Below are 115,343 nucleotides of genomic sequence, written 5' to 3' on the forward strand. Positions count from 1 at the left end.
CCGTCCTCCGGCGCTGACTCGAAGGCGCGCACCGGCATGATCTTCGCTTCTGGTGCGACGCCGACGACGCCCGATCCGTCGATCGGCCTCGCGGCGATGAGACCTGCGATGGCCGTCCCGTGGCCGAAGAGATCGTCGTCGGCGGGGGCCGATCCGTCGCCGAAGGTGCTTCGGCCCGACACCAGCGCGCCGTCGAGGTGCACATTGCCCGCCTTCACGCCGGAGTCGACGACGGCCACCGTCACGCCGCCCCCGCGGCTGAGTGCCCACGCCTCATCGAGCCCGAGGCGTGCCGGCAGGTAGCTGGCGCCGGGGGAGAGTGTGCGCTGGTTCGGTGTGCACTGCTGCGCCGTCGCATCGACGGATGGAGACTCTCCGATGGCCGTCGTCGCCTGTGGCGCGGACTCAGAGACGCCGCCGGCGCCTCCCGTCGCGAGCAGGGCGAGGATGCCGACGGCAGCGGCTGCGCCTCGCAGCCTGCGACGCGCCATCACTCGTCCGTTCCCGGTGCCGTCCTCTGCGCGATCTCACGGCTGAGAGTCGGCCCCTGTTCGAGCAGCTGCGTCCACGCTGTCGGGACCGGCACCGACTGATCGGGCTCGTACCCGAGGCGCTCGAGATCCGAGGCCGACTCGACGGGGAAGTACACACCGGCTTCTGAGACGAATCCGTATGTGGCGCCCTCACCGGAACTGTGCGCGGTGATCGCTGCGCCTGATCCGGGTGTGACCTGCGTTCCCGGTTCCACATCGTTCGGCACGGCCGCGACCGAGACCGACGGCTGCTCGTCGCCATGGGCCATCTGCAGGCACACCGAGCTCGCGTCCTCGGCCTCGACGGGCGCCTCCGACGGCCAGTCGCCCGGAACGGCATCCGAGTTCACGTTCCTCAGGTTCGTCGCTTCGGCGACGGTCATGGTGACGGGGTCGATGCCGACGTACGCGGTCAGCAGCGTACGCGCGAACGGTGTGGCCGGAACGAGCTCTCCGTTCCCGTCGACGATGTACTCGGCGACGGTCTGGCCGTCGGACTGCGTGCGCACGGTCTGCCCGACGACGAGACCGTCGGCGCCCGCGTCCGATCCCAGCGGGCTGCCGAGGTCCACAGTGAGAGGCGTTCCCGGCGTCACGAGATTGAGCCAGAGCGACGAAGCGGTCGGCACGGAGCCGATGTCGTCGATCCCCAGGAAGACGCTCGCGACGACGGGGACGCTGTCCGGTGCGACTTCGTACCGGTGGGCGCCCTGGACGAACCAGTACCCGCCGTCATCGTCCGTCACGAGTCCGGCCCGTTCCTCGGGGCCCGACTCGTCGCCGAGCATGCGCGTGGAGAGTTCGAGCGGACGGGAGGCCTCGACGCAGCTCAGCCAGGCCCCTGTGTACTGCCGGTCGGGGGCAGGGAGCTGATCCGGTGCACCGTCGATTCCCACCGGCGAGGGGTCGCGCTCGATGCCGTCGAGCTTCGACGCCGGCACCGAGGTGACCTCGGTCGTCTCCACCAGCAGATGCGCGCTGGCGAGATTCTTGACGGGGTACAGCGTGTCGCTGAGGGCGACGTATCGGGTGCCCTCGCCGCTGACCACGATGATCGAGCCGTCACCCCAGTCCTTGGGCAGGGTGCCGGTGAACGTGCCGATCAGCAGCGATACGATCACCGTCAGAATTCCGAGTGCGACGCTGACGACCACGCCGCGCAGCGGCTTTCCCGGCGGCAGTTCGCGCCCGCCGGGAGCACCGCTCGTGAACGCGGTCCGCAGTCGCCGGCGATTGAACGCCTGTGCCTGAAGCAGCTCGGCCTTGGATGCCATCGGTCAGAACCAGCCTCCGGCGATGATGGCCAGCGGCAGCAGCAGCGCGATCATCGCCCATTCGGCGAAGTCTGCCAAGCGCGTCAGACCGATCCGCACCTTGGAGCTGAGCAGCACCACCACGATCACGCAGACCGCGGCGGCGGCGAGGCCGATGACGAGCCCGGTCATCCACTCAGGGTGGGTGATGATGGCCGTGACGACTCCGAGCACCACACCTGAGAGCACGCCGGAAGCGACCGCGACGATGTCGAATCGCGAGTACACCTGCCTGGCACCGAGGAACATGCCGCTGTACGTCACCGCGGACAGCACCAACCCCCAGATGCCGGATGCGACGACGGGCGGCGTCGCGATGAGGATGATGAGGCAGACGGCGATGCGCAGGGAGACCTGGTATCGGTGTGCCCGAACGTAGAGCTTCGCGACCTGATCGGGTGCGATGCGGGTCGGTGCTTCGTAGACCTCGGAGTCGTCGCGGGCGGAGACGACGCGCAGCGGCACGGAAGCCAGGGCGATCCACGGCGTTGCGAGCCCCACGATGCCGGACAGCGCCATCACCGCCGCCAGGATCCCGGCGACGGGCACGTCCAACCAGGTGGTCACGGCGCCGACGGCGAGCAGCACACCGCCGAGGACGACGGGGACGAGTCCGTACTCGCGCAGGCGCGTCAGCGCCAGCATCGTCACGATGCCGAACACGAGCATCGCCCCTGCGCCGAGGAGCAGTGCCGCCGCCCATGCGCCGTTCGATGGCATCGCCGTGTATCCGGCGACGCCGGCGTACACCGAGGACACGACGGCGAGCGCCATCGCGGCCTGCTGCGGAGCGCGCGTGCGATCCATCACGATGGCGCACGTCATCAGAACGACAGCTGCCGCACCGGCGCCGGCCGGGGTGACGATCGTCCCGGTGCCTGCCCACGACCACACAGCAGGGACCAGACCGAGCAGCAGCAGCACCGATGACACCACGGTCGCAGTCGTGACCGAATTCTGCGCCGACCATGCCGGCGCGTCCTTCTCCACCACGTCGGCGACGGCTTCGACGAGATCGTCGTAGCGCTTCGCAGATGATGCCGTCGTCCCCTGTTCCAGCACGAGCAGATCGCCGTCCTGCACGTTCTGGGAGCCGAGAGTGCGGTCCCCGTCGAGCGCGGTTCCGTCTGCCTGCACCAGGTGGAACCCGGATGACGCGGAGATGTTGTCGAAGACACGGAGGCGTCGGGCGAGTGACGGGAGCACTTCGGCGAGCGGAACGCCTCCGGGGACGCTCACGTCGATGCGCTGGGACTCCCACTGCACCGAGAGGCGTAGGAGCTGCGCAGGCGCGACAGCCGTCGTCTGTGGCGACATGGGATCCCCGCTTTCCGTCAACACGCGCTTTTCAGACTATCGCGTGGGCGCATCCGGAACTCTGCCACACGCTGGGCCTCGATGCCGCGGCCTATTCGTGCCGATCGATCCTGACGGAGCGATCGCCGATCTCGAGGGCGTCGCCCGGCTGCACCGACACGCGCTGTCCCGGAGGGCACATGATGCGCACACCGTCGCGCACGAGGGTGGTGCCGTTGGTCGAGTGCCTGTCGATGACCCAGCCGTCACGGGTGTCCGCCCCTGCTTCGAAATGGGTCTTCGACAGGGAACGGGTCCCATCGCTGACCGGCACATGCACCGCGCCGTCGCGCTCCTCGGGGTTGCGCCCGAAGACTGCGCGATCGGACACCGTCGTGCGCTGACCGTCGTCCCAGGTGAACACGAGACCGATGGACGTGCTGACGCCGGTCGGGGGCGGGGCAGCCGCCTCGTGCGCCGTCGGAGTCGGAGGCCCGATCCGCGCTGGATCGCCCGCGGCGGGAGCCGTGGGCTCGACGGGCCGGGGCGCCGGCTCCTGGGTGACGCCGGGGACGAACGAGATCAGCGAATCTTCGGTCGGCTGCTGTGCGGTGAGGGGAGACAGCACCGTGTGCTGGAAGAACTCATCGTCTGTCGCGTCCGTGCCTGGTGCGGCCGGCGCCGTCTGCGGTGAGGGCGAGCCAGGCCGCGCGTCGAACCCCGGCATGGCCGACTGCGCGGGCAGCCGTGCGAATCCGGGCATCGCCGTCTGCGGTGCGGGGTGTCCGGTCTCGTCGTCGGGCTGACGCGGCGCGCGCGCTGCGTCGAGGCCTGGCGGCTCCGGGGCGGTGCCGGACGGTGTCCGAACGTTGAGCATGACGGCCCCTGCGGCCTTGTCGTGCCAGCCCTGGAGCCGCCCCGCACTGTCGAACAGCACTGTGAAGCAGCCGACCACGATCGACGCGGCAAGGCCCCACACCACGTTGCGCAGCAGAGCGGGCCCGAACCCGATCGGGCCGCCGTCCTGCGTCCGAGCCAGACGCAGGCCCTGCGCGCGCATCCCGATGGACCCGCTGCCGGCCTGCATGGCCGTGTGCGCGACCAACCACGCCAGACCCAGGGCGCCGAACAGCGGGACCGCGACGACGATGCCCGTCATCGTGTCGCCGGATGTCGCGGCGATCCCGGTCAGCACGCCGACCGGCACCAGGAAGCTGACTCCGGTGCCGATGGCGGTGTCGATGATGCAGGCGATGGCTCGACGGTTGACCGGTGCGATGTCGGTGGACGAAGGCATTGTCATGGAGTTCGCTCTCGGATCGCGGGGTGCTCATGTCGATGTTGCCAGGTGTGCGGTGAGCGTGCACGGGGCTGCGTCTGCATAAGCGGGGTCGACCGCTGGGCGGCCGTGTCGGCGGTCGCCAGGACAGGTCGCCTGGGTCGCGCCGGCGGGCGGTGCCCATCCGGATGATCAGAACAGCGTCGGCTGCGGCGTGGGTTCCAGCGACACCGCCTGTGCGGCCGAGCGGGCGACGCGGCGCGCCTCGGGCTGATCCTCATCCTCACGCGGGTCGAGGCCGTAGCGACGCAGCAGCGGGCGCATCCTTGCGGAGAGCTGCTGTCGGTACGCCTTCGGCGCGTACGAGGCCGTCCCGTAGAAGCGCCGGTAGCCGGCCTCGAGCTCCGGGTGCTCCCTGGAGATCCACTCGAGGAACCACTCCTTCGCGCCGGGCCGCAGGTGCAGCGCGCCGTAGACGACACGGTGCGCGCCGGCCTCGGCGATCTGCGAGACGGCGTGCTCCAGATGCTCCGGCTGATCGGTGAGCCACGGCATGATCGGCATCAGGAACACGGTCACGCGGAACCCGAGCTCGGCGGCGGCTCTCACGGTGGCCAGCCGGGCGCGGGTGCCGGGTGTTCCCGGTTCGATCGCCTTCTGCAGCTCATCGTCGAACACTGCGATCGACATCGCGATGTCGACGGGCACATGCTCCGCCATCCGGCTCAGCAGCGGCAGATCGCGGCGCAGCAGCGTGCCCTTGGTGAGGATGGACGTCGGCGTGCCGTTCTCTCCGAGTGCCCGGATGATGCCCGGCATCAGCTCGTAGCGCCCCTCCGCCCGCTGATACGGGTCGGTGTTGGTGCCGAGCGCCACCAGCTCCCGCCGCCACGACCGCCTGCCGATCTCCGCGCGCAGCACATCCGGAGCATTCACTTTGACGATGATCTGCCGGTCGAAGTCGTCGCCCGCATCGAGCTCCAGATAGCGGTGGGTGCTGCGGGCGAAGCAGTATACGCATTGATGACCGCATCCTCGATACGGGTTGACCGTCCACTCGAACGGCATCGAGCTCGACGCCGGAACGCGGTTGAGCGCGGACTTGGCGATCACCTCGTGGAATGTGACTCCGGCGAAATCCGGGGTCTGCACGCTGCGGACGAGGCCCGGCATGCCGAGCAGCGTCGGCTTCGCGTCCGACGAATCGATCTTTTGTCCACTCCAGCGCACGATTCCAGTAGAACAAATGTTCGCAATGCGGTCAACAGCGGCACACGTTCATCCGGGATGCGCACAGAGGGGCGCGCCCCGCAGGACGCGCCCCTCTGTGGGTGGACCGCTCGGCTATGCAGCCGGAGTCGAGTCCTCCTTCTCTGCCTTCTTGCCCAGTTTGTCCAGCGACCGCGCTGCGGCGTTGCGACCGCCGAGCCCGAACGCGAGGGCGGCAGCCAGAGCACCGCCGACCACGATGGAGCCGAACGCGAGGGTGATGATCGAATCGGCGATGCCCATGTACTGCAGGCCCATCGCCGCGAACAGCACCAGTGTGGCGTACCGGATGACGGTGCTCGCCGTGCCGGATCCGATGGCGTTGCTGAGCAGCTTCGCGACCAGGAACCCGGCTGCGATGATCGCACCGCCGAACAGCACGCGTCCGCCGAGCGAGAGCACCTCGTTGAGGATGTCGGTGATCTCCGGGAAGTTCAGGGCGCGTGCCGCCATGATGCCGAAGAAGACCATGATCGCGACCCTGGCGATCGTCGTGATGATCGCCGAGGCGCTCCTGCCCTCCGGCATGATGCCCATGCTCGCGATGGCCCTGTCGGTGCCGATCCCGACCAGCGTGCCCTCGAGGAGGTCGCCGACGAATTTCGCGATCAGGTAGCCGAGGCCCAGGATGAGCAGCGCCGCGATGATCGAGGGAATCGCGCCGAGGATGAGGTTGAGCATCTGCACGGCCGGCTCGGAGATCGCCGTGATGTTGAGGATCTGCAGCGCAGCAACGGCGACCACGATCAGGATGATCGCGAAGACGAGGTTGCTGACGATCGATGCGATGCGGGCGCCCGCACTCGGCTGTGCGGGCTGGGGCGGTGCGGCTCCCTGCGGTGCCGGGGGAGCGGCTTCCTCGCCCGTGATCGTGTCGGCGGCGCGCTGCGGCGACGCCTTGCTCATCAGGCGGTCGAGGTTCGCGGCGTTCAGCGCCACACTCACGAGCTGGCTGACGATCTTCGCGATCACGAAGCCGATGAAGAAGACGAAGCCGGCTCCGATGATGTTCGGCAGGTACTGCAGGATGCCGTCGAGCATGCCCTGAATCGGGGCGAGCACCTGCTCCAGCGCGAACACCTGCAGCACGGCGACGAGTCCGAACAGCCACACGATCAGCGATGCGACCTGTCCGATCGAGTCGCCGACGGGTTTGCCGTCGCTGCCCTGCTTCTGCAGGAACCCGATCCTGCCGACGAGTTTGCTGATGCCCCATTTCACAAGCCAGGCGATCAGCCAGGTGACGAGGATGATGACGATGGCGAGGCCGATCTTGATCAGCATGTCGCCCCAGTTGAAACTGCTCATAAAGCCGTCCATTGCTTGCCTCCTTGGCGCGTCTCGGGGCGGACACCCTCCCGGTCCACTCCTCGAATGTGTGCGACTTGGTCATACTATGCCAGGTCACCCATTGCAGAATGGTAACGATCAGCACTTCACCATTGCATTTCGCCCTGTACGGCGAGATTCGCACAGGAATGGGTGGTATGCGCTGCACGATCTCGAGGATCCCGAAAAGGCTTCCGCTCGCGCGATGGGTCGTCGTCGAACTCACCATCGCCGGCGTCGACCGCACGGTCGAGGTCCCCTCGCCTGTGTGGAGCTGCGACTGATCCGCCCTCCGGCACCGGCCATCCGGATCTCTTGCGGTGGGGCAGCGTCCGGTAGCGTCAGCTCCGTGACCGTCGAGATCGCCGTCGTCTTCGCCATCGTGGCGGTCGCGCTGTACCTGTTCGCCAGCCAGAAGCTGCCGCTGTACGTCACGTCACTGGCGATCATGGTGATCGTCATCTGCGTGCCCTTCGTCGGCAGACTGCCGTGGCTGCAGGACGCGGGTGTCGATTTCGCCTCGACGTTCCCGACTGTCGAGGAAGGACTCTCCGGGCTGTCGAGCACCGCGACCGTCACGGTGATGGCCATGTTCCTGCTCTCCGCCGGAATCCAGCGGTCCGGTCTGATGCACGTGCTCGGCCGGAAGATCGTGCCGCTCGTCGGTGACTCCGAGGTGCGGTTCCTGCTCGTGGTGACGGGGCTCGTCGGCGTGATCTCCGGCTTCGTCAACAACACCGCTGCTGTGGCCGTCGCGATCCCGTTCGTGATCGAGTTGACGAAGCGGATCGGGATGCGCGCGTCGAAGGCGCTGATTCCGCTGAGCTTCGTCAGCATGCTCGGCGGGATGCTCACGGTGATCGGAACGTCCACCTCGATCCTCGCGGTCGCACTGCTCGCGGATGTGCCCGAGTTCGGCCGTCGGCTCGGCATGTTCGAGTTCGCATCCGTCGGCATCATCATCCTGGTGGTCGGCCTGCTCTACTTCGTGACCGTGGGCCGTCACCTGCTGCCGAACAGGGACATCGGCGGCGGGGACGATGACGGCGACGAGCAGTTCGTCGTCGAACTGCGGGTGCCGGCAGGCAGCGAGCTCGTCGGCACGGTCGTCGCCGAGGCCGGAGAGGTGGAGGCGATCGGCGCCGAAGTGCTGCGGCTGACCCGCGACGAGGAGCGGTTCGACGGTGAGGACGCGAAGCGGGTCGTGCTCGCCGACGGAGACATTCTGACGGTCAGGGCGACGACGCGTCAGGTCGCCGACTTCGTGGCCGATGAGAGCCTGCACGTCGCCAGCGACATGGACGGCGGCTTCGGTCACGCCAGGGACGGCCACCTCGTGCGGGTCGTCGTGCGCAACCGCTGGTTGTTCAACGGCAGGCGTGCCGGCGCGATCGGATTCTGGCGGAGGTTCCGCGCCAGGCCGATCGGCATCGAGAGCACCAGGATGCGCGCTGACCGGCTCGCAGACACGAAGCTGCGGGTCGGCGAGATCGTGCTCCTCGAGACAGCGGAGGACGAATTGCCAGGGCTGCGGCGGCATCCGGACCTGGTGATGCTGAGCGAGTTCGAGGACGAGTTCGACCGGCGCAGGATGTGGCTGGTCGGGGCCATTACCTGCGCGGATCGGCCGGTGTCTACTACCTGTTCGGCTCGGAATCCCGCGCGCAGGGCCGCACCGAGCTGGTCACCCTCATGCTCACCGGCATCGCCGTGAACGCTTTCGGCGGCGCGGGGTTCGCACTGCTGATGTTCACCGGCAGCACCGCCAGCCGCGAGCAGATCGTGTTCTGGCAGCTGGGGTCGATGAACGGCTCGAACTGGCGCGAGGTTCTCGTCGTCGCGGTCGTGGCCGTGCCGGCCACCGTCGTCGTCGTGCTCCTCGCGCACCGCTACGACCTGCTCGCTCTCGGCGACCGCACCGCGGCGCGCCTCGGCGTGCGGGTCGAACGTCTCCGTCTGGTGTCGGTCGTGCTCGTGGCTCTGAACACCGGCGTCGCCGTCGCCTTCGTCGGCATCATCGCGTTCGTGGGACTGGTCGTGCCGCACCTGGTGCGCATGATCCTCGGGCCGACCCATCGCTCTCTGATCATCGCCTCGCTCCTCGGCGGGGCGGTGCTGATGGTCTACGCGGATCTGGCCGCGCGCACGATCGTGCCGTCGGCCGACCTCCCGATCGGTCTGCTCACCTCGCTCATCGGCGGGCCGTTCTTCCACTGGCTCATCCGGCGCAATCGGCGCAGGGTGGGGGGATGGACGTGACGGACGCCGCCTTCCGCCTCACCGACGTCGGCTGCGGGCTCGGCGGGCGCACCATCCTTTCGGAGGTGGCCCTCGACATCCGGCGCTCGCATGTGCTCGCCCTGGTGGGCCCGAACGGAGCGGGGAAGTCGACGCTGCTGGGCGTGCTGACCGGAGACGTCCGCTCGTCGTCGGGAGAGGTGCTGTTGGCCGACAGGCCGCTCGACTCCTGGGGTCCGCGCGTGCTGTCGCGCACGCGGGCGGTGCTGCTGCAGGACAACGCGGTGACCTTCTCGTCCACGGCCAGGCAGGTGGTGGAGATAGGCAGAGCGCCATGGATCGGCGTCGCCGATGCCGAGGCCGACGAGCGCGCGATCGACGAGGCGATGCGCAGCGCTGACGTGATCCCGCTCGCCTCCCGGAGCTTCCCCGCGCTCTCCGGAGGAGAGAGGGCGCACTCGTCGCTGGCGCGCGTGCTCGCGCAGGACACCGACATCCTGCTGCTCGACGAACCGACGGCGGCGCTGGACCTGCGTCATCAGGAGGAGATCATGCGGCTCGCGCGGCGACTGGCGCGCGGCGGCCGGGCCGTGGTCGTCGTGCTGCACGATCTGTCGCTCGTTGGAGCCTCTGCGGACGAGGTCGCCGTGTTCGACGGCGGCACGCTGCGCGCGCACGGCGCCCCGGATGAGGTGCTCGATGCCGAGCTGACCGAGTCGGTCTACGGCACCCCGGTGCGCGTCGTCACCGATCCAGGCGCGGGCAAGCCGATCGTGCTGCCGCGCCGCGAGGGGTGAGTGCGGACGGGGACGCGCACGGCCCCGCGTTCTGCGTTCTGACCACTCGCTGTCGGAGGCGGTCGGCATGATGGAGGAATGAACTCGAAGCCGACTCTGCACGCCTGGGTCGACGAGTCCATGCACACGGCGACGCCGACGATGCCCGAGGGGATCTACCTGCTCGCAGCGACCGTCGCTGATCCGGCGGCCTGCGAGCCCGTTCGGGACGTGCTTCGCGGACTGCCTCCGGGGCGAGCGCGGCGTCTGCATTGGAAGGACAGCGACGCTCGCACTCGTCGCACTCTCGCAGCGATCGTCGGTGGGATCGACATCGAACACACCGTGGTCGTCGGAGCATCCATCGATGTGCGAAAGCAAGAGCGGGCTCGCCGCAAATGCATGATCCACCTCTTGCACGCACTTTTTGAGCTGGGCGTCTCTCATGTCTGGGCAGAGCGGCGAACGCCATCACTGAACCAGCGCGACCTGCAGCTGATCAATGCTCTGCGCTCACAGCATGCGATCCCAGACAAGCTGCATGTGGATTTCACTCATCCCGATCAAGAGCCGATGCTGTGGCTGCCCGATATCGTCGCAGGCGCGATCGGATTGCATCATCGAGGGGATGATGCAATGCCGTACGAGCGTCTGCGTGCTGGAGTCACGGAACACGTCATCCGACTCGACTGATGCAGACGTCAGGGCCGGGTCTCGGTATACCCCGAGAGTCCCAGCCCTTCCTTCCTCGCGCCCCTGCGGGGGGAGGCATGGCGCCAGGATAGCACCGCCTGCTGTGTGTTGCGGCGGGCAGTAGTCGCAGACCCGGCACAACAGCGCGACCGTGCGGTTGCTGGGCAGAGGCACACCTACGAAGGCAGTCGCTGTGTGGCCCATGCCCAGTCGATCCGCTCCTGCTCCAGTCGAAGTGACGGCCCGAAGCGGTCACTGATGACGTCGGCGTACAGTGCATTCTCCGCTGCCGTGAGGAGCGGGAGCGCGGCATTCGTCTGGCTGTCCTCGCGGCCCCATCGCTCCTCGTGGCGCAGCAGGGTGTCGCGGTCCATCAGTGCTGAGCGCACGCCGGGGAGGTGGGAGCGCACGCGGTTCAGGATCTGGAACCCGTGCGTGTCGATGTCGCCCCAGTAGCTCACATCTCCGCGGGCAGCGGCCGACCGCAGCCACGGGAGCGAGGCCGCCTGCGAGGCGTCGTATCCTCGCCCGTAGAGGACGACACCGCCGGGAGGAATCGGAACGCTGAGATAGGTGACCTCGTTCTCGACAATGAGGGCCTGTGCGATCTCGACGGGGAGTTCTGCGAGCTCGTCGGTTCGCAGCTCCGCCTCTGTGAGAGGCGCGGGCAGGCGGAGGGTGTCCGGATCGAAGCGGAGCCGGACCCGCGGCGGTTTCGCCGCGAACCCCAGGTCCGTGACGAAGCCCTGTGCGCTCGTGCGAACGGCGAGCAGGGCCGCGAGCACGCCGCGATGACGTTCGATGAACTTAGTGTCGACGCCGGGAGCATCCACCTGGCGCAGATAGAGCCCCGTTCCGGCGTTCCAGTCCAACCATTCGAGCGCCGTGAGAATCGATGGCCACTCCTCGGCCAAGCTCACGGCGCGCAGCGGATGGGCGACGACCCAATCTGTGACAGCCGGTCTCCCAGCCGTCGCGGCAAGCACGCCATCGAAGCGCCGCACGTCCTCCCGGACGCCGAGCAGACGCCACGCCTGCTCGTAGCTGCGCACGATCGCGCGACCGGGAAGTGTCGAGCGCCCGATGGTGCGGCCGCCGACGACCTTCGATTCGAGCTCGAAGCGGCGGCCGTTGTCGGAGCGGCGTTCGAGGTCGGCTGCCCAGCGTCGGATCTCTTCGAGCCGTTCCGAGAGATCGGCGGCGGCCGGGGTGCGAAGCGTCACACGGATCGCTTCGAAGGGTTCGCCGAGGGTGTGCGCTCGCAGCAGCGCACCGCTGGCCCAGCGCCGGCGAACCTTCGTCTCGACGTCGGCAGAGGTCGTCCAGGACGTCATCCGGTACCGGCCGTCCTGCGCGCGCGGAATTCCTCCACGGTGAGGGTGTGCACCCGCGATGCCGCGCCGGTCGGGTTGTCGACGAAGCCGATCGAGCTCACATGCCGCTCGATGACGTGCACCTTCTGCAGCGGCGTCACGATCAGCAGCTGCAGCCCGAGCTTCGCGAACAGCTCGAGTGCGTAGCGCGTGGACTGGTCAGAGCCCCGTCCGAAGGCTTCGTCGATGACGGCGAATCGGAAGTCCTTTGATTTCATCACGCCCCACTCGAGCCCGAACTGGTAGGCCAGCGACGCGGCGAGGATGGTGTAGGCCAGCTTCTCCTTCTGACCGCCCGATTTGCCGTCGGAGTCGGTGTAGTGCTCGTGCTCGACGCCGGTCTGGCGGTCGCGTTCTGAGGCGGCGAAGGTGTACCAGTTGCGCACGTCGGTGACCCTGCCCGCCCAGGCCCGGTCGGTGTCCGCGTGATTCGGCCTGCCGCGGAATCTCTCGACGAGCACGCGTACGCGCTCGAAACGCAGCTCCGCATCATCCGCCCCGGCATCGATCAGGTCTCCCGTCGCGGCACGCATGTCGGAACGGAAATCCCGGATCTCCGTGTTCACGGTCGGCTCCGCGACGAGCGCGATCACCCTGCCGGGGTTGTAGTCGATCGCCCCGAGCGCCTCGTTGATGGTGTCGACCCTGCCCCGGATGTCCTCCGCCTGCCGACCCAGCCAGGCATTGAAACCGGCGAGCTCCTTGATCGCCTCGGTGTTCAGCTGGCGGTGGAACTCCTGTTCGAACCGCGGTAGGTCGTCGCGCTGAACTCTGTCGTGCAGACGGCGGAACTCGTCGATCGATCCGATGTTCGCGTCCATTTCGGAGGCCAGTTCCGGCCACTTTCGAAGGATCTCCCCCATCTGCTGCTGAATGCTGGTGGTGTGGCCGTTCAACTCCCGCTGAGCGGCCTCGACCGCCGACGTGAGCTCGCGCGTGAGCCGGGTGCGCAGCTCGTCGCAGCCGTCGACGCTGGTGGGCCCGCGTCGCGTTCCGATGCGCTCACGAAGCGCATCGGCGTGCGCGTGCGATGCCTTGCGCACCTCGCCGGGGAGCGCATCGAGCACGTGATGCTCTCGCGTCTCGCGGGCGCGAAGCTGCTGGAGCTCGTGGTCGATGCTGCCGATGTGCTGTGCGGCGGTTTCGAGCAGAGCGTCGCAGTGGGTCTCTTGGTCGGCCAATTCGTCGAGCTCACGGTCGATTTCGGCAAGCCGGGAGGAACCGGCGACGATGCGCTCGCGTTCCTTGCGCAGAGAATCGAGCTCGACTGTTGCCGTGGCCGTGTCGATCTCCGCCCATCCGGCATACTCCTCGAGCCGACCGAGTGCGGCGAGCAGCTTCGCGAAAGCGGTCTCGAGCCCGTCGATCTCGTCGAGGCGACGGGCGGCCCGCTGAGCGCGGTCGCGCACGCGCTCGAGCCGCTCGGTCAGTGCCGCGATCTTGCGTTCGCTGCTGCGACCGAGCACCCACCAGCTGGCGTCCGTGACACGGCGACGGTCGTCCTTCTCATGGCGATCGCGGTCGCGCACGAGGCCCTCGGCGGTGACCGCGCGATCTTCGCGCTGCAGATCGGCGACCGAGTCGACGAGACGATGACCGGCACGACGGGCGAGTTCCCCGCGCAGATGATCTTCGAACATGCCCGGCTCGATCTCGAGTATGTCGACGAGGCGCAGCGGCCCGTCGGACTCGGCGGCGACGGCGCGGATTCCGCGTTCCGGCACGCGAAGGTACACGAGGCGCTCGCCGAGGTGGCGCGAGTTCACCCAATCGGATGTGCGCGAGTACAGCTCCTGCGGCACGAGGAGCGTCATCGCGAACGGCCGGAGCACCCGTTCGGCGGCTCCCCGCCAGCGCGCGTGCTCGTCGCGCACGTCGATGAGCTCGCCCGCGAACGGGAGCTCCGCGTCGGCGACGCCGAGTGACCGGCACAGGTCGTCGCGCACGCCTACGAGTCGCTGCGGCAAATTGTTGCGGCGCGACTCGAGCCCGGCGATCTCGTCTTCGAACTCGCGCTTCTGCGCCAGCAGTCCGCCGTGCTCGAGCACGAGAGGAGCCTTCTCCTCGGCGAGTGCGCGCTGTTCTGCTGCGAGTCGGACGCCTTCCGCGGTCATCTCGCTCGCGCGCGCCCGGAAAGATGCCACATCCGTCACGGGCGCCATCTCGGCCTCCGCCAGCAGCTCGTCGTAGCGACCCCGCTTCTGCGTCCGAGAAGTGAGGCGGGCTTCCGCCTCGGGGATCGCGGCGTCGAGGGCGCCGATTCGGTCGCCGCCGGCACCGAGCCGCTCGGCCTGCAGCGATTCGCGTCGCGGGACGAACCCGGCGCGCTGCGCGCGTAGGTCGTCTCGCTCCGAGGTCGCCGCTGCGAGTTCACCGTCGGCCGCGCGGACAGCGTTGGCCAAGACCTCGAGGGTGAGCTCCGCGATGAACACAACCAGCGCGTCGCGTTCATTCGCGTGCCGATCCCGCCGTGCGCTGGCGTCGTCGTACTTGTCGGCTGCGGCGACCAGGGGCTCGAGCAGACCGAGCTGCGCGGTGGCACGCTGCACGGCCTCATGAGACCGGGTCAGGTTCTCGTAGTGGTCGACGAGCCGGGTGATGCGGGCGTTCGCATCCGACGGCTCGAGCATATGGCTGCGGACGAAGTCGTTGAGGTTGCCCACCGACTTCATCGACACGGTCTGGTGGAACAGCTCCATCGCCTGTTCGGAGCGGATGCCGAGCAGGCGGCGCATCCGGCGGGCATAGTCCGGAAAGGTGCTGTCGATGGTGGCGCCGCCCTTGCGCAGCCGACTCCGCAGCGTCTTCAGGTCGCTTCCGAAATCGCTGAAGTCGCCCGCCACCGACATCTCGGCCGCGGCGGTGACGTAGAAGCGCTCCGGCTGCCCGGTCCGATCCCGCTGGTGGAACACCTGGGCGACGGTGACCTGCTCGTCGTACCCTTCGTTGGCGAAGACGCCGAGGAGCACGGAGTACGAATGCGAATCGCGTAGGCCGACGGGACGGGACGCGCCGGTGGCTTCGCTCCGCTCGGAGCGGTAGTGCCCCTCGACATAGCTGCGCAGGCTCCGTTCCTTCGAACCGGCTCCTGCCGCCTTGTTGTACGAGATCCGGTGCGCAGGAAGCAAGAGAGTCGTGATCGCGTCGACGAGCGTCGACTTGCCGCTGCCGATATCTCCGGTCAGCAGCGAGGTGTGCCCATTCGGATGAAGCGACCAGACCTGCTTGTCGAAGGTTCCCCAGTTGTACGCCTCGAGCCGGTGCAGGCGATAGCCGGCCCTGGCGCTGCCCAAGTCGTCGAGTTCGAGAGCGGAGAAGAGGGAGTCACTCATCGGCGCCTCCCGGAATGGCAGCGTCGGCGTACTCGGAGAGCCGGGATGCGAAGTCCGCCATCGTCTCGGCGTCCACGTATGCCTTCAGGATGCGCTTGACCTCCCAAGCGGCGGGCGCCGTTGCGCTCCGGCCGCGCATCTCGCGCAGGAACCCGAGCTTGACGGCCTGGGAGATGGTCGCATCCGCCTGGCTGAGCGTGCGTGCTTCGTTCGTGGTGTCCTTCAGATACACGCGTAGCATTTCGACGATCTGGTCGCGCTCGAGCACGAGCTTTCCCTCCTCGCCGCTCGACTCGAACTCGGCGAGACGCTTGCGCAGCAGCAGCAGGAGAAGACTGACGTTGTAGGTGAGCGCGCGCCGTTTCACGAGCCGGGGGAGCGACTCGTCGCCCTCGTCCGGTTCGGCCGTGCGCAGATAGGCGTAGCCCTCGAGGTCGTCCACGATCACGTCGATGCCGATCTCGGTGAAATGGTCGCGCACGGCGGCTGCATGGCGCTCGAGCCCGCGCCATGTCTCCTCGTGCGTCTCGCGGTAGACGACCCCGTTCATCAGCCGGATGATCGTGGACGCGATCATGTGCTCTTCGGGCGTTCTCATGCTCGAGTCACCGTCACACGCGGCAGCCTGGTGCGTTTGGCGATGCCTTCCGGATCGGTGTAGTCGATGGTGATCTCCTCGTCGTCGTGCATATCGATGCGGATGTCATCTTCGTTCAGCGCGAGATAGCTGAGCACCTCGGCGATGCCCTCCTCGACGGGGTACATTCCGATGACATCGGCGAGTTCGGCGGTGCTGTGCGGGGGAATGATCGCCCTGATGTTGCCCGCGAGACGCGCCACGTCGACGAAGCGCTGTGTCAGGAGGGCATCGAATTCGGCATCATCGGCCTCTTCCGGCGAGATGAGGCTGTCGACGCTCGCCTCGGGCCGCACACTGTACAGCGGGCGTTCGAAGGGGAGCTCGACGGTGACGCCGGGCTCGTCTATTTCGAGACCGAGGTCGACGGAGGGAGGGTCGTTCCTGACGCGAATGGCCGCGTGCTCCACCGTTCGCACGAGATCGAGCACGCGTCGGTTCTCGAGCCACGCCTGTTCCTCGAGGAACCGGCGCAGCTGCTCGGACAGATTACGCACCGTCTGCTGAGTCCGCTCTGCGGCTTCCGCCCAGTCGTGATGGATGAACCGCAGACGCCTGTCGGCCTCGACCGCGGGCATCCGCTGGACGTCCGCGACGAGGCCGGCCAGCTCCTGCTGGCGCTGCTCCGAGAGCAGGAAGTCGTAGAAGGCCTGGAAGCTGCGCCCCTGGTCTGACGCGGCGATGTCGGTCCTTGTGGAGACCAGCTCGGTCAGGAGCTCTCCCTTGCTGTCGCCCCAGGACGCGATCTTCTCGCGCGCCGAGCGGTCGAGACTGCGGAAGTTCTCCTCCACCTCGCGGAAGTCGCTCAGCAGCTCGCGCGCCGTCGACGAGAACTGGTGATAGCGCTCACGCACGGCCGTCTCGTGCATCGGCGCGACGCGGCCCTCGCGCACCGCGTCGATCTCGGCGTCGATCCCTTCCCTGCGGCGCTCCAACTCGGCGATGCGGACCTCAGGATCGGTTTCGCTGCCGTGCACGATCTGGCGGAGGAGATCGAATAGCGTGTGCAGCCGGGACTCCGTGCCCACGAACTCCCTTCGCTGGAGTTCCTGTACCCAGCGGTGTGCCTTCTCCACCGGCGGCGTCGCGTCGTAGTGGACTTCGTCTGAGTCGACCGGATAGAACTTGCGCAGCCATCCGCGCTCCGGCGAAGCCCAATCGTCGAGATACTCGACCGGCTCGCGGGGGAAGAGCTCGGGATCGCGTGAGCGGATGGTGTAGAGGTGGTCGTCGAGAGCATCGATGAGCGCGCTCGCCGGAGTTGCTCCGTTATTCTCATCGACGAAGTGTCGACCGAGGAAGGACAGCACGAGTGGTGCGCTGTCGGCGCGCAGCAGGCGCCAGGCCGGATGCTTGTTCCGCAGCTGCGTCAGGTCGTCGAAGTCCACCCCACGAGGCTATCGGGGGCCTGCGACGTTGAGCCACGTCACCGATGCCGAACCGGCGGGCCCGATGGCCGAGTCGCGCTGATCGGCACTGCGGCCCGGCCGGTGCGTGAACGGCGGGAACCCGGCACGAGATGCTCCGCGAATTCTGCATTGGGCCTCCGCGAACTACACCTAGTACGAGAGTTCCGACGGCGAGGCGGGGATTCTCCCCACCCACGAGGCGGCGAAGCCCCGCAGAAGCTAGTCAGGTTGTATGCACCAGACCCAGTCATGCGGGAGAGACGTATCGATGGCGGGGGCGTCGCGGCCTCTTCGCGGCGCTGAGGAACCGTCGACTTCGTGAGCGCGAAATAACCATCTGGCAGCAGGTTGAATGCGCATGGTTTTATCTCTGTGGAGGGGATGACGGGAATCGAACCCGCGCTGTCTGCTTGGGAAGCAGAAGTTCTACCATTGAACTACATCCCCGCGCGTACGCGTAGGAACGATCCTAACAGCCAACCGGGGGCGCTCATGCCGCCCGCGGGATAGGCTCGCTCCGTGGCCAGCGTCGAGAAATACACCAGCACGTACAGCTCGACGCCCGAGCACCTGACGCGGCCGTACGTCATTCCCCCCATCGAGACCGACCCGCACTTCCTCGGGCGCAGGGCCAGAAGCGGTCGGCGTGAACAGGCGACCGTGAACGGCACCGCAGGGCGCGCGACCGTCTCGCGGGAGATGTCGGCGGGCAACAGCGCGGCAGAGCGTCGGGCGGCGCAGGCCGCCAGGGCACAGAGCGCGGCCGCGGCATCTGCTGAACGGCGACGGGCCAGGGCTGCCGCGAGCCGTGGCGGTTCCGCCCCGATGCAGGCGGGAGCCGCGACGACCGCCGTGCCGGGAAGCCCGCAGTGGCGATCCGCTATCGCTGCCCAGCGTTCCGGCAGCGCACAGCAGTACGCACCCTCGGAGTCGCAAGGAGCCGGCGGCCGTCGCAGGAAACGGGCATCGCTGCTGGGAAGGATCGTGCCGGTCGTCGTGTTCCTCGTGATCGCTGGTGTGGTGCTGCGCCCGATCATCTCCGATCTCATCGACGACTTCTCCGATGATTCGAGCCCGACCGACGGCGGTGGAAGCTCCCAGCCGATCGAGCCGCCCGCCGAGCTGGCCGCCGAGCCGACGACCGACGACATCATCGGGGTTCTGAACAACCGCGAGGCCTTCATCGGACAGACGTTCTCCGCGTACGCCGTGATCGTCGACTACGCCAGAGAAGGCGACATCACCACCTACGACGTCGAGCTCGCCGGATACCACCCGTTCTCATCCGGCGACACCGATTACGAGGCCACGGCCGAGCTCGTCGTGAGCGGCGGCGAGACTGTCGCGGCCGGCCAGCTCATTCAGGGCACGTTCGCGGTCGCCGAGGACAACGCCACGTACTACCCGACGCTCGAGGCGACGGATTGGTCAGAGACCGAATTCTACGACCTCGCTCAGGACATCGTCATCGAGGAGACGGGGTTCACCGACGGGTACGTCACGTACGAGGCGACGGTCACCAATACGTCCGACCGGGAGGCGGAGTACTCGGTGGACGTCACGATCCTCCCCTCGGATGCTCAGAGCGCGTCTGAGGGCTTCGACTTCCTCTGGACGGATTCACTCCAGCCCGGCGAGAGCGTCGTCGAAGAGTACGAGACGTACATCGGGACCGACGTGGAGGGGCCTTTCGAGTTCTCCATCGACAACGGCAACCGTTTCTGACGATCCCGCCCTCCGCGCCATCCGGAGATCAGGAGCGGCGCATCTGGACGAGACGTGCACAGCTCGCGAGCTGGGCCGCGCGAACGTACCCCTTGTGATCGAGCGGACCCTCTGGGAGCGGATCCAAGGCGACCGCTCGGTACGAAGGGGTCCACTCGCGAGGCGGTGCGGGGTGCGGTGCGCACAGGGCGCGGAGCAGTCATTAGGCTGTAGTCGTGCTGCTCTCGGATCGCGACATCAAGGCCCAGCTGAACGACGGCCGGATCGGGCTGGACCCGCTCGACGAGACCATGATCCAGCCTTCGAGCGTCGACGTGCGCCTGGACCGGTACTTCCGGCTGTTCGACAACCACAAGTACCCGTTCATCGACCCGTCCGAGGACCAGCCCGACCTCACCCACCTGCTCGAGGTCGAGCCCAGCGAGCCGTTCATTCTGCATCCGGGCGAGTTCGTGCTCGGCTCCACGTTCGAACGCGTCACCCTCCCGGATGACGTGGCCGCACGACTCGAGGGCAAGTCGTCGCTCGGGCGGCTGGGGCTGCTCACGCACTCGACCGCGGGGTTCATCGACCCCGGATTCTCCGGCCACGTGACCCTCGAGCTGTCGAACGTTGCGACGCTGCCGATCAAGCTGTGGCCGGGCATGAAGATCGGTCAGCTGTGCTTCTTCCGGCTCAGCTCGCCCGCCGAGAACACGTACGGTTCCGGCCCCTACGGCAACCGCTATCAGGGCCAGCGCGGCCCGACGGCGAGCCGCTCAGCCAAGAACTTCGAGCGCACCGACGTCTCCTCCACAGACGCGGGCGCCGCCGGCGCCTGACGCTCGTCGCGTTCGGGAGTGCGCAACGGTCGGAATACGGGATCGAACCGACCGTTTCGCACTCCCGAAACGGCTTCGCGCTGTTCAGGCGGCGGCGTGGTCAGCGTTGAGCTGCTCGAACACCTCGGTGTTGAAGCGGTAGGCGAGCAGCACCTCGTCGATCACGCGCTCGTGCTCATCCTCGCTCCACGGGGCGGCGTCGAGCTGCGAGCGGTACACGTTCTTGAACTCGGCGGGGTCGGCGATGTCGGCGAACACGTAGAACCCCGAGCCGTCGGTGTCGAAGCCGAACTGGCGCCGGATGACCCTGCCGATGTGGATGCCGCCCGACAGGTCGCCGAGGTAGCGGGTGTAGTGGTGCGCGACGAACCCTCCGGCCCAGGCGGAGCCGACCTGGTCGATGCGCTCGGCGTAGCGCGCGGTCGCAGGCAGCGGCGCGATCTGCTCGCTCCAGTCGGGCCCGACCAGGAACTCGAGATCGGCCTCGAGAGCCGGCAACCGGGTGAGCCGGTCGCTGATGAACGTCGATGCGACCGGATCTCGGCGCATCCGGTCGGTCGCCGCTTCGAGCGCGCGGTAGATGAAGTAGTGCTGGGCCACGAGTGCGACGTAGTCGTCGCGGGAGCGCTGGCCCTTGAGCAGGGAGGCCATGAACCCCGAGCCTTCGCTGTCCGAGTGCGCGGCCTGCGAGCGCTCGCGGATCTTCGTCGACAGGGGGATGGGCGCGGTGCTCGTCATGGTGTCGGTGTCCTCACCGCCGCGCTGCGCGCGGCGCGTCGTCGCGATTCGTGAGCGTCAGTGCGGCCGAGGCTCGATGCCGAGCTTCGCGCATGCGTCGTCGTACAGGGCGACGACCTCGCGGCGCACGGCGGGGCGTTCGGTGATCGAGCCGCCCGGCCAAGCGATGCGCACCGGATGCACGGTGCCGTCGGGGGAGACGACGTCCCAGTCGCCGCCGTCGCCGTTGAAGCCGGTCATCACCGCAGAGACGGTGTCCGGATCCCAGAAGGCGCGGGCGATCAGAGCGTTGTCGTCGAGGTGGTCGCTGTTCATGTGGCGGAGCACGGCGTCGACCACGTCATCCGGGAACTGGTGCGTCATCGGGTGGCCTGCCTCTGCTTTCCTCGTCGAGCTTAGGGGAACCTAAGTAGCGTCCCTTCAGCTTATCCGCCCGGAGCCCGAGTGCCTACCCGAGAACGCCGATCGCACCGCATCCGGCCCAGGATGATCCCTTGCAGGCTGTCTCGACGCACCTCTCACGTACACACGAACGGGGCGCCGGAGTGTTCTCCGGCGCCCCGCGGCCCTGCGTCGACCCGGATCAGCCCAGGTTCACCGCGATCTCACCGGGAGCGGCTGGCAAGGCCGGGCCCTCCGTGAGGATCTCGCCGGTGGCGAGGTCGACCGACACGATGCGGCTGTTCGCCACATCGGCGACGTATGCCGTCTCGCCGTCGGTGGTCATGGCGGGGTGCTCATCCTGCCAGTCGGCGGGGCTCTCCCACTCGTCGATCACCGGGTGGGAAGCGGTCAGCTCGCCGGTGCTCGGGTCGAGCACGTGGATGGCGCCATCGCTGCCGAGGATGTATGCGTCGTCGTTCGGGCCGCGCACGGCTCCGCGCCAGGTGTACTCCACGTCGCCGAGGTTCACCACCTCGTAGGTCTCCGCCTCGGTGTCGATCAGCGCGACGTCGTTCAGGAAGTAGCCCTCGGCATCCGGGTCGTTCTTGTAGTCGCCCACGATGATGGGGCTCGTCTCGGAGACGTACGCGTTGCCCATCCGGCCGTACTCGTCTGGCGCGTCGAACTTCGAGAACGCGCCGTCCTTGTACAGCAGGGCGCCGTCGGCGCATCCGAAGACGACCGCCTCGCCCTGCGCCGTGCCCTCGCCGTGGACGTCGGGGCACTCGTTGCTGGATGCGATCTCGTGGTAGTGGTCGTCGTGCGGCTCGAGGGCGAGTGCGCCCGAACGTGCCGTGTCGTCGCCGACGGTGGTGAGCAGGGTTCCGTCCTCCAGCACGATCGAGACGCCGTGATGGGCGTCAGGAGCCTGGTAGGTCTCGACCTCCGGCATGGCGCCTTCGGAGTCGACCAGCGCATCGGTGTCGAGGATCGTCGTCTCGCCCGTGCCATCGGCGAACAGGATCGTCTTGCCGTGGTGGCGCACCACGTGCCCGGCGGCGTCGGCCTCGAACACGGTGTCCGTCAATTCGGGTGCCGCGGTGTCGAGCACCTGGAAGCCCTCGGTTGTCGTGACCATCACGTTCCGGCCGTCGCCGACCGGGTTCACCCTGGTGAATTCGTCGCTGTCGAACTCGTCGACGACCTCGAGAGTGTCCGCGTCGAGGACGAGCACCTTGTCGGTGATCGACACGGCAAGGCGGTCGCCTGCCGCAACGTCTGCGGCGGCGCCGCCCGATCCCGAGGCGTTCGCGGGGTCGTCTGCGGCATCGGACGCGCAGCCGGCGGCGAGCACCGCGACGGCCGCGATGGAGGCGAGGGTTGCGCCCGCGCGCCAGCGTGGGTTCGTCGTCATGTGAGTGTTTCCTTTCAGGTGCGGCCTCATCGCGTGAGGCCCTGGGCGATGCGGTCGGTGTTGACGCGCATCATGTCGAGGTAGGTCGGGGCGGGCCCGTCCGGTTCTGTGAGCGACTCGGAGAACAGTTCGACGACCGCGACGTCGATGCCGACCTCGTCGGCCAGCACCTGCACGAGGCGATCGGGCTGGCTCGACTCCGCGAAGATCGCCGGTACGCCGGTGCGCTCGATGGCGGCTGCGAGCGAGTCGAGGTCTGCGGCCGACGGTGAAGCAAGAGTCGTGCCGCTCGGGATCACCGCTCCGACGGTGTCGAAGTCGAACCTGTCGGCGAGGTAGCCGAAGACGTGATGGTTGGTCACCAGCGCCCTGCGGCCATCCGGAATCGCCTCGAAAGCCGTCGTCATCTCGTTCTCGAGTGCGGCGATCTCTTCGAGGTAGGCGGCCGCGCGTTCCTCGATCGCTGCGGCGTCGACGTCGGGCAGGGCTGCGATCTCGTCGCCGAGTGCCGTGACGACGCCGGTCATCCTGGCGGGGTCCGTCCAGAAATGAGGGTCGTCGCCGGCGCCGTCGCCGGACGAGAAGCTCAGCGCGGTGATGTGATCGCCGGCCACGAAGCGCTCGGCGCCGGCATCGGCTGCGGTGACGAGGTGCTGCTCGACGTTCTCCTCGAGCCCGAGCCCGTTCGATACGAGCAGGTCTGCGTCGGCGAGCCCGGCGGCCTCCTGCGCGGAGATCTCGAATGAGTGCGGGTCGGCGTTCGGCTTCATCAGGGTGGCCACCTCGGCCTCGTCGCCGGCGATCTGCGCGACGACGTCCCCGAGGATGTTCGTGGTCGCGACGATGCGCGGGCCGTCACCGGATGTCGGTGCGCAGCCGACCAGCGCCGAGGCGGCCGCCGCGCCGACGAGCGCGAGCACGGCGGTGCGTCGGATGGGACGTGTCATCGCCCCAGCTCCGTTGCGACGAATGGCGTGGTGGGGGTCGTGAGTTCGCGGGCGACACGGGCGCCGTCGGCGTAGTCGATCTCGTGCACCACGCCGTCAGCGGGGTCGGACAGGTAGGCGCGCTGCGTGTCGACGACGAAATCGACGACGCCGCCGGAGCGGAGGCTTTCTGCGACAAGCGGCTCGCTGACCGACAGCTCGGTGCCCTCGGAGTCGTACACGCGCACGCGGCCGTCGGTGTCGAGGGCGACGACGTGACCGTCCGCGTCGTCCGCGGCGACGACCTCGACGAGCGCCGCATCGACCGACGCGTGCGTCCAGGCGCCTGCTCGCGTGTCGAGCAGCCAGAAGCCGTTGTCGCCGGAGAGTGCGGCCACTGTCGGTCGATTCTTGCGGCCGTCGAACTCCATCGCCCGCTCGGCGGCTCCATCCGGGTACGGGATCTGTTCGATCTCGAGCGCGTCGATGCGTCCGGTGGCGAGGATCGCGCCGTCGGCGCAGCCCACGACGGTGCCGACGCGCGTCGTGATCGCACCGGACGGCGCCTCGCACTCCAAGTCGCGGATCCGCTCGCCTGCGGCGTCGTACACGGACGTCTCGTCGGTGGTGGCGACGATCGCGCCGGTGTCGACGGGGGCGACGACGCCGTCGGCCGCACCCGTGGCGATCCGGAAGGACTCCGCGAGCTCGCCGTCGCCGAGCGCCTCGTTGTCGAGCAGCACGGCGTCGCCCGATCCGGAGAAGAACACGCCGGTGCCCCCGGCCGTCGCCAGCGGCGCGCCCGTCACGGCAGCGGGGCCGGCGCCCGGCACCGTGCCGAGGAGGGCAGGTTCGGCGCGGTAGTAGTGGAAGTGGTCGCCGTGATCCCAGCTCCAGCGCCCGCCGTCGACGATGGTGAGGCCGTCGGCCGTCGTCGCGAAAGCGTAGCGGCCGTCGGAGGCGAGCGCCTCGGGTGCGGCGATCTGGCCGAGCTGCGTCGTCTCGTCCGTGAGCAGGTCGTGCAGGCCGACGTCGCCGGTCTCGTCGATCGAGACGAGCTGAGGCTGTGCTTCGGCGACCTGCTCCGCACCGGCGACCGAGCCGTGACCCGACTCGGTCTCCTGCGGGGGCTCCTCGGCTGCGGTGGCGCATCCGGTGAGGACGAGCGCGAGTGCGGCGGGCGCGATGAGGGGGGTGAGGCGTTTCATCAATTGCTTTCCGTGCGGGGTGCGGCAGTGGCGGTGGTCGCTGCCAGGTGCGGGAGATGGGCCGGCACGACCGGATGGGTCGGGGTGTGTCGGGCGTTCCTGGTCCGCGTGCGGTGGACGGCGGCAGACGCAAGCGCGGAGACGGCGGCGAGAAGGATCGCCGTGCACGCGATCGTGGGACCGGCTGCGGTGGCGGCATGCCATGACACGGTCAGGCCGATCACGACGGCGGCGATGCCGAATGCCGCGGCCAGCGCCATGGTCGTGGGGATCGATCGCGTCCAGCGGCCGGCGGCGACCGCCGGTGCGAGCAGCATTCCGACCACGAGCAGGGAGCCGACGCTCTGGTAGGAGGCGATGACCGCAACCGTGACCAGCGCCGTGAGCAGGGTGTGGGCCAGGCGCGGGCGCAGCCCGAGGGTGTGCGCGATGCGCGGATCGAACGCGGCGGCGACGAAGGAGCGGTGGAACGCGATCGCGATGATCGCGACGACCGCGAGCGTCACGGCGAGGATGAGCACGTCGGTCCAGGTCACGGCGAGGATGTCGCCGAACAGCATGGTGGTCGCATCGGTGGCGAAGCTGCGCGAGTGCGACACGATGATGACCCCGAGCGAGAGCATCCCGACGAACAGCAGCCCGATGCTGGTGTCGTACGAGAGCCGGCCGCGGCGCTGCAGCAGGCCGATCGCGGCGCTCATCGCCGCACCGCTGACGGCGGCTCCCCACAACGGCGGAATGCCGAGAAGAGTCGCCACGGCGACGCCCGGCAGCATGCCGTGGCTGATCGCCTCGCCGAGGAACGCCATGCCGCGCACGACGACCCAGGTGCCGACGATGGCGCAGACGGCGGCGACGAGGGCGCCGCCGACGAGGGCGCGCACCATGAACTCGGAGGCGAAGGGGAGGAGCGGCATACCTGCGTAAGCGTATCGCAAATCAGAATCATTCTCATTTAGGATGGGTGCATGACTCCTCCCCGACTGCGAGCGAGCGGCATCTGCTTCGCATACGACGACATCGACGTGCTCCACAACGTGGATGCCGAGCTGCGCTCCGGCGCGATCACCGCGATCGTCGGCGCCAACGGCTCGGGGAAATCGACGCTGGTCGAGATCATGGCCGGCACCCGCGCGCCGCGATCCGGAACCGTCGAGCGCTCAGGCGACATCGCACTCGTCGTGCAGCGTGCGGCCATCGTCGAGACGCTGCCGCTGTCGGTGCGCGATGTCGTGACGATGGGAACGTGGGGGCGCGAAGCCCGCGGTCGGGCACGGAACGAGCGGCGCGGTGCCGTCGACGGCGCGCTCGAGCGGGTCGGCATCGCGGGGCTGGCCAAGCGCTCGATCCACGAGGTGTCGGGAGGGCAGCGCCAGCGCGCCCTCATCGCGCAGGGGCTCGCGCGCATCACCGGGAGGGGCGGGGTCCTTCTCCTCGACGAGCCGGGCGCCGGTCTCGACGCCGACAGCCGCGACGGCATCAGGACGATCCTGACGGAGGAGGCCGCGAGGGGGCACGCGATCGGATGGGTCACCCATGACCAGGAGGACGTCGCGTGGGCCAACGAGGTCATCGACCTCACCCGGCACTGCCGCCGCGGGGCGGGGTCGGCCCCGCCCCTCGCGGCGCCCGGGCCGTCGAGCCGCGCTGAGGCCTCGGGCGTCAGGCGGCCGGCTCGGCCGCCGCGTGCGTCGAGCGGATCGGGAGGATGAGCACCAGGCCGATGGCCAGCACCAGCACGATGCCGAGGATGCCGAACTCCGTCGAGCTGAAGGCCACGACGAGGATGGTCCACGCGGCGGAGGACATCCAGCTGGTGACGCGGCCGGTGGTGGCGTAGAGGCCGAAGATCTCGCCCTCGTGGCCTGAGGGTGTGACGCGGGCGAGGAACGACCGCGACGCGGATTGGGCGGGCCCGACGCAGGCGGTGAGCATGAGGCCGAAGATCCAGAACACGAGTTTGCCCTGGTCGATCAGCGCGAATGTGGCGGCGCCTGCGACGATCATCACGCTCAGCGAGGCGATGATCACAGCCTTGGGGCCGAAGCGGTCGTCCCAGCGGCCGACGATCACGGTCGAGAGCCCCGCGACGAGGTTCGCCGCGAGGCCGAAGACTGCCAGTTCGAGGAACTCGAAGCCGAACACGGTGCCGGCGATGATGGCTCCGAAGGTGAAGACGCCGCTCAGCCCGTCGCGGAACACGGCGCTCGCGATGAGGAACCAGAACGTGTTGCGGGTCGCACGGTTGCGGTAGAGCGCCACGACGTCCCGGATGAGCACGGCGTACGCCGCGAAGAAGTTCTTCCGGCGCTCGGGTCGTCCCAGCGGCTTGGGCTCGGGGACGGCGAGGAACACCGGGATCGTGAACGCGATGCCCCACACCGCGCAGCCGACGGCGACGAGACGGAACGGCAGACCGGCATCGTCCGGGAGTCCGAACCAGCTCATCGCGTAGAAGGCGATGACCAGGGTGAGGGCGATGACGCCGCCGAGATAGCCGAAGCCCCAGCCGAGGCCGGAGATGCGGCCGATGTTCTTCGGCGTGGCGATGCTGATCAGCATGGCGTTGGAGTTGACGGTGCCGATCTCGCTGGCGACGGAGCCGAGACCGAGCAGGGCGACACCGAGCCAGAACAGCCCTGGGCCGGGTTCGACGAACCAGAGTCCGAAGGAACAGGCGATCACGCCGGCGGTGCCGATGCCGAGCCACAGCTTCTGCTTGCCTGCGGCGTCAGCCTGCTGCCCGAGTACGGGCGCCAGCAGCAGGATCAGCAGGCCGGCGATGGTCGTGCCGATGCCGAGCCCGCTGGTGAGCTCGGCGATCGCGGCGTCCCTGGCTGCACCACCCGGGAGTGCCTGCTGCTCCGGGGTGAGGAAGAAGTCGGTCGTGAGGTACAGCGGCGTGAAGATGAAGGTGAGCAGCACTGTGTGGAACGGCTGCAGCCCCCAGTCCCAGAACGCCCACGCGACGACCTTGGAGCGCTTGACCGGCTTGTCGTCGAGCTTGTCGCCCAGTCCCATCACCGGCAGAGCTGCGCTGTCGGCGGTGGCTTTCGGGCGTGGGGTGTCGGTCACGTCGTGTGTCTCCCTGGTGCTGGCTCCGCCGGTGCGTCGGCGCTTCGCCCGGACGCTACGGTGCTCCGGTTAACGAACGGTGCCGTGTCGTTGCGGTTCACGATATCGGTGCGCAGGCGGTGGCGGGAGGGAAAGCGACGATCTCGTGCCTGCTGCGTTCGGCCCCGTTCGTGCAGTCGGGAACCGACTCCTTCCGGCCCTCGGAAATCTGGTGGTGGTGGGGCCCCGGGTCGGCCAGTGTCGGATCCGACGCCTCGAGGGAGAGTCGTTGTCGCGGGGAGCAGTGCTCCGCCCGAGGCTCCCCGCACTGGAACGATGACGACAGGAGGAGCGGACGATGAGACTCACCGATGAGGAAAAGGTCATGCGCGACGGGGGCGAGGGCGAAGCCACCGCGGCGGCGATGGACCTGCTGATCCGGTACGGCGATGCGCTCGGCGCCGAGCACCTCTGCCGGGTGCGGAACGTGGCAGGCACGATGACGCAGCCGTCGCCGGTCAAGCACAAACTGGTGAAGGAGGGCGGCTGGGCGAAGTCGTTCGCGGTGATCAACCTCGACACCGACGAGGACGTGGACATTCCGCGGATGAAGGTGCCCACGTGTCAGCTGCAGAGCGGGTTCGGGCCCGACTCCGTCGGGATCGCGCCGTACCCGTCGGAGAACGTCGAACTGCAGACGACGGGTGAGTCGTTCTTCGGCGCGCACGGCGTCAACATCCTGTCCACGTGCACGCCCTACCAAGTCGGGAACCTGCCGGTGCGAGGTGAGCACGTCGCGTGGATGGAATCGTCAGCGGTCGTCTATGCCAACTCGGTCCTCGGAGCGCGCACCAACTGCGAGGGGACCGCGTCGACCGGGTCAGCAAGCCTCACCGGACGGCTCCCCTGCTGGGGCAACCACAAGGACGAGAACAGGTACGGCGATGCGCTGTTCCAGGTGGACGCGCCCGTCGAGTCGTTTCAGGACTGGGGTCTGCTGGGCTACTACGTCGGCGACGTGGTTCAGGAGGGGCGCCCCGTGCTGACCGGCGATGGCATCGGCCTCCCGGAGCTGGCCGACCTCAAGCACTTCGGCGCTGCGACGGCGACGGCAGGCGGCGTCGAGCTCTTCCACATACCTGGGCTGACGCCGGAGGCGCCGACCGTCGAGGCGGCATTCGGCGGAAAGGCGGTGCCCGAGGCGGTTCACTTCGGTGAGCGGGAGAGGCGCTGGGCGTACGAGACGCTGAACAGCCAGGGAGAGTCGGGTGAGGTCGACTTCATCCTGCTCGGATGCCCGCACGCATCGCTCGATCAGCTGCAGCGAATCGCCGCCGCGCTCGACGGCAAGCGGCTGCACTCCGATACGGAGATGTGGATCATGACGCCGCGGGCGCTGCGCACGATCGCCGACGCCTCCGGCTACACCGAGGTCATCGAGCGCGCCGGCGCCCACATCCTGACCGATTCCTGCCCCGCGATGTCGAAGGCCGCGCCTGACGGAACCCGCGTGTTCGCGAGCGATTCCGCCAAGCAGGTGCACTATCTGCCGGCGATCCTCGGCATCGAGGGCTGGTTCGGCACGCTCGAGGACTGTGTCGACGCTGCGGTCACGGGCCGCTGGAGAGGAGAGCTGCGATGACGAAGGAACTGATCGGGCGCGGCCTGGTGCCCGGCGTCGTCGAGGGTGAGGCGCTGGTCTCGCACGAGACGATCTCCGGATGGGGAGGGATCGACCCCGCCCGCGGCGTCATCATCGAGCGCCGGCACGAACTGTTCGACGTGAGCTTTTCGGGGAAGATCCTCGTCTTCCCCGGGGCGAAGGGGTCATCCGGCTGGTCAGGGTTCTTCCAGAGCACCAGGCTGATGGGAACCGCTCCGCTCGCGATGGTGTTCACAGCGATGACGACGAAGGCCGTGCTCGGCGCCGTCGTCACTCGCGTTCCGACGGTGTCCGAGTTCGGCGATGTCGATCCTGTCGACGAGATCGCCACGGGCGACATCGTGCGCGTGGACGGCGACCGCGGCGTGGTCGCGATCGTGCGCCGGGCGGCCGATCAGGCGGCGGTGCCGAGATGAACACCGCGTGACCTCTCGGGCGATTCCGAGCGGAACCGGTCGCACCGGAGTTCAGGGTGCGCCTAGGCTGGTGTGATGACCTCCTCGACGCAATCGAGGGGTGTGGCGATGAGGGCGCTCCTCTCTCTCGCCATCGGCAGCTTCGGCATCGGCATGACGGAGTTCGTCTCCATGGGCCTGCTGCCAGGGCTCGCGACCGATCTGCTCCCCGACGTCTATGCGACCTCGCCGGAGGATGCGATCGCGCAGGCGGGCATCCTGATCAGCATGTACGCGCTCGGCGTCGTGGTCGGTGCTCCGACGATCGCCGGGTTCGTCTCGCGGTATCCGCGCCATCGGGTGCTGGTGGGGCTCGTGATCGCCCTGCTGGTGTTCAACGCGCTCACGTTCCTGATGCCGAACTTCGAACTCGTCGCGGCATCGCGCTTCCTCTCCGGCCTTCCGCACGGCGCGTACTTCGGAATCTCCGCCATCGTCGCCTCCGAGCTGTTCGGACCTGCCAAACGCGGCAGCGCGATCGCGATCGTGATGGGCGGGCTGTCGGTCGCCAACCTCATCGGCGTGCCAGGCGGCACCCTGCTCGGCCAGATGCTGGGGTGGCGCGCGGCCTACGTCGTCGTCGCCTTCGTCTTCATCATCGCGCTCGTGCTGATCATCCGGTTCGTGCCCGCTCAGCCCGGCGACCCCGGCCGCACCTTCCGGCAGGAGCTCGGCATCTTCCGGATCCCGCAGGTGTGGCTGACCGTGGCGATCGGCGGGGTCGGATTCGGCGCGTACTTCGCGATCTACAGCTACATCGCGACATTCGTGACCGAAGCGGCCGGATCGCCGGAATGGGTCGTGCCCATCGCGCTGGTCGTCGTCGGGGCCGGCATGGTCGCGGGCAACTTCCTCGGCGGTGCGCTCGCCGACATCAGCGTGCGCCGCACGCTGATCTACGGCCTGTTCTGCCTGGTGGTCACGGGCGCACTGGTCGGGCTGCTCTCGCAGCACACCGTGCCGCTGATCATCGCGCTGTTCGTGTTCGCGCTTACGTCGGCGACCGCCGTGCCGACCGTGCAGCTGCGACTGCTCGACGTCGCCAGCGGCCACCGTTCGATCGGCGCGGCGCTGAACCACTCGGCGCTCAACATCGGCAACAGCCTGGGCGCCGCGCTCGGCGGGGCCGTGATCGCCACCGGATGGGGCTACGTCGCCCCGGCATGGGTGGCTGCGGCACTGGCCCTCGTCGGCGGAGCGATCGCGCTCGCCGCGTTCAGCGCGGAGCGCCGCGCAACCGACCGGCGCCTGCGCGCGCTGGAGCCGGAGTTCCGGGACCGCACCGTCGGGACGGACACCATCCCGACGGTGTGAACTCGGGTGCTACGGACGGCGGTAGCCCGGATCGCGTGAAGCCAGCGCCGCCGCGCGCTCCGGACGGCCGATGAGACGGTACGCGTTCGTCCAGACATCCGGGTCGGCGATGGGGAGGCCGAGCCACGTCGTGCTCGTGCGCACGGGAAAGCGCTCGATGCGGTCGCCGTCCCACGCCGCGAAGTTCACCAGCACGTCGATCTCGTGGTCGCCGGCATCGACGACGTACCGCGCGCCGGTCGCGAACGGACGGCCGGCACTCTGCGGCGCAGTCCAGCTCGCTCCGAGCGCGTCCAGAACCTGGGCGGCCTCATCCGGATCGCCCTCGCACGTCACGTCCCAGTCGCGCACCTGGTCGATCAGGCCCAGTGAGGCGAGCACCGCGGAGCCGCCGACGGCGACGGGGAATCCGCGTTCGGTCAGGGTGCCGACGATGGCTGCAACCGTGTCGGTCGGCGGATGGGCGATGCTGTGAGAGGGATGCACATCGCCCATTCTCCTGTGTGACTCGTTGTCGCATCGACGAGTTGCCGGCGTCGCTGCACCGGGCGGCGCTCGCGGCAGCAGACGACGATGGGGATGCCGGTGGCGTCTCCGGTGCGAGCGTGACGGACGCGACGCGTCATCGGTGCCTCTCCGTGTCGTGAATCGCGCATACTGCGGCGCAGACCTTAGAGGGTCTACACTGGTTGCGTGTGGAGCGTGGACATCGAGTTGATCGCGGGCTGGCTCGCTTCGCTGGATGACAACTCACGAGAGCAAGTGGTGGCGGCGATCGAGTTGCTCGAGGATCGCGGTCCTCAGCTGGGGCGGCCGATCGTGGACACGGTGGCATCGTCCCGGCATCGGAACATGAAAGAGCTTCGACCGGGATCAGCAGGGCGCTCTGAGCTTCGTGTCCTGTTCGCTTTCGATCCCGAGCGATCGGCGATCATGCTGATTGCCGGCGACAAGGCAGGGAACTGGACGCATTGGTACAAGAAGAACATCCCGATGGCCGATGACCTCTTTGACAACCATCTCAGGAGATCGAAAGGAGACTGACCCCATGGCTATGTCGGTGAAGGAATTCGTCGCGACCCATCCTGTGGATCGAGAGAACGTTGACGCGCACAAGGAGCGGATGCTCGCGGAGGTGCGCGCGTACCGCCTGCGCGAACTGCGTGAGCGCGCCGGCCTTACTCAGACAGAATTGGCCGAACGCATCGGTGTCGGACAGCGGCAGGTCTCGAAGATCGAACACGGCGATCTCGACAGCGCGAAGATCGGCACAATCCGGAGCTACCTCGAAGCGGTCGGCGGCGGTCTGGCTGTCGAATACGTTCTGGGCGATCAGCGCGTACAGGTCGCATAACGCAAGAAGACGGGGTGACCGCGCGTTCTTCCGTGGGATGCGGAGCTCCGGATCGTCGCCGCGGCACGATGAGGCGGGCGAGCGGCCACGGGCGTCGCCCTCGGACGAAGGAGCACACTGTGAGCGAGAACTTCGATCTGCTGGTGATCGGTACGGGAACCGCCGGCCTGTCGGCCGCGCACGCGACGGCGGCCGAGGGGTGGCGAGTCGGCATCGTCGATGCACTGCCGTACGGCGGCACGTGCGCGCTGCGCGGGTGCGACCCGAAGAAGATCCTGCGGCGCGGGGCGGAGGTCATCGAGTCGGCGGCGCTGATGCGCGATCGCGGCATCGTCGACGACGGGCTGCGCATCGACTGGTCGGCGCTGCAGCGGCACAAGCGCGGATTCACCGACGCGATGTCGCGCCAGATCGAAGAGGGTCTGGACGACAGCGGCATCACCACCCTGCACGGCACGGCGCGATTCGTCGCGCCGGATGCGCTCGACGTCGACGGGCAGGTGCACCGCGCCGAGCGCTTCCTGATCGCCTCGGGCGCCGCGCCGAAGCCGCTCGACCTGCCTGGCGGCGAGCACGTGATCGACAGCACCGCCTTCCTCGGGCTCGAGACGCTGCCGAAGCGCATCGTGTTCATCGGGGGAGGGTTCATCTCGTTCGAGTTCGCGCACATCGCCGCCCGTGCCGGGGCGCAGTGCACGATCCTCAGTCGCTCGGAGCGCCCGCTGCGCGGATTCGACCCCGACCTCGTCGATCGGCTCGTCGAACGGACAAGATCTGCCGGCATCGACGTCCGGCTCTCGACGACCCCGGCAAGCGTGCGTCAGACGACATCCGGAGCCTTCGACATCCAGATGGCCGGCACGGATGATGCGGTGGAAGCGGACCTGGTCGTGCACGGAGCCGGTCGCGCCCCCGCGCTCGACGGGCTCGAGCTCGACGCGGCGCAGGTCGCGCACGATGACCGCGGCGTCACGGTGCATCCGCACCTGCAGAGCACCACGAACTCGGCTGTGTGGGCGGCGGGCGACGCTGCGGCGACCCGTGGGCGTCCGCTGACGCCCGTCGCCTCGAGCGAGGGCAGCGTCGCCGCCTCGAACATGCTGACCGGTGCCGAGACGGCCCCCGACTACACCGGGGTCTCGAGCACCGTGTTCACCATCCCGGAGCTGACCGGGGTCGGGATGACCGAGGCCGCGGCGCGCGAGGCGGGGCACCACATCGACGTGCGGTTCTCCGACACCGGCTCCTGGTATTCGAACTACCGCGTCGGCGAGAAGGCCGCAGCTGCGAAGATCATCGTGGACGCCGACGACGACCGCATCCTCGGCGCCCACCTGTTCGGCCCTGAGTACGCCGAGGCGGTGAACGTGTTCTCGATGGCGATCGCCCTTGGGCTGACCGCGGAGCAGCTCAGGGCGATGCCGGCGAGCTACCCGTCGGTGGGATCGGACGTCGCTTCGATGCTGTGATCCGGATCACCGTGCGGCACGATGCAAAACTTGAGCCGACTCGTATCAAGTTAATTTGACTCCTTCCGGCTCAGGTTCTACACTTGAGTCATCACGACTGAGGTTTCGTGAGCAGACTTCTGACACTCTGACGAGAAGGAGCAAGACATGGCACGTGCTGTGGGTATCGACCTTGGAACGACCAACTCGGTCGTCTCCGTCCTCGAGGGCGGCGAGCCGAAGGTTATCGCCAACGCCGAGGGCGCCAGGACCACCCCGTCGGTGGTCGCATTCACGAAGGACGGCGAGGTGCTCGTCGGTGAGACCGCCAAGCGACAGGCCGTGACCAACGTCGACCGCACCCTCGCGTCGGTCAAGCGCCACATGGGCACCGACTGGAAGACGCAGGAGGTCGACGGCAAGGCATACACGCCGCAGGAGATCTCGGCGCGCATCCTGCAGAAGCTCAAGCGCGACGCAGAGGAGTACCTCGGCGACACGGTCACCGACGCGGTCGTCACCGTGCCCGCGTACTTCAACGACGCCGAGCGCCAGGCCACGAAGGAGGCCGGTGAGATCTCGGGCCTCAACGTGCTCCGCATCATCAACGAGCCCACCGCCGCCGCCCTCGCCTACGGCCTCGACAAGGGCCAGGAGGACGAGCTCATCCTGGTCTTCGACCTCGGTGGCGGTACGTTCGACGTCTCGCTGCTCGAGGTGGGCAAGGACGACGACTTCTCGACGATCCAGGTGCGCGCGACCAGCGGTGACAACCGCCTCGGCGGCGACGACTGGGATCAGCGCATCGTCGACCACCTGATCAAGCAGTTCAAGAACGAGACGGGCGTCGACGTCGCAGGCGACAAGATCGCGCTGCAGCGTCTCAAGGAGGCCGCGGAGCAGGCGAAGAAGGAGCTGTCGAGCTCGACCTCGACCTCGATCACGCTGCCGTACCTCTCGCTCACCGAGAACGGGCCGGTCTCGCTCAGTGAGACGCTCTCCCGCGCGAAGTTCGAGGAGCTCACCAGCGATCTGCTCGAGCGCACCAAGAAGCCGTTCCACGACGTGATGGCCGAGGCCGGCGTCAAGATGAGCGAGATCGCGCACGTCGTGCTCGTCGGTGGTTCGACCCGCATGCCGGCCGTTGCCGAGTTCGTCAAGGGCGAGACGGGCAAGGACGCGAACAAGAGCGTCAACCCTGATGAGGTCGTCGCCGTCGGCGCGGCGCTGCAGGCCGGCGTGCTGAAGGGCGAGCGTAAGGACGTTCTGCTCATCGACGTCACCCCGCTGTCGCTCGGCATCGAGACCAAGGGCGGCCGGATGACGAAGCTCATCGAGCGCAACACCGCCATTCCGACCAAGCGCAGTGAGACGTTCACGACCGCCGACGACAACCAGCCGTCGGTCGCGATCCAGGTGTTCCAGGGTGAGCGCGAGTTCACCCGCGACAACAAGCCGCTCGGCACCTTCGAGCTGACCGGCATCGCCCCCGCACCGCGCGGCGTGCCGCAGGTCGAGGTCACCTTCGACATCGACGCGAACGGCATCGTGCACGTCTCGGCGAAGGACAAGGGCACAGGCACTGAGCAGTCGATGACCATCACGGGCGGCTCCTCGCTTCCCAAGGAGGACATCGACCGGATGGTGCGCGAGGCCGAGGAGAACGCCGCTGAGGACAAGCAGCGCGCGGAGGCTCTCGAGCAGCGCAACCAGGCGGAGTCGCTCGTCTACTCCATCGAGAAGCTCATCTCGGAGAACGACGACAAGCTGCCTGAGGACGTCAAGACCGAGGTGCAGGGCGACGTCGACGGGCTCAAGACGGCGCTCGCCGGTGAGGACGAGGACGCGGTCAAGACCGCGCTCGACAAGCTGAACGCGTCGCAGACGAAGCTCGGCGAGGCGATCTACAGCCAGGCCCAGGCAGATGGCGCCGCGGCCGGCGAGGCGGGCGCCGACGGCGCTTCGGCTGAGTCGGACGAGGACGTCGTGGACGCCGAGGTCGTCGACGACGACGAGGACGAGAAGAAGTAATGACGGGCAAGGGCTTCGACGACAACGACGAGGTCCGCCCTGACGCCGAGGGGGCGGAGGCAGCCGCTTCCGCCCCCGAAGCGCAGGCGGGCGACCAGGCCCCGGACGAGGCGGGGCAGGCCGAGCAGAGCGAGGCCGAATCCGGTGCAGGTGCGTCGGGTGCGGGCGAGCAGACTGAGGGCGACGGCCTGACGATCGACGACATCCTCGACGCCGAGCAGACCGACGAGGCTGCGGAAGCGGAGCACAGCGACTACGAGACGCAGCTGCTGCACGACCTGAAGCGACTGCAGGCGGAGTACGCGAACTACCGTCGCCGTACCGAGGAGCAGCGCCAGATCGAGATCGACCGTGCCAAGGGGGCGGTCGCGAAGAGCATGCTGTCGGTGCTCGACGACCTGCATCGCGCGCAGCAGCACGGCGACCTCGAAGAGGGGTCGGCGTTCGCGCTCGTCGCCGAGAAGATGCGCGCCGTGGCGGTGAACGTCGGGCTCGTGTCGTACGGCGAGGCGGGCGACGCGTTCGACCCGCAGCAGCACGAGGCCGTCTTCCAGCAGCCGACTCCCGGCCAGACCGAGCCGACGATCCTCGAGGTCGTCGAGGTCGGCTACCGCCTGGGCGATGTGGAACTGCGGCCGGCGAAGGTCGTCGTCGCCGTTCCTGCCGAGTAATCCCATCCGGGTGGCCCTCCCGCTCCCTCTGAGAGCGCGGCAGGGCCATCCGGTCGATCGAAAAGGGTCATAAGTTGGCTAGCCAGGACTGGTTCGACAAGGATTTCTACGCGATGCTCGGGGTGTCGAAGGACGCCTCCGACACCGAGCTGAAGAAGTCCTATCGCAAGCTCGCCCGTACGTACCACCCGGATTCGAACCCGGGCGATGAGAAGGCCGAGGCGAAGTTCAAGGAGATCAGCGAGGCGTACTCGGTGCTCTCCGACCCCGACCAGCGCCGCGAGTACGACGAGATCCGCGCCATGGGTTCCGGCGCGCGCTTCACCTCCGGCGGGCCGGGCGGCGGCGGTTTCGACGACGTGTTCAGTCACTTCGGCGGTGCCGGCACCGGCACCGGCGGAGGCGGCTTCGAAGACATCTTCTCGATGTTCGGGCAGGGCGCTGGCGGCGGTCGCCGTGCCGGGTTCGGCATGCCGACGAAGGGCCAGGACCTGCGTGCCAGGACGACACTGGACTTCCTGCGCGCGGCGAACGGTGACACCCTCTCGCTGCAGAGCGAAGACGGCACCTCGTTCAAGATCAAGGTGCCGGCAGGTGTCGCCGATGGGCAGAAGATCCGGTTGCGCGGGCGCGGCAGGCCCTCGCCGAACGGCGGCGAGAACGGCGATATCGTCGTCGACGTGACCGTGCGGCCGCATCCGGTGTTCAGCCGCGACGGGCTCAACCTGCGGGTGACCGTGCCGGTGACGTTCACGGAGGCGACGCTCGGCTCGACGGTCGAGGTGCCGACTCTCGACGGCGACACCGTGAAGCTGAAGGTGGCGGCGGGAACCCCGTCCGGCCGCGTGCTGCGCGTGAAGGGCAGGGGCATCGCGTCGAAGAAGGGCACGGGCGACCTGCTCGCCGAGGTGCAGATCGTGGTCCCCGGCCATCTCACCGAGGCGCAGCGCGAAGCGCTCGAGCACTTCCGCGACGTCGAGGCGCACGAGAACCCCCGCGACGACTGGCTCCATCGAGCCCGCGCGTCCGCCTGACCGCGGCACAAATCTTCATTTCTGGCACATCTCATGGGGTGCACAGCACCGGAGATGTGCCAGAAATGAAGAACTGACGGGGGAATGGGCACGTAGCCTGGAGAGCAGCGAGGAGGTGCACCGGATGCAGCAGTTCGACGACGTCGGCGAAGACGACCCGATTCTGCGGATCGGGCCCGCCGCTGAGCTCGCCGGGATGCACCCGCAGACCCTGCGCCAGTACGACCGGATCGGTCTCGTCGTTCCCGGACGCACCCAGGGCGGGTCGCGCAGGTACTCGCTGCGCAACATCCGGCAGCTGCGCCAGGTGCAGGAGCTGTCGAACGAGGGCATCAGTCTGCCGGCGATCGCCCGCATCCTCGACCTCGAGGACGAAGTGACCGACCTGCGCCACCGCGTCGTGCAGCTGCAGAGCGAACTCCGTGCCGAGCGCGAGAACCGCCCGGGTGCGCGGGTGTTCGCGGCCGAGACATCCGGTGCCGTGGTCACCCTCACGAGCGGCACCCGCGTGCGCCGCCGCACCGACGTGGTGCTGTGGCGGCCGCAGGGGCGCTGACGAGGCGATCTGCTTCCGCACACTGGTGCCCTGCGCCGACCGTTGAGCGGGGCCGTTCGCGCTGACATATGCCGATCTGGCCGCTCTCCTGTCAGACACCGGCGCATCTCATCGGCGAACCGTGCCGGGCGTCGCGCGCGTGTCGGAGTCAGAATGCCGCGTCGCGAGGGTCAGCCGCATCCGGATGTACCCTGTTGACAGTCAACGAAACGCGAGGGGGTGCTGTGCGCGACACGGTGAAACGCGGGGTATCGCTCGGCGAGCAGGTCGCGGACATCCTCCGGCGACGGATCGTGCGCGGCGAGCTCGCGCAGGGCGATCGGCTGACAGAGGAAGCAGTCGCCGAGGAATTCGGCGTGAGCCGCGGGCCCGTCCGCGACGCCGTCTCTCTGCTCGTCTACGAGGGACTGGTCGAGACGCGCCGACCGCGCGGCATCTACATCCGGGGGCTCACGCTCGACGACATCGAGCAGCTCTACAGCCTGCGCGGCGCACTCGAGCAGCTCGCCGTTCGGCGTGCGCTGGGCGGCGACGAGGAAGTGTGGCAGCCCGTCGAGCGGCTCGTCGAGCGGATGGAGCGCGCAGCGGACGAGGGGGATCATGCCGACTTCTATCGTGCCGACGTCGACTTCCACTCGTCCTTCTACGAATTGGCGGGCCATCCCCGTCTGCTGGCGACCTGGCGGCAGTACGAGCCGACGTTCATGGCGCTGCTCGAGGTCACGATCAACCACGACGAGGATCTGCACGAGTCGGCGCACTCGCACCGCGTGCTGTTCGACCTGATCCGCGCCGGCGATGCCGAGCCCGTCGCCGCCGAGTTGGCTGACCACCTTGTGCGCGCCGAGGAGCGGATGCGACTGGAGCTCGACGCCCGCTGAGCCCCGCGACCGGCCCGTTCGTTCGCACCCGCGGCCCGTTCCCGTGCCGGGACTTCGCCTCAGCGACCGCCACGTGCTCGCCCCACGCACGCCACCGCGCGATCTCCGCGCTCGATCCGGTGTTGCAGATCGACCGCAGGCACGGCGCGAAGGTCGTTCTCTGGCATCGGATGGACGGGCACATAGACGCCGTTGACTGTTAACAGTAAACGTGTCATGATCGGGGCAGCCGGCGAAGTCGTCGGTCCCTGCACCGAGGAGGAGCAACGATGCCCCGTTTCATTCGCACCACCGCCGCTGTCGCGGGATTCGGCCTCGTGGCTGCCGCGCTGGCCGCGTGCACGCCGGTCTCCGAAGAGAGCGCCGCCGAATATCCGAGCGACGACATCCGGCTCATCATCCAGGCCGACGCTGGCGGCGGCAGCGACCTCTCGTCGCGCGCGCTCGCCGCGGAGCTCGAGAAGACCCTCGGCGGCAGCGTCATTCCCGAGAACATGCCGGGCGCTTCCGGCGCCAAGGCCATGGAGTACGTCGCCGACCAGGAGGCCGACGGCTACACGATCGGCTTCGCCCCGGTCGAGATCGCGATGCTGAACACGACGCAGAACGCCGATGTGCTGCCCGAGAACTACGACTTCCTCGGCCAGATCATGAACGCGCCGGGCGTCATCGCCGTCGGCGCCGACAGCGGCATCGAAACCGTCGATGACCTGATCGCGGCGGCTGAAGACGGTGAGGTCACCGTCTCGAACTCGGGCGCCGGGTCGATCTGGGAGGCAGCCTCGCTCGGGTTCGCCGAGGCCGCGGGTATCGATGTGACGCCGGTTCCGTACGACGGCGGCGCTCCTGCCGTGAGCGCTGCGGCCTCCGGCGAGGTCGTCGCCTCGGTCTCGGGCGTCGGCGAGGCGCTGGCACAGCAGGACTCGGTGCGGATCCTCGCCGTCATGGATGAGGATGCGCACCCCGACCTTCCCGACGTTCCGACCGCGAACGAGGCGCTCGGAACCGACGGCGTCGTCTTCGGTGGCTGGGGCGGCATGTACGCACCCACGGGGCTGCCGGATGAGGTGCACGACACTCTCGAGAGCGCCGTGAAGGACGCCGTCGAGAGCGATTCATACACCCAGTTCCAGGCGGACGCCGGCAACCTCGTCGTCTACCGCAGTGCCGACGAGCACCAGACGTTCGTCGAGGAGCAGTTCGACCGCTTCGCGGAGCTTCTCGGTTGAGTGAGGCGGCACAGCACGCCGTGACGGACGAGGCCGCTCGGCCTCGTCCGTCACGGGCGCTCGAGATCACGGCGGCTGCGGTCGCCGTTGCGTTCACCGCCGGCTACCTCGGCCTGGCAACGCAGATCGCTCTGCGCGACGAGTCAGCCGTCGCCGCGATGGACGCGCGCACCTGGCCGACCGTGCTCGGCGTGGCCGGACTCTCGGTCTCCATCGTGCTGCTCGTCATCGCCGTCGCCAGACCGGCGCCCCGGCGCGACGACCTGGAGAGCGTCGCGACGGGCGGCCCGCTCCGCGTCATGCTGACCGTCGTGATCTCCGGCGCCTTCGTGGCGGCGTGGAGCGCGCAGTCGGTGATCCTGGCCGGGTACCGGATCCAGCTGTTCCCGATCATCGCGGCGCTGTATCTGCTGTCGCTGCTGCTCCTGTTCGGCCACCGGCGCTGGATCGGGCTCATCGCCTATCCGGTGGGCCTGACGGCCTTCATCTACATTCTGTTCGGCATCGTTCTGAGGATCCCGCTGTGAACGCCATCGTCGACGGCCTCGGTGCCCTGCTCGATGTGTCCGTCGTGCTCTACATGCTCGTCGGGCTCGCGCTCGGCTTCCTGGTCGGCGCCTTCCCCGGCATCACCGCGACCATGGCGGTCGCGCTCGCCGCCGGGTTCACGATGACGCTCGAGCCCGTGCAGGGCCTCGCCGTGCTGCTGACGATCTACGTCGCGGCGAACTTCGGCGACCGCGTTCCGGCGATCCTCGTGAACACGCCAGGAACTCCGGCGTCGGTCGCCACGACCTTCGACGGCTATCCGATGGCGAAGCAGGGCAGGGCCGGTCTCGCCCTCACGCTCTCCGCCATCGTGAGCGCCGTCGGCATCCTCGCCTCGGTCGTGCTGTTCGCCGTCCTGGCCGTGCCGGTGGCGACGCTGGCGCGCGACTGGTTCCGGTCGCCCGAGCTGTTCGCCCTCGTCGTGTTCGGCATCGCGATCATGATCGGCATCTCGTCGAAATCGATGCTCAAGGGCATCCTCGCCGGCGTGATCGGGCTGATGCTCGGAACCGTCGGCCTGTACAGCGCGACCAACGACGAGCGCTTCACCTTCGGCCTGCTCGAACTCGTCGACGGGCTCGACTTCATCGCGGTCATCATCGGGCTGTTCGGCATCGCAGAGCTGCTCGACCAGCTGCTCACGCACCGCGCGAACCGCACGCGTCCCATCTCGTCACTCGGACGCTGGCTGCCGAACCGCAAGGAGTTCAAGCAGTCGGGGCGCGCGGTCGCCGTCTCCGGCGGCATCGGACTCGGCGTCGGTCTCATCCCGGCGGCCGGCGGCGACATCGCAGGACTGATCGGATGGGACAGGGCGCGCAGCATCTCGAAGCACCCGGAGCAGTTCGGCAAGGGGTCGATCGAAGGCGTCGCCGCGAGCGACACGGCCTCCAGCGCCACGCTCGGCGGATCGCTGACGACCACGATGGCGCTGGGCATCCCCGGCGACTCCGTGATGGCGGTGATGATCGGGTCGATGATCATCTGGGGCATCGCCCCAGGCCCGACGCTGTTCACCGACCGACCGGATCTGGTCGTGTCGATCACCGCGATCATGATCGTCGCGACCCTGCTCGCACTCGTGCTCAGCCTCGTCCGGATGAAGGGGATCGTGAAGCTGCTCGACCTGCCTCGGCCGTATCTGTGGGGCGGCATCCTCATCTTCTGCGTCATCGGCACCTACGCGACGTCCAACAGCGTCAGCACCGTGGTCCAGATGCTGGTGTTCGGCGTGATCGGGCTCGCACTCAAGCGACTCGAGATCCCGGCGGGGCCGATCGTGCTGGGGCTGATCCTGGGGCCGCTCGCCGAGGAGAACCTCGCGCGCACCCTGCAGATCCTGCCGACGCAGCCGTTCTTCTCCGTCGTCAGCCCGATCGCGCTGATCCTGCTCGCGCTCGCCGTGGCATCCGTTGTGCTGCCGGCCATCCGGAATGCGCGCAAGCCCAAGGACAAGCGGGGGTCGTTCGCAGACTCCGTGCTGAGCGAGGACACATTCGCCGAGATCGAGCAGGCGCACGAATCGATGCGCGACGAGCCCGGCATGCTCACCTCCACCATCCGCAACGAAGACAAGCCGCGCAGATCGCGGCGCAGGACCGACAAGAAGGGGTCAGATACATGACCAGGCGAGACATCCTCACAGCCATTCCGACGGCGTTCCGGGAGGACGGCTCGCTCGACATCGACGGCAGCCGCGCCATCTTCCGCCACGTGGCGAAGTCGGGGAACGAAGGCGCGTTCGTGCTGGGCACGACTGGGGAGTTCCCCGCCATCGACCACGCCGAGTTCGCGCAGATCGTCGATGCGGCGCTGGACGAACTGTCGGGCGCGATGCGCGTGGTCGTGCACGTCGGCGCGGCGAGCACCTTCGAGGCCGTGCGGCTCGTGCAGAAGGCACGCGAACTCGGCGCGCGGGAGTTCGCCGCCGTCACGCCGTTCTATCTGCCCGCCTCGGACGACGGCATGTACGCGTACTACGAGGCGCTGTCCGCCGCGGTCGGCGACGGACAGCTGTACGTCTACGCGTTCCCGAACCGCACGGGGAACGCCGTCTCGCCCGAACTGCTGGCTCGGCTCGCGGCGCTGCCGAACGTGGTGGGGGTCAAAGCCAGTGAGCTCACCCTCGACGAGATCGCCGCCTACCGCGACGCGGCGCCCGACGGCTTCGTCGTCTACACCGGGGCCGACCGTGATCTCATCGCGGCGGGGGAGCGCGGCGCCGACGGTGTCGTCTCGGGGGTGTCATCCGTGCTGCCGAAGCCGTTCCGCGCGCTCGCGGAGGCGGCGGAGTCGGGAGACGCCGAACGCATCTCCCGAGCCCAGGCCGACGTCGACGATCTCGTCTCGGTCATCGGCGGCGACATGCCACGGATGAAGGCGGCCCTGCGCCGGATGGGCGTCGTAGACGCCCGCAGCCGGATGGCGCTGGACGAGCCGGATGAGGCGGCCGTCGCCGAGATCATCCGGGTCGTCGAGGCGTACGCCTGAGCCCGTCCGACCACTCAACGAGGAGCCAGACATGACCTACGCATTCCCCGCGCGCACAGCCCGCCCCGCGCTCGCGCCGAACACCGCGTACCTGATCGCATCCGGCGACCTGCGCGAATCCGCCAACACCGCAGGGTGGGAGACGCAGCGCTCTGTCGAAGCCGGCGTCACCGCCGCCGTCGAAAAGCTCGGCTGGAGCGTGACGCGCGCCTTCGGCGTCGATCCCGCCACAGGGCACGGCTTCATCTCGAGCCAGCGGATGGGGCTCGAGGTGTTCCAGAACATCCCGACCGACGCCCCATTGATTGTCGCGATCGCGAACTGGCAGTACTCGCACCACGTGCTCGCGGGGCTGCGCTCGCACCGCGGCCCCATCCTGACCGTGGCGAACTTCGCCGGCGACTGGCCCGGGCTGGTCGGACTGCTCGGCCTGAACGGCTCGATGACGAAGGCGGGCATCGCCTACTCGACCATCTGGTCGGTCGACTTCACCGATGAGTGGTTCGCCGGCGGCATCCGGGAATGGATCTCCACCGGTACGATCACGCACGACGCCTCGCACGTGCGCGCCCTGCCCGAGCTGCCTGCCGGCGACGAGCGCGAGCTCGGACGGGCCCTGGCTGAGCAGCTGCTCGAGGAGAAGGCCATCATCGGCGTGCTCGACGAGGGCTGCATGGGGATGTACAACGCGATCATCGACGACGAGCTGCTCAACCCGATCGGCATCTACAAGGAGCGGCTGAGCCAGTCGGCGCTGTACGCGGAGATGCAGCACGTCACCGATGATGAGGCCGACGCGATCGGCGAGTGGCTGATCGAGAAGGGCATGACCTTCAGGCTCGGCACGGACGAGACCACCGAGCTCACCGAGCGGCAGCTGCGCGAGCAGTACCGGATGTACATCGCCGCACTCCGGATCGCCGACGACTTCGGCCTCGACGCGATCGGCATCCAGTATCAGCAGGGTCTGAAGGACCTCGCGCCCGCGTCCGACCTGCCGGAAGGCCTGCTGAACTCGACCGAGCGTCCTCCCGCGTTCTCACGCGACGGCTCGCGCGAACTGTTCGCGGGCCGTGCCGTACCGCACTTCAACGAGGTCGATGAGGGCGTCGCCGTCGACGCGCTGGTCACCGACCGCGTGTGGCGCGCGATGGGCCTCGTGCCGGACAACACCCTGCACGACGTGCGCTGGGGCGAGGAGTACGACGGCGAGTTCGTATGGGTGTACGAGATCTCCGGATCCGTTCCCGGTTCGCACCTCGGCGGCTGGGACAAGGCAGAGGGCTGGCGCCAGGGGCACGTGTTCTTCCCGGCGGGCGGCGCGACGATCAACGGTGTCTCCAAGCCTGGCGAAGTCGTGCTCTCGCGCGTGTTCATCGAGGACGGTGTGCTGCAGGTCGACATCTTCCGCGGCACGGTGGTCGAGCTTCCGGATGAGGAGACCCAGCGCCGCAAGAACGCCACGAACCCGGAATGGCCGATCGCCAACGTCGTGCTGCACGGCGTGACCCGCGACCAGTTCATGGCCCGCCACAAGGCCAACCATGCACAGACCGTCTACGCGCCGGATGCTGAAACGGCCGACAAAGCGCTGCTGGCCAAGGCGGCGATGTTCGACAAGCTCGGCGTGAGGGTGAATCTGGTCGGGGACGTCGCGGTGTGACCGGGGGCTTGACGCGCCCGTGGCGACAGCGCGAGGTCGTGACCGATTCAGAGTTCTGACCGAGCCCCGGCAAGATCACCTACCGCGGCGGTGTGCGGTTCGATCCGTGGGTCTACGCTGCGCTGACGATCCTTCTGGCGATCGGGGCCGGGGCCTCGACCGCGAAGGATTCACGGGTGCCCTTCCATGCGAGGGAGGCCAGAGGTACCCTCGCAGGACACGGGCGACCGGGGGAAGCGACATGATCGGCAACAGCTACTGGACCACGACCTACGGGCCGAAGAACCCGCAGCTCTTCCTTGATGAGATCGCCATGCAGACCGAGCTCCGACGGGAGCGCTCGCTTCGCTGGCACGAGTTCTGTGGGTACTGGCTGCACCGGACGAAAGACGCAGGCGCGCGACACCGTCGGTGAGGCTCCGCGTCTCACAGCCGCAGGCGCGGTCGCTCGTACGGTCAGTTCTGCATCGTCTCGCGTGTCGCACCTGCTGGTCGCGCCGACTGGCGGGCGAGTAGGTCTTCCCGTACCTCCGGCGACAGCGCGGCATCGATGACCGTCCACGCGAGCGCTGTGGCGCCGTCGATGATCGCGTCATCGGCGGCTGGGGACGCCGCGGCGGCCGCGAAATCCGGATGGTGAGGAACGGCTGTCTCCCCGAGGAACGAGATCATCGGGTGCAGCGCAGGTAGGACCTGCGAGACGTTGCCCATGTCGGTGGAGCCGCGCGCCTCGCCGACTGATGAAACGGGCGCGCGGCCGAGGCCGACCAGGTTCGCGTCCCAGAACGCGGAGAGTTCCGGATGCTGCACCAACGGTGCGTACGGATGCTCGGTGCGCCTGTGTTCCCAATGGCAGCCCATGGCGATCGCCGCTCCTTCGAGGCAGGCGAGGATGCGGCGCTTCAGGTCGCGCCAGGTGTCGAGATCGTGGGCACGCACCTCTGCCTGCACGACGGCCCGCTCGGCGATGATGTTCGTCGCCTCCCCGCCGTCCGAGACGAAGGCGTTGACGCTGGTGCCACCGGGAAGTTGCTGACGAAGCAGTCCGATCGCCGTCAGGGCGAGCGTCGCCGCGGCACCGGCGTTGATCGCCTTCTCCGGTGCAGCTGCGGCGTGGGCGGCGCGGCCCGTGAACTCCACCTCGAAACGCTCGACAGCCGCGAACGCCACGGTCGCCGCTTTCGCGTCGTCTCCCGTGCCACCATGCACCATGAGCGAGCACGTCGCGTCCTCGAACGCACCAGCGGCCAGCAGCGAAACCTTGCCGCCGCCGTGCTCCTCCGCCGGAGTGCCCAGCAGCTTCACCCGTAGGCCTGCGTCATGGGCGACGTCGGCCAGGGCAATGGCGGCCCCGATGCCGATGGTGGCGATCACATTGTGCCCGCACGCGTGCCCGACACCGGGAAGCGCATCGTACTCCGCGCAGATCACCACGGTCATGTCGCCGTCGCCGCGCACCGCCTCCACCGCGGTGTCGACGCCGTACGCGCCGGCCTGAGTGTCGAATCCGGCGCCCCTGAGGGCATCGGCGACTGCGGCAGCCGCTCGGTGCTCCTGCCACGACAGTTCAGGGTCCGCGTGGATGCGGTGACTGAGCGCCACGAGCGCATCGCGCTCGACAGCGAGCCGCTCGGCCGCGCGTGCCTTCACTCCAGCGAGATCATCTTCGGTCTCCATGTACGAGTCCCTCTTCTCGGTTCGTTCGCCAGTCCCTGGATGTGTGACAGTTTCCCATCGGTCGAGGCCCGCACCCCGCTGTCGAGTTGCGCACCTTTCGTCGAGATGCGCACCTTCGGACGTGGTTTCGTCGCAAAGGTGCGCATCTCGCGAGCCATGCGTGAGATGGGTACGGCTGTGCACTAACCGTGCGGGTGGTCACCAGTCATGCATGGTGCCGTCGGCGAGGCGGTTGTAGGGCAGGTAGGCGCGTTCGTAGGGGTACCTTCCTGCCTCATCGGTGTCGAGGGTGACGCCGAGGCCGGGCTGGTCGCCGGGGTGGAGCAGACCGTCCTGCCAGGTGAAGGACTGCTCGAAGACCTGGTTGGTCTTCTCGCCGTGGGGCATGTACTCCTGGATGCCGAAGTTGTGGATCGCCAGGCCGAGGTGGGCCTGGGCGGCCATGCCGACCGGGGAGATGTCGGTGGGCCCGTGGAACCCGGACTTGATCTGGTACTGCGCGGCGTAGTCGATGGTCTTCTTCAACGGCGTGATCCCGCCCATGTGGGTCACCGCACCGCGCACGTAATCGATGAGCTGCTCCCGGATGAGGTCCTGGAAGTCCCACACGGTGTTGAAGATCTCCCCGATCGCCAACGGCGTCGTCGTGTGCTGGCGCACCAGACGCAGGGCCTCCTGGTTCTCGGCTGGGGTGCAGTCCTCCAGCCAGAACAGGTCGAAGGGTTCGAGGTCCTTGCCGAGCTTCGCCGCCTGGATCGGCGTCATCCGGTGATGCCCGTCGTGCAACAACGGCAGCTCCGGCCCGAACTCGTGCCGCACCGCCTCGAACACCCCGGGAAGGTGGCGCAGATACGCCCGCGTGTCCCAGTCCTCCTGCACCGGCAGCTCGCCGCGGCGGGCCGGCTCGTGGTCGTAGCGCGCTTCGCCGCCACCGGTGTCCGATGCCTGCGAGGCGATGCCGTAGATCGCCTTCAGCCCGGGAACGCCCGACTGGATCCGGATCGCCCGATACCCGTCGGCGAGATGCTCGCGCACCGAGTCGAACAGCTCGGGCAGCTCCTTCCCCGACGCGTGCCCGTAGGCGAGCAGACCCTCCCTGGACGCACCACCGAGCAGCTGGTACACCGGCAGCCCGGTGACCTTGCCCTTGATGTCCCACAGCGCCATATCGACTGCCGCGATCGCCGCCATCGTCACCGGCCCCCGACGCCAATACGCCGACCGGTACAAGAACTGCCACGCGTCCTCGATCCGATGCGGATCACGCCCGGCCAGCAACGGCACCACATGCTCTCTCAGATACGCCACCACCGCCAGCTCACGGCCGTTCAGCGTCGCATCCCCCAGACCCGTCACCCCGTCGGAAGTCGTGATCTTCAACGTCACGAAGTTCCGATCCGGACTGGTGACGATCACCTCAGCCCTATCGATGATCATGGGGTGCCTCCGATCTCTGCGGCCGCGGCGGCGACCGCCGAGGCCAGGTGATTCAGCCGCGGCTCGCCTGCGACATCACGCGGCAGCAGATGGTCGACGACCGCTGCCGCCCCGTCGTCGATGTCATGTCGCGCGCGGGCGGCGATGGCGCTCGCGCCGGGATCCTCGTCCGGCGTCCATCGGCTGCGCAGATGGACGAGCCATGCGCCCCACAGGCGGATCTGCCCGGTGCCGGGTGAAGCTCCGGCGCGGATACGTCCGGCGACGATGGGAGCGCTGCGCTCGGTGAGCTTCTCCGAACCGTCTCGTGCGATCTGGGCGAGGCGGTGCTTGATCCGCGGGTTCTCGAACCGCGCCACCAGCGTGCGTCGTGCCTGCTCCTTCTCATCCGGGGGCAGGGGCAGCACCGGATCGACGTCGTCCCAGAGCTCGTCGAGCCACCGTCGGCACGAAGCGTCTCGCATCGCTTCGTCGATATGTGCGTGCCCGCGCGCGAGACCGGCGTAGGCGAGCAGGGAATGGCCGGCGTTGAGCAGCCAGAGTTTGCGACGTGTGAAGACGTCGATGTCGCTGACGATTCTCGCGCCGCAGGCTTCCCACAACGGGCGGCCGCCGGGAAACTCGCCGGAGAGATACCACTCCGCGAACGGCTCGGTGACGACCGTGCACGGATCTCCCGTTGCGGCGATGTCGTCGTCGGTGGTCGCAGGGGTGATGCGGTCGACCACGGTGTCGACGAAGGACACCTCGTCGTCGAGCCAATCGGCGAGCCCGCCCGATGCCTGCAGCAGCGCGCGGCGGGTGTGGGCACCGTTCCGCGGAAGATTGTCGCAGCTGACCACGGCGATCGGCCCTGCCCCGGCGGCGCGGCGTGCGGCGAGGCCATCGGCGAGCCGCCGAATCACGGGGGTGTCCCCGTACGCCGCCTCCGTCACGGTGAGGGTGACGACAGTGACAGCGGGGTCGGTGAGCACGCGTCGCCACGAATCGGCGTCGGCGCCGTCGTGTGCGGCGACGATGCTCCGGATGTGCTCGGTGCTGTCGCCGCTCGCATCGCGGGTGACAAGCGTGTACTGGCAGTCCTGTGCGGAGAGAGCGCGCGCGACGTCGGGGCGTCGGCCCGTGAAAGCGGCGATTCCCCACGGCGAATCTCCTGCGTCGTTCGCGCGCTGGGTGTACCACGCCTGGTGCGCGCGATGGAAGGCGCCGAGGCCGAGATGGGCCATGCGCGTGGCCGGATGAGCGGAAGTCATGAGTAACACGCTACGGCTCTTTCGTGATCACTGCAACCGATTGCATCAGAAGTCGCAGGCGTGCCAGAATGGACCATCCGAAGACGTCGAAGGAGACATCATCGCGAACACGCTGCGGATCGGAATCGTCGGTGCAGGCGCGAACAGCCGACGCCATCATGTGCCGAAGCTGCAGGCCATCGACGGTGTGGAGGTCGTTGCCGTAAGCAACCGGTCTCGTGCCTCCGCGCAGCGCGTCGCCGAGGACTTCGGCATCACGCGGGTGCACGACAGCTGGACCGCGCTCGTCGACGACGACATCGATGCCGTGGTGATCGGCACGTGGCCGGACATGCATGCACGCGTCACAATCGGAGCGCTCGAAGCGGGGCGGCATGTCCTGTGCGAAGCGCGGATGTCGCGCGATGCGGTCGAGGCGCGAGCCATGATCGGCGCCGCGGACAAGAACCCGCACCTGGTGGCGCAGCTCGTGCCGGCTCCGACCACTCTGCCGATCGACGACCAGGTGTGCCGCCTCCTCTCGGACGGCGCGATCGGCGACATCGTCAGCGTCGAAGTCACGGCCCGCACCGGGTTCGCCGATCGCGACGGGCCGCTCACCTGGCGACAGCGCAGGGCGACCAACGGCGTGAACATCCTCTCGCTCGGCATCTGGTACGAGCAGCTGGTCCGCTGGGTGGGGGAGGCTGCGCGGGTGTCGGCGTTCGGGCAGACCCTCGTGCCGAGGCGTCGAGACGAGGAGGGGCATCTGCGCGCGGTGGAGGTGCCCGATCACGTGGACGTGATCGGTGAACTGGCCGGCGGCGGGCAGCTGCGGATGGTGTGCAGTCAGGCCGCCGGCGACAGCGCGGACAACGGCGTGCGGATTCTCGGAACGGCCGGTGAGCTGCACGTGCTGTCGGGTGAGCAGCTGGTGCTCCGACGGCCGGGCAAGGACCCGTACGAGGAGGCGGCGAACGGGGCCGGATGGCGGGTCGAGCAGGAGTTCGTCGGCGCGATTCGCGGGACAGAGCCCGTGCAGCACACGACCTTCGACGACGGTCTGCGCTACATGCGCTTCACTGAGGCGGTGCGCCGCAGCATCGACGAGCGCCGGCAGGTGGCGATCGCGGAGGTATGACCCCTACGCGGCGTCTGCCGTGGTGCCGCGAGCGACGAACGAGCCGGGCAGTTTCAGATCGCCCGGCGTCTCGCCTCGCGTCACGTCGGTGAGCATGGCGACGGCGCGCCGCCCGAGATCATCGAACGGTGCCGTCACTGTCGTGAGCTGCGGAGTGACGGTCCGGGCAAGCAGCACGTCGTCGCAGCCGACGACGCTGCGGTCGTGCGGCACAGAGATGCCGAGATCGGCGAGCCCGCCGATGACACCGCACGCGAGAAAGTCATCGAACGCGATGATGGCGGTCGCATCGGTGTCGGCGATGCGCTGTGCGGCCTCCTGACCCGTCTCGAAGGCGGCCTCGAACGGCCCGAGCTCGGCGAGCTCCACATCATCCGGAGCGGTCTTCGCCCAGTCGCGCACGGCGGCCGTGCGGCGGGTCGCGGCCCACGAGCCGGACGGGCCGCGCAGGAGAAGGAACTTCTGGTGCCCGAGCTGCACGAGGTGATCCGCGGCCTGCCGCAGCGCCGCCGTGTTGTCGCAGACGACGGAGGGAAGCCCGGAGATCGTGCGGTTGACGAGCACCGTCGGGGTGTTTCCGATCGCTTCTTTCAGCGCATTGGTCGGGATGCGCGGTGACGCGACGATGAGCCCGTCGACCTGTGAGCTCAGGCGTTTCAGCTGTTCGGTCGCGTCGCGCCCGCCGGATTCCGCGTCGAGCAGCAGCACGGAGGCATCCGCCTCATTGGCGGCGTGCTCGATCGCCCGCACGAGCGGCGGGAAGAACGGGTTGGTGATGTCGAGCACCACGACGCCGACGAGTCCGGTGCGACCGGTCGCGAGGCCGCGGGCGGCGCGGTTCAGCTCGAACCCTTGGGCGTCGGCCGTGGCGAGGATGCGTTCGCGGACCTCGTTGTTGACCATGTCGGGGCGCGAGAAGGCGCGGGAGACCGTGGAGGCAGAGATGCCCAGTTCTTTCGCGATTGAGTAGATCGTCGCCTTCACGCGTGCCGCCCCCGTCCTTCGTCGGCTCATCCGAACGATGCTCCTCTCAGAGGGTAGTCGAGTCGGTCCGCCAGCCATGCCGCGCATGCGGAGAAGACGTGGTCCGGTACCGGGTGCCCGTTGCTGTGCATCAGCGAGTCGAATCCTCCATCCGGCCAGTGCGCCGCCGTCTGTGCGGCAAGGTCGGCGTTGTGCCAGCCGTCGGATGATCCACCGCCAGCGTAGAGGAACGGGCGGGGAGCGACGAGACCGGCCAGCTCGTCGAGGTCGCGATCGTCGGGGATCCGGTCGCCCAGGTACCACGGGGCGTCCCAGTTCGAATGAGCGAACCCGAGCCCCGGTTCGTGTGCGACGACGGCCCGGATGCGGGGGTCGAGGGCACCGAGGAGCATGGCCAGTTTGCCGCCGAGCGAGTGCCCGAACACCCCGATGCGGCCCGCGTCGGCCTCGGGCATCTCGGTCAGCGCATCGACGGCGAGAGACAGGTCGGCGAAGCTGCGCCCCAGGCCTGTGACGTCGGGGAAGCGAGCGGCGTGATCCTTGGCGGGCGGCCCGTAACGCGCGTCGAGCCCTGTGCCGCCGTCGTGCTCGCGGGCACCGAGCTCGGCCCACCACGGCACGGCGAGAACTCCCAGACCTCGTGCGGCGAAGCGGACGGCGTGATCGCGCGCGGGGCCCGGCCGATCCGGAGGGTATCGCGGACTCGGCTCGCCGAGCAGCGACTCGACATCGTAGAAGGGGATGACCACGATCGGTGCGGGGCGCGTGTCGGGGAGGAGCAGTGTGCAGGCCAGATCCGTGCCGAAGCTTGTCAGGTGGATGTCTCGCCGGGTGGTCGCGTGCGGGCCGTCCGACTCATCGCCGAGGCACCATGCGGCGTCGGTGGCGCGATGCGCGCCGAGCAGAGCGCACCATTCGGCGCGCACGTCTCCGGCCGCTGCCGAGAGTGTCATCGCATCCGCTCCTTGACGGCCCTGGGTATCGCGTCTTCGTTTCGTTGCCCGGCGCGAACTTTGACGTGGTGGTCGTGAGTCGATACATTACCTGCAACCGCTTGCAGACGCAAAGGAGAAGAATGCGATGACGCAGACGGACATCCTTGTCACCGACGTGCACGTGCGCTTCCGGGAGGTGGACCTGCAGGCGGCGTTGACGATCAGCGGGGGAACCATCTCACGCTTCACCGTCGCCGAGGTCGTCGTCAAGGTGCACGACCAAGCGGGCACGCGCGCGGCCGGGTACGGGGAGACCGTGCTCTCGGTGCCGTGGGCGTGGCCGCGAAGCGAGCTCACCGTCGATGCCCGCGACGGAGTTCTTCGTGCGCTCGTCGACACGTATTCGCAGAGGGCGCTCGCGCTGGAAGCGGCCGATCCGATCGCAATGTGGCGCTGCCTGGTCGCCGACCTCGATGAGGTGCGTTCCGCCGCTGTGCACGGGGAAGACGTTCCCCGGCTCGGTGTGCTGCTCGCCGTCGGGGCGGTCGACAATGCGCTGCATGACGCGTGGGCGAATGCCGCCGGGCGCAGCGTGTTCGACATGTATACGGCAGAGCATCTTCGCGACGATCTGGCCTCGTTCGGCCTGCCCGGCATCTATGCGGGCGAAGGGATCGCAGACGAGCCGAGTGTGACGCTGCCTGTGCAGCACCTCGTCGGCATCTCCGATCCGCTCGAGCCGAATCACGAGTCGCACAGCCTGGCGGACTGGATCGGGCAGGACGGAATCGACCGGATCAAGATCAAGGTCTCGGGCGCCGAGCCGACAGAGGATGCGCGTCGGATCAGCGATGTCTATCGTGCCGCCAGGGCATGCGGGGTGGAGCCGCGCATGGCTGTGGACGCGAACGAAGGGTACGCGACGCCGAGGGCGGCGCTCGCGATGTTCGAGAGCCTGCTTGCAGCGGATGCCGAGGCGGCGGCCGCCGTCGACTATCTGGAGCAGCCGACGCCGCGCGGCGCACCAGCGGACCCCGTTCAGATGCGAGAGCTGTCGTCGCGGATCCCCACGCTGCTGGACGAGGGGTTCACCTCTCTGGCGCGGCTGCCGAAGCTTCAGTCCGAGGGGTGGTCGGGGGTCGTCGTCAAGGCGGGCAAGGGGCAGACTCCTGCCGTGGTCGCGTCCGCGGTCGCGCGGCGGTTGGGGCTGTGGGTCGTCGTGCAGGATCTCACGGCAACCGGTCATGCATTCCTGCACTCGGCACGCCTGGCCGGTTCTCTGCGGACGAGCATTCCGCAGCTCGAGTACAACAGTCGGCAGTACGCGCCGACGGGAAACGACGATCTCAGGCGGAGACATCCGCAGATAGCCGAGGTCTCGGACGGAGCGGTGAGCATGGCGGGTCTCGATGGCGCGGGGCTGTACGGCATGGAAGGTTCCGTGCCGCACGAGCACGCAAGGGGTTGAGTCGGGTGGCGCCACTCGCTAGTGTCGACTTCGGATGCGTTGCAACCGATTGCAGTATATCCGTCTGAAACTGCTGTCGAGTGGTGCTCTCCGCGCAGAGGAGAACGGTGCCCTCGCAACGAATGGCGCGTCGATGGAGACGTGCCGGAGAATAGGAGAACGTCATGACGCGATCCAGGGCACTGCCCGCCCGTCTCGCCGCGGGACTGGCGACGGCTGCGCTGCTGGCCGCCGGAGGGACGGCGGCCTACGCCGAGGACGTCCTGGACGAGCCGGCGAACCTGCTGCAGAACGCGAGCTTCGAGGGGGGTGTCGACGTCACCGACGCTCCCGGTTGGGCGCCTTTGTGGAGCAGGAACGAGGTGGTCTCGTTCAGCGACGAGCGCGCGAGCGACGGTGTGCGGAGTCTTCATCTGTTCCGGGGGGACGGCGATCGCACCGGCGGATTCGTCGCGGACGCGGTTCCCGTCGAACAGGGTGAGAGCTACGAGTTCAGCTTCGATCAGTACCTCGTCGACGGCGGGCCACTCAGCGCCACGATGTACTTCGACGATGCGAACGGTAACGTGATCGAACAGCCCTATGAGCTGGTGCGCACGACGAAGGACACGTGGGAGCGCGCGACGGCTCACTTCGAGGCGCCGGAGGGGGCAGTCGCCGCGCGTCCGCTCCTGTACGTGCCGTCGGGGGCCACGATCGACGTGTTCCTGGACGATGTGTTCTTCGGGCTCGGAGCCCCGGCGCCGGAGCCGTCGCCGGTCGACAAGATCCTCGAGCAGGATGAGAACCTCGAGTACCTCGGCACACCGGTGACGAGTCAGATCCCGAGCCAGGCGGCACAGGGAGTTGAAGACGGGCAACACGTGTCCTATCAGGTGTTCAAGGGGAATCCGAAGAGCGGCTACCCCGCCGCCTTCGCCGTCACCGACGTGCAGACGGGCGCGCAGGTCCGCACCTGCACACTCGGCAGTGCGGAGAACGCGAGGAACCTGAACATCGCCGACGACGGCCGCGTGTACTGGGGCACCTACCACGATTCCAAGCTGTGGCGCTACGACCCAGCAACCGGCGAATGCGAGGACCTCGGCAGGTTCAGCGACCAGAAGGATTCCACCTTCGGCATCTCACCGGGCCCTGACGGGTCGATGTACATCGGCTCCTACCCCGACGCTCGTCTCTACCTGGTGAACCCGGAGACCGATGAAGTCGAGTTCCTGCGCGAGATCGGGACGGGGATCGACTACATCCATTCGATCGCCTACCACGCGGAGACCGACACCGTGTATGTCGGCACCGGAGTGCAGGAGCCGCAGATCTGGAAGATCGAGGATGCCGGCCGCGGCGCACAGACCCTGGTCGCGGACAACGCACTCGTTCCAGGGCTGAGCGATGAGGGTGCCAAGACGGTCGGCAGAATGGACATCGTCGGAGACCGGATCATCGCCCAGGTGCGCCTGCGGATGCTCGTGCTCGACCTCGAGGGCAATGTCATCCACTGGGACCCTGAGCAGACTCGCTTCTTCTTCGGGCACCACAGCGTCGCGGACGCCGAAGGCGACCAGGCGATCTTCTCCACGAGCGGTGGCGGGCTGATGAGCTACGACACCGGCACGAACACCTTCGCGTCCATGGGCATCGACATCGGAGGCTACCTCTCCAACGGCGTGGTGGATGCGTCGAGCGGCACGCCACTGCTGTACGGGACTTCGGCATCGGGCGTGTTCGTCGCCGATCTCGAAGCAGGCGAACTGGTCTCGGACGAACCTGTCGAATTCGCCCAGCCGACGCTCATCCAGAAGCTCTTCACCGGTCCGGATGACTCGGTATGGGCATCCGGATACATGATCGGCCTGGCAGAGGTGGACAAACAAGGGGTGAGCCACGGAACCACCATGCAGCGGGGCCAGTTCGAATCCGCAGCGGTGCGCAACGAGAAGATGTACCTCGGCGGCTACGGTGAGTCACGGCTCGACGTTCTCGACCCCGCGACCTACGACCCCACCGACACGAGCACGGTGCCGACGCTGTTCCGAGGTGTCGAGGAGGGGCAGGATCGCCCCTTCGGGATGGCCTACAACCCCGATCGCGACGAGATCTACATGGGATCGGTCGCCACCTACGGCAAGACCCAGGGCGGGCTCGCGATCTGGGACGGTGCGACGGGTGAGCACGAGTGGCTGACGTCCGAGATCGGCCAGGACGAGAACATCGTCTCGGTCGCGTACAACCCCGTCGACGGCCTGGTCTACCTGGGCAGCACCGTCGACGGTGGGCTGGGGTCTGCTCCGAGCGGACACACCGCGGGCAAGCTGATCGTCTTCGACCCCGAGACTCGTTCCGTCGTGGCGACGATCGATCCGGTCGGGGAGGAGCGCGAGGGCGTCACCGGCCTGATGGTCGACCCCGATGGTGTGGTCTGGGGCGTCGCCGAGGAGGCTCTGTTCGCCTACGACCCCGAAACCGGTGAGGCCGAGGTCAGGGGCACCGTCGGCGGCCGCTACAGCGCGGGAACCACGTACTGGGCCTATGGGACCGTCTCGATGTCGGATGCGGACGGGAAGATCTATGTCACGGCCGGTTCTCGCTTCAATGTGCACGACCCCGCGACCGGTGAGACGACGCGCATCGCGAACGGACTCCAGTGGAGCACGGTCGACGGCAACGGCGATGTCTACCTCAGCTCGGGTGCGCTGCTGTTCCGCTACAACGTGGAGGGCTCAGGGGGCGACCCCGTCTGTACGGAGACGCTCACGGGCACGGTGGACGACGGCTTGACCGTGTCAGCGGATGAGGTGCTGTGCCTTGACGGTGCTCGTGTGAACGGCGGCGTGTCGGTGGAGGCCGGCGGCACGCTGATCGTCGGCGCTGCGTCGTCGATCCGAGGAGGCCTGGTGTCGTCCGAGGCGGCGAGCTTGCAGGTGCGGGACAGCTCGATCCGCGGCGCGGTCGCAGTGACGGGCACGACGGGCGAGTTCGTCTTCGCGGGCAATGAGGTGCGCGGGTCGATGGACTGTTCGGGGAACGCCTCGGGGCCCGAGGGTGAGGGTGCGGTGAATGCGGTCACAGGATCGGCGGGTGGTCAGTGCGCCGGACTGTGACACGACGGCCGTCGCCCACGGGAGCACTCGAGATTCCGCCCGCAGTCGGCGGCAGGCCGCACCCCTGACAACGAGGTATCGATCCGGCGCGTCCGAGAGATGGGCGCTGTCATGTCTACGAGGAGGTAGCGATGCGGATCCACATCCGTCACGGAGCGATCGCGGCGGGGATGCTGATCGTCGCGTCGGGAGCGGTGGCGACACACGCAGCCGACGAGGTCTCGGCCGCGCAGTCTGTCGAGACGAGCGCGGTGGTGAACCCGAGTTTCGAGGAGGTCACATCCGACGGTGAGCTCGTCGGATGGACGCCGCGCACGCCGAGATCGCCCGAGGTCTATTCGCTCTCGCAGGAGAGGGCGTCCGATGGGCAGAACAGCATCCACATGCATGACGACGACCCGGAGCTGGGCGGTTCTCTGATCTCCGATCCGATACCCGCCGAGTCCGGGCGCGAGTACGAGTTCGTCTTCGAGCAGTACCTGGTAAGCGGCGCGCTGGCACCGTTCATGTACTTCGAGGATGCGGACGGGCAGCGTATCGACCATGTGTACGAGCGCGTCGAGACGACATCCGGGCAGTGGGAGCAGGCCTCGCTCGTGGGACGCGTTCCGGATGAGGCGACGCAGATCCGGCTGCTGGTGAACGCGTCCGTCGGCGGTGTCGTCGACTCCTATGTGGACAACGTCTCGCTCCGGATGCTGCCGCTGAAAGGCATCGAGGAAGACCTCGGGACCTACACAGGACATGTCGCTGCGCAGACCACTGGCGTGACGACGGACGCGTCCGGGCGGACTCTTGCGCTGCTGGGCTCGAACGGGCAGCCGGTCAGGTTCAGCGCTGTCGACGTGTCCACGGGCGAGCGTCTGATGCAGCAGGAGATGCCGGGAGCGTCGATGACGTGGAGCTACGCTTCGGCGGACGACGGCACGACCTACATCGGGACGAGTCAAGGCGGGATGTGGCGATTCGACCCCGATGCTCTCGCCCTGGAGCAGATTCAGGACAATCCTCTGGGCGAGTCTCATCTCTACTCGATGGACATGCATGAGGACGGTCGGGTCTTCATCGGAACCTACCCCGGTGGGAAGGTTCTCTCGTACGACCCGGATGCCGATGAGTGGACGGACCATGGCGGATTCGGCAACGACGCCGCGTATTCAAAGACCGTCGATGTGGCGGGTGACACCGTCTATGTGGGGACCCAGGCCCCGATCGGCCTGTGGTCGCTCGACCTGGCCACGGGCGACAAGACGCAGATCGCGATCCCCGACCAGTTCCTCAGCGACGGCGGCTTCCAGAGCGTGGACGTCTTCGGCGACACGCTTGTCGCGCTGACCTTCACGCCGAGCAGGACGCTGCTGGTCTACGACATGGTCGTAGGCGAATGGACGCACCAGGTCGACGACGTGGCATACCGCCGGATGGCGGAACCCCGGTGGGTCACCACACCCGACGGTGAGCGCTACGAGGTCTATTATCAGGATCGCGCTTCGCGGGAGGTTCGCGGTCTCGACCTGAACACGGGCGAGACCCGGACGGTCGGCTTCAGCATGGAGCTGAACAGCATGAACTGGTACTGGGCGCCGGTCGAGCGCGAGGGCTTCCCCGGCGACAGCCTGGTGGGCACGACGCAAGGCGGCATGGTGACGGCGTGGAATCCGGAGTCGGGTGAAGCGTATGAAGGCACCGGAGACTTCGCGCCGTCCCCGGCATTCGTGCGCAGTCTGAACGCCGGGCCCGATGGCAACATCTACTTCGGCGGCTTCGCGAGCCACGGCCTGATCCGGTACGCGCCCGATACCGACGAGGCGACGAAGCTGCCCGGTCCGGGACAGATGGAGCAGCTCGGCAGCAACGGTGACGATCTCGTCATCGGGGGCTACGGATACGGCGCACCCGTGACCGATTTCGATACGACGCAGGCCTGGGAGTGGGAGAAGAACCCGGCGCCGCGCGTGCATCTCGGCGACGAGCAGGAGAGGGTCGCTGCGATCGAGGCGGTCGCCCCGACGCTCACCGCGCTGGGATCGTATCCGGTCAAGGGCGCGGTCGGGGGAGCGCTGGCGTTCTACGACCACGAGCAGCGGACGACGCAGACCTATCGCAACATCGTGCAGGATCAGACCGTGATGTCGCTGGCATACCGTGACGGCATGCTCTACGGAGGCACGAGCATCGTGACCGGTCTCGGCACCGAGCCCACGACGTCCGAGGGGCATCTGTTCGTCTACGACGTCGCCGCACGCGAGAAGGAGTTCGTGACGGTGCCCGTGCCCGGCGATCAGCATGTGGCTCGGTTGGCGTTCGACGATGAGGGAATGCTCTGGGGCATGACCGGTACGACGTTGTTCTCGTTCGACCCTCAGACGAGGCAGGTCGTCGATCTCATCGAGTTCGAACGGCGCAACGACCGGGACACCTACGTCGTCGGGCGCGGATTCGAGTGGGTCGAGGACCGATTCGTCGGTTACAGCCGGTGCGAGCTGTTCGAGTTCGATCCGTCGACGAAGAAGGTCTCGACTCTGGTCGAGAAGACGACGACCACCTGCAACGGCCTCGGCATCGACGAACAGGGCAGGTACTACTACGGGGCGGGCACGCACGTTTTCCGCTGGACGCCGATGGAGAAGATCGAGCCCGCATGCACGGAGACGTTCACCGACGCCGTGAACGACGGACTCGTGGTCCCCGCCGATACGGTGGCGTGTCTCGATGGCGCGAGCGTCGACGGCGCGGTGCAGGTGCAACCTGGAGGCGCGCTGCGCATGGAACCGGGGTCGTCGATTCACGGGTCCCTCACGGCGTCAGAGGCGGCTCACGTGAAGGTGCGCGGCACTGAGATCCGTGGTGCAGTGTCTGTAACGGGTACAAACGGACAGTTCGTGTTCGCCGGGAACGATGTGCGCGGGTCTCTCGACTGCTCGGGGAACGCGTCGGAGCCCGACGACGAAGGCGCCGCGAACACGGTCACGGGGTCGGTCGGCGGTCAGTGCGCCGGGGTGTGACCCGTCGGCCCCTGTCGGTCGCCATTGCCTGAGTCACGACCTCTCTCCGGTCGGCCCTGATCCACGAAAGGAACTCATCTGTGCAGACACCGCCGTCACCCGACATCTTCCTCATCCATGTGCACGATCTGGGTGACTGGCTCCCCTGCTACGGGCATCCCAGCGTCTCGGCTCCGAATCTGCAGCGACTCGCGGATGAAGGAGTGGTGTTCGACAGCGCGTTCGCCACGTCGCCGCTGTGCACGCCGGCTCGTTCATCGATGTTCACCGGTCAGCTGCCGCACGAGAACGGACTGATGGGGCTGAGCCACGCCGGATGGCGATACCGCGAGGGCGTCGTGACGCTGCCGGAGATGCTGGGTGAGCTCGGGTACTGCACCGCGCTGCTCGGGCTGCAGCACGAGGATCTCGATGCGCGCCGGCTCGGCTATGACGAGGTGCATGGTCTCGGCTTCCTGCCCAGGGCGATGGAAGTCGCCGAGCTGGCGGAGCGGTGGCTTCCGGAGGCAGATGACGAGGCGCCGATGTTCGCCTCGATCGGCCTGTGGGAGGTGCATCGTCCGTGGCCGGAGTACGACTACGCGCCCCACGACCCTGCCGCCGTCGAGGTGCCAGGCTTCCTGCCTGACAACGCCGATACCCGTCATGATCTTGCGGGGTTCTACGGCGCCATCGCGCACATGGACGAGGCGGTCGGGCGCATCCTGCGTGCGATCGACGCGTCGGCGCGGCGGCGAGAGTCGATTGTGGTGTTCACGACCGATCACGGTCCGGCGTTCCCTGGGGCGAAGAGCACGCTGTATGACCCAGGGGTGAAGGTGGCTTTCCTCGTGCGTCCGCCGAGGTCGTGGGAGGTGAGGCCGGGGCGCCGGAACGCGCCGGTCAGTCATCTGGACATCGTGCCCACCTTCGTCGAGGTCGCAGGCGGAGAGGCGTCTGCGGATCTGCCGGGCGAGAGCATGCTGCCACTTCTGAGCGGGAGCGGAAGCGACTCGGGAGGCCGACAGAACGATCGAGCGCTCTTCCTCGAGAAGACCCACCACGATCGCTACGACCCGATCCGCGCCGTGCGCACGGCACGCGCCAAGTACATCAGGAACTACGTCGACGGCCCGAGGTTGCCGCTTCCGGATGATCTGGAGCGGAGTCAGACGCGTCGCGGGATGGGAGACGCACATCTGGCGTGGCGCCCTCCCGAAGAGCTGTACCTTCTCGGCGACGATCCGACCGAGCGGCGGAACGCGATCGACGACTCTCGGCACGCGGAGACGAGAGAGCACATGCGCGCGCTGCTCGATGAGCACATGCGGGCGACGGCAGACCCCGTGGCGACAGGAGTCGTGCCCGCACCGGTCCGGCCGGAGAAGCGCGAGCGCTGACGGACGTCGTCGTTGAACGGCCGGAGCGCCGCCGGTCGGCGGCTGATGACTGTGCCTGCTTGCGGATGCCGTGGCACCGCCGAGTGCGGTAGGTCCCCTTGTTCATCTGTCTCGCACCTGCTACTGTAATCTGCAACCGGTTGCATATGGTTGGAGTTCTCGCACTCGATGAGGGCGCCGACCGCGGACGGGCACACAGAACGTGTCCGTTCTTACGAGGAGGTAGCGGTTCGTGTCCGAGCATTCGCAGGAGGGTCGGGAGGCCCGTACGCCGAACATCGTGCTGATCACGACGGACCAGCAGCGGTACGACACCCTCGGCGCAACGGGAAACCCTCACGTGCGCACGCCGGCGATGGACGCGCTGGCCGAGCGCGGCACCGTGTTCGACCATGCGTACATCCAGAACCCGGTGTGCATGCCGAGCAGGGCGTGCATCCACACGGGGCGCTACGTGCACCAGCACGGCGTCGAATACATGCGCAGCGACATCGATCAGACGCCAGGACTTCCTCCGGGCGAGGTCACGGCTGCGGAGCGTCTCAAGGAAGCCGGCTACTGCACGGCCGCGTTCGGCAAGATCCACCTGATGCCGCCGCGGGGGTTCGACGAGCTTCGGCTCACCCAGGGCAAGGGCGCACGCTGGACCACGTCGACAGGCTCCCCTTACGGTCCTGCGCAGCTCGGGCCGATCTACGAAGAGTGGCTGGAGGAGCGCAACCCCGGTGCCTACGAGCAGATCTACGAAGCGCGCCGCACTCCTGAATACGAAGAGCACGACACCGCCGTTCCGTCCACGATCCCGGCCGAGCAGTATGTCGACAGCTGGATCGGCGAGAACGCCGCGGACTACATCGCTCGCGACCACGAGTCGCCCTTCTTCGCCGTGGTCGGATTCTGCGGGCCACACACCCCGTTCGACCCGCCCGAGCCGTACGCCAGCGAGTACGACCGCGATGCGATGCCGGTTCCCGAGCTGTTCGACGCGGAGAGCCCGTCCGCGCTGGTGCACGGACGACGTCCTCAGTTCGACGGCCCAGGGCGCGCGGAGAACATCCGGCGGGTGATCGCCTACTACTGGGGCATGATGAGCCTCATCGACGACATGGTCGCGAAGATCGTGGCGGCCGCGGAAGAGCGCGACGACGGGCGCGACACCATCATCGTGATGACCACCGACCACGGTGAGATGCTCGGCGACTTCGGTGGTCTCGGCAAGGGCAACTTCACCGAGGGAGTCATCCGCGTGCCGCTGGTGGTGGCGTCGATCTCCGGCACGCAGTCGTCGTCGCAGCGGGTCGACGACCTGGTGGAGCACGTCGACCTGGTCCCGACCATCCTGGACTGGGCGGGTATCCCGCACCCGGCGGAGCTGCCGGGCCGCAGTCTTCGGGCGTACCTCGAGGCGGAGAGAGCTGCGCCGCAGCCGCGCGATTCGATCCTGTGCGAGTTCACGACGAATGCGCGAGATGCGCGCAGCAGATGCCTGCGCACGGATCGGTACAAGTACGTCTTCCACGACGGCGAGCGTCCCGCGGAGTTCTACGACCTGCACGACGACCCCGCAGAGACGGAGAACCTGGCAGGCGACCCGGCATACGCCGACCTCGTGCAGGAGCACGCGACGCTCCTCCTGGAGCGGCTGAGCGGCACGGTGCTGAGCGCGTGGAACACCACACCGGCCGCCCGCCACCCCGAGTCGATCGATGACTACGGACGGCCGCTTGCAGGTGGTCATGCGAAAGAGGACCGCCTCGTGAGCTCGCCCCCGAATCGAGAGGAGAACTCGGCATGAGAGGCAACTGGATGAAGGCGGTGGCGGCTGCGGCCGGTGCCGTCGCGCTGCTCGCGACAGGGACGATCGCGAGCCAGGCCGAGGAAGCACCGGACGCCGAGCAGGTGACGAACATCGACGGCGTGCCGATGGTCGAGGAGGACCTGGGGCGCCCGATCGGTGGTGTCTCCACAGGCTCGTCCGGGTACACCACCGACAGTTCCGGTCGAGAGATCGCGGTCGTCACGGCCGGTGGGCAGCCCGCGGTGTTCAGCGCGGTCGACGTGGAGACAGGCGAGCGCCTGATGCACGCAGACATCCCGGCCAATGGAGCCCAGGTGTGGGCATACGCGACGATGCCCGATCGCAGCATCTGGTTCGGAACCACGAAGATCGGCGGGATCTTCCGCTTCGATCCGGACAGTCTGGAACTGACTCAGATCGACGAGAAGCCATTCGGTCAGCCGACGGTCTTCGCCGCGGCAGGCGAAGGCGACACGGTCTACTTCGGCACCTACCCGGACAGCAAGCTGCTGTCGTATGACACCGCGACTCAGCAGTGGCGGAACTACGGCACGGTGCTCGCCGGCGAGGACTACATCCGCAGCCTCGACGTAGACGACGGTGAAATCTACGTCGGCACCGGAACCGGGGCCCGCCTGGCGAAGGTCGATGCGGCGACCGGGGATGTCGCCGAGATCCCGATGCCGAGCGAATATGCGGATGACACATTCGTCTACGGAGTGAGCATTCGGGGCGGACTTCTCTTCGCCGTCTCCAGGCCGTCCAATGTGATGCTGGTCTACTCCCTGGCCGACGAGGAATGGGTCGATGCCATTCCGAACTCCGTCAGCCACGGCATCTCACCGGCCTTCACAGCGCCGAACCCTGGCGGCCCGTTGGCCGATGTCGATTCGGCCTCATCCGGCTTCACCGAGAACTCGGCTGGCGAACGGATGGCGATCATCGCGGATCGAGGAGATCCCACGGTGGTTCGGGTCGTCGACGTCGAGTCGGGGCAGCAGCTCCTCGCTGAGGACATCCCGCGGCGCGGCACGCAGGTGTGGGGATATGCGGAGACAGAAGACCGCAGCGTCTACTTCGGAACGACGGGGTCGGGCGAGGTGCATCGCTTCGATCCCGATGCGATGGCGATGACGAAGATCGCCGAGATGCCGTTCGGGCAGACGCACTTCTTCGACGCGGTGGCAGGAGATGACGGCCGCGTCTATTTCGGGACGTACCCGGACGGAAAGGTGATCTCGTACGACCCCGCCGATGAGACCTGGCGTGACTTCGGGTCCGTCGTCGCCGGTGACAAGTACGTGCGAAGCCTGGACGTCGCGGACGGATACGTGTATGCGGGCACCCTTGGCGACGCGGGGCTGGTGCGGATCGACGTCGGAAGCGGTGCACGGACGAGAGTCCCGCTGCCCGAGGCGTACCGCGACGGGTCGAGTGTGAACTCGGTCAGTGTGCGCGGAGAAAAGGTCCTCGTCCGGTCCGCTCCGTCGAACACGCTGCTGGTCTACTCGCTGACAGAGCAGCGGTGGGTCGACGAAGTAGCCGATGTCGCCGGCCACGACCTCTCGCCCGCGATCACGACGACGGGTTCGGGTCAGCAACGGGAGGAGGTCGTGGTCTCGACGACCGGGGACACGCTGATCGCCTATGACCTGCATTCCGGGGAACAACGTGTGATCTCGATGTCAGCCCCGGGCTCGGCACGCGGCTGGGGCATGTACGACCTTGCGTCGGACGGTTCGGTGGGGGAGACATTGGTCACCTTCGCCGGTGACGGAACTCTCCGCGAGTGGAACTCGGCATCGGGAGAGGCGACGGTTTCCGAGATCACAACGGAAGGCGGCGCACCTCGAACGGAGGTGCTGATCTCGCAGCTCGGGCCCGATGTGTTGGCCTATGATCTCGACTCTCAGGAGCGGCGTGTGATCTCGTTGTCGGTGTCGGGAGCCGCACGCGGATGGGGTTCTGTGGAGCTGTCGAACGATGATTTCCCGGGCGAGTCGATCGTGATGGCGCGTCCGAACGGCGTACTCCTCGCGTGGAACCCCGAGACCGACGCGACCGAGACGTTCCGGCCAGACGTGGCATGTGGCGAGTACCTGATCCGTTCCATGTCCACGGGGCCGGATGGGAACGTCTGGGTCGGCGGGTACATTCAGGGCGTCGGGCGATCGGACGCTGACACCGGTGACACACGGATGTTCACGGCGTCGGGGCAGCCGGAGTCGATGGTGTCCCACGGCGAGTACGTGGTGTATGGAACGTATGGCGGCGGGCAGCTGTGGTCCTACGACTCGACGGAGACGTGGCGTTACGGGAGCAACCCCGGCAAGGGCGTCACGATCGGGGCGGAGCAGGATCGCCCGGTGGCCATGGCCTCCGCTGGAGACGTCGTCGCGGTCGGCAGCGTGCCGTACTACGGAGAGAGCGGTGGCGCGCTGTCGCTGTTCGATCCCGTGACGGGAGACCTGGAGGTGTTCCGCAACGTCGTCCAGGACCAGAGCGTTCTCTCCCTGGCATATCGTGACGGACTGATCTACGGCGGCACAGGAATCTGGGGTGGTCTGGGCACGGAGCCGACCGCAGAAGAAGGACAGCTGTTCATCTTCGACCCTTCGACAGACGAGGTCGTCTATTCGGGAGTGCCGGTCCCCGGCGCCGAGAACGTGTCGGCTCTGACATTCGATGACGAGGGCAACCTGTGGGGACTCACCTATGGCGAGCTGTTCAAGTTCGATCCGGAGACCCGTGAGGTCGTGCACATCGAGACCTACATGGAAGGGGAGACCAGCGGCGCGTACTGGACTGGGCGCGAGCTCTTCTGGCATGACGAGAAACTGGTCGGCGCCACGATGCTGGGTTGGGGCTCCGGCGAGCGCATCTTCGAGATCGATCCGGATTCGCTCGAGATGAAGGTGCTGGTCGACGACGCGATCAACCTGGCGATCGATCGGAACGGTTCGTACTACTACAGCCGAGGCGCGTCGCTGCACCGCCTGGTGCCACAGGAGGTTCCTGCGTGCGACCGGACGGTCACGGGGCGTCACGTCGGTGGCCTCCAGGTGGCCGCTGGAGAGCGGGTCTGCGCGGAAGAGGCCGATGTGCGCGGTGGCCTCGACGTCGAGACGAACGGCGCATTGATGATGAGCGATTCCGCAGTACGTGGTGGCGTCGAAGTCGACGGTGCTGAATCGTTCGAGGTGCGGGACAGCGAACTGCGCGGCGCGGTGACGGTGCGTGACGTCTCCGGCGAGTTCGTGTTCTCGGGCTCGGAGGTCCGCGGCAGCTTGTCTTGCACGGAGAATGCCGGCGAACCCGACGATGAGGGCAACGCGAACACGATCAGCGGCGCAGCGGAAGGACAGTGCGCCGGGTTCTGAGAATGAGCACGGCTGCGCCGCGGGGACCGAACGTCACCCGCGGCGCAGCCGTGCAATCAGGAACAGTGTGGAGACATCGGCGAACGGTCGATCTCGCAACGTGGAGATCGCGTGCGCGAGGGACGCAGGATGCGTGAGAGACGGATATGCGGTCGTCGGAGCTCAACGGCCGGGGCGCGGCTTCTTGAGGCGGAGTTCATCGGCCTCTTCGAGGGGGACCCGAGCGAAGAAGGTCTGATCGCACAGTCGGCGGTTGGTGTCGTTGCAATGAACCAGAGTCGGTTCGCTCGGTCCGGTACTGCGTACGACGTCGCAGGAGGGGGTTGTGCTCGACTGCTGAGCCACGGTAGCGTCACACAGCAATAGAGTGCAACCGATTGCAGCATTGTGTTGATGACGACATGCACTTCGTCTGATCTGCAGTGAAGGAGATTTAGATGGGACATTCCACGAAGCCACGGTGGGCGGTGACCATGGCAGCGCTCGTCGGGTTGGCGGCAACGATGCTGACTCCTACGGCGGCTGGCGCGACGTCACAGGCAAACGACGTGGCAGTTGCGTCGGAGAGCAACCTCGTCGAGGAGGACCTGGGTCCCACGATGACGGGCTATGGCTCCGCGTCGGTTGGGTACACGACGGACCCCGACGGGCGCAACATCGGACTGTTCGCCTCCACGGGGTCGCCGTCCGCATTCAGTGCAGTGGATATTGAGACGGGCGAGCGTCTGCTGGAGTACGACATCGACGGTTTCGGGGTGCAGGTGTGGGAATTCGTCACGACGCCGAACGGCGATGTCTACTTCGGTGCCACCAAGACAGGTGAGGTCTTTCAGTACGACGTCGAGAACAACGAGCTCAACGTGATCGCCGTCGAACCGTTCGGGCAGACCCACTTCTTCGGCGCTGCGGCGGGAAGCGATGGGCGCGTCTACTTCGGCACCTACCGTGACGGGAAGGTGATCTCGTACGATCCGTCGACGGATGAGTGGCATGACTACGGCTCCGTGCTCGACGGGGCGATGTACGTGCGAAGCATCGACGTCGACGACGAGCACATCTACGCGGGCACGGGGACGACCGTGGGTGTGGTACAGGTCGACATCGAGACCGGTGCGATGGCCGAGATCGGACTCCCGGCTGGGGCTCAGGACGAGCAGTTCGTCCAGGATCTGAGCGTCCGGGGCGAGTATCTCTTCGCCCGGATGAGCGACGCGGTGCTGCACGTGTACTCGTTCGCACAGGAGGCCTGGGTCGACGAGATCCCGCAGGCCGCCGGTCAGGACCTCTCGCCGGTGGTGACCACGAACGAATCGGATGTCGAGCGCCGCGAAACGCTCATTCCGATGCAGTACTCCGACGGTCTTGCCTTCGACATCGACACCGGTGAGACGCGTGAGATCTCATTCGGCCACCGGGGCCAGAAGCGCAGCTTCGGTCTGCTGGAGCTCTCGGATGACGAGTTCCCTGGCGAGACCCTCGTCACCGCGACCGACAAGGGCACGTTCTACGCCTGGAACCCACAGACGGGTGCTACCGCCACCTTCGAACCGGACGTGGCGCCGTCGCGATACCTGATCCGCTCGCTCGGCGTGGGGCCGCAGGGTGACGTCTGGACCGGTGGCTATGCGAGCCCTCCTGGTCTCGCACGCACAGATGCGGACAGCGGCGAGAGCACCCTCTACCCGACACGCACTGGACAGCCCGAGGAGATCGTGGCGCACGGCGACTATCTCGTCGCCGGCATGTACACGAAGGCCAGGCTTCATGCCTATGACACGACACAAGGGTGGTCGTGGGGCTCGAACCCGAGGACCGGTATCCGGCTCGGCGAGGAACAGGATCGGCCACTCGCACTCGCATCGGCCGGTGACGTCGTCGCAGTCGGCACGATGCCCACCTATGGCACCTTGGGAGGTGCGCTGTCTCTCTTCGATCCCGAAACCGACGATGTCGACGTGTTCCGCAACGTCGTGAACGACCAGACGGTGCTCTCGCTGGCCTACCGTGGTGGGCTGATCTACGGTGGCACCGGCATCTGGGGCGGCATCGGCGTCGAGCCGAGCACTTCAGAAGGACACCTCTTCATCTTCGATCCCGCGACATCGGAGGTCGTGTACTCCGGTGTCCCTGTCCCCGGTGCCGAGAACGTCTCGGCGCTCACCTTCGACGATGACGGCAACCTCTGGGGCTTCACCGCCAACGAGCTGTTCAAGTTCGACCCGACCACCCGCGAGGTCGTGCTCACCGAGCGTTACTTCGACTTCGACGACAGTTCGATCTATGCGACGGGACGCGAGCTGTTCTGGCACGAGGGGAAGCTCGTGGGGTCGTCCAACAACCAGCTGTTCGAGATCGATCCAGAGACCCTGGAGATGACGGTTCTGCTCACGGATGCCTACGGGCTGGCCATCGACCGCAACGGCTCCTACTACTACGCGCGCCAGGCGAACCTGTATCGCTTGGCGGAGCCCGACCTGGTCTGCACGGAGACATTCACGGACACGGTCGAGGGCGGTCTCGTGGTTGAGGCAGATGAAGTGGCGTGCCTTGACGGCGCGCGAGTGAACGACGGGGTCACAGTGACCGCTGGCGGGTCGCTGATAGCCGAGTCATCTTCGATCCGCGGGGAAGTGAAATCGAACGAGGCATGGAACGTGCAGATTCGCGACTCGGAGATTCGCGGTGCGGTCACGGTGACCGGCACTCAGGATGAGGTCGTCTTCTCCGGCAACACGGTGCGTGGGGCGCTTGAATGCTCTGAGAACTCCTCCCAACCTCACCACGAAGGGAGCCTGAACACTGTCGCCGGTTCGGCTGCCGGCCAATGCGCAGTTCTCGTACCGATCGAGGACGATTCGTCGAACCTTCTCGTCAACGCCGGCTTCGAGGAAGGCGCGGACGTGACCGATATCCACGGCTGGTCGCTGCGTTGGCCTGCATCAGCTCACTACGTCTCGTTGACGGACGACCGGTCCAGCGATGGCATTCGGAGCCTGCACGTCCGCGACACCTCGACCTCAGGCGGCGGTGGTCTGGTATCCGACTCAGTTCCGGTGGAGGCAGGTACCACCTATGAGTTCAGCTTCGACCAGTACCGAATCGACGGCCGCCTCGCTCCGACGATCTTCTTCGACGACGCGGACGGCAACGTGGTCGACCAGTCGTACGAGCTCGTCGAGCCCGCTCTCGACACCTGGGAGCGGACCGAGCTCAACTTCGAGGTGCCAGAAGGCGCCGTCGCGGCGCGAGTGATGATCTACAGCTCCAGCGGCGTCGTCGGCGAATCGTTCGTCGACGATGTCTACTTCGGCGTCCCCGGCGGATTGGGAGAGGGATGAGCCCGGCCCGGAGGTGCGCGGGTCCGGATGAACGATGCTCCGGACCCCAGCTCGGTCGGTGCGCCGGGATCTGAGAATGGGCACGAGGGCGCCGCGGGGACGGAACGTCACCCGCGGCGCCCTCGTGCTGTCTGAAATCGTGCGGAGGTGTCGGCGAGCATTGGAGGTTATCGGAATGAGGGAAGCAGCATGCGTGAAGTGACGGTTAGTGCGGTGTCGGGTGCACCTGTGGAGGTCGGGCTCGACGCCAGTGACGCGGAAATGTTCGCAGCAGTGACAGAGCGTTGGCGGCGCCGACTGGCCGATGTCTGGGCGGATCGTCCGGATCTGGTCGTCTTGCCCGAGCACGCTGCTCGGCCGCTGGCGAGCCTCGATCCGCGGCGGATGCTTCCCGTCGAGCAGATCGACGACTTCACGCGGACATACGGCGAGAGGCTGCAGGGGTTCTTCGCCGCGTTGGCGGCGGAGCATGCCACGCATCTGGCATGGTCGGGCTATCGCGTCGATGACGCCGGTCTGCTGCGGAACTCGACGGTGGTGTACGGGCCCGACGGGAATCCCATGGGTGCGCCGTATGACAAGAACTATCCGACGATGCCCGAGATGCATCGCAACCATGTTGCCCCCGGTCGCGAGATGGTCGTTGTGGACACACCGATCGGGCGCCTGGCGCCGACGATATGCTTCGACCTCAACTACACGGAGGCGTTGGAGCGTCTTGCCGCGCAGCGACCGGACATCATCCTGTTCAGCTCGGCATATCACGGCGGGTTCATGCAGCAGTACTGGGCGTACACCGCACGGTCGTGGTTCATCGGCGCAATCCATCCGCCGAATCTGTCGGAGGCGTACAGCCCGGTAGGGGACAAAGTCGCTTCGTCGACGAACTACCGCTATCACTTCACGAAACGGATCAACCTGGACTATCGCGTCTGTCACATTGACGAGCACGCCGAAGCATTCGCCGATCTGAAGAACAGATACGGCCGGCGCGTCAAGATCCACGATCCAGGGCGGGTGGGTGTCGTGCTGATCACCAGCGAGGATCCCGACCTGCCGCTTGCCGAGGCGTTGGAGACAGCCGGCATCGTCGACGTCGACGACTACTTCTCACGCTCGATCACCGCTCGAAACCAGACGGAGATCAAACCGGCTCTTCTCGAACGAGGGTGTAGTCCGTTGAGCGCGTCGCTGTCCGTGTAGGAGTCGAGGTCTCCCTGAAGATGGAAGTTCCTACACTGCCCACCCGGAAGACCTCGACATGTCCCACCCTACTTTTGATGCGCCCTGCCTGACCACGTTCTGCCGCCTCGACGAGCTCGGTCTCCAAGCCGTCGGACAACACCTGGAACCCGACCGAGCGATGCTCCAATGCCGAGTCGTTGAACCAGACCAGTGGTGCCAGCACTGCGGATGTGAGGGGACGCCACGGGACACGGTGGTGCGCAGGCTCGCGCACGAACCCTTCGGACACCGACCCACGACGCTGCTGATCCGCGTGCGTCGTTACAAGTGCTCAGGATGCGGCCGGGTGTGGCGCCAGGACACGACCGCAGCGGCGCCGCCGCGGGCGAAGATCTCCCGCGGCGGTCTGCGATGGGGACTGGAAGGACTCGTGGTGGACCATCTGTCCATCTCCCGCGTCGCGGCAGGACTGGCCGTGTCATGGTCGGCCGCGAACGACGCGATCCTCGCTGAAGGCACACGACAACTGATCGATGACCCCCACCGCTTCGACGGTGTCACCACGATCGGTGTCGACGAGCACGTGTGGCGCCACACGAAGCGTGGCGACAAGTACGTGACCGTGATCATCGATCTGACCCCGGTGCGTGAGAAGACCGGACCTGCCCGGCTGCTGGACATGGTCGAAGGCCGCTCCAAAGCAGTCTTCAAGCGGTGGCTGGCTGCACGCCCGCAGCAGTGGCAGAACGGGATCGAGGTCGTTGCGATGGACGGATTCACTGGGTTCAAGACCGCCGCCGCCGAAGAGCTTCCCGACGCTGCTCCGATCATGGATCCATTCCATGTGATCCGGCTTACCGGGGACGCGCTGGAGAACTGTCGGCGCCGTGTTCAGCGCGATGTGTTCGGTCGTCGGGGTAGGACTGGTGATCCGCTCTACCGGGTCCGCCGGACTCTGCTGACAGGAGCGGGTCTTCTCACCGAGAGGCAGCATGCGCGACTCGAGGAGGTGTTCGCCGACCAGCGCCATGTCGAGGTTGAAGCGACCTGGGGTGTGTATCAGGACATGATCACCGCGTATCGGGAGACGGACCGCGGGCTGGGGAGGTTCTTCCTGCAGCACACGATCGACCGGATCTCCACGGGGGTGCCCGTGCAGCTGGTCGAGGTCCGCAAGCTCGCTCGTACGCTCAAGCAACGAGCCGCTGACGTCCTCGGCTATTTCGATCGGCCCGGGACCAGCAACGGCCCGACGGAGGCGATCAATGGCCGACTCGAGCATCTGCGCGGGATCGCGCTTGGGTTCCGGAACCTGAGGCACTACATCGACAGGAGTCTGCTCGAAGCCGGCGGTTTCAGACCTCGACTACACCCTCGTTCGTGAAGAGCCATCAAACCGTTCGGGTGAAGGGTGCGCGACCGGGGCGATCGGCCCTTCAACTGGTACTGAGAGTGAAGCGGCATCGGTGCTCGTGCTATCTCTGCTGCGTGATTATTCTGTCGACCACGGAACCGACGGGACCGGGGAGATGGTCGCGATGAGACTGCGCCCGGGGAACGCGGAATCGAACACCGTCACCGATTACATCGACGTCACCCGCCCCGCGCTCCGACAGATCCCCGGGGATCGACCCGTCCCGTTCCGGCAAGTCCGTCCTCGTCCGCGCCGATGGCGCGGGAGGCACGAAAGGCTTCCTCGCCTGGCTCACGAAGCGACGCGTCGCCTACTCGGTCGGGTTCACCCTCCCGTTCGAGACCCGGAGATCTACCGGCTGATCCCTGAGACCGAATGGCAGGCTGCGATCAATGCCGACGGCGACCCCTGTGACGGGGCGGGCGTGGTCGAAGTGACGGGGCTGCTCGACCTGTCGGGTTGGCCGGCCGGGATGCGCGTCATCGTCCGCCGGGAACGCCTCCACCCGGGCGCGCAGCTGCGTTTCGACGACGTCGACGGCTACCGGCTCACCGCGTTCGCCACCAACACCACCCGCGGGCAGCTCGCCGACCTCGAGCTGCGCCACCGCCGCCGGGACCGCGCCGAGGACCGCATCCGGGATGCGAAAGACACCGGCCTGCGCAACCTCCCACTGAACACGTTCGGCCAGAACCGGGTCTGGTGTCTCATCGTCGGAATCGCCAGCGAACTGCTCGTCTGGCTCGGCGTGCTCGCCCACCCCGACCAGCCTGCGCGGCGTTGGGAGCCGAAACGCCTCCGGCACCGTCTGTTCACCCTCCCGGCCGTGATCGCCCGCACCGGCAGGCGCGTCTGGCTGCGGTTCGCGAACCGAACGAGATGAGCCAGCGTGCTCACCACCGCGATCGCCAGACTGCGCGCGCTACCCGCGCCCGCCGACTGACGCACCCCTCTCGCCTGCTCGCCCACGATCTCGAAAGGCGCCGGCCCGGAAGCCTGCCCCGCGCGACGACGCGCGCTCGATTGTCATGCCCTCGTGCCGGATTCAACGCTCGAGACCGGCGGCGACGCCGAGCACGCTACCACCGGCGTCCGATGAAAGATCGAGGCTAGAGAATCGCATTCACTTCGTCAGCGGCAGTGTCGAGTACTTCTTGCGGGTCTGCCCCCTCCAGCAGCGCACGTTGCAGGTGGGGAATGAGGATGTTGATGATCTCGCGTGCCTTCGGATGCTGCAGCTCGGTGCGGAGGTGCTTCACGTACTCCGCGCCCTTCGCCATCTGCGGATCATCCGGGAAAAGCGCGCCGGCTTCAATGTCTGCTCGAGGGGACTGGTAGCCATTGCTGGCGAGAAAGTCCTTCAGGAACGTTGTGTCGCCCATGAACCGAACCCACGCTTTCGCAGCGTCGGGATTCTGGGTCGTGTTGAAGATCGACCACGCGCCCACCGTTCCCCAAACAGAAGCCTCCTCGTTCGTCAACGGCTCGGCCAGATGCAGATCCGCAGGGTCGAGGAGCTCGCGAAGGTTGATGAGTGACTCCCCGAGCTGGTACGCCACTTCTCCCTGACCGACAGCACTTTGCTCCCGTGGTTCAGCCACGGTCAGCGGCGCTTCAGGCACCCACCCGTTGTCGACCATCTCTTTCACGAAGCTCAGAGCTTCTCGTCCCTCAGGGCCGTTGAACGCGGCTTCCGTCATGTCATCGCTGAGAATCTCGCCGCCAGCTTGGTACAGGTACTGATAGAAGCTCCCGTTCAAGCTCGAAGATGTGCCACCGATGTATTCGGTGAGGTAGTAGCCCGCTTCCTTAATCTTTGGCGCCGCCTCGCGCATGTCGTCCCACGTCTTCGGGCAGTCGACACCAGCTGATTCGAGAACTGCACTGTTGCAGTACGGCATCATGATCGGAACACCCGCGGGAGCGCCGTAGAGCGAACCATCGTCAAGGCCGCGAAGTGAATCAAGCACAACGGGGGCGAACTCTTTCCAATCGTCCCGCAGGTCATCCAGGGGCAACAGGAGGTTCTCCGGTTCCAGGAACTGCGGGATGTAGTCGGGGCTCAGATAGACCACGTCCGGCGCGGTGCCGCCTACGACGGAAGTGACCAACGACTCGATGCGGCCCTGCCACGGCTTGACGACGACCTCCACCTCAACGTTCGGATAGGTCGGGTCTGCTGCACGGATAGGTGACGGTTCTAGTCACGCCGCCAGTGCAACGGTCGTGTTCATGATGGTCTCGAATTCAACGGGCGTCAAACGTCCCAGGGCGGTCTGCCTGCGCCGGCGATGATAGGTGCGCTCGATCCAGGTCACGATCGCGATGCGTAGCTGCTCGCGAGTGGCCCAGTGTCGGCGGTTAAGGACGTTCTTCTGCAGCAGGGCAAAGAAGCTCTCCATGGCCGCGTTATCGCCAGCCGCAGCCACTCTCCCCATGGATCCGACCATCCTGTTACGGGTCAGAGCGCGCAGGAACTTCCGGCTTCGAAATTGCGACCCGCGGTCGCTATGAACCACGCAGCCGGCGACGTCGCCGCGCAGGGCGACGGCGTTCTCGAGTGCTCTCACGGCCAGGCTGGATTTCATTCTCGAGCCGATCGAGTACCCGACGATCTTGTTCCCGAACACGTCCTTGACCGCGCAGAGATAGAGCTTTCCCTCAGCAGTCTTGTGCTCGGTTATGTCGGTCAACCAGAGCTGGTTCGGGCCATCGGCGGTGAACTCGTGCCGGACCCTCCCGTCCGCGTCGGTGACAGTGCACAGATCGTCGTGAACGGCAGGCCCTGGCCGCTTGCCGTTGTTGCCCTTGTTCTTCCCGAACACGCTCCACCAGCCGTTCGCTGACGTGATCCGCCACGCCGTCCGGTCCGTCATCGATTCACCTTCCTGACGGGCCTGGTCGGCGAGGAGTCGATGCCCGAACTCGGGGTCGTCCTGGTGCGCGTCGAACAGCGCGTTCGCGCGATACGCCTCCACGATCTCGGCATCGGTGACCGGTCGCTTCAGCCACCGGTAGTAGGGCTGTCGAGAGAGCATGAGAACCCGGCACGTCACCGTGACGGGAATCCCGTCAGCGGCGAGCTCTGTCACGAGCGGGTAGTACCTTTTCCCGGCAGATGCGCCTGCGCGAAATACGCCGCAGCACGGCGGAGCACCTCGTTCTCCTGTTCCAGGAGCCGGTTGCGCTTACGCAGCGCACGCACCTCATCGCTCTCCGCACGCCTCACACCCGGCTGCTCACCGCCCTCGATGCGCGCTTGACGCATCCACTTATCCAGCGTCCCGACATGAACACCGAAGTCTTCCGCGATCTGCGCGAGCGTGACCTCGGGATCACGCTGCTGCGCGACCCGGACGACGTCTTCACGGAACTCCTTCGGAAACGGCTTGGGCATAATGACATCCTCCCAGGCCAGCCCTCCGGGCTAGCCACCTCAGATGTCACCTATCCGTGCAGCAGACCCGTCTCATTGAACCTGGCGATGTGCGGCTTCCACCACTCCGGATCCTGGGTGCCAGGCAGGGGGTACGTCCACACCGTGACGTCTCCCGCAATCTGAACTGATTCCGAGTCCAGGCCGCTTGGTTCTTCCTGGCTGTCGCATGCTGCGAGGAGCACGAGCGTGCTCGACATCGCCAGAGCGGCTACGGCATGCGTTCTGGTTCTCATCTGGAGTGACACGACCCTTCGTCGAGACGGACTTCTTCAGGGCGAAAAGTGAGGCGAACCCGTTGTGTCTTCTACTTCAGCCCTGACATCATCACGCCGCGTACGAAGTAGCGCTGCAAGAAGACGAACACGAGGAAGGTGGGGATGAAGCTGATCACAGCAGCGGCCATGACGGTCGCCAGCGGCGACTGCTCCTCCTGCAGCGTGTTGAGACCCACAGTGAGCACGGAGTTCTCCTGAGACTGCTGCGAGACCATCGGCCAGAGGAAGTCGTTCCAGTGCCACAGGAAGACGAAGGTCGTCAAGGTTGCCATGATGGGCTTCGTCTGCGGCAAGATGATCGACCAGTAGATACGGAACTCCCCGGCGCCGTCGATCTTGGCGGCGTCGAGCATCTCATCGGGGATCGCGTGGATGAACTGGCGCATGAGGAACATCGCCTGGGCGTTGGCGATCGTGGGTACGAGCATTCCCCACATGGTGTCGAGCCCGCCCATGTCTCCTACGAGGATGTACTGCGGGATGATCGTGAGGTGGTACGGGATCATCAGCATCGCGATGAAGACCCAGAAGATCACTTCACGCCCCACGAACCGCTTCTTCGCGAAGGCATATCCTGCCATCGACGCGAACAACAGAACGAAAACGGTCGAGACGACCGAGTAGACGGTCGAGTTCAGCACCCAGCGGGGAATGTCTTTGCTGGCAAGTGCGTCGACGAAGGCGTCGAGCGAGAGCGAGCCCGGGAACAGCGAGCCAGGCATCTCTATTGCCTGTCCCGGTTGGAAGGCGATCACCACCATGGAATAGAAGGGGAACGCGGTGACGAGAGCGAGAAATATGAGCAGTACGTGCGTCGGGGCGAGCTTGCGGAACTGCCGGACGGCGCGCGGCGATCGCTTCGCCTCGCGTTCCTTCTTGCTGGCGTCGGGTAGGACGTTGGTCATGGTTTCGGACATATCAGTCGTTCTTCCCCACGAGTTTGCGCTGAAGCAGCGAGAGCACGAGTGTGATGATGAGCAGGACGACGCCCGCGGCGCTTGCGTAGCCGAAGTCGAAATAGCCGAAGCCCTGGTCGTAGATCATGAACGTCAGGGTGTAGCTGCCGCGGGCAGGGCCGCCACCGGTCATCACGAAGATCGTGTCGAAGGTCTGCAGCGACTTAATCGTTTCGATCACCAGCACGAAGAACAGGGCGGGTTTCAGATTGGGCAGGGTGATGTGCCAGAACTTCTGCCAGCCGTTCGCACCGTCGATGGAAGCCGCCTCGTAGTACTCCTGAGGGATGCTCAACATGCCAGCCAGCAGGATGAGCATGTTGTATCCGAAGCTGCTCCACACGCTCAGGATGGCCAAAGTGAACAGCACCCAGAACTTGTCGGTGAGCCACCCCACGGGTTCGATCCCCACGGTGTCCAGGATGGCGTTCACCGGACCGGCGCCAGAGAAGATCCACATGAAGACCAATGCGATGAGCACGCTCGAGGTCACCGTGGGGAGGAAGAAGACGGAGCGATACACGGCCATGCCGCGCATCACGCGGTTGCACAGCTGGGCCATCGCGAGCGAGACGATCACCGCGAGCGGCATCTGAATCGCCGCGAAGATGAAGGTCACTCGGAGTGAGTCCCAGAAGATCGGATCCTGGAACAGGCGAACGAAGTGGTCGACGCCGACGAAATCGTACGTGCGTCGCAGGCTGTAGTCACCGAAGGCAAGAACGATGCCGTGGAGTGCCGGCCACACGCGGAACAAGCCGAAGAGCACCACCATCGGGCCGATGAAGATGTAGGCGGCGATCGCCTCCTTGGATCTCCACCACGGGCGTCGACGACGGGGCGTCGTCTGCGTCGGTTGCGCTGACGGTTCCTCCGGCGGCGCCGTTGGTCTCGGCGTGAGCGTTGTCATGGAACTCCCAAGGGGGTTGCGCGGTGGGGCCGGAGCGGCCCCACCGCGACTGGTCGTGGATCGAGTCAGAGGATGCGGTTCACTTCATCCGCAGCGGCGTCCAGAGCCTCCTGCGGGTCGGCATCCTCCAGGAGCACGCTCTGGATGTGCGGCTTGATGATGTCGATGATCTCGCGCGCTGCAGGATGCTGTACGGCGGCGCGCATGTCTGGAACGTACTCGGCGCCAGCGGCCAGCGCAGGGTTGTCTGTGTAGAGATCAGCGGTATCCGTGCGCGGTGAGTAGAACCTGTCGCTCGCGGGCAGGAACTCGTCGAGGAACTCGGTATCGGTGAGGTGACTCACCCAGGCCTTGGCCGCATCGGGTACGTCGGTGGTGTTGAAGATCGACCAGCCTCCCACCGTTCCTCCGATCACGGGCTCTGCATCCTGCATCGGCGGCACGGTCTCAACCGCGTCCTCTCCGAGAATGCTCTGCACGTTGCTGACGTTTCCACCGCCGTTGTATGCGACGTTGCCCTTTCCGCCTTCGGACTGCTCGAACGGTGGGATCGTGGCGATCTCCTCGCGGGGGATCCACTCGTTGTCTGCCATCTCCTTGATGAGCTTCAGCGCCTTCACACCCTCGGGGCCGTTGAAAGTCGCCTCGGTCATGTCGTCATTGAGGACTTCTCCATCGGCCTGCCACAGGTACTGGTAGAAACTCGCGTTCAGGTTCCCCGTTCCGTAGTAGTTGGTGACGTAATGCCCAGCGTCCTTCACGGCGGGGGCGATCTCGCGGAGTTCGTCCCAGGTCGTCGGGCACTCGACATCCGCCTCTTCGAGAATGGCGACATTGCAGAAGTTCGTCTGGACGCTCACCAACTGCGGCGCGCCGTAGAGAGTGTCGTCATAGCTCATCGCGTCAAGGGCGGAGTCATGGAAGCTGTCCCAGTCATCGCGCATGTCGTCCAGGGGGAGGAGCAGATCTTCGACGGCGTACTTCGGGATGAAGTCGGGGTTGAAGTAGACGACATCGGGCTCCGTGCCGCCGGAGATCGACGTGACTAGTGACTCCTCGCGCCCGCTGTATGCCTGCAGCTGAAGGTCGATCTCAACGTCGGGGTACTCCTCGTTGAAATTCTCGATGTGCGGCTGCCACCAGGTGGCTTCGTTGACCTCGCCGAATGGGTACGGCCAGAAAGTGACGGTTCCAGAGACCTCGGCAGGGTCGGGTGTGTCGCCGCTCGACGAGTTGTCGCTGCCGCCGCTGCATGCGGTGAGCAGCACGAGCGCGCCCGCAGTCGCTGTGCCCGCTGCGACTTTCGATAGTTTCCTCATGATCCCTCCATTGGGGTCGTGGGTCTGTGATGCCGAAACTGATGCAATCGGTTGCAGTAACCGTAACGAGTGCTCAGGACGCCTGTCAAGAGGAATCGGGCACGTCGTCGCACATGGTTTCAGCCGGATGCTTCGAGAGCTGTGTTGACTTCTTCTGCGGCAGCGTCGAGTGCTTCCTGAGGATCAGTGTCTTCCAGGAGTGCGCTCTGGATGTGCGGGCGGATCATGTTCATGATCTTCGTGGCCTGCGCGTGGGGGAAATCGGTGCGAAGGTGCTCAAGGTGCTCGGTTCCCTCGGCGATCTGGGGATCATCGGAGAACAGCCCGGTGATGTCCGTGCGAGGCGAGAGGAACCCGGATTCGCCGAGGAGGTCCTCGAGGAACTCTGGTTCGCCGAGGAAGCGCACCCATGCCTTGGCGGCCTCGGGCACGTCTGTGGTGTTGAAGACGGACCAGCCGCCGACGGAGCCGGACGCAACCTGCTCGACATCCTTCATTGGCGGCACCGTCTCGATCACGTCCGGATTCACGACCTCTCGCGTTGCGCGGAGGTTCTCGCCCATGACGTAGGCGACGTGTTCCTGGCCGACCGAGGACTGCTCGAACGGCTGCTCGACGCCCAAGGGCTCGGTCGGCACCCAGTCGTTGTCCACCATCTCCTTGAGGAACTCCAGCGCCTTCACGCCTTCAGGGCCGTTAAATGCCGCTTCGGTCTGGTCTTCGTTCAGAACCTCGCCGCCGGCCTGCCAGAGGTAGGGGAAGAACGTGAGATTGAGGCTGTTGGTGCCGGAGTACTCCGTCAGGTAGTAGCCGGCGTCCTTCACGGCGGGCGCCGCCTCGCGGAGGTCGTCCCAGCTCGTCGGGCAGTCAGCGATGTCGGCTGCGGCGAGGACTTCGGCGTTGCAGTAGGAGGTGTTGAACGACACGAGCGTCGGCGCAGCGTAGAGAGTGCCTTCGCGGGTGCCCGCTTCGAGTGCGGAGTCGGCGAACGCGCTCCAGTCGTCCCGGATGTCGTCGAGCGGCAGGAGCAGGTCCTGGCCGGCGAAGTTCGTCACATAACCCGGATTGAAGTAGACGACATCGGGCTCGGTGCCTCCTGTGATCGCGGTCACCAGCATGGTTTCGCGGTTCTTCCACGGCTTCACCACGACCTCGATCTCCACGTCCGGGTAGATCTCGTTGAACCGGTCGATGTGGGGCTGGTACCACGAGGGGTCGTCGACCGTCGCTAGCGGGAACGCCCACATGGTCACCTTCCCGGAGATGTCGTCGCCGCTCTGCGCCCCGGGGGCTTCTGCGCCTCCGCACGCTGTGAGAAGTAGCAACGTGCCCGCCGCCGCAACGCCTGTCGCAATTCTCGCCTGGTTCCTCATGAGTCCCTCCATTGGGTTCGGACGTACTGTGCGATGAGCACTGCAATCGGTTGCAGTAAACGTAGTGAGCGCTCCAGACGTGTGTCAAGGGGTGCTGTTCCACCGTGCGCCGTTGATCCGGCGGATGGGCCCGTGCGCTCAGTCGCCGGATGCGGCCACGCTGAACCCGGTGCTGCGGGTCCACACGCGCAGACCCCGCACTCGCATTCGGGTCTGATACATCAGACGCAGCGCGATTCTCCCCGCGCTCAGCACGGGGCCGTGGTTCTGGTGGGGGTCGTCGTGCCCTTCGACCACCCACTCACCGTCGATCGCGCCGCGGAGAAGCCCGCCCTGCTGCAGGAACAGCAGGGTGTGCCATTCGCCGACGGTGATGTTCTCCGAGGCGGAAAGGGCGAGATTGCGCGCCCACGGGTTCTTCACGAGGGTGTGCGACGCGAGATGCTTCGGCGTCGTCGGTGTGCGGCGGTAGAAGCCCCAGTAGTAGTTGCGCAGCCGGTTTCGGTTGATCACCTGCATCGCTCCGCGGGCGAGGTTGCCCGGATCAGCCAGCACATCCTCTCGCTGCATTCCGGCGGCGTGCGTCACGAGCATCCCGAACCCGCTGTCCTGCTCCATGCGGAAGTCGAAGGAGACGGCGAGGTCTCCCTCGAACGTCTCGGGGCTCCACAGATACATCCGTGACTCGTCGGCGATCTCGTCCGGTGTCTGCAGCAGCAGTCCCTCTGGCGTGGTGCGCAGCTCTTTCATGCCGTACGGCTCCTGCTGGCAGCCGTGCAGCGTCCAGCCATCGATATCCTCGGGGCGGGTGAAGTCCGTCTCTCTGCGCAGAACCCATTCAGGGCTCGGGTGCCAATCAACAGTTCTTCCCGGCCTGGGTTCGAACAGGGGCCGGAGCCGGTCGGCGGCCTCCCGGCTGCGCGGTGACGCCGACGTATCGAAGTCCGTCTTCACTTCGTCGTCGTCAAGGGCGCGCTCGTGCAGCTCGATCTCGCCGAAGGTCATCGCCGGGTTGCCGATGTGCAGCCTGGTGCCCGGCGTATCGGCGGTGAAGTCGAACTCGCTGATGCCCGCGAGCACGCCGTTCACCCAGATGCACATCCGCTTCTGCGATTCGGAGTAGGTCAGCACGAAGCGGTACCAGGTCGCCGCGGAGAGAAGCAGCTGCTCGACCTGGGTGGACGCGGGCAGCTTGCCCGGCGCCGGTGTGCCGTGAACGAGCTTCGCCAGCATGGCGGGGCGGATCTGCGAGGTCCAGTACCAGCCGAACACATTCCCGCCCAGGCCCTTGTGAGCAGGAGCATCGGTGATGAGTGGATAGCGTGCGGCCTCGGGGTCATGCTCTGCGATCCAGGGCAGCGGGGCGGCGATGTCGAGATCCTCCAGCGGGCACACCCACAGGCCGATCGCCCACTCGCCGGAGCGCAGCAGGTCGGTGTCCAGCGTCAGCTCGGTGTCGCGGGTCGTGGGGTGGTACCCGCTGTGGCCGTCCGCTTCGACGAATCGGTGTGGTCCGTGCTGGCGCATCACGGGGGCGGACGCCGCCAGTGCGTCGGGGGTGCTCAGGTCGAAGGTCTGCATTCAGGTGTCCTCCCGTGCTCGGTCTGCCGTCGTTCACTCCGCCAGCAGCGCGGGCACAGGCTGTGACGGATGCGGCTCGTCGCCGACGTCGTGCTGCAGTTGCCACAGCTGCGCCTTGAGGCTCTCGCGGATCTCGGCGTAGGCGGTGTGGTGGTACACGTTGTGCACCTCATCCGGATCCTCTGCGAGGTCGTACAGCTCCCACTCCGGCGGATAGGTCTGACCCGAGGTGCCCGGCAGGCCGAGGCCGTCGCCGTAGAAGTAGATGAGCTTGTACCGCTTCGTGCGGATGCCGTAGTGCGCCGGTGCATGATGGTTGGCGTCGTCGTTCTCGTAGTAGCGATAGTAGAACGCGTCACGATCCGGTTGCTCGCGCCCCGTGAGCGTGGGCAGGAAGCTCTCGCCTTGCATGCCGTCTGCGGGTTCGACGCCCGCCGCGTCCAGGATGGTGCGCGCGAAGTCGACGTTGGTGACGATCCGGTCGACGGGGTCGCCGGGGGCGATCGCGGCCGGGTAGCTCAGCAGGAGGGGCATCCGGATGGACTCCTCATACATGAAGCGCTTGTCGAACCAGCCGTGGTCGCCGAGGAAGAATCCCTGGTCGGAGGTGTAGGCCAGCAGGGTGTCGTCGAACTCGCCGCGTTCGCGAAGCCGATCGATCACGCGCCCGACGTTGTCGTCGACGCTCGCCACGCACGCCAAGTAGTCCTCCATGTACCTGCGGTACTTCCAGAGGTCCAGCTCGTCGGGGGAGAGGTCTTCCGGCGGGTCCGTCTTCAGATCCCGTCTGTTCAGGTCGGCGGCGACACGCATCGCCGCACGCTTCGCCGCTGCCGATCGACCGGACCCGTCGTCGTCGAACGTTGCCGGAACCGGAAGGGGCGCATCCGCGTACATGCCGTCGTGGGCGGCATCCGGCTCCCACCACCGATGCGGTGCCTTGTGATGGATGAGCAGGCACCACGGCTCGTCCGAGTCGAGCGAGTCCAGCCAGCCCAACGCTCTGTCGGTGAGCACATCCGTGACGTACCCCGGCACGGTCTCAGCTCCTGCCGCGGAGAGCAGCTGCGGGTCGAAGTACTCGCCCTGGTCGCGCAGCACCTCCCAGTGGTCGAAGCCCTGCGGGTCGTGGCCTTCTCCCTCCCCGAGGTGCCACTTGCCGACGATGCCGGTGCGGTACCCGGCTCGCTTCAACTGCGAGACGAACGTCGGCCGGCTCGCATCCAGTGGTGTCTCCAGCGTCGTCGCGCCGTTCACATGGCTGTACGTGCCGGTCAGGATCGAGGCGCGGCTCGGCGTGCACAACGCATTCGTGCAGAAGCAGTTGTCGAGCCGCCTGCCGTGCTCGGCGATCTCGTCGATGCGGGGCGTCGTGTTGACGACCGATCCGTAGGTGCCGACGGCGTGCGCGGCGTGGTCGTCGGCCAGGATCATCAGGATGTTCGGGCGCTTGCGCGGTGCAGATCCGGTCATGCCAGTCTCTCCTCACTCCGGCGGGGTCACCAGACCCGGTGGGTTCCGCCGTCGTCGGCGCTTTCCTGCGCCAACAGCGCCACACGCGTCGCGAGCAGGCTCTGTCGTGTGGTGACTTCGGGTTCGCGGCCCGCGGCGACCGCGTCGAAGAAGTACGCGGCAGGGCGACGGGCCGGAGGAAGGTCGATCACGTGCCGCGGCTGGTCGTGGGTTTCGACCGTGAGCGCGTCGTACGCCCAATCGAGTTCTGCGGTGCCCCGAGTGCCCGTCACGCGCATGCGATAGTGCCCGTGCACCTCGGACGCCTGCGGGGCGAGCCAGTTGGCCTCGATCGTGGCGGAGACCTCTCCGGCGTGAAGCAACACGGCGACGTGATCATCGAAGTCCGGATGGTGTGCACGGCGGGCATTGCCGGTGAGCGCCGACACGGTACCCGCGGCGGCGCCGCTGAGTGTGAGGACAAGGTCGATGTCGTGCACGGGCAGATCGCCGGCGATGCCGCCGTACGTGTCCCGATGCAGAAACCACCCCGGACGGGCGGGCTGGTTGAGTTTGTGCGGGCCGGTGCTCGCCACGAGCGCGACTTCGCCGAGGGTGCCTTCCGCGAGCAGACGCCGTAGGGCGAGCGTGGCCGGATAGAAGCGCTTCTCGAACACGACCGACACGTGCAGGCCGGTCTGCTCCGCTCGGCGCTCGATGCGGTCGAGGTCTGCGAGCGACGTGCACAGCGGCTTGTCGGCGACGACGTGCGCACCCGCGTCAAGAGCGGAGAGCACCGCCGACGCGCGCTCGCTGTAGATGCCGACGACGAGGGCGATGTCGATCTCGTGCGCGCGCAGCAGATCGTCGATGCGGTCGTAGACGGGCACGTCGCCGAGGTCGGAGAGGAAGGTGTGCCGCATCGTCTCATCCGGTTCGGCTGCGGCGACGAGCTCGCAGTCGCTCCTGGCGGCAACCTCGTCGAGCGCATATGCGACGTGCGGGTGCGCTGCCCCGAGAATGGCGACGCGCATCAGCTGCCGGCCCCGACGGTCACGCGGCGACCCGACTCGGCAGCGTCGTAGATGCCGCAGAGCAGTCTCACCGTGTGTGCGGCCTCGTGCGCGTCGACCGTGCAGGGGCGTCTGTCTCGGATGGCCGAGAACACTTCCTGCCACATCGACACGTGGCCGACCAGGCCGATCGCGGCCGGATCGGAGGCTCCGCTGGTGACGCCGTCGCCGAACTCCGGGCGCGTCACGCCGGGCACATCCCACCGGGTGATCTCGCCCTGACCGAGCTCCACCGTGCCGAGCGAGGTGTGCAGCGTCAGCGTCGCGGGGGTGCCCGGGGGTGCTCCCGTCGTCGTGCTGATCGTGCCGAGCGCGCCCGAGGCGAAGCGCACGGTGGAGACCGTGGTGTCTTCGGCCTCCATATCGTGGGCGAGTGTGGCGCTCTGCGCCGTCACCTCATCGGCCGGGCCGCAGAGCCACTGCAGCAGGTCGACGTTGTGCACGCCCTGGTTCATCAGCGAACCGCCGCCCGGATGAGCGGCTCGCCACGGGGCGGCCGCGTAGTAGGCGTCGTCGCGCGTCCAGTGCACCTGCGTCGACGCGACGCGGACCCGGCCGAGACTGCCGTCGTCGAGCAGCGCCTTGATCGCCGCGGCTTCGGGTTCGAAGCGTCGCTGAGCGACCATCGCGATGACGACGCCGTGCGTGTCCTGAGCCTGCACGAGGGCGTCCGCATCCTGAGTCGAGAGCGCGATCGGCTTCTCCACGAGTGCGTGCCTGCCTGCCTGCGCCGCCTGCAGGGCGAGTGCGGCGTGGCTGTCGGACGGCGTGCAGATCGCAACCACATCCACATCCGGATGCGCGATCACGTCGGTGGGGGAGAGGCGGGCGGCATCCGGCCATCCGCACTCCGCCATCGTCTCGGGGGAGCCGCCGCTGAACGCGATCACGTGCGCGCCGGGCACGGAGCGCAGCGCTTTCGCGTGCGTCGTGCCGATGCTGCCGAGGCCGATGACCCCCACTTTGATGTCCGATGTCGCGGTCACGCTGCTCCCGTCGTTCGCCTTCGATACCGTTCCAGCGTAAGGGGGGTGAGGGAGGACATGCAACCGATTGCAGAAAATGTGAGCGCATGACAGGATGAGTGCGACGGCGCACCAGGTTCGCGTGTCGTCGGAGTTCGTGAACTGCAACGACGGAAGGGCACGCGTGAAACGCATCGGCTTCATCGGTACCGAGAACTCGCACACCGACCACTTCATCCGGTTCCTGAATCGGGAAGGGCGCCACCCCGGCTTCATCGCGGCGGCGCTCGCCGGCGGAGAGAACGAGAGGAATCTCGCGCTGGCGGAGGCCGGCGACATCGGTGTCGTCGTCGACGAGCCGGCGGATCTGATCGGTCGGGTGGACGCGGCGATCATCTCGACCCGCGATGGTGCGCTGCACCGCGAACAGGCCGAACCGCTGCTGCGGGCGGGGATCCCGGTGCTGGTCGATAAGCCGCTTGCGACGACCGTTTCCGACGCCGATGCGATCCTGCGCACGGCCGAGACATCCGGCGCCCTGGTGTACTCGGCGTCGGCGCTGCGGTTCGTGCCGCAGGTCGGCGAACTGACGGAAGCGGGCCGGGCCGCCGGAGCGCTGCGGCACCTGCACGTGGCGGGCGCCGGCGACCCCGACAGCCCCTACTCCGGACTGTTCTTCTACGGTATCCACCACGTCGAGACCGCGCTCGAGATGCTCGGCGATCCCGTCATCGGCGAGGGCGACATCGAGGTCGCGGTGCAGCGCGTCGCCGCCACGACGGTGGCGACGCTCCGACTCGGGAATGCCGAAGTGACGCTGACGTTCGTCGTGCCGAGCGAGAGCGAACGCACGCCGTTCCACGCCACCGCGGTGCACGCCGGTGGCGTGCTCACCCGAGAGCTCTCGCTCGGCCCTGACTACAACGCCCCTGCGCTGGCGGCCTTCGTCGGCGCGATCACATCGGGGCACGCCCCCGCCGATGCGAACACGATGCGAACCCCGGTCGCGGTGCTCTCCGCGATCGTCGACGCCCTTCCCACTGGAGAGGACAACTCATGACCGACCCCCGCCTGCGCTTCGGTGTGATCGGAGTGGGCATCATCGGGCGCCAGCACGTCGCCCGGCTGCTCTCCGATGACAGCCCCGCCGACCTCATCGCCATCGCCGACGTCTCGGAGGACGCCGCTCGCGCCGTCGCGGCCGAGCACGGCACCGTCGCCGAGACGGTCGACGGGCTCTTCGCCCGCGACGACATCGACGCCGTTGTGATCGCGATCCCGTCGGGGCTGCACGCCGAGACGGCCGTGGCCGCACTCGACGCGGGCAAGCACGTGCTGCTGGAGAAGCCGATCGACGTGACCGTCGACGCAGCCGACCGGATCATCGACGCCGAACGCCGCTCCGGCAAGGTGCTCACCGTCGTGAGCCAGCGCCGCTTCGCGCCGGAGAACCAGTTCCTGCGCGAGGCGATCCAGCAGGGGGATCTCGGAAAGATCACCTCGGCGAACATCGAAATCGCGCTGTGGCGCACACAGGAGTACTACGACTCCGGTGCCTGGCGCGGCACGTGGAAGCTGGACGGCGGCGGTGCTCTGATGAACCAGGGCGTGCACATGGTCGACCTGATCCTGTGGCTGCTCGGCGACGTCGAAGAGGTGCACGCATACGGAGGGCTGTTGGCGCACGAGCGCATCGAGGTGGAGGACACGATCGCCATCACCGCGCGCTTCGCGAGCGGCTCGATGCTGACGTTCCTCGCGAGCACCACGGCCAACGGCGAACTCCCGATTCGTGTTGCGGTGATGGGCGACGGCGGCGTTGCGGTGACGCTCGACGAACAATACGCGCACTTCACGACGGCGAACGGTCGTGAGGTGCCGGACTTCGAACCGAACGACGTCGGAATGGCAGGCCTGAACGACTTCGTCGCCGCCGTGCAGAACGGACACGCACCGCTGGTCACCTCGCAGCAGGCGCGCGCCGCCGTGGCGTTCATCGAGGCCGCCTACGACTCGATGCGCACGGGCAAGCCGGTAGTGCCGCGATGACCGCGGCCGGTGAGGCCGTCCGGCCTGTGCTCGACGCAGCGGACCCGAAAGTCTGGGTGTTCCTCGGCGACAGCGTCACCGCCGCGCAGTGGCACACCTGGGGCGGCCGCGGGTACGCCGAGCTGTTCGAGGAGCGACTGCGCGAGCTCGGACGGTCGCGCGACGCGGTCATCAACACCGCCGTCTCCGGTTGGCAGGTCACCGATCTCGAACCGCAGGTCGAGGCGCTGTGCACGCGGTTCCGGCCGGATGTCGTGTCGATCGCGTTCGGGCTCAACGACACGCGCGGGGGCGCCGACGGCGTCGCGGAATTCGGCCGCGTCTATCGCGATGTCGTTCGGCGGATCCAGGCGGAGACCGCGGCGGCCGTGATCATCGCCACCCCCAACGGAACTCTCCCCACGGCGCCGGAGCACGTCGTGACGCATCTGCCTGCCTATGTCGACGAGGTTCGCGCGGTCGCCGCCGACTGCGGAATGCCGCTCGTCGATCACTACGACGAGTGGCAGCGGACGAACGAAGCAGCGTGGTTCCACTGGCTCGGCCACGGCTGCCACCCCAACGCCTACGGTCATCGCGCGATGGCGCGGACGCTGATGCGCGAACTCGATGTCTGGGACCCGAATTCCCGGAGCGGGAGCCTGATGATCCCCGCGTGATGCGGCTCTCCCGTGAGGGATGCGGTACAGGCGTGAGGGATGTGGCGCGACGGAGCGCGTCGTCGACCGATGAAACGCGCGGCGATGCGGTGAGGAATCTGGCCATGAACGCGTCGCCTGTGCTGTTCGTGTCGGCGACGGCGGGCGCCGTGGCTGCGGGCGCGGGCGTGATCGCGTCGCTGCGCTTCGTGTGCAGACGGCCGGGCGCTGCCCGCGCTCGCGGCAGGGAGACGTGCGGGTACGGGTGTCGCCGGTGTCCTGCAACCGGAGCCGGCTGAGGAGTGTGGGCGGGCCGTCGCGGTCGGGGTTGACGTGGCGGCAGCAACCTGATCGCGTCCGATGAACCACCCTTCCCGGCGCATCGCATGCCAAATCTTCCGGGCCCCGTAAACACCGTAGTTCTCTGCATGGATCCGCTCGATCACAGGGGTCAGCGCGGCGTCGCGGAGGTGGCGGTCGCTGGCGGGGCGGGTCTTCGCGGCCCGATACCCGCGAGATGTGAGGAACCCACCCTCTGTCGCGCCCAGGGTGCGACAGATGAGCTCGACCCCGAACTGGTCGCGATACATGTCGATATACGCGATCATCTCGGCGTGGGCCGGTCGAGCTCCGCGGCGAAAAACGCCGACGCGGACTTGAGTATCTCGTTCGAACGTCGCAGCTCCGCGTTCTCACGCTTGAGCCGGCGGATCTCCGAGTGCGCATCACTCGTGACACCCGGCTTCGCCCCTGTGTCGACACGGGCTTGTTCGACCCAGCGGCGCAGCGCCTCGACCGAGACATTCAATTTCGGGGCAGTGAGTTTGATCACCTGATAGCTGGTCAGACCGTCCTCATCGGAGTCGAGCCTGTCCAACACCATGCGGACCGCACGGTCCTTGAACGCTTCCGGATACTTCGCGGGCATGTTCCCATCCTCTCGATAAAGGAACGGAACGAAACCCAGGGCGGTTCACAGACCGCCGCCGGCGTATATGAATGGACCAGCCCCACCGGGCGTGCCTACCGCGACAAGCCCGAACCCTCAGTCCGGTTCGTCGACAGCGAAGAACTCGCCAACGGCACCCTCATGCCCGACAGACACGACAGACGCGAACGCGACCCCGAGCCGGCGCCTTTCTGACGCCCCGGCGTGCCCGCCCGGTCTACCCCAGTCGGTGGTAGTTCTCGGCAGTCACCTCGCCCTGCAGCGTGCCGTCGTGCAGGAACTGTTCGATCTCGTCGACCACGCGTTCGCCTTGCGCCCAGCGCGCCTCCACCGTGCCGCCCGCGACATGGGGTGTGAGGATCGCGCCCTCCAAGCCGAAGAACGGGCTGTCGGATGGCAGCGGCTCGTCCGAGAAGACGTCGAGGGCGACGCGCAGTCGTCCCGACTGCACCTCGGCCAGCAGCGCCGCCTCGTCCGCGACCTGTGCGCGAGCCGTGTTGATCACGACGGCGTTGTCCGGAAGTAGCGCGAACTGCGCTGCGCCCAGCATGCCCTCCGTCTCCGGAGTGCTCGGCGCGTGGACCGACAGCACGTCGCTGGACGCGCACAGCTCATCGAGCCCCACCGGCTCGGCACCCAGCTCGCGCGCATCGTCGGCGGAGGCGTACGGGTCGAACGCTCTGATCGTCGTGGCGCCGAGGCCGCGCACCAGCCGAGCGAAGTGGCGGCCGACGCGGCTGAGTGAGACGATGCCGATCCGCTGCGCTGCGATGCTCTGACCGACCACACCCTTTCCGCCCTCGGCCCAATCGCGAGAAGCTTGGAAGCGGCGGTCATGCCACACCACGTTGCGCAGATGCGCCATGGCGAATGCGACGCTCATCTCGGCGACGGCGAGTGCCATCGCATCCGCGCCGCCCTGAGCGAGCCGCAGTGAGCCGCCGAGCGCATCAACCGGGAACAGGTTCCGCACCGACCCCGCGCTGTGCACGGCGAGGCGCAGCCGACGTCCGCGCAGGACGCTCGGATCGAACGGCTTCGTGCTCCACGACGTGACGAGTGCATCGTACTCGTCGCCGATGTCGCTCGGAACGGGAACCCTTCCCTCGTGTTCCTCGCCGCGCACGACGTCGCCGATCGCGGCCAGCCGCTTGCGTGCGTCTTCGTCATAGAGCCGATCGAAGTCATTGTCCGAGAGTGCGACGTAGATGCGTGCGGTCATGGAGTGCTCCTCCTCATTGAGTTCAGGCGGTGTGCACGATGTCGCCGGCGACGCGAACCTCGCGCACGCGGCTCGTGCTTTCGTCGAGATCGAGAACGACGGTGTCGGCTGTGCGGTCGGTGAGACCGAGCATCCGGGCGGGCTGTGTCGTCGCCATCGCGACCAGGTCCTCGTCGGGAAGGGGCAGTGCAGAGCGTGCCCAATCGACGCACTGCCGCAGCGAACATCCGGAGCCGGCGAGCAGCCCTGTCGCTGACAGCTGCAGGCGCCCGTCGTCGCAGACCGTGACGTCACCGCCGACAGGTGTGCGATACGTGCCGGGAGCGGACCCTGCCAGCGCGGCGGAGTCGGACGTCAGAAGGACCCGATGCGTGCCCTTCGCACGAATCATCGCGGTCGCCGTGTCCGCATCCAGGTGGTGCCCGTCGGTGATGAGCATCGCCGTGAGGCGATCGTCGGCGAGCTGTGCCCAGAGATGGTTCGGATGCCGGGGGAGCAGCCTGGCGGATCCGTTGCCCAGGTGAGTCGACAGCGTCGCTCCGGCATCCGCCGCCGCGTGCACATCATCCGGAGTCGGGGCCGCGTGGCCGAGGGACACGTGCACGCCCCGCTCGACGGCACCTGACGCGAACTCGGCAGCGCCCGGGCGCTCAGGCGCGAGTGTGACCACACGGACCAGGCCCCCTGAGGCCTCCTGCCAACGGTCGAGCTCCGCAAGGCTCGGATCGCGCATCGCGCTCGGATCGTGCGCTCCTCGTGCCCCATCGATCGCACTGAGGGCGGGCCCTTCCAAGTGCACTCCCGCGATCGAGTGCGCGACGCGGGAGTCGAGTCTGCGCGCTGCGGCCACCACCTCCAACGCATGCAGCATCCTCGGTTCGGAGGCGGTGATGATGGTGGGGAGATAGGTGGTCGTTCCCTCTGCCCACAGCTTCCTCGTGAGAGCGACGACCGTCTCCGTCGTGAGATCCGGCGCGTTCGCATCCTCCCCGCCGAAGCCATTCACCTGCAGGTCGACGAAGCCGGGCTGTGTCGAGGGACTCATAGCTGCGAGCGTACCGAGGAGCCTGTGAGCAGCCGTGCGGCAGAGGTATCGACGAACCAGTGCGCGTGGTGGTGGCGCTGCAGGTAGCTCGCGGGGCAGGAGCGTGCCACGGGGCCCTCGAGCGCGGCGGCGACGGCCGCGGCCTTGTGCGAGCCGAGTACTGTGCATACGAGCGTCGTCGCCGACATCAGTGCGGGAACGGTGAGTGTGAGTGCACGTGCCGGTACGTCGTCGAACGTGGGAAAGAGGCCGTCGTCGACCTGCTGGGTGCGTGAGGCATCGTCGAGCCGGATCTCACGCATCGTCACATCGTCGTCGATGTCGGCCTGGCCCGGTTCGTTGAAGGCGATATGACCGTTGACCCCGACGCCGAGGCATACGAGGTCGATCGGCGCTTCTGCGAGAAGTGCGGTGTACCTGGTGATCTCGTCGACGACGACGGCATCGGTCCTGATGCGCGCGAGACCGACGTGCGCATCGCGGGGGAGACGCTGCTCGAGCCAGCTGCCGAACGCCTGAGGGTGGTCCATCCGCAGGTCCAGGTACTCATCCATGTGGAACGCCGTGATGCGCGACCAGTCGATACGCGGATCCGTCGTCAGTTCGGCGAGCATCGCCTCCTGGGACGGGGCGCTGGCGAACACGACACGGGCGTGGCCCTTTTCGGCGATCGCGCGTTCGATCGTCGCGGCGGCGCAAGCCGCCGCACGCCGCGCGGTCTCACGCTCCGCGGTCTCCACCACGATCCACTCGGCCTGCGGATCGTGGTTGTCGACGTCCGTCATGAGCACCCCCTTGTTGCAATCGGTTGCAGTAGAGCTTAGGGCGATTCGCGACGCCGGTCAACATGGTCGAGCCGTGCCACACTGGCCGGATGAACGACCCTCGCCCCGAACCGCAGGATTTCGACGACTTCTGGGGTGACATGGCCGCACGTTCCCGGTCGATGGCACCGGAGTCGCGGCGCTCGTCGGGCGGGATCGACGGTGCGGATATCGTGCGGTTCACGTCGCTCGGCGGAGTCCGTCTGGGCGGCTGGCTCGTGCTGCCGGAAGGCGAGGTCACCTCGGCCGTCATCGTGGCGCACGGCTACGGAGGGCGGAACTCGCTCGACGCAGAATGGGCGCCCGCGGGCGCGGCGGTCTTCTATCCGGTGGCGCGCGGGCTGCCGACGCTGTCGACAGTGGAAGGAATCCCGGGGTTCTCGAAAGAACACGTGCTGCACGGGATCGGGTCGCGCGAGACGTATGTGCACGGCGGGTGCGCTGCCGACGTGTGGTGCGCCGTCAGCGCGCTGGAAGAGGTGCTCGGCAGGGCGTTGGGGGCATCGCAGGGAGGGCTTCGCCTGGGCTACTTCGGCCCGAGCTTCGGAGGCGGGATCGGGGCGATGGCAGTTCCGTGGGACGACCGGATCGACGCGGCATCGCTCTACGTGCCGAGTTTCGGCGCGCACGTCGCTCGGCTCGCTGAACCGAGCGTCGGCAGCGGCTCAGCGCTGGCGCAGTGGGTCGAGCACCATCCCGAGGCGTGGTCGGTCCTCGACTACTTCGACGCGGCCGCCTCGGCCCGGCGTCTGAAGGTCGCCACTATCGTCGCTCCTGCCGCAGAGGATCCGTCAGTGCCGCCCGTCGGTCAGCGGGCGATTGCGGATGCCGTGCCGCGCGAGCATCGCACGGTGATGCCGATGACCGCCGGTCATCTCGAGTATCCGGAGAAGGACGCGGAGATGGCGGCGTACGCCGAGGCCACGCGGCGGTTGTTCGCGGGGGTCTGAGCATGCAAGTCAGTCAGGAGCCGATACCGGACGCGTAGGTCCGTGTCATATCCCGAAGTCGTGCTCGGGGCGTTGGAGTAGAGCGGCTGCCGAGCGTTCGCCGTCCTCATCGCATACGGCGAATGCTTCGCAGGTCGGCTCGTCGATGACAAGCTGGGAGGCATGAGCAACGGCGCCTATGTTTCAGTTCTCGACATGTTCTCGATCGGCATCGGTCCGTCGAGTTCGCATACCGTGGGGCCGATGCGTGCTGCCCGCGCGTTCGTCGCAGAGCTGGAGGCCTCGGGCGTTCTCACTGGTGTGACGCATGTGCGCATCGCGCTGCACGGATCTCTTGCTGCGACCGGAATCGGGCACGGTACGCCGGGCGCCGTCGTCGCGGGACTGACAGGGCTGGATCCGAGCACCTGCGACCCCGACGAGGTGCGCGTTGCGTGGCCGCCTGCGGCCGAGGGGTCCGAGGTCGTGCTGGAGGGCGGCCCGATGGTGCGGATCCGCCCCGACGACGTCGAGTTCGCGGCGCGCACACCGGATCTCGCTCACCCCAACACGATTGTGTTCACTGCCTCGAGCGACGCCGGTGTGCTGGCGGAGACCACCTATCTCTCAGTCGGCGGGGGCTTCATCCGCAGACTCGGCGACGACGAACAGAAGGGCAACGCCGCCCTGTCCGCATTCTCGACTGCGGCCGAGCTGCTCGCGCTCTGCGCGAACCGCGGCCGCTCCATCGGAGACATCGCACGCGAGGCCGAACGCACAGCGCGCAACGACGACGAACTCGACGCCGGCATCGACGCGATTGTCGCCGCGATGACGGGCTGTATCCGGGCCGGTCTCTCGACGGGCGGCGTCCTGCCGGGCGGGCTCGACGTTCCCCGTCGCGCGCCCGCGTTCCGTGCGCGGCTGGAGCAGGCAGATCCGGGCACCCCCGATCTCGCGGTCAGCTGGCTGCATGCGTACACGCTCGCCGTCAACGAGGAGAACGCAGCGGGCGGACGCGTCGTCACCGCTCCCACGAACGGCGCCGCCGGGATCGTTCCGGCCGTTCTGCAGTACTACCTCGACGCGCACCCTGCTGACCTCGTCGCGGGCTCGCGCGAGTTCCTGCTCACGGCGACGGCGATCGGCTCCCTGGTGAAGGCGAACGCCTCGATCTCAGGCGCCGACGGTGGTTGTCAGGCCGAAGTCGGCTCTGCCTGCGCGATGGCGGCGGCCGGACTGTGCGCCGTGCTCGGCGGAACGCCGTGGCAGGTCGAGAATGCCGCAGAGATCGCGATCGAGCATCACCTCGGGCTCACGTGCGACCCCGTCGGCGGCCTCGTGCAGATTCCATGCATCGAGCGGAACGCCGTCGCCGCGTCGACCGCCGTCACGGCCGCGCGGCTCGCCCTGCACGGCGATGGCAGTCACCGCGTCTCGCTCGACATCGCGATCGAGACAATGCGTCAGACGGGCGTCGACATGAGCAGCAAGTACAAGGAGACGAGCCTCGGCGGCCTCGCCGTGAACGTCATCGAGTGCTGAGGCCGTACTAGCGCAGCCACGCGTCGCGGTTCTCCGCGATGAAGGCGTCGTCGTGCAGATCGGGATACGCGCGTCTGACCCGTTCGATCTCGTCGGCCTGGCCGGGGGAGAGGCCCTCGTCGGGGTCGAGGCACCACACGCCCTTGAGCAGCCCCTGCTGCCGGAGGACCTCGTGTACGCCGGCGATGACCCCGTGGAACGCGTGACGCGGGTCGAAGACCGCCTGGTTGACGTCGACCATGTCGACGGCCTGGCTACCGAGCTCGCGATACGCGGCGGGGTCGGTGGCGGCACGGTGGGCCTGATCCAGCATCCGCACCGCCGCACGCGTGCCGACGGCCCACTGCCCGAGCAGGCCACCGGCGAAGCGCAGCGTGCGCGGCCCGTCCGCGGAGTCGACGTGAAACTCCGCGAGCAGGTCGGCGACGATCGCGTCGTCATTCCCCGTGTACAGGGCGACCTCGTCCGCACGCCCCGACTCGGCGACTCCGCGCACCAGTTCGAGCGTGCGGTAGCGGTCGAATGGGGCGGATTTCACCGCAACGACTGAGGGGATCCGGGCGAACTCGCGCCAGAAATCGCGGTGGAGCACCGGGCCGCCGATCGCCTCCTGCAGGTAGAAGCCGATGACCGGCAGCACCTCACCCACCGCGCGAGCGCGATCCAGCAGCTGCGCATCGGTCGCACCGGGCACCCGCGGGCTGACCAGGACCGCGTCGTATCCGAGCCCGCGCGCGATCTCAGCCTCGGCGACTGCCTGCGCGGTGTCGCCTGCCACCCCCGCGACGCGTACGACGCTGTCGTCGGCCCGCTCGGACATCTCCTCCGCGGCGAGGGCGAGCACCGGCTCGAACAGCGCGTGCTGCGGATCCCGGATGGCGAACTGGGTCGTGTGCACGCCGACGGCGATGCCTCCTGCGCCTGAGTCGATGTAGTACCGTGTCAGAGCGCGCTGACGACGCTCGTCGAGTCGTCGTTGCGCGGTCAGCGCCAGCGGATGCGCGGGGATGACTGTGCCTGCTGCGAGTGTGCGCGCCGCCGCGGTGCGCAGTACGGGAACCGTCGCCATCAGAACTTCCCATCCCGCACGGCCCACTTCGTGGGCTTGCCGAGCATGGGCAGCTCGTCCCGCAGCCAGGCCGCCTGCAACCGGATCAGGCTGTCGGCCGAGAGCTGCGGGTAGCCGAACAGACCCATGCATCGGCGAGCATCGCTGAGCAGGGCCGTACTCTGCGGCTCATCGACCAGCGAGACATCTCGGCCGAGCAGCTCTGCGAACTGTCGGGCGATCGACTCGACGCTGAGCGTCTCGGGCCCGGTGAGATTGATCGTGAAGCGGTCGGACGACGCGTGCCGCAGTGATCGCAGCACGACCTCGTTCGCGTATCCCTGCCAGACCACGTTCACGTTGCCGGTGCTCAGCGACACGGGTTCGCCTGCGTGCACGGCGCGCCCGATATCGGCGAGCACCCCGTATCGCAGATCGACGGCGTAGTTGAGCCGGACGATCGACACGCGCGTGCCGCGTTCCTGGGCACCGAACTCGAACACCCGCTCGCGGCCGAGACACGACTGCGCGTACTCGCCGATCGGCGCTGGCTGCACATCCTCGCCCGCGCCCCCGGATGTCGCAGGGACGAAGGGATACACGTTGCCTGTGGAGAGCACGGAGATCGCGCTGTCGCGGTAGCGCCGTGCGACCCGGTCGGGCAGAGCCGCGTTGACCTGCCACGCCCATGAGGCGTTTGTGGCGGCACCGAACTTGGCTCCGACCATGAACACGACGTTCGCCGCATCCGGAAGCGAGGAGAAGTCGTCGTTATCGACGAGGTCGAAGGGGATGACCTCGACGCCCGCGGCGTTGAGCCGCGCGCGCACATCGGCATCGCCGAATCGGGAGACGGCGTGCACGACGTCGCTCTCCCGCCCGGCGGCATCGAGACCGCGCCGGGCGAGCGTCGCCAGCGTCGGGCCCATCTTGCCGCCGGCGCCGAGGATCACGATGTCGCCGGAACCTGCGGCAAGATCCGCGACGAGTGCGTCTGACGGTGTCGCGAGCGCCTCCTCGAGCTCCGTTTCCGAGGCGTACCCGGTTCTGTTCGGTTCGGTCTGGGTCATAGGAACTTCCCTGCGTAGGTGATGGCCAGGAGGATGAGGAACAGCACGCCGAGGCCGGCGAGGACGAGCTGTGGGATCGAGATCTTCAGACGACCGCGGTCGCGATGGCGTGCGAGCAGAACCATCACCAGGCCGATCAGCGGCACGATGAAGATCGTGACCGCCTGTGCGGTCAGGATCAGCTGGATCGGGATGCCGCCGAAGACGATCGCGACGATTCCGCCGATCGCCATGACGACCGTGACGCACACCTTCACGATCGGGGAGTCCAGTCCACCGGACTCCTTGCCGATCGCACCGGCCAGCATCGAGCCGCCGATCGTGGCGTTTCCGACGAGAGAGGTGAAGGCCGCGGCCCACAGGCCGATCGCGAACAGCACCGGTGCCCACTGGCCGATCGGTTGCAACACCGCCGCCAGATCGGCGGGTGAGCTGACCGTTTCACCCGCCGGGTTCAGCACGCCGGCGGCCGCGATCATGATCACGAACGACAGGCCGCCGAGGATGACTGTGCCGAGGCTGGCGTCGCGCCGGGCCTGCACGAACTCATCCGGCCCCCAACCCTTCTCGCGCACCAGGGTGATCTGATAGAACGCTCCGACGACCGAGAAGGTCGTCGCCACGGCTGCCACGACGACGGCGTTGGAGCCGGTCGGGATGGTCGGGATCAGCCCGCGCAGCAGCGCGCCGGGGTCGGGCTGCGAGACGACTGCGGTGATCACGAAGAGGACGAGCATCAGCAGTACGAGCGGAACCATCACGCGCTCGAGATTGCGGTAGAAGGACGGCAGCCAGACGAACGCGATCGCGACCGCGGTGAAGACGCCGGCGAGAACCGCCGTGTTCGTGTCGAACAGGACCTCCGCCGCCGCGCCCGCGCCGACCGAGTTGCCGGCTTGGAACGAGGCGACCACGACGAGTGCCCCCAGCGCGATGAGGATGCCGACGATGCGACCGAAGCGGGCGGAGACGGTGCCGACGGAGCCTTGATCCGTGGTGAGCCCGATTCGCACGGCGATGTTCACGAAGCACAGCATCAGGATCGTCGCGACCACGGGAACCCACACGAGGTCGTACGCGAAGCCTGCGCCGAGTGAACTCGCCGTCGTGATGGACCCGGGCCCGAACACCAGGGCAGCCGTCACGAATGCGGGGCCGATTCGCCATCGCGACCGTGCGTGCCCGGCCGCGGCTCCGGATGTCGTCTGTGAACTCATGATGCCCCTTTGCTCGTCATGTGGATGCACCAATTATGCAACCATGCTCATATAATTCGTCAAGCCCCACCCTCGAGAAATGCAGACTGTGCGGGCGGAATCTCACCTGCTCGTGTGCTAATTTTTCGACACGACCTGAGGAGGATCGTTGGAACAGCGCCAGATGCGATCGGTCGCCGCTCGCGCGGCGATGCGTCTGCGCGATCTCGGCCCCGCGACGCTCTCTGAGCTGTCCCGGGAACTCGACCTCTCACGCACATCCGTCGAGAACGCCCTTCCGCAGCTCTCGAGGAGCGGCCTGGTCGCGCTCGCGCCGGCGACGCAGGGGACAGGGGCGGGGCGACCGGCAAAGCGGTACCGGTTCGTCGCCTCCGAGGGTGTGGTCGTCGGGGTGGACGTCGGGCTCGCGAGTGTACGCGTGGTGGTTGCGGATCTTGCGGGCACCGTCGCCGCAAGTCGCCAGTTCGCCGGTATCGAAGAGGCGGGCAGCGGGGCGGACAAGCTGGTCGCCACGATCGAGTGCATCCGCGCAACGCTTTCCGAAGCGGGGATCCTCCAAGCGAGAGTGCGATCCATCGGCACCGCGCTGCCCGGAATCGTGAACGACCGCGGGCAGGTGGTGCGATCGATCGTGATCCCGGAGTGGACCGGCGCGGACATCGCCGCTCGTATGCGCGAGACGTTCGCCTGCCCAGTCACCGTCGACAACGGCGTCAGGCTCGCGGCCGTCGCGGAGCATCATCTGGGCGTGGCTCAGCTCATCGACGACATCCTCTATGTCTCCGTCGGCAACCGCATCGCGACGAGCCTCATCCTGAACGGTGTCCCGCGGCGGGGTGCGCACCACATCGCCGGCGATGTCGGCCGGGTGGCGTTTCGAGGGCTCAAGGCGCATACCGGCCGAATCGTCTGGGAGTCGGCGCCCACTGCGCGCGAAGTATTCGATCGCGCCGATGCCGGCGACAAGGCGGCCGTCGATGAGATCGCCCGGTTCGTCGACGAGGTGGCACACGGCATCGCCGTGCTGAGCATGGCGATCGACCCGGCGATGATCGTGGTCGGCGGCGGTCTTTCCGGTGCGCACGAGCGATTCCTAGGTCCTCTGCGCCGCGCGATCCCCGCGCAGGTCGGGTACCCGATCGATCTCCCCGTCGTCGAAGCCAGGCTGGGTGCCGATGCGCCGGCCCACGGCGCCCTCGTGCACGCATTCCGGACTCACGCCGACGACGTGTTCGGCATCGTGGGGATGTCCGTGCCACCGATCATTCCGAGTTCCGCCGGGCAGTGAGCGGGTCGGCGCCGCCCCGCGCCGTGCCGCCCCGCTCTCGCATGCGGGCGACGGTGTCGCCCGGCCGCCCCGTCTTGCCTCATGTCAATAGGTCCGGGAGCGATTGGTGCTTGCCTCAGGTAAAAGGTCCGCGTAGAGAGGGTCAGGCGGCGGGGCGGGTGCCCTGGGTGCGGGCGGCGGCGAGGTCGATGAGCTGCTGCTGGATGCGGATGATGCGGCGAGTGATCGCGGCGGGGTTCAGCTTCACATGCTCGGCTGCCAACCGCTCTGCGGCGCGCTGGTCGAGCACGTCGGCGTCGAGGAGCCGTTGGTAGGGGGTGCGTGGCTTGTCGTAGACGCGCTTCTTTCGGCCTGAGTTCGTGTGGGTCCAGCTGGTGGCTTTCACGCAGGACAGCAGGTGGTTCTTCCGCTTCATGACCAGTGAGTGCAGCTCGTTCAGGAGTCGGAGCTCGTGGTCGGTCTCGTAGCGGTAGCGGAAGGCGTGGCGGCGGACCCAGTCGCCGTTGCGCTGCTCGACGTGCGCGTTGTCGTTGTGCTGGTAGGGGCGGCCTCTCGTGACCGGGATGCCCCGTTCGTCGCACCAGGCGATCACGGACCAGTTCAAGAACTCGGATCCGTTGTCGAAGTCCATCCCCACGATCGGGACCGGGGAGGCCCGCCGGAGCCAGTCCATCCCGGCCTTGACGTTCTTGTGGGCGTTGTTACGGATGCCGCGGATCAGGGTCCACCCGATCACCGGGTCGGTCGCGGTCAGCGTGCGCAGGTACTCGCCCCGGGTGGAGTGACCGCAGTGCGCGACGGTGTCCAGCTCGTAGAACCCCGGCCCCGGCGGGAGGCCGTCCATCGCGGTGTGCACCGGGATCGACGAGCGCAGGATGTGCGAGGGTTTCGTCGTGCCCAGCGCCTGCGGGTGGCGGGCGTCGCGATGGGGTTTCAGGTACCGGTCGATCGTCGCGGCCGACATCTGATGCAGCTCGTCCAGCACCGCGTCGCTGACCCTGGCCGCGACGCGGCCGAGCTCGTTGAAACGGACCAGGCGTTCGAGGGTGTCGTCCATGACCGCCGCGAGGTACTTGCCCGACGGCTGGCCGGCCAGCGCCCATACCTCCTGCAACACCACGAGCGCGTCGTAGGAGTACTTCCGCGGGCGCGGCTTGCGGCGCTGGTCACGGGCGGCCCCCTTCCGGGCTTCGGCCTTCCGGATCGCGCGGCGAGCGTAGTCGCGGTGCCACCCGGTCGCCTCGACCAGCGCGTCCAGGATGCGCGCCTTCCCGGCCCGATCCTGCGACCGGTACTCTTTCGCCAGCCTCTTCGTGATCTCCCGGCGCGCCGTCATGCTCAACTCCCCGCTCATCCGGCCAGGGAACCACCACCGTTACGCGGACCTTTATACGTGAGGCACACGCTGCCGCTCCCGGACCTTTTAGCTGAGTCAAGTCGTGCCCTTCCATGCGAGGGAGGCCAGAGGTACCCTCGCAGGACACGGGCGACCGGGGGAAGCGACATGATCGGCAACAGCTACTGGACCACGACCTACGGGCCGAAGAACCCGCAGCTCTTCCTTGATGAGATCGCCATGCAGACCGAGCTCCGACGGGAGCGCTCGCTTCGCTGGCACGAGTTCTGTGGGTACTGGCTGCACCGGACGAAAGACGCAGGCGCGCGACACCGTCGGTGAGTCCAGGCGACTTCGTCGATTCGCTGGACGACACTCTCCGATTCGCGGCAGTGCTGACCGCTCTCACCGCACCGCGAACACGCGGTCGGCGTGGGGGCGGGTGGCGCGGATCAGCTGCGCGTTGAGCTCGTCGCTGCCTGTGGCGCGCTCCATCGCCTCCGCGCGGTCGCGGCCGAAGCGCTCGTGGCGGGCGATCAGGCGCTCGACGCGGGTGTCGTCGCCCGGGTCGAGGAACCACGCCTCGTCGAGCAGGTCGCGCACGCGCTCCCAGCCGCCGTCATCGTGCAGCAGATAGTTCCCCTCCACGATCACGACGGGCACGGCGCCGTGCACCGGTACGCAGCTGCCGATCGGCTCGTCGAGCTCGGGGTCGAAGTACGGCGCGTACAGCTCGCCGTCATCCGGTTCCTGCGCCCTGATGCGCTCGAGCAGTGAGACGAAGCCGTCCACGTCGAAGGTGTGCGGGGCGCCCTTGCGACCGTGCAGGCCGCGCGCGTGCAGCAGGCGGTCGGCGAAGTGGTAGCCGTCCATGCCGACGAGCACCGAGACGCCGTCGGCGACCAGCGCCTCGGCGACCGTGGATTTCCCCGCCCCCGGCGCCCCGGTGATCCCGATGATGCGCCGGATGCCGGTGGCCGCGAGATCGCGCACGCGAGCGCGCAGGGCGTCGACCGTCACGAGCTCGGCGGCTGCGTCATCCGGGACCGCGCTGCGCGCATCCGCGGCCGTCACGCTCTGGACATCCGGAGTCGTGCGTTCTGCCGCGCTCATGCCGGCACCACCTGCACCTTGCGCCCGCGCCCCGCGCGGAACAGCTCGAGCGCGTCGCCGTACTCGGCCAGCGGCACCCTGTCGCTGATGAACACCTCGGGCGGGATCACCCCGGTCGCGAACAGGTCGGCTGCGCGGTCGTAGGAGTTCAGCGTCGCCATCGAACCGGTGATCGTGATCTCGTGCCGGAAGATCCGGTACGGCTCGATCGTGGCGCGCGCGTCGTACGAGGCCACCCCGAACTGCAGGAACGTGCCTCCGCGGTCCACGCGCCCCAGCCCGTCCTGGATCGCGTGCTGATTGCCCGTCGCGTCCACCACGAGCTCCCAGCCGTACGGCCTGTCGAGTTCGTCGGCGCTGGTGACCGCGGCGTCGCAGCCGAGCTGCCGCGCCACATCGAGCTTGGCCGGATTGAGGTCGACGACCTCGACGCTTGCGACACCCGCGCGCTTGGCCAGCTGCAGCATCATCAGCCCCATCGTGCCCGCACCGTAGATCAGCGCGCGGTTGCCCATCTGCGTCTTCAGCACGTCATAGCCCCGGATGGCGCACGAGAGCGGTTCGATCAGCGTCGCGTCGCGCACGTCGACGTGGTCGGGCAGCTTCACCAGGTGGCGCTGGTCGACCGCGCAGAACTCCGCCGCCCCGCCATTCCAGCTCGTGCCGTAGCCGCCGGCGATCTCGCAGAGGTTCGTCAGCCCCTTCTTGCAGTACCGGCACTCGTGGCAGATGTTCGACGGGTTCACGCCGACGCGGTCGCCCGGCTTCACATGCGTGACCTCACCGCCCACCTCGAGCACCGTGCCGGCGAACTCGTGCCCTGGCACCACAGGGAAGGTGTCGCTGAACTCGCCCTCCAGGATGTGCAGGTCGGTGCCGCAGATGCCGGATGCCGCAACCTCGATGAGCGCATCGCGCGGGCCCGGTGTCGGATCGGGGATCGTCGTGCATTCGAACGATCCCGGCTGGGTGAAGACGACGGCCTTCATGAGATCACCTCACAGAGTCTGGTCACCTCTCGGGCGACGGCGTCGCGCCCCGGCGCGAGGTACTTTCGGGGGTCGACCAGCCGCTCGTTCGAGGCGAGGGCGTCGCGCACGGCGGCGGTCATGATCGAGTTCAGGTGCGTGGACACGTTGATCTTGCGCATGCCCGCGTCGATCGCGCGCCGGATGTCGGCATCGGCGACGCCGCTGGAGCCGTGCAGCACCAGCGGAACGGGAACGGCCTCCCGCAGCGAGGCGATCAGGTCGAGGTCGAGCGCGGCGTCGCGCGAGGTCATGGCGTGCGAGCTGCCGACGGCGACAGCCAGCGCGTCGACTCCGGTCGCCTCGACGAAGGCGACCGCCTCATCCGGATCGGTGCGCACGCCTGGCGCGTGGGCGCCGTCCTTGCCGCCGATCTCGCCGAGCTCCGCCTCGACCCACGCGCCGTGCTCGTGCGCCTCGGCGACCATCTGCGCGGTGCGCGAGACGTTCTCGTCGTACGGCGAGGTCGCCGCGTCGAACATCACCGACGTGAACCCGAGCCGGAGCGCCTCGCGCACGAGCGCCTCGCTCTCGGCGTGGTCGAGGTGCAGTGCGACGTCGATGTTCGCGGTCTCGGCGATGCGGCGGCTGGCGAGCGCGATGGGCGCAAGCGCCCCGTGGTACTTCGCGGCGTTCTCCGAGATCTGCAGCACAACGGGCGAGGCGGCGCTCTCCGCGCCGGCGACGATGGCTTCCGCGTGCTCGAGCTGGATCACGTTGAACGCGGCGGCGACGCGGCGCTCCGCGAGGATGCGGTCGGTGGTGACGAGGGGCATGTATCTCCGTTGAGGCAGTCGTGCGGAATCAGGCGAGGATCAGCTCGGGGCCGGCGGCCCTGATCTCGTCGGCGATGTCGGGGGGAGCGGCGGAATCGGTGACGACGACGTCGAACTCGTCGAGGTCGGCGTAGCGGCAGAACGACTCGCGGCCCAGCTTGGACGACGTCACCGCGAGCACTCTGAAGCGCGCGGCCTTCACCAGCGCCGACTTCAGCGCGGCTTCCTCGGGGATCGTCGTCGTCGCGCCGTGCGACGTCACCCCGTTGGCGCCGACGATGGCCACGTCGCCGCGCAGCTTGGCGAGCCGCTGCCATCCCCACAGGTCGACGGCGCCGTGCGTGACATGGCGGACGCGACCGGGCAGTGCGAACACCGACAGCCGGGGCCGCTCGGCCAGCAGCGAGATCGCGGGGATGTTGTTGGTCACCACGGTGAGCTCCCTGTCGGGGAAGACCTCGGCGAGCACGTGCGTCGTGGAGCCGGAGTCCATCATCACGACGCCGTCGTCCGGCAGCAGCTCGACGATGCGCGCAGCGATCGACAGCTTCGCGTCGCGTTCGCGCTCGTTGCGGCTGCCGATCGCGGCTTCGAAGGGCTCGGGATCGCGCAGGATCGCGCCGCCGCGGTGCCGGTGCAGAATGCCCTGGCGCTCGAGCACGGACAGATCGCGACGGATGGTCTCGGCCGTGACTTCGAGGTGGTCGGTCAGGGCGGAGATCATCACGCTGCCGTCGCCTGTGCGCGCGAGACGAACGATCTCGCTCTGGCGCTCGGCGGGGTACATGTCGCTCCTTCGCGATGCGGGCCGGGCTCCCGATGTCGGGCGCCCTCTTGAATTGTGGCCCGCCGCGGCCGCAATCGCAACACAAACACACATCCGGATGTGGCGATTCCGTCACAAACTCACATCTGGTCTTGTGGTTTTCCTCGCGATCGGGCATTGTTTAGTTCGCTCAACGGTCGGAACCACACATCCGGCCATGCCATCCGGTCAATGAAGACGAAAGGGCACACCATGACACAGCACTCCAATCGCCGACGCATCGTCGTCGGGGTCGGCGTCCTCGCAAGCGGCGCGCTGCTGGCCAGCTGCGCCGGCGCGGGCGGCGGCGGAGGAGGCGGTGGCGAGGACGGCGTCACGACGCTGACCCTCGCGACCGTGAACAACCCGCAGATGGTCGACATGCAGGAACTCGCCGACGCCTTCCATGAAGAGCACGAGGACATCAGAGTCGAGTTCGTGCAGATGGAGGAGAACGATCTGCGCGACAAGGTCACCACCGACATCTCGACGGGCGGCGGCCAGTACGACATCATGACGATCGGGTCGTACGAGGTGCCCATCTGGGCCGAGAACGGCTGGCTCGCCGATCTCACCGAGTACTCCTCGGCCGAGGAGTACGACGTCGACGACCTGATGCCGCCCGTGCGCGACGCGCTCACGGTCGACGACAGCCTCTACGCCGTGCCGTTCTACGCCGAGTCGTCGTTCCTGATGTACAACGAGGAGATCCTCGACGAAGCGGGCCTCGAGGTGCCTGAGCACCCCACGTGGCAGGAGATCGCCGAGATGGCGCGCGAAGTCGACGACGACGACACCACGGGCATCTGCCTGCGCGGCAAGCCGGGGTGGGGCGAGCTGTTCGCTCCGCTGACCACGGTCGTGCAGACCTTCGGCGGAAACTGGTACGACGAGGACTGGAACGCACAGGTCGACGGTGAGGGCTTCACCGAGGCCGTGCAGTTCTACACCGACCTGGTCGCGGACGCCGGCGAGTCCGACCCCGTCTCCTACGGCTTCACCGAGTGCCTGAACCTGTTCACGCAGGGCGACGCGGCGTTCTGGTACGACGCGACGAGCGCGGCAGGCTCCGTCGAATCCGCCGACCTGAGCGATGTCGCCGGCAAGATCGGCTATGCGCACGCACCGACGGTCGAGACGGAGGAGTCCGGCTGGCTGTGGGCGTGGAACCTCGCGATCCCGGAGTCCTCGGAGAAGAAGGACGCGGCGTGGGAGTTCATGCAGTGGGCCACCAGCAAGGAGTACGTCGAGCTGGTCGGCAACGAGCTCGGCTGGAGCCGCGTGCCCCCGGGATCGCGCCAGTCGACGTACGAGCTCGCTGAGTACCAGGAAGAAGCGGGAGCCTTCGCCGACCTCACGTACGACATCATGACGTCGGTCGACCCGACGCAGCCCGGTGTCGATCCGCAGCCGTGGACCGGCATCCAGTACGTGACGATTCCGGAGTTCCAGGACGTCGGCAACCAGGTCTCGCAGGAGATCGCCGAGGTCTTCGCCGGGCGGGCCAGCGTCGAGGACGCGCTCGCCGCGGGGCAGAGGATCGCCCAGGACGCGGGAGACGCGCAGAAGTGACGCTCTCCGCGGGTCGGGCCGCAGGCGGCCCGACCCGCACCCCGCCGTCCCCGCGACGGACACGACCCACCACCCCCTCCCGAGGAGTCCGCAATGGCAATCGCCGATTCGACTCGCCTCGTGGTGACCGCCCCCGAAGCGAAAGCGCGCAGCAAGCGCAAGGCACCCCAGGTGCCGATGACGCCGCGCGAGCGGAAGAACCTCCGCATCGCCCGCGCCCTGCTGTGGCCAGCACTCGCCGTCGCGATCGTCATCACGCAGGTGCCGTTCCTCATCACGATCTACTACTCGTTCCAGACCTGGAACCTGCAGCGCCCGGGTGACCGCGGCTTCGCGGGCTTCGACAACTACGCCAGGGTGCTCTCGAACGGCGAGTTCTTCAGCTCGCTGTGGGCGACCGTTCTCATCGTCGGCGTCAGCGCGATCGTGTCGCTCGTCGTCGGCATGCTGCTCGCGATGCTGCTCGACCGGAAGTTCTTCGGCCAGGGCCTTGCGCGCACCCTGCTCATCACACCGTTCCTGATGATGCCGGCCGCGTCGGCGCTGATCTGGAAGTGGTCGATGCTCGACAACGACGCCGGGTTCGTGAACTGGGCGCTCGGATTCATCGGCATCGATCCGGTTGCATGGAACACCAGCTTCCCCGTCGCCACCGTGATCATCGCTCTCGCGTGGCAGTACACGCCGTTCATGATGCTGATCCTGCTGGCCGGGCTGCAGAGCCAGCCGCAGGATGTGATCGAGGCCGCATCGGTCGACGGTGCGGGGCCCCTGCGCACGTTCGTCTCGATGACGCTGCCGCACCTGCGCCAGTACGTCGAGCTCGCCGTGCTGCTCGGCGTGATCCTGATGCTGCAGGTGTTCGACCCGATCGCGATCATGACGAAGGGCACCGGCGGCACCAAGACCATGGCCTACCTGCTGTACGAACGCGCGTTCATCGGGCTCGACATCGGCGAGGCCGCCGCATACGGCGTGCTGACGGTGATCGTCACGATCATCGTGGCCACGATCGCGCTGCGCACGCTGTTCAAGATGTTCAAGGTGGAAGGAGACCTGAGATGAGCACTGCAGTCGTCCCCCGTGGGGGTCGCGCGCGCAAGCGCGTCGTCGGCGGTGTGCTCACCGTCGTCACCTGGGTCGTCACGCTCGCGTTCTTCTTCCCGGTCGCGTGGATGGTGTTCACGGCGTTCAAGCCGGAGCGCGCCGCGTCGACGAATCCGCCGACGTTCCTCACCGAGCTCACGTTCGACAACTTCGCGCGGGTGTTCGACTCAGGGTTCTCCGCGTACCTGATCAACTCGTTCTCGGCATCCGTGATGTCGACGATCATCGTGATGCTGCTCGCGTTCCCCGCCGCCTACGGGCTGTCGGTGCGGCCGATCGTGAGATCCACCGACGCGCTGTTCTTCTTCATCTCGACGAAGTTCCTGCCGCTGGCGGCGGCGATCATCCCGATCTATCTGCTCCTGCAGAACTTCGGAATGCTCGACAACGTCAGCGCCCTGACGATTCTGTACCTCGGCATGAACCTGCCGCTCGCGGTCTGGATGATGCGCTCGTTCCTGATGGAGGTGCCGCGCGAGATCATCGAGGCAGCCCAGGTCGACGGTGCCAAGTTCAGCACCGAGATGCTGCGGATCGTGCTGCCGCTGGTGGCGCCCGGCATCGCGGCGGCCGCACTGATCTGCTTCATCTTCGCGTGGAACGAGTACTTCCTGGCGAACCTGCTCACCTCCACGGTCGCCCGCACGGCACCGCCGGCGCTCGGCAGCTTCGTCTCGGGTCGCGGGCAGTTCCTCGCGGTGCTGAGCGCCGCGGCGACGGTCGCCGTGCTGCCGGTGATCATCGCGGGGTGGGTGGCGCAGAAGCGCCTCGTGCGCGGTCTCGCGATGGGTGCCATCAAGTAATCGATATGACTGGTCCTCTCTTCCTCGGCATCGACGCCGGACAGACGACGGTGAAGGCGGTCGTGCACGACGACCGCCTTCGCCCCGTCGCGACCGGGCGCCGATCGAGCCCTGTGCACCACCCGCGACCGCGGTTCGCCGAGCGCACGCAGGACGAGCTCTGGGCAAGCGCCGCAGGAGCGATCGCCGACGCCGTCGCCCAGGTGGATGCGAGCCGGATCACCGCGATCGGCATCAGTGGTCACGGCGACGGTCTGCACCTCGTCGACGATGACGGCGAGCCCGCCTCCCCTGCCATCACGGCCATGGACGGCCGCGCGTTCCGCGAGTGGCAGCGGATCACCGGCGATGCCGACAGAGCGAAGACGATCCTCGAGGTGTCGGGGCAGCAGGCGCCGCTCGGCGGCGCAGGGCCGCTGCTCGCATGGATGCGCGAGCACGATCCGGATGCCACGGAGCGCGCCGCGCATCTGATCTGGTGCAAGGACGTGCTGCGACTGCGCCTGGTCGGCGGCGATCCGGAGACCGACCTCTCCGACGCGACCGCGTCGTTTCTCGACATGCGTCGCGGCCAGTGGAGCCGCGAGGTGCTCGAGGCCTACGACCTCGGGTGGGCAGAGCGACTGCTCCCGCCGCTGCGGCGCTCGGCCGACATCGCGGGAGCCGTCACAGCGGATGCCGCCGCAGCGACCGGACTGGCCGAGGGGACCCCCGTCGTCGTCGGGCTGCACGACGTGCAGGCGTCGGCGATCGGATCGGCGGCTCTGGTGCCCGGTCGTCTCTCGCTCATCGCCGGGTCGTTCAGCACCAACGGTGTGACCACAACGGGCGATGAGGTCGATCCCCGCTGGCAGTGCCGCGTGTCCATCCGGCCCGATCTGCGGGTGGCGATGTCGACATCACCGACAGCGTCGCCCGCGCTCGAATGGGCGGTGCGGGTGCTCGGAGGCGGGGCGCACGACGCCCGTGATGCGCTGTTCGACGAGGCGGCGGCGCTCGAGCCCGACGCCGACACACCCGCGATGCTCCCGTATCTGCTCGGCTCGCCGCTGGGTGATGCGCCGACGGCCGCGTTCGCCGGAATCCGCGCGGGGCACGGCCGCGGGCACGTGTTCCGCGGCGTGCTCGAGGGCATCGTCTGCATGCACGTGTGGCACACCCGCGCGCTGGCGACGAGCTACGACTGGAACGGCCCCATCCGACTCGGCGGCGGCATCTCGCGGTCTCCGCTGTACGTGCAGATGGTGGCGGATGCCATGGGGCAGCCGGTCAGCGTCGTGCGCGGAGACGAAGTGGGCGCGTTCGGAGCAGCTGCCGTCGCGGCGCTCGGCGCCGGGCACTTCGCCTCGATCGACGAAGCGCAGGAGCTCGTCGAGCTCGCAGATCCCGTCGCTCCCCGCGTCGAACTCGCCGGGCACTGGCAGCGCATCATCGCGCGCTTCGACGCCTTGAACGATAGCCTCGCTCCGTGGTGGATCGAGAACGCCTGATGTCGGCGAAGCAGAGCGGAACGGCGACGAGGCACGAGGGCATCCTCGCCCAGCTGGCCAGGCAGCAGCGCGTGCACGTCTCGGATCTGGCCGCGCGCTTCGACGTCTCGGAGGAGACGATCCGACGCGATCTCGTCGCCCTCGAGCACAGCGGCGACGCTGTGCGAGTGCACGGCGGCGCGATCGTGCCGACGGCGGCGGTCGAGCCGGGACAGGTCAGGCCGGCGGTCGATGACGACGGCGTCGTCGGTGCCGTGCTCGGGATGCTGCCGGCATCCGGAAGCATCTACCTCGCCTCGGGGCCGGTCTCGCACGCCGTTGCGGAGGCACTGCCAGACGCCGCCGATCGCACACTCATCACCTCGTCGATCGAGATCGCACTGCTCGCCGCCATCAAGCCGGCGACGGTCGTCTACAACCTCGGGGGCCGCGTGCGCGGCGACGTGCGCTCGGGGGACGCACAGTTCGGCCCGTGGACGAACGAACTGCTCGCCGAGCTGAGGATCGGAACCGCGGTGATCGAGGTGGGGGTGATGGGTCAGGACGGTGCCGTGCTGGCGCAGACGCCGCAGCAGGCGGAGCAGGTGGAACAGGCCCTCGAGATCGCGGAGCGGAGAGTGCTCGTGATCACGGGCCGCGGCGGTGAGCCCGGGCTGGCAGTGGCTGCGGGGCTGGCCGATTTCGACGACATCGTCTCGGTTGCGCAGCTTCCTCGCGATCTCGCGGCGCGGGCCGCTGAAGCCGAGATCCGGGTCGTCGTTCCGGAGGCGGCGGCATGATCGGGCCGAGCGACGCGTCATACGCGATTCGGCGACGTGATCTGCCGGCGCAGCGTGCGGAAGGGGCATCCGGATGACCGGGATCGTGACCGTGACGCTGGCCCCGGCGATCGACCTCACGTATCAGGCGGACGCCGTCGTTCCCGGGGGCGTGAACCGCGCCAGCGCGTGGACCCGCGAACTCAGCGGCAAGGGCGTGAACGTCTCGCACGCTGTGGCGCTGTCGGGCACGTGCACGGTCGCCGTGCTGCCGATGGGCGAGGCGGACGCGCGCGAAGCGGAAGCGAGATGGCTGCGGCCGGTCGCGGCGCGCGAGCGCACGCGCGTGAACGTGACGATGGCCACCGCCGATGGCGTGACGACGAAGCTGAACGCGCCGACGAGCCCGCTCTCGCCCGGCGAGGTGGAGGCGGTGCTCGGCGAGACCGTCAGTCAGGTGCGAGCGATCGGCGCGGAGTGGATCGTGCTGGCCGGCTCGGTGCCCCCGCTCGCCGCGGATGGCGATGACGTGCCGGATGGCGGCTCTGTCGACCTGTGCCGTCTGATCGATGCGCTCGCCGCGGAGACCGACGCGCGCATCGCGGTCGACACCAGCGGCGACCCGCTCGCCCAGGTGTTCGCAAGCTCGCTCGACAAGGTCGCGCTGGTGAAGCCGAACACGCACGAGCTCGCCGCGGCGACGGGGCTGCCGCTGCGCACACTCGGTGAGGTGCGCAGCGCCGCGCTCCGGCTGATCGAGCGCGGCTGCGAGACCGTGTACGTCTCGATGGGCGAGGACGGGGCCCTCGCCGTCACGCGCGACGGCTCGTGGTGGGCCCGCGCCGTCCCCGCCGCGATCATCAACTCCACCGGCGCGGGCGATGCCTCTCTCGCCGGCTTCCTCGTACACGCTCTCGGCGCCGCGCCAGGCTCGCGAGATGCGCACCTTTCGTCGAGATGCGCCGATATTGACGCCGATTTGTCGAAAAAGTACGCTTCTCGCGAGCCGGATGGGCCGGAGCAGGGGCCGGATGTGCCGGTGGCAGGGGGACCGGATGGCCCGCGCGCAGCCATCGACGTGGCGGCCGCCATCGCGGGGGCCGCCCGCTTCGGGGCGCTGTCCGTGTCTCAGGCGGGAACCCTGCTGCGCGACCCGGCCTCGGCACCCCAGGCCACCGTCGTCGCAGAGCCGGACGGCGACATCCGATTGGCTGACCCGGCGGGGTAGGCGAATCGCGAACGTACCTCGTGTGATCGAGCGTATGCCTCAGATCCGGATGTCAGGGGCACATTCGATCACAAGAGGTACGTTCAGCGCGGTGCGGGTGTGCTGCCCCGCACGACCAAGTGCATCGGGATGAGCGCATGCTCGCGAGCCGGCTCGGCGGGGGACTCGAAGCGCTCGAGTGCCCGCTCTGCGGCGCGGCGGCCGAGCTCCGCGGGGTCCTGCGCCATCACGGTGACCGCGGGGGTCAGCGCGTGCGCCATCGGGAAGTCGCCGATGCCGACGAACGCGAGCCCTGCGCGCTTCAGCGGCTCGAAGGCGCGCATCGTGACGCGGGCGTTCGCGGTGACGGCCGCGGTCGGCGGTTCGGGCAGCGCCCGCATCCGGGCGATCGCCGCCGCGGCCGATTCGGGGTCCGTCGCCTCGAGCGAGACGAGGTCGTGCCGGGGATGCTCGGAGGCGCCCGTCGTGTCGCCTGCGCGGTCCGCGTCATCCGACGCGTCTCCGGGCTCGATCCCCGCATCGCGCAGCCCGAGCCGCCACCCGTCGCGACGGCGTTGGGTGCTCGGCGGATGCACGCGGTCGGCGAGGAACGCGATGCGCCGATGGCCGCGTGAGACGAGATGCTCCACGGCCCGCCGTGCACCGTCGACGTCGTCCTCGCGCAGCTCCTCCGCCTCGACGCCGCGCGCCGGTCGGTCGACGAACTCGATCGGCGTGTGCTCCAGCCACGGCTCCAACCACGACTGATCCTCCGCGACCGGCGCGAGGATCAGCCCCATCAGCTGCGCTTTCAGCAGAGCCTCGATCACGTCGCGTTCCCGCTCCGGATCGTCGCCGATGCTGGCGACCAGCGTGGTCACGCCCGCCGGCGCGCACACGGTCTCGACCGACCGCACGATCGCGGAGAAGAACGGGTCGCCGACATCCGGAATCGCCACGCCGACCGACTGTGATCGCCCGTGCCGGAACGTGCGCGCGAGAACGTTCGGCACATAGCCGGTCTCGCGCATGGCGCGCTCGACGCGGTCGCGGGTCTCCGGCCGCACGTGCGGGTCGGCGTTGAACACGCGCGACACCGTCTTCGCGCTCACCCCCGCGTGCGAGGCCACATCCTGCATCGTCGACATCTTGCGCTCACCCTATCCGTGCATCGCGTCGCCAGAGGAACGCCTCTCCCGAGGGACCCGGTCGTACGCGGTGAGCGAGCTGGCCCGCTCGGGAACGGAGCGGCCGCTCGCGTCACCGCGTCACCGCGCGGCCAGCTCCTCGTCGATCACCGCGGCCAGCTCTGCAGCCCGCACGGCGGCGACGCCGGTGAGCCGTTCCTCGCGCTCGTCGGCTGACGTCGACAGGCAGTCCTTCCACAGCGAGCGGCCGGCCATCGCGCCCGCGCTGCCGTGGCGCACAGCGGTGCGCACCTGGCCGACGAACGTGGCGTGATCGACGCCGGCCGACAGAACCGCCCACGGCACGCCCTGCGCGGCCGCATGCACGGCATCCGACGCCTCGGCCGACCCAGGGTACGGGATCTTCAGCACCTTCACGCCCTGCTCGACGCAGATCCTCGTCGCATCCTCGATCAGCCCGCCGAACGCGGCAGCGTAGTCCTCCTCGCTCTCACCTGGCAGACGGTAGGTGAGGATCTCGACGATCAGCAGCACGCCCTCGTCGTTCGCGGCGGTGACGAGATCCCGGATGGCCGTGACGACTTCTTCCTCAGCGTCGCCGCGATCGGGGCGCAGGTAGAAGAGCATCTTGACCGCATCGCCGCCCAGCTCGCGCACCCGGCGCGGCGACATGCCGTCGATGTATCGGGTGCGGCGCAGCCCCTCGTCCGTCTCGGCGAATCCGCTCGCGTCGAGCGCGACGACCAGGCCGGTCTCCGGCGCGATCACGCCGTCGTCGACGATCTCGGGCAGCGCGGTCTCCGGGTCGAGCAGGATCGCGGGGGCGCGGTTGCCGAGGTGGCGCACCAGGTCGGATTTGGCGGCGGCCAGACCCGCGCGGTCGACCGTCTGCGGGTCGTCGGTCATGACCTTCTTCATGCTGTTGCGCTGGTCGGCGGCGACGATCAGCATGCCGCCGCCCGGCGTGGTCAACCTGCTCAGGGCGCGGCGTTCCAGTGTGGTCAGCTCGTTCATGGGGCTCCTTCTCATGGGGTGGTTCCGGCGAGTCCGGATGTGCGGTGTACGTCGGGCGTCAGGGTGTGAGGGTGGATCGGAGGGCGCGAGCGGCGATCAGCGCCGCTCCGTATGCGGTGTCCTGTTCGCGCTCGCTCACCCGCAGGTCAGGCAGTACGGCGCTGCGGGCGCGACGCACGCTGCGCATCGACGACCAGCCGCCGGTGAGCAGCGCCGACGTCGCCTGCGGCACCTCGCGGTCGATGGCGTCGATGAGCAGCCGGATCTCGTCGTTGCTGTGGCGCAGGATCGCCTCGAACACGACCGCCGGCGTGGCGTCGTCGGCGAGCGCGTTCAGGCGCAGGGCACCGTCGTCGTTGCGCGCCCCTGAGACCTCGACGGCCGGCAGCGGGCCGTTGATGCGCATCACCTCGGCGTCCAGCGCGTCGCGCGCCTGCGCGCCGGAGATGCCGAACAGCCGCAGTGCTCTTCGCAGCAGCAGACCGGTCTTCACCCCCGCGACGAGAGCCCAGCGGCCGGGGATCACGTGCGGCACGACGTTGATCAGGCGCTCGGCGAGCCTCGCTCGCGCCGCCAGGTCGAGCGGGGTGTCGAGCACGCGCAGCAGCACCTCGGCCGTGCCGAGCGACACGTCGTAGCGGTCGGCGGCGACGCCCGCTCCGGCGGAGGCTACGAGGTGGTCGTGCCCCGCCACGGTGACGATCGCGCCGCGGAAGGCGTCGGGCACCCACGCGGCCTCGGCTGTGCCGGATGGGGTGCCAGCGTCGACGACGGGCGGGAGCAGAGTCTCATCCGTGCCGAGATGCGCGAGCATCTCCGGCCACGCGCGCCCGGTGTCCTGATCGATCAGACCCGTGCGGCCGAGCAGAGAGCGCTCGGCGACGAGCTCTCCGCCGAGCAGGTGCGCCGCCCACTCCGGCACGCTCGAGAATCGTGCGCCGGCGAGAGAGATGCCCTCGTCGCGGCGGTAGGCGATCTTGGTCGTGGTCACCTGAACGCCGAGGGGGATGCCGCACCTGCCGGCGAACTCCGCTGCGATCAGGGCAGGCACACGGCCGAGCTGATCGGCTCCGCGCGGATCGAACCACGCCGGCGCCGGTGCGAGGGGTGCCCCATTGCGGCCCACCAAGAAGCCGGACTCGCCCATCCCCGTCGTCGCCAGCGCGTCGACGCGCTCGCCGGGGCGCAGCTCGGCGAGACGGGCGGACGCGCGCGTCAGCAGCTCCTCGAGCGCGGTGCGCAGGGCAGCCGACTCCAGATCGGTTGTGCCGTTCGGACCGGACGTCCACGGCGTCGGAATCTGCTCGCGCAGCACCTCGTCATCCGGCGCATCCGTCGAAGAGATGAGCACCTTGATGCCGGTGCTGCCGATGTCGAGACCGGCCATGAGGCTCATGAGGTCACCACCGATCCGGATGCCTCCGCGCAGGAGGGGCTCAGGCATGTCATCGATGACATGCGGG

General features: G+C 67.7%; 96 protein-coding genes, 1 tRNA gene and 2 pseudogenes (1 of these 99 running past the window's edge). 48 read left to right on the plus strand and 51 right to left on the minus strand.

Annotation, left to right across the window (positions count from 1 at the left end; genetic code table 11):
- From CIK77_RS11490 to CIK77_RS11515, 6 genes are all read right to left on the minus strand, one after another.
- A protein-coding gene (locus tag CIK77_RS11490; protein WP_087053789.1) for a S8 family serine peptidase crosses the window boundary here: on the minus strand, positions 1–491 show its 5' portion. Its footprint begins 796 nt before the window's first position; only the first 491 of its 1,287 coding nucleotides appear in the window; it begins with the start codon at positions 489–491; its stop codon lies off the left edge, out of view.
- Complete coding sequence (locus CIK77_RS11495; protein WP_087053790.1) at positions 491–1,807, minus strand: type VII secretion protein EccB; 1,317 nt, start codon at positions 1,805–1,807, stop codon at positions 491–493. Before CIK77_RS11495 ends, CIK77_RS11490 begins: the two co-directional genes overlap by 1 nt.
- A 3-nt stretch (positions 1,808–1,810) precedes the next feature.
- Complete coding sequence (gene eccD / locus CIK77_RS11500) at positions 1,811–3,163, minus strand: type VII secretion integral membrane protein EccD (protein WP_087053791.1); 1,353 nt, start codon at positions 3,161–3,163, stop codon at positions 1,811–1,813.
- Between the two features lie 91 nt (positions 3,164–3,254).
- Positions 3,255–4,445 (minus strand): RDD family protein, encoded by a 1,191-nt coding sequence (locus CIK77_RS11505; protein ID WP_087053792.1) that lies wholly within the window; start codon positions 4,443–4,445, stop codon positions 3,255–3,257.
- 168 nt (positions 4,446–4,613) lie between these two features.
- The gene (locus CIK77_RS11510) at positions 4,614–5,651 is read right to left on the minus strand and encodes an Rv2578c family radical SAM protein (protein WP_087053793.1); all 1,038 of its coding nucleotides are present in this window, start codon (positions 5,649–5,651) and stop codon (positions 4,614–4,616) included.
- Positions 5,652–5,765: 114 nt separating this feature from the next.
- Positions 5,766–6,998: a mechanosensitive ion channel gene (locus CIK77_RS11515; RefSeq protein WP_249268467.1), complete on the minus strand. Its 1,233-nt coding sequence runs from the start codon at positions 6,996–6,998 to the stop codon at positions 5,766–5,768.
- A 226-nt stretch (positions 6,999–7,224) separates the two neighbouring features.
- Between CIK77_RS11515 and CIK77_RS18160 the strand changes: the two genes are divergently transcribed.
- The 4 genes and pseudogenes from CIK77_RS18160 to CIK77_RS17520 all read left to right on the plus strand — a co-directional run bounded on the left by CIK77_RS18160 (position 7,225) and on the right by CIK77_RS17520 (position 10,726).
- A complete protein-coding gene (locus tag CIK77_RS18160; protein ID WP_258861473.1) occupies positions 7,225–8,733 on the plus strand; it encodes an SLC13 family permease in 1,509 nt (502 codons plus the stop codon).
- A pseudogene (locus CIK77_RS11525) lies at positions 8,676–9,278 on the plus strand (FecCD family ABC transporter permease); the annotation flags it as partial. The gene CIK77_RS18160 and the pseudogene CIK77_RS11525, both read left to right, overlap by 58 nt.
- Entirely contained in the window at positions 9,269–10,054 is a 786-nt protein-coding gene (locus tag CIK77_RS11530) for a heme ABC transporter ATP-binding protein (RefSeq protein WP_212647429.1), read from the plus strand. The pseudogene CIK77_RS11525 and the gene CIK77_RS11530, both read left to right, overlap by 10 nt.
- A gap of 324 nt (positions 10,055–10,378) precedes the next feature.
- Positions 10,379–10,726 (plus strand): hypothetical protein, encoded by a 348-nt coding sequence (locus tag CIK77_RS17520; RefSeq protein ID WP_140403485.1) that lies wholly within the window; start codon positions 10,379–10,381, stop codon positions 10,724–10,726.
- A gap of 176 nt (positions 10,727–10,902) precedes the next feature.
- On the opposite strand, the gene CIK77_RS11540 is transcribed toward CIK77_RS17520, so the two are convergent.
- The 5 genes from CIK77_RS11540 to CIK77_RS11560 form a co-directional block, all read right to left on the minus strand.
- On the minus strand, positions 10,903–12,060 hold the full coding sequence (locus tag CIK77_RS11540) for a Wadjet anti-phage system protein JetD domain-containing protein (RefSeq protein ID WP_087053797.1): 1,158 nt from the start codon (positions 12,058–12,060) through the stop codon (positions 10,903–10,905).
- Positions 12,057–15,431, minus strand: coding sequence for an ATP-binding protein (locus CIK77_RS11545; RefSeq protein ID WP_087053798.1), 3,375 nt, complete (start codon positions 15,429–15,431; stop codon positions 12,057–12,059). Before CIK77_RS11545 ends, CIK77_RS11540 begins: the two co-directional genes overlap by 4 nt.
- Positions 15,424–16,029 carry a DUF4194 domain-containing protein gene (locus tag CIK77_RS11550; protein WP_087053799.1) on the minus strand — a complete coding sequence of 202 codons (606 nt, stop codon included), beginning with the start codon at positions 16,027–16,029 and terminating at the stop codon, positions 15,424–15,426. The genes CIK77_RS11545 and CIK77_RS11550 overlap by 8 nt, the downstream gene beginning before the upstream one ends.
- Positions 16,026–17,456 (minus strand): DUF3375 domain-containing protein, encoded by a 1,431-nt coding sequence (locus CIK77_RS11555; protein ID WP_087053800.1) that lies wholly within the window; start codon positions 17,454–17,456, stop codon positions 16,026–16,028. The genes CIK77_RS11550 and CIK77_RS11555 overlap by 4 nt, the downstream gene beginning before the upstream one ends.
- A 394-nt stretch (positions 17,457–17,850) precedes the next feature.
- Positions 17,851–17,924 (minus strand) — tRNA-Gly (locus tag CIK77_RS11560).
- Between the two features lie 72 nt (positions 17,925–17,996).
- Between CIK77_RS11560 and CIK77_RS11565 the strand changes: the two genes are divergently transcribed.
- Together CIK77_RS11565 and dcd are read left to right on the plus strand one after the other, a co-directional pair.
- Positions 17,997–19,202 (plus strand): hypothetical protein, encoded by a 1,206-nt coding sequence (locus tag CIK77_RS11565; protein WP_087053801.1) that lies wholly within the window; start codon positions 17,997–17,999, stop codon positions 19,200–19,202.
- Between the two features lie 215 nt (positions 19,203–19,417).
- The gene (dcd, locus tag CIK77_RS11570; RefSeq protein WP_087053802.1) at positions 19,418–20,023 is read left to right on the plus strand and encodes a dCTP deaminase; all 606 of its coding nucleotides are present in this window, start codon (positions 19,418–19,420) and stop codon (positions 20,021–20,023) included.
- A gap of 84 nt (positions 20,024–20,107) precedes the next feature.
- Here the strand turns inward: dcd and CIK77_RS11575 are convergent, their stop codons facing one another.
- The 6 genes from CIK77_RS11575 to aztB all read right to left on the minus strand — a co-directional run bounded on the left by CIK77_RS11575 (position 20,108) and on the right by aztB (position 25,610).
- Positions 20,108–20,761 carry a biliverdin-producing heme oxygenase gene (locus CIK77_RS11575; RefSeq protein WP_087053803.1) on the minus strand — a complete coding sequence of 218 codons (654 nt, stop codon included), beginning with the start codon at positions 20,759–20,761 and terminating at the stop codon, positions 20,108–20,110.
- Positions 20,762–20,818: 57 nt separating this feature from the next.
- A complete protein-coding gene (locus CIK77_RS11580) occupies positions 20,819–21,124 on the minus strand; it encodes a DUF2470 domain-containing protein (protein ID WP_087053804.1) in 306 nt (101 codons plus the stop codon).
- A gap of 220 nt (positions 21,125–21,344) precedes the next feature.
- The gene (aztD, locus tag CIK77_RS11585) at positions 21,345–22,559 is read right to left on the minus strand and encodes a zinc metallochaperone AztD (protein ID WP_087053805.1); all 1,215 of its coding nucleotides are present in this window, start codon (positions 22,557–22,559) and stop codon (positions 21,345–21,347) included.
- 26 nt (positions 22,560–22,585) lie between these two features.
- Entirely contained in the window at positions 22,586–23,506 is a 921-nt protein-coding gene (gene aztC, locus CIK77_RS11590) for a zinc ABC transporter substrate-binding protein AztC (protein WP_170934028.1), read from the minus strand.
- Positions 23,503–24,693, minus strand: a complete 1,191-nt coding sequence (locus CIK77_RS11595) for an ABC transporter (protein WP_087053806.1) — start codon at positions 24,691–24,693, stop codon at positions 23,503–23,505. Before CIK77_RS11595 ends, aztC begins: the two co-directional genes overlap by 4 nt.
- Entirely contained in the window at positions 24,693–25,610 is a 918-nt protein-coding gene (gene aztB, locus CIK77_RS11600) for a zinc ABC transporter permease AztB (RefSeq protein WP_087053807.1), read from the minus strand. Before aztB ends, CIK77_RS11595 begins: the two co-directional genes overlap by 1 nt.
- 51 nt (positions 25,611–25,661) lie before the next feature.
- Here aztB and CIK77_RS11605 point away from each other — a divergent pair, with 51 nt between their 5' ends.
- The gene (locus CIK77_RS11605) at positions 25,662–26,405 is read left to right on the plus strand and encodes a metal ABC transporter ATP-binding protein (protein WP_087053808.1); all 744 of its coding nucleotides are present in this window, start codon (positions 25,662–25,664) and stop codon (positions 26,403–26,405) included.
- Here the strand turns inward: CIK77_RS11605 and CIK77_RS11610 are convergent.
- Positions 26,356–27,768: an MFS transporter gene (locus CIK77_RS11610; protein ID WP_249268468.1), complete on the minus strand. Its 1,413-nt coding sequence runs from the start codon at positions 27,766–27,768 to the stop codon at positions 26,356–26,358. The two genes, CIK77_RS11605 and CIK77_RS11610, sit on opposite strands and share 50 nt — an antisense overlap.
- A 337-nt stretch (positions 27,769–28,105) precedes the next feature.
- Here CIK77_RS11610 and CIK77_RS11615 point away from each other — a divergent pair, with 337 nt between their 5' ends.
- The 3 genes from CIK77_RS11615 to CIK77_RS11625 all read left to right on the plus strand — a co-directional run bounded on the left by CIK77_RS11615 (position 28,106) and on the right by CIK77_RS11625 (position 31,179).
- Positions 28,106–29,389, plus strand: coding sequence for an aconitase X (locus tag CIK77_RS11615; RefSeq protein ID WP_087053809.1), 1,284 nt, complete (start codon positions 28,106–28,108; stop codon positions 29,387–29,389).
- On the plus strand, positions 29,386–29,826 hold the full coding sequence (locus CIK77_RS11620; RefSeq protein ID WP_087053810.1) for an aconitase X swivel domain-containing protein: 441 nt from the start codon (positions 29,386–29,388) through the stop codon (positions 29,824–29,826). Before CIK77_RS11615 ends, CIK77_RS11620 begins: the two co-directional genes overlap by 4 nt.
- Before the next feature lie 75 nt (positions 29,827–29,901).
- The gene (locus tag CIK77_RS11625) at positions 29,902–31,179 is read left to right on the plus strand and encodes an MFS transporter (RefSeq protein ID WP_087053811.1); all 1,278 of its coding nucleotides are present in this window, start codon (positions 29,902–29,904) and stop codon (positions 31,177–31,179) included.
- 9 nt (positions 31,180–31,188) lie between these two features.
- On the opposite strand, the gene CIK77_RS11630 is transcribed toward CIK77_RS11625, so the two are convergent.
- Positions 31,189–31,665, minus strand: a complete 477-nt coding sequence (locus CIK77_RS11630) for a hypothetical protein (protein ID WP_140403486.1) — start codon at positions 31,663–31,665, stop codon at positions 31,189–31,191.
- 207 nt (positions 31,666–31,872) lie between these two features.
- Here CIK77_RS11630 and CIK77_RS11635 point away from each other — a divergent pair, with 207 nt between their 5' ends.
- The 14 genes from CIK77_RS11635 to CIK77_RS17700 all read left to right on the plus strand — a co-directional run bounded on the left by CIK77_RS11635 (position 31,873) and on the right by CIK77_RS17700 (position 45,500).
- Positions 31,873–32,223, plus strand: a complete 351-nt coding sequence (locus CIK77_RS11635; RefSeq protein ID WP_087053813.1) for a type II toxin-antitoxin system RelE/ParE family toxin — start codon at positions 31,873–31,875, stop codon at positions 32,221–32,223.
- A 4-nt stretch (positions 32,224–32,227) separates the two neighbouring features.
- Positions 32,228–32,533, plus strand: coding sequence for a helix-turn-helix domain-containing protein (locus tag CIK77_RS11640; RefSeq protein ID WP_087053814.1), 306 nt, complete (start codon positions 32,228–32,230; stop codon positions 32,531–32,533).
- 119 nt (positions 32,534–32,652) lie between these two features.
- Positions 32,653–34,002, plus strand: coding sequence for a dihydrolipoyl dehydrogenase family protein (locus CIK77_RS11645; RefSeq protein WP_087053815.1), 1,350 nt, complete (start codon positions 32,653–32,655; stop codon positions 34,000–34,002).
- Positions 34,003–34,149: 147 nt separating this feature from the next.
- On the plus strand, positions 34,150–36,012 hold the full coding sequence (gene dnaK, locus CIK77_RS11650; protein WP_087053816.1) for a molecular chaperone DnaK: 1,863 nt from the start codon (positions 34,150–34,152) through the stop codon (positions 36,010–36,012).
- The gene (locus tag CIK77_RS11655; RefSeq protein WP_087053817.1) at positions 36,012–36,683 is read left to right on the plus strand and encodes a nucleotide exchange factor GrpE; all 672 of its coding nucleotides are present in this window, start codon (positions 36,012–36,014) and stop codon (positions 36,681–36,683) included. The genes dnaK and CIK77_RS11655 overlap by 1 nt, the downstream gene beginning before the upstream one ends.
- A 74-nt stretch (positions 36,684–36,757) precedes the next feature.
- Positions 36,758–37,717, plus strand: coding sequence for a DnaJ C-terminal domain-containing protein (locus CIK77_RS11660; protein WP_087053818.1), 960 nt, complete (start codon positions 36,758–36,760; stop codon positions 37,715–37,717).
- Between the two features lie 124 nt (positions 37,718–37,841).
- Positions 37,842–38,273: a heat shock protein transcriptional repressor HspR gene (locus CIK77_RS11665; protein WP_087053819.1), complete on the plus strand. Its 432-nt coding sequence runs from the start codon at positions 37,842–37,844 to the stop codon at positions 38,271–38,273.
- A gap of 224 nt (positions 38,274–38,497) precedes the next feature.
- A complete protein-coding gene (locus tag CIK77_RS11670; RefSeq protein ID WP_087053820.1) occupies positions 38,498–39,154 on the plus strand; it encodes a GntR family transcriptional regulator in 657 nt (218 codons plus the stop codon).
- A 269-nt stretch (positions 39,155–39,423) separates the two neighbouring features.
- Positions 39,424–40,383 (plus strand): Bug family tripartite tricarboxylate transporter substrate binding protein, encoded by a 960-nt coding sequence (locus tag CIK77_RS11675; RefSeq protein ID WP_087053821.1) that lies wholly within the window; start codon positions 39,424–39,426, stop codon positions 40,381–40,383.
- The gene (locus CIK77_RS11680; protein WP_170934029.1) at positions 40,380–40,910 is read left to right on the plus strand and encodes a tripartite tricarboxylate transporter TctB family protein; all 531 of its coding nucleotides are present in this window, start codon (positions 40,380–40,382) and stop codon (positions 40,908–40,910) included. Before CIK77_RS11675 ends, CIK77_RS11680 begins: the two co-directional genes overlap by 4 nt.
- Positions 40,907–42,556, plus strand: a complete 1,650-nt coding sequence (locus CIK77_RS11685; protein ID WP_087053823.1) for a tripartite tricarboxylate transporter permease — start codon at positions 40,907–40,909, stop codon at positions 42,554–42,556. Before CIK77_RS11680 ends, CIK77_RS11685 begins: the two co-directional genes overlap by 4 nt.
- Positions 42,553–43,422: a dihydrodipicolinate synthase family protein gene (locus tag CIK77_RS11690; RefSeq protein WP_087053824.1), complete on the plus strand. Its 870-nt coding sequence runs from the start codon at positions 42,553–42,555 to the stop codon at positions 43,420–43,422. The genes CIK77_RS11685 and CIK77_RS11690 overlap by 4 nt, the downstream gene beginning before the upstream one ends.
- 31 nt (positions 43,423–43,453) lie before the next feature.
- The gene (locus CIK77_RS11695; RefSeq protein WP_087053825.1) at positions 43,454–45,085 is read left to right on the plus strand and encodes a fucose isomerase; all 1,632 of its coding nucleotides are present in this window, start codon (positions 43,454–43,456) and stop codon (positions 45,083–45,085) included.
- Between the two features lie 241 nt (positions 45,086–45,326).
- Positions 45,327–45,500, plus strand: a complete 174-nt coding sequence (locus CIK77_RS17700; protein ID WP_170934030.1) for a hypothetical protein — start codon at positions 45,327–45,329, stop codon at positions 45,498–45,500.
- A gap of 41 nt (positions 45,501–45,541) precedes the next feature.
- Here the strand turns inward: CIK77_RS17700 and CIK77_RS11700 are convergent, their stop codons facing one another.
- The 3 genes from CIK77_RS11700 to CIK77_RS11710 form a co-directional block, all read right to left on the minus strand.
- A complete protein-coding gene (locus tag CIK77_RS11700) occupies positions 45,542–46,762 on the minus strand; it encodes an amidohydrolase (protein ID WP_087053826.1) in 1,221 nt (406 codons plus the stop codon).
- Positions 46,763–46,960: 198 nt separating this feature from the next.
- A complete protein-coding gene (gene manD / locus CIK77_RS11705) occupies positions 46,961–48,199 on the minus strand; it encodes a D-mannonate dehydratase ManD (protein ID WP_087053827.1) in 1,239 nt (412 codons plus the stop codon).
- Positions 48,196–49,452 carry a mannitol dehydrogenase family protein gene (locus CIK77_RS11710; protein ID WP_087053828.1) on the minus strand — a complete coding sequence of 419 codons (1,257 nt, stop codon included), beginning with the start codon at positions 49,450–49,452 and terminating at the stop codon, positions 48,196–48,198. Before CIK77_RS11710 ends, manD begins: the two co-directional genes overlap by 4 nt.
- Between CIK77_RS11710 and CIK77_RS11715 the strand changes: the two genes are divergently transcribed.
- A complete protein-coding gene (locus CIK77_RS11715; RefSeq protein ID WP_087053829.1) occupies positions 49,451–50,572 on the plus strand; it encodes a Gfo/Idh/MocA family protein in 1,122 nt (373 codons plus the stop codon). The genes CIK77_RS11710 and CIK77_RS11715 overlap by 2 nt on opposite strands.
- 3 nt (positions 50,573–50,575) lie before the next feature.
- Here CIK77_RS11715 and CIK77_RS11720 read toward each other — a convergent pair whose 3' ends face one another.
- Together CIK77_RS11720 and CIK77_RS11725 are read right to left on the minus strand one after the other, a co-directional pair.
- Positions 50,576–51,586: a LacI family DNA-binding transcriptional regulator gene (locus tag CIK77_RS11720; RefSeq protein ID WP_170934031.1), complete on the minus strand. Its 1,011-nt coding sequence runs from the start codon at positions 51,584–51,586 to the stop codon at positions 50,576–50,578.
- Positions 51,583–52,509, minus strand: coding sequence for an acetylxylan esterase (locus CIK77_RS11725; protein WP_087053831.1), 927 nt, complete (start codon positions 52,507–52,509; stop codon positions 51,583–51,585). The genes CIK77_RS11720 and CIK77_RS11725 overlap by 4 nt, the downstream gene beginning before the upstream one ends.
- Before the next feature lie 127 nt (positions 52,510–52,636).
- On the opposite strand from CIK77_RS11725, the gene CIK77_RS11730 reads away from it, so the two are divergent.
- The 10 genes and pseudogenes from CIK77_RS11730 to CIK77_RS18165 form a co-directional block, all read left to right on the plus strand.
- Positions 52,637–53,959 carry an enolase C-terminal domain-like protein gene (locus tag CIK77_RS11730; protein ID WP_087053832.1) on the plus strand — a complete coding sequence of 441 codons (1,323 nt, stop codon included), beginning with the start codon at positions 52,637–52,639 and terminating at the stop codon, positions 53,957–53,959.
- 164 nt (positions 53,960–54,123) lie between these two features.
- Complete coding sequence (locus CIK77_RS11735; protein WP_087053833.1) at positions 54,124–57,057, plus strand: carbohydrate binding domain-containing protein; 2,934 nt, start codon at positions 54,124–54,126, stop codon at positions 57,055–57,057.
- A 131-nt stretch (positions 57,058–57,188) separates the two neighbouring features.
- Entirely contained in the window at positions 57,189–60,062 is a 2,874-nt protein-coding gene (locus CIK77_RS11740; protein WP_087053834.1) for an outer membrane protein assembly factor BamB family protein, read from the plus strand.
- An 80-nt stretch (positions 60,063–60,142) separates the two neighbouring features.
- The gene (locus CIK77_RS11745) at positions 60,143–61,441 is read left to right on the plus strand and encodes a sulfatase family protein (protein ID WP_087053835.1); all 1,299 of its coding nucleotides are present in this window, start codon (positions 60,143–60,145) and stop codon (positions 61,439–61,441) included.
- A 232-nt stretch (positions 61,442–61,673) separates the two neighbouring features.
- The gene (locus CIK77_RS11750) at positions 61,674–63,236 is read left to right on the plus strand and encodes a sulfatase family protein (protein ID WP_087053836.1); all 1,563 of its coding nucleotides are present in this window, start codon (positions 61,674–61,676) and stop codon (positions 63,234–63,236) included.
- Entirely contained in the window at positions 63,233–66,619 is a 3,387-nt protein-coding gene (locus CIK77_RS11755) for a WD40 repeat domain-containing protein (protein ID WP_087053837.1), read from the plus strand. Before CIK77_RS11750 ends, CIK77_RS11755 begins: the two co-directional genes overlap by 4 nt.
- 437 nt (positions 66,620–67,056) lie before the next feature.
- Entirely contained in the window at positions 67,057–69,957 is a 2,901-nt protein-coding gene (locus tag CIK77_RS11760; RefSeq protein ID WP_087053838.1) for a carbohydrate binding domain-containing protein, read from the plus strand.
- Positions 69,958–70,146: 189 nt separating this feature from the next.
- Positions 70,147–71,160: a carbon-nitrogen hydrolase family protein gene (locus tag CIK77_RS11765; RefSeq protein WP_087053839.1), complete on the plus strand. Its 1,014-nt coding sequence runs from the start codon at positions 70,147–70,149 to the stop codon at positions 71,158–71,160.
- A gap of 58 nt (positions 71,161–71,218) precedes the next feature.
- A complete protein-coding gene (locus tag CIK77_RS11770; RefSeq protein ID WP_114347214.1) occupies positions 71,219–72,526 on the plus strand; it encodes an ISL3 family transposase in 1,308 nt (435 codons plus the stop codon).
- Positions 72,527–72,641: 115 nt separating this feature from the next.
- Positions 72,642–73,439, plus strand: a pseudogene (locus tag CIK77_RS18165) (IS1380 family transposase); the annotation flags it as partial.
- A 226-nt stretch (positions 73,440–73,665) separates the two neighbouring features.
- Here CIK77_RS18165 and CIK77_RS11780 read toward each other — a convergent pair.
- From CIK77_RS11780 to CIK77_RS11830, 11 genes are all read right to left on the minus strand, one after another.
- Positions 73,666–74,745 carry an ABC transporter substrate-binding protein gene (locus CIK77_RS11780; RefSeq protein ID WP_087054476.1) on the minus strand — a complete coding sequence of 360 codons (1,080 nt, stop codon included), beginning with the start codon at positions 74,743–74,745 and terminating at the stop codon, positions 73,666–73,668.
- 15 nt (positions 74,746–74,760) lie between these two features.
- A protein-coding gene (locus CIK77_RS11785) for an IS3 family transposase (RefSeq protein WP_114347209.1) occupies positions 74,761–75,953 on the minus strand; the annotation gives its coding sequence in 2 pieces (ribosomal slippage) (positions 74,761–75,666 and positions 75,669–75,953; 1,191 coding nt in all).
- 50 nt (positions 75,954–76,003) lie between these two features.
- Positions 76,004–76,192, minus strand: coding sequence for a hypothetical protein (locus CIK77_RS11790; RefSeq protein WP_087053882.1), 189 nt, complete (start codon positions 76,190–76,192; stop codon positions 76,004–76,006).
- A gap of 107 nt (positions 76,193–76,299) precedes the next feature.
- Positions 76,300–77,187, minus strand: a complete 888-nt coding sequence (locus CIK77_RS11795; protein WP_249268475.1) for a carbohydrate ABC transporter permease — start codon at positions 77,185–77,187, stop codon at positions 76,300–76,302.
- A 1-nt stretch (position 77,188) separates the two neighbouring features.
- Positions 77,189–78,136, minus strand: a complete 948-nt coding sequence (locus CIK77_RS11800; protein WP_087053881.1) for a carbohydrate ABC transporter permease — start codon at positions 78,134–78,136, stop codon at positions 77,189–77,191.
- Positions 78,137–78,201: 65 nt separating this feature from the next.
- A complete protein-coding gene (locus CIK77_RS11805) occupies positions 78,202–79,455 on the minus strand; it encodes an ABC transporter substrate-binding protein (RefSeq protein WP_087053880.1) in 1,254 nt (417 codons plus the stop codon).
- Positions 79,456–79,574: 119 nt separating this feature from the next.
- Complete coding sequence (locus CIK77_RS11810) at positions 79,575–80,828, minus strand: ABC transporter substrate-binding protein (RefSeq protein WP_170934037.1); 1,254 nt, start codon at positions 80,826–80,828, stop codon at positions 79,575–79,577.
- Positions 80,829–80,966: 138 nt separating this feature from the next.
- The gene (locus tag CIK77_RS11815) at positions 80,967–82,409 is read right to left on the minus strand and encodes a DUF1961 family protein (RefSeq protein ID WP_087053878.1); all 1,443 of its coding nucleotides are present in this window, start codon (positions 82,407–82,409) and stop codon (positions 80,967–80,969) included.
- 33 nt (positions 82,410–82,442) lie between these two features.
- On the minus strand, positions 82,443–83,882 hold the full coding sequence (locus tag CIK77_RS11820; protein WP_087053877.1) for a sulfatase family protein: 1,440 nt from the start codon (positions 83,880–83,882) through the stop codon (positions 82,443–82,445).
- A 26-nt stretch (positions 83,883–83,908) separates the two neighbouring features.
- Positions 83,909–84,895, minus strand: coding sequence for a Gfo/Idh/MocA family protein (locus CIK77_RS11825; RefSeq protein ID WP_087053876.1), 987 nt, complete (start codon positions 84,893–84,895; stop codon positions 83,909–83,911).
- Positions 84,895–85,920, minus strand: coding sequence for a Gfo/Idh/MocA family protein (locus CIK77_RS11830; RefSeq protein ID WP_249268474.1), 1,026 nt, complete (start codon positions 85,918–85,920; stop codon positions 84,895–84,897). Before CIK77_RS11830 ends, CIK77_RS11825 begins: the two co-directional genes overlap by 1 nt.
- 94 nt (positions 85,921–86,014) lie before the next feature.
- Here CIK77_RS11830 and CIK77_RS11835 point away from each other — a divergent pair, with 94 nt between their 5' ends.
- The 3 genes from CIK77_RS11835 to CIK77_RS11845 are packed head-to-tail and all read left to right on the plus strand — an operon-like array spanning position 86,015 to position 88,607.
- Complete coding sequence (locus tag CIK77_RS11835; protein ID WP_087053874.1) at positions 86,015–86,959, plus strand: Gfo/Idh/MocA family protein; 945 nt, start codon at positions 86,015–86,017, stop codon at positions 86,957–86,959.
- Positions 86,956–87,948: a Gfo/Idh/MocA family protein gene (locus CIK77_RS11840; RefSeq protein WP_087053873.1), complete on the plus strand. Its 993-nt coding sequence runs from the start codon at positions 86,956–86,958 to the stop codon at positions 87,946–87,948. Before CIK77_RS11835 ends, CIK77_RS11840 begins: the two co-directional genes overlap by 4 nt.
- Positions 87,945–88,607: an SGNH/GDSL hydrolase family protein gene (locus CIK77_RS11845; protein WP_087053872.1), complete on the plus strand. Its 663-nt coding sequence runs from the start codon at positions 87,945–87,947 to the stop codon at positions 88,605–88,607. The genes CIK77_RS11840 and CIK77_RS11845 overlap by 4 nt, the downstream gene beginning before the upstream one ends.
- Here the strand turns inward: CIK77_RS11845 and CIK77_RS18355 are convergent.
- The 5 genes from CIK77_RS18355 to CIK77_RS11870 all read right to left on the minus strand — a co-directional run bounded on the left by CIK77_RS18355 (position 88,520) and on the right by CIK77_RS11870 (position 92,587).
- Positions 88,520–89,194 (minus strand): IS3 family transposase, encoded by a 675-nt coding sequence (locus tag CIK77_RS18355; protein ID WP_114347258.1) that lies wholly within the window; start codon positions 89,192–89,194, stop codon positions 88,520–88,522. The genes CIK77_RS11845 and CIK77_RS18355 overlap by 88 nt on opposite strands.
- Positions 89,191–89,514, minus strand: a complete 324-nt coding sequence (locus CIK77_RS11855) for a transposase (RefSeq protein ID WP_087053871.1) — start codon at positions 89,512–89,514, stop codon at positions 89,191–89,193. The genes CIK77_RS18355 and CIK77_RS11855 overlap by 4 nt, the downstream gene beginning before the upstream one ends.
- Before the next feature lie 238 nt (positions 89,515–89,752).
- Entirely contained in the window at positions 89,753–90,757 is a 1,005-nt protein-coding gene (locus tag CIK77_RS11860) for a hydroxyacid dehydrogenase (RefSeq protein WP_087053870.1), read from the minus strand.
- A gap of 22 nt (positions 90,758–90,779) precedes the next feature.
- Positions 90,780–91,802, minus strand: a complete 1,023-nt coding sequence (locus tag CIK77_RS11865) for an N-acetylglucosamine-6-phosphate deacetylase (RefSeq protein WP_087053869.1) — start codon at positions 91,800–91,802, stop codon at positions 90,780–90,782.
- The gene (locus tag CIK77_RS11870) at positions 91,799–92,587 is read right to left on the minus strand and encodes a 6-phosphogluconolactonase (protein ID WP_087053883.1); all 789 of its coding nucleotides are present in this window, start codon (positions 92,585–92,587) and stop codon (positions 91,799–91,801) included. Before CIK77_RS11870 ends, CIK77_RS11865 begins: the two co-directional genes overlap by 4 nt.
- An 89-nt stretch (positions 92,588–92,676) precedes the next feature.
- Between CIK77_RS11870 and CIK77_RS11875 the strand changes: the two genes are divergently transcribed.
- Both CIK77_RS11875 and CIK77_RS11880 read left to right on the plus strand, forming a co-directional pair.
- Positions 92,677–93,576, plus strand: a complete 900-nt coding sequence (locus CIK77_RS11875) for an acetylxylan esterase (protein ID WP_170934034.1) — start codon at positions 92,677–92,679, stop codon at positions 93,574–93,576.
- 162 nt (positions 93,577–93,738) lie between these two features.
- Complete coding sequence (locus CIK77_RS11880) at positions 93,739–95,100, plus strand: L-serine ammonia-lyase (RefSeq protein WP_087053867.1); 1,362 nt, start codon at positions 93,739–93,741, stop codon at positions 95,098–95,100.
- Between the two features lie 7 nt (positions 95,101–95,107).
- Here the strand turns inward: CIK77_RS11880 and CIK77_RS11885 are convergent, their stop codons facing one another.
- From CIK77_RS11885 to CIK77_RS11895, 3 genes are read right to left on the minus strand one after another with little or no spacing between them, the layout of a single operon-like run.
- The gene (locus tag CIK77_RS11885) at positions 95,108–96,169 is read right to left on the minus strand and encodes a dihydrodipicolinate synthase family protein (RefSeq protein WP_087053866.1); all 1,062 of its coding nucleotides are present in this window, start codon (positions 96,167–96,169) and stop codon (positions 95,108–95,110) included.
- On the minus strand, positions 96,169–97,218 hold the full coding sequence (locus CIK77_RS11890; RefSeq protein WP_087053865.1) for an NAD-dependent epimerase/dehydratase family protein: 1,050 nt from the start codon (positions 97,216–97,218) through the stop codon (positions 96,169–96,171). Before CIK77_RS11890 ends, CIK77_RS11885 begins: the two co-directional genes overlap by 1 nt.
- Positions 97,215–98,435: an Nramp family divalent metal transporter gene (locus CIK77_RS11895; RefSeq protein ID WP_087053864.1), complete on the minus strand. Its 1,221-nt coding sequence runs from the start codon at positions 98,433–98,435 to the stop codon at positions 97,215–97,217. Before CIK77_RS11895 ends, CIK77_RS11890 begins: the two co-directional genes overlap by 4 nt.
- A gap of 148 nt (positions 98,436–98,583) precedes the next feature.
- Between CIK77_RS11895 and CIK77_RS11900 the strand changes: the two genes are divergently transcribed.
- Complete coding sequence (locus CIK77_RS11900) at positions 98,584–99,723, plus strand: ROK family transcriptional regulator (RefSeq protein ID WP_249268473.1); 1,140 nt, start codon at positions 98,584–98,586, stop codon at positions 99,721–99,723.
- A gap of 142 nt (positions 99,724–99,865) precedes the next feature.
- Here the strand turns inward: CIK77_RS11900 and CIK77_RS18170 are convergent, their stop codons facing one another.
- The gene (locus tag CIK77_RS18170) at positions 99,866–101,059 is read right to left on the minus strand and encodes a transposase family protein (RefSeq protein ID WP_258861474.1); all 1,194 of its coding nucleotides are present in this window, start codon (positions 101,057–101,059) and stop codon (positions 99,866–99,868) included.
- Between the two features lie 168 nt (positions 101,060–101,227).
- Here CIK77_RS18170 and CIK77_RS17710 point away from each other — a divergent pair, with 168 nt between their 5' ends.
- Positions 101,228–101,401 (plus strand): hypothetical protein, encoded by a 174-nt coding sequence (locus tag CIK77_RS17710; protein WP_170934030.1) that lies wholly within the window; start codon positions 101,228–101,230, stop codon positions 101,399–101,401.
- A 63-nt stretch (positions 101,402–101,464) separates the two neighbouring features.
- On the opposite strand, the gene CIK77_RS11910 is transcribed toward CIK77_RS17710, so the two are convergent.
- Genes CIK77_RS11910 through CIK77_RS11925 form a run of 4 tightly spaced genes read right to left on the minus strand, consistent with a single transcriptional unit; the run spans position 101,465 to position 104,763 of the window.
- Positions 101,465–102,172, minus strand: coding sequence for a nucleoside/nucleotide kinase family protein (locus CIK77_RS11910; RefSeq protein WP_114347260.1), 708 nt, complete (start codon positions 102,170–102,172; stop codon positions 101,465–101,467).
- Positions 102,169–103,161 carry a zinc-dependent alcohol dehydrogenase family protein gene (locus tag CIK77_RS11915; RefSeq protein WP_087054036.1) on the minus strand — a complete coding sequence of 331 codons (993 nt, stop codon included), beginning with the start codon at positions 103,159–103,161 and terminating at the stop codon, positions 102,169–102,171. The genes CIK77_RS11910 and CIK77_RS11915 overlap by 4 nt, the downstream gene beginning before the upstream one ends.
- The gene (locus CIK77_RS11920) at positions 103,158–103,976 is read right to left on the minus strand and encodes a class II fructose-bisphosphate aldolase (RefSeq protein ID WP_087054037.1); all 819 of its coding nucleotides are present in this window, start codon (positions 103,974–103,976) and stop codon (positions 103,158–103,160) included. Before CIK77_RS11920 ends, CIK77_RS11915 begins: the two co-directional genes overlap by 4 nt.
- Before the next feature lie 28 nt (positions 103,977–104,004).
- Positions 104,005–104,763: a DeoR/GlpR family DNA-binding transcription regulator gene (locus CIK77_RS11925; protein ID WP_170934054.1), complete on the minus strand. Its 759-nt coding sequence runs from the start codon at positions 104,761–104,763 to the stop codon at positions 104,005–104,007.
- A 231-nt stretch (positions 104,764–104,994) separates the two neighbouring features.
- Between CIK77_RS11925 and CIK77_RS11930 the strand changes: the two genes are divergently transcribed.
- The 6 genes from CIK77_RS11930 (at position 104,995) to CIK77_RS11955 (ending at position 111,739) form a co-directional block, all read left to right on the plus strand.
- On the plus strand, positions 104,995–106,353 hold the full coding sequence (locus CIK77_RS11930; RefSeq protein WP_087054039.1) for an ABC transporter substrate-binding protein: 1,359 nt from the start codon (positions 104,995–104,997) through the stop codon (positions 106,351–106,353).
- Between the two features lie 93 nt (positions 106,354–106,446).
- A complete protein-coding gene (locus tag CIK77_RS11935; RefSeq protein WP_249268485.1) occupies positions 106,447–107,418 on the plus strand; it encodes a carbohydrate ABC transporter permease in 972 nt (323 codons plus the stop codon).
- Positions 107,415–108,263 (plus strand): carbohydrate ABC transporter permease, encoded by an 849-nt coding sequence (locus tag CIK77_RS11940; RefSeq protein WP_087054040.1) that lies wholly within the window; start codon positions 107,415–107,417, stop codon positions 108,261–108,263. Before CIK77_RS11935 ends, CIK77_RS11940 begins: the two co-directional genes overlap by 4 nt.
- A 5-nt stretch (positions 108,264–108,268) precedes the next feature.
- The gene (locus CIK77_RS11945; RefSeq protein ID WP_087054041.1) at positions 108,269–109,753 is read left to right on the plus strand and encodes an FGGY-family carbohydrate kinase; all 1,485 of its coding nucleotides are present in this window, start codon (positions 108,269–108,271) and stop codon (positions 109,751–109,753) included.
- Positions 109,732–110,532 (plus strand): DeoR/GlpR family DNA-binding transcription regulator, encoded by an 801-nt coding sequence (locus tag CIK77_RS11950; protein WP_140403491.1) that lies wholly within the window; start codon positions 109,732–109,734, stop codon positions 110,530–110,532. Before CIK77_RS11945 ends, CIK77_RS11950 begins: the two co-directional genes overlap by 22 nt.
- A 73-nt stretch (positions 110,533–110,605) precedes the next feature.
- Positions 110,606–111,739, plus strand: coding sequence for a 1-phosphofructokinase family hexose kinase (locus tag CIK77_RS11955; protein WP_087054043.1), 1,134 nt, complete (start codon positions 110,606–110,608; stop codon positions 111,737–111,739).
- A gap of 83 nt (positions 111,740–111,822) precedes the next feature.
- Here the strand turns inward: CIK77_RS11955 and CIK77_RS11960 are convergent, their stop codons facing one another.
- The 3 genes from CIK77_RS11960 to CIK77_RS11970 all read right to left on the minus strand — a co-directional run bounded on the left by CIK77_RS11960 (position 111,823) and on the right by CIK77_RS11970 (position 115,324).
- Positions 111,823–112,866 (minus strand): LacI family DNA-binding transcriptional regulator, encoded by a 1,044-nt coding sequence (locus CIK77_RS11960; RefSeq protein ID WP_087054044.1) that lies wholly within the window; start codon positions 112,864–112,866, stop codon positions 111,823–111,825.
- Positions 112,867–112,986: 120 nt separating this feature from the next.
- Positions 112,987–113,880 carry a tagatose-bisphosphate aldolase gene (locus CIK77_RS11965; protein WP_087054045.1) on the minus strand — a complete coding sequence of 298 codons (894 nt, stop codon included), beginning with the start codon at positions 113,878–113,880 and terminating at the stop codon, positions 112,987–112,989.
- Between the two features lie 58 nt (positions 113,881–113,938).
- Positions 113,939–115,324, minus strand: coding sequence for an FGGY family carbohydrate kinase (locus tag CIK77_RS11970; protein WP_212647440.1), 1,386 nt, complete (start codon positions 115,322–115,324; stop codon positions 113,939–113,941).
- Between the last annotated feature and the right edge of the window lie 19 nt (positions 115,325–115,343).

It is taken from the genome of Microbacterium sp. JB110 (assembly GCF_003335195.1).
GTDB lineage: Bacteria > Actinomycetota > Actinomycetes > Actinomycetales > Microbacteriaceae > Microbacterium.

Excerpts from the sequence above, each read along its gene's own strand:
- CIK77_RS11495 (WP_087053790.1), bottom strand. The coding sequence starts at position 1,807 with ATGGCATCCAAGGCCGAGCTGCTTCAGGCACAGGCGTTCAATCGCCGG.
- eccD (WP_087053791.1), bottom strand. The coding sequence starts at position 3,163 with ATGTCGCCACAGACGACGGCTGTCGCGCCTGCGCAGCTCCTACGCCTC.
- CIK77_RS11505 (WP_087053792.1), bottom strand. The coding sequence starts at position 4,445 with ATGACAATGCCTTCGTCCACCGACATCGCACCGGTCAACCGTCGAGCC.
- CIK77_RS11515 (WP_249268467.1), bottom strand. The coding sequence starts at position 6,998 with ATGAGCAGTTTCAACTGGGGCGACATGCTGATCAAGATCGGCCTCGCC.
- CIK77_RS18160 (WP_258861473.1), top strand. The coding sequence starts at position 7,225 with ATGGGTCGTCGTCGAACTCACCATCGCCGGCGTCGACCGCACGGTCGA.
- CIK77_RS11530 (WP_212647429.1), top strand. The coding sequence starts at position 9,269 with ATGGACGTGACGGACGCCGCCTTCCGCCTCACCGACGTCGGCTGCGGG.
- CIK77_RS11540 (WP_087053797.1), bottom strand. The coding sequence starts at position 12,060 with ATGACGTCCTGGACGACCTCTGCCGACGTCGAGACGAAGGTTCGCCGG.
- CIK77_RS11545 (WP_087053798.1), bottom strand. The coding sequence starts at position 15,431 with ATGAGTGACTCCCTCTTCTCCGCTCTCGAACTCGACGACTTGGGCAGC.
- CIK77_RS11550 (WP_087053799.1), bottom strand. The coding sequence starts at position 16,029 with ATGAGAACGCCCGAAGAGCACATGATCGCGTCCACGATCATCCGGCTG.
- CIK77_RS11575 (WP_087053803.1), bottom strand. The coding sequence starts at position 20,761 with ATGACGAGCACCGCGCCCATCCCCCTGTCGACGAAGATCCGCGAGCGC.
- CIK77_RS11580 (WP_087053804.1), bottom strand. The coding sequence starts at position 21,124 with ATGACGCACCAGTTCCCGGATGACGTGGTCGACGCCGTGCTCCGCCAC.
- aztD (WP_087053805.1), bottom strand. The coding sequence starts at position 22,559 with ATGACGACGAACCCACGCTGGCGCGCGGGCGCAACCCTCGCCTCCATC.
- aztC (WP_170934028.1), bottom strand. The coding sequence starts at position 23,506 with ATGACACGTCCCATCCGACGCACCGCCGTGCTCGCGCTCGTCGGCGCG.
- CIK77_RS11595 (WP_087053806.1), bottom strand. The coding sequence starts at position 24,693 with ATGAAACGCCTCACCCCCCTCATCGCGCCCGCCGCACTCGCGCTCGTC.
- aztB (WP_087053807.1), bottom strand. The coding sequence starts at position 25,610 with ATGCCGCTCCTCCCCTTCGCCTCCGAGTTCATGGTGCGCGCCCTCGTC.
- CIK77_RS11605 (WP_087053808.1), top strand. The coding sequence starts at position 25,662 with ATGACTCCTCCCCGACTGCGAGCGAGCGGCATCTGCTTCGCATACGAC.
- CIK77_RS11615 (WP_087053809.1), top strand. The coding sequence starts at position 28,106 with ATGAGACTCACCGATGAGGAAAAGGTCATGCGCGACGGGGGCGAGGGC.
- CIK77_RS11620 (WP_087053810.1), top strand. The coding sequence starts at position 29,386 with ATGACGAAGGAACTGATCGGGCGCGGCCTGGTGCCCGGCGTCGTCGAG.
- CIK77_RS11625 (WP_087053811.1), top strand. The coding sequence starts at position 29,902 with ATGACCTCCTCGACGCAATCGAGGGGTGTGGCGATGAGGGCGCTCCTC.
- CIK77_RS11640 (WP_087053814.1), top strand. The coding sequence starts at position 32,228 with ATGGCTATGTCGGTGAAGGAATTCGTCGCGACCCATCCTGTGGATCGA.
- dnaK (WP_087053816.1), top strand. The coding sequence starts at position 34,150 with ATGGCACGTGCTGTGGGTATCGACCTTGGAACGACCAACTCGGTCGTC.
- CIK77_RS11655 (WP_087053817.1), top strand. The coding sequence starts at position 36,012 with ATGACGGGCAAGGGCTTCGACGACAACGACGAGGTCCGCCCTGACGCC.
- CIK77_RS11665 (WP_087053819.1), top strand. The coding sequence starts at position 37,842 with ATGCAGCAGTTCGACGACGTCGGCGAAGACGACCCGATTCTGCGGATC.
- CIK77_RS11675 (WP_087053821.1), top strand. The coding sequence starts at position 39,424 with ATGCCCCGTTTCATTCGCACCACCGCCGCTGTCGCGGGATTCGGCCTC.
- CIK77_RS11690 (WP_087053824.1), top strand. The coding sequence starts at position 42,553 with ATGACCAGGCGAGACATCCTCACAGCCATTCCGACGGCGTTCCGGGAG.
- CIK77_RS11695 (WP_087053825.1), top strand. The coding sequence starts at position 43,454 with ATGACCTACGCATTCCCCGCGCGCACAGCCCGCCCCGCGCTCGCGCCG.
- CIK77_RS17700 (WP_170934030.1), top strand. The coding sequence starts at position 45,327 with ATGATCGGCAACAGCTACTGGACCACGACCTACGGGCCGAAGAACCCG.
- CIK77_RS11700 (WP_087053826.1), bottom strand. The coding sequence starts at position 46,762 with ATGGAGACCGAAGATGATCTCGCTGGAGTGAAGGCACGCGCGGCCGAG.
- manD (WP_087053827.1), bottom strand. The coding sequence starts at position 48,199 with ATGATCATCGATAGGGCTGAGGTGATCGTCACCAGTCCGGATCGGAAC.
- CIK77_RS11715 (WP_087053829.1), top strand. The coding sequence starts at position 49,451 with ATGAGTAACACGCTACGGCTCTTTCGTGATCACTGCAACCGATTGCAT.
- CIK77_RS11710 (WP_087053828.1), bottom strand. The coding sequence starts at position 49,452 with ATGACTTCCGCTCATCCGGCCACGCGCATGGCCCATCTCGGCCTCGGC.
- CIK77_RS11720 (WP_170934031.1), bottom strand. The coding sequence starts at position 51,586 with ATGAGCCGACGAAGGACGGGGGCGGCACGCGTGAAGGCGACGATCTAC.
- CIK77_RS11725 (WP_087053831.1), bottom strand. The coding sequence starts at position 52,509 with ATGACACTCTCGGCAGCGGCCGGAGACGTGCGCGCCGAATGGTGCGCT.
- CIK77_RS11730 (WP_087053832.1), top strand. The coding sequence starts at position 52,637 with ATGACGCAGACGGACATCCTTGTCACCGACGTGCACGTGCGCTTCCGG.
- CIK77_RS11735 (WP_087053833.1), top strand. The coding sequence starts at position 54,124 with ATGACGCGATCCAGGGCACTGCCCGCCCGTCTCGCCGCGGGACTGGCG.
- CIK77_RS11740 (WP_087053834.1), top strand. The coding sequence starts at position 57,189 with ATGCGGATCCACATCCGTCACGGAGCGATCGCGGCGGGGATGCTGATC.
- CIK77_RS11755 (WP_087053837.1), top strand. The coding sequence starts at position 63,233 with ATGAGAGGCAACTGGATGAAGGCGGTGGCGGCTGCGGCCGGTGCCGTC.
- CIK77_RS11760 (WP_087053838.1), top strand. The coding sequence starts at position 67,057 with ATGGGACATTCCACGAAGCCACGGTGGGCGGTGACCATGGCAGCGCTC.
- CIK77_RS11765 (WP_087053839.1), top strand. The coding sequence starts at position 70,147 with ATGCGTGAAGTGACGGTTAGTGCGGTGTCGGGTGCACCTGTGGAGGTC.
- CIK77_RS11770 (WP_114347214.1), top strand. The coding sequence starts at position 71,219 with ATGTCCCACCCTACTTTTGATGCGCCCTGCCTGACCACGTTCTGCCGC.
- CIK77_RS11790 (WP_087053882.1), bottom strand. The coding sequence starts at position 76,192 with ATGTCGAGCACGCTCGTGCTCCTCGCAGCATGCGACAGCCAGGAAGAA.
- CIK77_RS11795 (WP_249268475.1), bottom strand. The coding sequence starts at position 77,187 with ATGTCCGAAACCATGACCAACGTCCTACCCGACGCCAGCAAGAAGGAA.
- CIK77_RS11800 (WP_087053881.1), bottom strand. The coding sequence starts at position 78,136 with ATGACAACGCTCACGCCGAGACCAACGGCGCCGCCGGAGGAACCGTCA.
- CIK77_RS11805 (WP_087053880.1), bottom strand. The coding sequence starts at position 79,455 with ATGAGGAAACTATCGAAAGTCGCAGCGGGCACAGCGACTGCGGGCGCG.
- CIK77_RS11810 (WP_170934037.1), bottom strand. The coding sequence starts at position 80,828 with ATGAGGAACCAGGCGAGAATTGCGACAGGCGTTGCGGCGGCGGGCACG.
- CIK77_RS11815 (WP_087053878.1), bottom strand. The coding sequence starts at position 82,409 with ATGCAGACCTTCGACCTGAGCACCCCCGACGCACTGGCGGCGTCCGCC.
- CIK77_RS11820 (WP_087053877.1), bottom strand. The coding sequence starts at position 83,882 with ATGACCGGATCTGCACCGCGCAAGCGCCCGAACATCCTGATGATCCTG.
- CIK77_RS11825 (WP_087053876.1), bottom strand. The coding sequence starts at position 84,895 with ATGCGCGTCGCCATTCTCGGGGCAGCGCACCCGCACGTCGCATATGCG.
- CIK77_RS11835 (WP_087053874.1), top strand. The coding sequence starts at position 86,015 with ATGAGTGCGACGGCGCACCAGGTTCGCGTGTCGTCGGAGTTCGTGAAC.
- CIK77_RS11840 (WP_087053873.1), top strand. The coding sequence starts at position 86,956 with ATGACCGACCCCCGCCTGCGCTTCGGTGTGATCGGAGTGGGCATCATC.
- CIK77_RS11845 (WP_087053872.1), top strand. The coding sequence starts at position 87,945 with ATGACCGCGGCCGGTGAGGCCGTCCGGCCTGTGCTCGACGCAGCGGAC.
- CIK77_RS18355 (WP_114347258.1), bottom strand. The coding sequence starts at position 89,194 with ATGATCGCGTATATCGACATGTATCGCGACCAGTTCGGGGTCGAGCTC.
- CIK77_RS11855 (WP_087053871.1), bottom strand. The coding sequence starts at position 89,514 with ATGCCCGCGAAGTATCCGGAAGCGTTCAAGGACCGTGCGGTCCGCATG.
- CIK77_RS11860 (WP_087053870.1), bottom strand. The coding sequence starts at position 90,757 with ATGACCGCACGCATCTACGTCGCACTCTCGGACAATGACTTCGATCGG.
- CIK77_RS11865 (WP_087053869.1), bottom strand. The coding sequence starts at position 91,802 with ATGAGTCCCTCGACACAGCCCGGCTTCGTCGACCTGCAGGTGAATGGC.
- CIK77_RS11870 (WP_087053883.1), bottom strand. The coding sequence starts at position 92,587 with ATGACGGACGTCGACAACCACGATCCGCAGGCCGAGTGGATCGTGGTG.
- CIK77_RS11875 (WP_170934034.1), top strand. The coding sequence starts at position 92,677 with ATGAACGACCCTCGCCCCGAACCGCAGGATTTCGACGACTTCTGGGGT.
- CIK77_RS11880 (WP_087053867.1), top strand. The coding sequence starts at position 93,739 with ATGAGCAACGGCGCCTATGTTTCAGTTCTCGACATGTTCTCGATCGGC.
- CIK77_RS11885 (WP_087053866.1), bottom strand. The coding sequence starts at position 96,169 with ATGGCGACGGTTCCCGTACTGCGCACCGCGGCGGCGCGCACACTCGCA.
- CIK77_RS11890 (WP_087053865.1), bottom strand. The coding sequence starts at position 97,218 with ATGACCCAGACCGAACCGAACAGAACCGGGTACGCCTCGGAAACGGAG.
- CIK77_RS11895 (WP_087053864.1), bottom strand. The coding sequence starts at position 98,435 with ATGAGTTCACAGACGACATCCGGAGCCGCGGCCGGGCACGCACGGTCG.
- CIK77_RS18170 (WP_258861474.1), bottom strand. The coding sequence starts at position 101,059 with ATGACGGCGCGCCGGGAGATCACGAAGAGGCTGGCGAAAGAGTACCGG.
- CIK77_RS17710 (WP_170934030.1), top strand. The coding sequence starts at position 101,228 with ATGATCGGCAACAGCTACTGGACCACGACCTACGGGCCGAAGAACCCG.
- CIK77_RS11910 (WP_114347260.1), bottom strand. The coding sequence starts at position 102,172 with ATGAGCGCGGCAGAACGCACGACTCCGGATGTCCAGAGCGTGACGGCC.
- CIK77_RS11915 (WP_087054036.1), bottom strand. The coding sequence starts at position 103,161 with ATGAAGGCCGTCGTCTTCACCCAGCCGGGATCGTTCGAATGCACGACG.
- CIK77_RS11920 (WP_087054037.1), bottom strand. The coding sequence starts at position 103,976 with ATGCCCCTCGTCACCACCGACCGCATCCTCGCGGAGCGCCGCGTCGCC.
- CIK77_RS11925 (WP_170934054.1), bottom strand. The coding sequence starts at position 104,763 with ATGTACCCCGCCGAGCGCCAGAGCGAGATCGTTCGTCTCGCGCGCACA.
- CIK77_RS11930 (WP_087054039.1), top strand. The coding sequence starts at position 104,995 with ATGACACAGCACTCCAATCGCCGACGCATCGTCGTCGGGGTCGGCGTC.
- CIK77_RS11935 (WP_249268485.1), top strand. The coding sequence starts at position 106,447 with ATGGCAATCGCCGATTCGACTCGCCTCGTGGTGACCGCCCCCGAAGCG.
- CIK77_RS11940 (WP_087054040.1), top strand. The coding sequence starts at position 107,415 with ATGAGCACTGCAGTCGTCCCCCGTGGGGGTCGCGCGCGCAAGCGCGTC.
- CIK77_RS11945 (WP_087054041.1), top strand. The coding sequence starts at position 108,269 with ATGACTGGTCCTCTCTTCCTCGGCATCGACGCCGGACAGACGACGGTG.
- CIK77_RS11955 (WP_087054043.1), top strand. The coding sequence starts at position 110,606 with ATGACCGGGATCGTGACCGTGACGCTGGCCCCGGCGATCGACCTCACG.
- CIK77_RS11960 (WP_087054044.1), bottom strand. The coding sequence starts at position 112,866 with ATGTCGACGATGCAGGATGTGGCCTCGCACGCGGGGGTGAGCGCGAAG.
- CIK77_RS11965 (WP_087054045.1), bottom strand. The coding sequence starts at position 113,880 with ATGAACGAGCTGACCACACTGGAACGCCGCGCCCTGAGCAGGTTGACC.
- CIK77_RS11970 (WP_212647440.1), bottom strand. The coding sequence starts at position 115,324 with ATGCCTGAGCCCCTCCTGCGCGGAGGCATCCGGATCGGTGGTGACCTC.